The organism is Photobacterium lutimaris (assembly GCF_003025555.1).
GTDB classification, from domain to species: Bacteria; Pseudomonadota; Gammaproteobacteria; order Enterobacterales; family Vibrionaceae; genus Photobacterium; species Photobacterium lutimaris.
Genome location: NZ_PYMH01000002.1, coordinates 54,907 through 170,249 on the forward strand (window position 1 = coordinate 54,907; position 115,343 = coordinate 170,249).

The following is a 115,343-nucleotide window of genomic DNA, read 5'->3' on the forward strand; positions in this document are numbered from 1 at the left end:
AACTTCTCTCCATAAATAGACTCATAGTTGAGGTCTATTGTTAACAAAGTTAAGTCGTTCATTATTCTTTCCATGACTTGATTATCTGAAATTACTGCATCAATCCTCATAATCTCATAAGATTCGCCAGCAGGCATAGCTTGCCTTATCCCTGGGATATACATTCTTCCTCCAAGATGTTGTACTTCAAGTTCCTCAAATAGATTATAAGCGATTTCCTGAGAGTTACTACCGAGTAAGACTTCATTAAAATATAATGAACAATTATTGATAATAGCTGGGCCAGTACCTGTATTCTTTATCTTTAGTACCAAGTCATTATCTAAAATGCAGTCAAAATGGAGCATTGGTTTGACCGATAATTGATTATGTTTTTTTGAGATAGATGCTTGCCATATATTTATAGCACACGCAGATACAGATACGATTGCAGCTCCAGTCGCAATATAATCGGAAATATCCATACTCCTCCAAACATAAGATAATTTGTAATGTGCTAGTTTTTTTTGAAATAATCCATACAACTAGATCTATAATAGACCATTCTCGCTCACCGCTTAAATACGACTATCGCAGGTACAGTCTAAATAGGGGGGAAGTTTATAGCTATCTGTAGTGGGATCTATCACAGCTGCAAATAGTCTGATTGGGAGGGCATCTAATGTGCAATCACGGCTTCGATGTAAATCGCACCAAGTGTTTTACTGGCTACTTCGGGCTAGGGGTATATCTGTGTGACGATATGGATCGCTATTTGTGTCACGGTGACACTGTGATTCAGTATACATTAGACTTATCATCGCTAGCCTATCTCGCATCTAAGTCTGGGTTACAAAGGTATAACTACTGGCTACCATGGCTGCGAAACCGTTGTGTTTGACCCGTCAGCCATCCTTGATATGAAAATTGTATCCACGTCAAATTAGCTATTTTATAAGTCGCCAGTTCCTACCGCCGCAACTTGGACAATCATATCTCTCTGCCACCCACTTAGTAATTTCATCAGAGAAGGCCAGCAAAGCTACTCCCCCTGTCATGATGGCTACGCATATAGCAAAAGCAAATCCAGTTCCGGCAAAGAAATACGCAACCCACGCCCAATAGCCACCAGCTACGCCTGCTCCGCCAAGGAGCTTTAAAAAAAAAGTTTTGTTGGCTTCTTCTGAAAACCCGCACGATTGACACTCAATGTTTGCCATACTCAAGTCCTTGTGATGTTCCTAGTAAAATGGGAGTATCATGATTCCAAAAATTTAACCTTCAGAGGCGACCAAGCAAATTTTCATAGTCCCTATTTATCTCCTCGAGGTTTATCTTTGAATCGAACAGGTCACTAAGTGAGTAGCCGTCTCTTTGTAACCAATATCTACCTTTTAAATTAAGTCTCCGTGCCAAACCCGGATCAGCATGACGTATATCCACCGCAGCTCTAGACCAGAGCTCAGATAGCTCTTCTTCCTTTTGTGGATTTTTCTTTTGAGAGCTGAGATAGATATTTGTCTCTTGCAAGGCTCTCCTGATCGCCTCTAGGGCAGCCGTATTTCTTATACTTTTACGTTGTTTGAGTTCAGTAATCACCTTCCCCAAATCTACCGTTATTTTGAACATCCCCGCCCCTTCAACTGTCAGTATTGGCAAACCATCGAGTCTAAAAGATAGTACAAAATAGTATATATATTTAAAAATTTGATAAAAAACTACGGCACTTTTCTGGAATATCAAGAAGAGAGTGGGCGTTTGGACTACTTTACTTCAAGCTTGATTTTGTTCGTATGAAACTTCACTAAAGAGGGTGTCCAAGCTGCGTCTTTGAATAACTTATGATGTCATATAGACCTTTATAAACAGATGCTTAATGAAAAAATCTCATAATCCAGCCAAAACAGGGTTGGCTGATTTGTATCATTCATAGTGTTTTCCAGAAGCCATCGCATTGGTATTAAGTGTTTGTTCTTACGACAGCTTTAAATTGGTTGGTATTTAAGCTCTGATGTAACTTATATTTTTAACTCATCAGCACCTAAAACTCAGATTAGCTAAGTATCCCGCAACAAGCCCAAAAGAGGCAGGCGGAAACATAAAATCATGATGGAATTGAGATAATCTGGCCGAAATCCAGAAATTGCCAACGGGGTTGGCGGTAGTGGTGAACAAGATTTCGTCAGTTTAGATGACTGCATCAACTACTGGTTGAAACACTACAGTAATAGTACCGGGTTTTTATGACCGGGGGAGTTTGTTTGTATCCGTTATAAGCTTTGTTCTACAACGCCGTGATCCGAGTAACGAGCGTAAAAAAGAAGGTCAGATAGGCGCTAAAAATCACTACCACAGGTAAGTACTTTTTCATTTTAATCTCCAGTTATCGATGAGCTTAACGTTGTCCCATACTTTATCGTTTTTTGACCAAATAACGATGGGTTTGAGTAATTCATATTTGCCTATATATGTGGGTGCTTGCGCTTCAATTTTGAATTTCTCTAATTCATAGAGTGGGATAGCGCTGTGCTGAATAATGGCTTCAATAAACCTTACGGTATAAGTAAAACGGGTTATTGGAGTCGTGATGAAAAAGAAGTTGTTGAACGCTTTTATTCCAGCATTAATTGTGAGCATCGCTAGTTCAGCCGTATTGGCTAACATTACTATGGATGAGCGAACCATCCCTACACCGGTGGGCATTTCATCTGAGATGGCAAATGTCATTGAAAAGAGAGTGCATCCCCCGGTCATGCCTGTCCCTGAATCAACAGAAGCTTGGTTAGCGTTTCAAAGCCAATTTAACATGGCAGGCATTGAGCTTGCACAAAAGGGTATGGACCGTCTGGGTGTTACCTATGAAGCGAAATCCTATGCTGGTGTAGATACGTTCTTCGTCACGCCCAAAGAATTATCCCCTGAGTATCAGGGTAAGTGGTTGATCCACCTACATGGCGGCGCATTTGTGTTTGGTGGCGGTGAATCGGCGCTCCGCGAAGCGGCATGGATAGCTGGTGGGCTAGGAGCTCAGGTCATTTCTATTGATTACCGTAAGCCACCGCTTCATCCTTTCCCCGCCGCATTAGAAGATACCGTTGCTGTTTGGAAAGAGCTGATGAAAACTCAAAAGCCAGAGGCCACGGCTATATTCGGAACATCTGCAGGTGGGAATCTGACGTTGGCAACGGTGTTAAAGCTTCAGCAAATGGGCTTGCCGACACCAGGTGCCATCTATGCTGGTACGCCTGTAACTGATTTAAAACTAACCTCAGATTCGTGGTATACGATGAAAGGATTAGATCCATTAGGGCAGCGCGAAGGCCTTATCCAAGCCACAATTGATTTATATGCAGATGGCGAAGGCTTGGCGAACCCTTTGTTATCACCCATATACGCTGAAATTGAGGATTTTCCGCCAACATTGTTCCTAACCGGAACGCGTGACTTATTGCTAAGCGATACTGTTCGTATGCATCGCCTATTGAGAAGTGCTGATGTTGAAACCCTGCTTCATGTATACGATGGCCAGTCACACGCTGATTATATGGCAGGGCTGTTGGCTGACGTGCCTGAATCGGATGATGCCATTAGAGAGATTGGATTGTTTTTTAATAAGCACCTCAAGTAGTCAATTATTCCTTTGTCTTTAAAAGCAGCGCTTATTAAGCGCTGTTTTTTGCAGAATATTATTTAGCAAACCTGTAATGAGCATTGCCATGAACTCTCGATTAATCACTCAGCGCTTGCTGCTCATAAGCATGATGTTCTTTAGCGTTTCACCTTTTGCCCACACTCCATTTTCCCTTGCAGATACCTCGAGCCCGAAAACGACATTAGTGGATTTTCTGTATTTCTCAGAAATTGTGATAAAGCATTGGCAAGAAGAAAAGTTAGACACGAAAGAAGCTAAGCATGCTTACAATCAGGCCGTCAGAGCAATGGATCTCTCACTTGTTCACAATCGTAGCCGAACCGTGGTATTGATGGAGCGTATTATTTTACTCCGAGAGATCTTAGACCGTTTTGATACCGAGGTTTTACAAGCCGCGCCTGACTATGATCAAGCGAAAGAGATGAGCTATTGGCGCTTTGCTAACTCGGACTTATCCATTGTACGACTAGAATCTGGTAGTAGGCAGGGACAATTTGTATTTTCGGCAAATACGATTCAGCAGATTCATTCCTGGTACCGTAATATGGAATCGCTCCCTTATGCGTCGGAATCGCGAATTGACTACTATCAAGACTTCTTGATTGGCCCTGGTCCTTTGTTTTCTAAAGGGTTTATTTACTCACTTCCTGTTGATCTTCTTCAGCTTTATGGCTCACTTCCGCTGTGGCAATGGCTTGCACTATTAAGTATTTTTGTTGTTTGTAAATTGCTCATTAAATTGAGCTTTAAGCTAGGGGAGTTGTGGAACAGTCATTGGGAAACAAAAGGGCAAAGGTGGCAGGTTGGCCGATTGCTGTCATTGTTAAGTGCAGTGTTGATTCTATTAGCGACTCGAAGGGTAATAGATAACGGTATCTGGATAACGGGAAGCGTCTATCAATTGCTCTCAACGGCTTTTTTACTGTGGCAGTTTTTCTTTGCTTCGTGGTTAATCCTGGCGTTATTCAATTACCTTGCAACGATTTATGCCTATCACAAGCATAATGGTAAAGAAGTCGATTCATCTTTGATCACGGTATTAGCCCGTATTTTCGGTGGCCTGACGATTGCAATACTAGCGATTTACATTGTTGAATTTATGGGATTTTCTATCTCTCCGATTGTTGCTGGCCTTGGTGTCGGTGGCTTGGCTGTCGCTTTAGCGATACGCCCTGTGCTGGAAAATGTCATAAATGGTTTAACCTTATATGCCGATGGCGGGATCAAGATTGGTGAGTTATGCCGTTATGGCGATAAGTTAGGAACAATTGAGAGTATCGGTTTGCGTTCGACGAGGATCAGAACGCTAGAGCGCTCCTTGATAACTATTCCAAATTCAGAATTTGCCAATATGGAAATAGATAATTTAGAGAGGCGTGACAAGCGCAGGATGGAGCATACTTTTAGAGTACGTTCAGAGTTGACCAGAGATCAGTTGAGACTGCTATTGGTTAATATCCGCCGAGTATTACTTCGACACCCTCAACTGGAGGAAGAACCTCTTCGCGCTCGTTTCATGGGAGTCGGCGAGTATGGCATTTTGGTTAATGTTCTTGCTTATATCAGGTGTCGTGATCACGATGAGTTCATGGCGGTGCAAGAAGATGTGTTACTGATGGTCATGCGGCAGATAGAAATAGTTGGTGCGCAACTTGCGTTTTCCAATCAGTATCAGTTTGCGGGTAAGCTTTCAGCTGTGGATGAAGCGCTTAAAGAGAAAGCGTCAAATACCGTTAAGCAGTGGCACGATACAAACAACTATCCATTCCCTGATTTTAGTTTCGAGTACAAGTACGAAATTAAAGACACGATTATATACCCTGTAACGACATCTGCGATTCGAAAAAACGCAACGGCTTAACGTTTATGGGCACCATCATCGTCAAGGTTGTACGACATCATCGAAAAAAGTCTGCATTATTTGGTGCAGTAATTGATTGAGCGGAAAACCGCGTTTGGACTGTAGGTAGCCGCCATTAACCTGAATTTGACGCATTTCCTTAGGGCTTGGCGGTAATGGGTAAGTACCTAGCATGGGGTCAAGCTCATTAACGAAACTACTACCATATAATATGGCATCTGAATGCTTTAAATAGCTCAGTAATAGCCGCACGCTGTGTGTTTCCAGGCTAATTTTTGCTTTGTATCCTTTTGATTGGTAGATGTCTTCAATGGGCGATCGCTTCGTGTTTAAGCCATCAATAATACCTTTAGCTATGGGGAGCTGGTGAATGCGCTCCCATTCGCTGCCATCTTTTAATACTGGGTGGTTTTTGCGAGCAACTAAACAAAGTTTTATATCTTGAATCTTATGCTGGTAAATATCTTGTGGAAGCGGAAAGGAAGCAAAGTGGAGCATGTAGTCGATATGGCCATTTAACAACTCGGTCAATGAGTTCTCTTGCCAGAAAATCAGTTTAAATTTGGCTTTGGGTAGGGCCTCTCTCAGCGCGGCAAAGATACCATCACCGTATACTTCAAGAAGAAAGAAATTCATAGCAATAGTCACTTCACTTTCAAGTTCTTGAGGTTCAAAGTTGCGGTAGGAGTCAACCACCTTAATCAGAGGGTTAAACATTTCATCCGCCGCTTCAGCGAGCTTTTCAGCTAACTCTGACGGTTGAACGCCGTGGGCTTTACGGACAAAAAGCTGGTCTCCAAAGGTCTCTCTTAGTTTCGCTAATCCTCGACTAACGCTGGTTTGTGAGATCCCCAGTTTATCTGCCGCTGCATGTGTATTGCGTGTTTCAACCACCACTTTTAGCAGCTTTAGAAGATTTAGGTCTAAATCTCGGATTTCTTTCATCGTATGCCCTTAGCGGTTTTCGCTTCGCTCTAAACTGTTTTCTACACTCATTTAAGAATAGATTTAAGACACTTTATTTCAATGAGTTACTAAAGAAATTGTTAACTGACAGGTGATTTGTCTAGTATGGTCGGTGATTTTGGATGAAGGATAGGATCATCGCTGAGTCCCTTCAGCGATCTTGTATTATTTGTATTTAGCGTATCACTTCAGCATATCAGATCGTCGATAGCTCTTTGGTAGTCGATATCTTCTTACAGAAGTTGATAGATGTCTTGAACAATTTCCTCTATGCCTAAAGTGAAGAATTGAACGCCCATACAAATCAGTAGAAAGCCCATGATCCGGGTAAATGCATTGATGCCATTTTGGCCGAGCGCTTTGAGTAAGGGGTATGCCATACTGAGGGTAAATGCTGCAATCAGAGCAACGATAGCAAACCCGGTGAATACGCCGCCGTATACACTCGGCATGTGTAGTTCCTCACCATGAATGGCTAATTCTGCAGCAAGGCTAATGATCAGTGCCATTGTACCTGGGCCGCATAGTGAAGGAATGGTGAGCGGCACAAGAGCAATAGAGTCTTGCCCCGGAGGACCATTGCCTGTTTCTGGGCTTGGGAACAGCATATTAAAACCAATGGCAACAATGATGATACCGCCCCCTAAGCGCAGACTGGGTATCGAGATACTAAATAGCTCTAGTACCGATGCACCAATAAGAAACGTTATACACAAAGCACAGAATAAGTAGAATCCGACCGTTTTAGCTTGTGACACGATGAAATTTTTATCTTGGCCTTTACTCAATCCAAGTAACACCGTTGCTGCGGCTGGTGGATTCATCATCGGTAATAAACCGATAACGGTTAACATCAAATAGGTAAATAAAGTTTCAATATGCATAAGTGAGTTCTTAATAGGTTGGTGAATGTTATTTACAATAAAAATAATTGTGCGAGGTAAAGGACACTAAAAAATGCAATCGCATCTGTTAACGTGGTTAAAACCGGGCTCGATAGCATAGCCGGGTCAAGGTTTAACCGTCTCAATAGCAAAGGTAATGCGCCACCAATCATCACGGCGAGAACAGATGAAAAAGCGTAGGCGATACCTATAAGCAAAGGTAATCCGATATGTTCATTGCTATGGGTAAAGAGAGTCAGTACACCTAGCACACCGCCAATCAGAATGCCGTTAATGAGGCCAATGGGGACTTCTTTGGCGATAACATAAAGCCAGTCCTTTGCGCTAAGGTGTCCCATTGATAGTTCTCTAATCGATACCGCGACAGCTTGGTTCCCAGCCGCGCCAGAGAGGTTGGCAACCAGCGGCAAAATGGCAGCAAGTACCGCTATTTGTTCAATAATGGGTTCATAAGCGGCAATAATAGACACGGCGGCATAACTCAGAATAACTGACGGTAACAAGAACGCTAACCGTCGTAGATTTCTGGTGAATGTCGGCATCGAGCGGAACTCATCACCACCAAACACACCGGACTGTTCAAGCAGTTGGTGTTTTGATTGCTCATAGAGCGCCTCGTTAAGTTGCTTAAAGCCAACAACGCCTATTTGAAAACCATGTTCATTTACGACTGGAATCACTGAGTGTAGTGTTGTGTCTAAGATGCTTTTTAGTGAATAAAGCTCTAGTTCTGGTGCAGCCACAGGAATGCTTGGGTCTACGTGTTCTTTTAGTTTTGTTTCTGGCGATTGCAGGAAAATATCCTTTAATTTTAACGCCCCAAGAAAGACACCTTTCTCGTTCCGTAAATATACATAGCGCCATTCAAGGTGATCGGAGTTTTGCTCTTTTTCTTCGAGGACGGCGTTTAAATCAGCGACAGTCGCTTCTGCGCGTATTTTTATGATTTCATTTTTGCAAATGCCACCAGCAGAGTTTTCTGGATATATGAGTGCTGCACGCTCTTCATTCCGCCATTTTTGCGGTAAAACGCGCTTTAGTTGAGACTGCAGTTGGTGTGGCAGTTGGGATATTAATATTCTTCTGTCTGTAGAGTGTAGGTATTCAAACAGGCTGACTGATACCTCGAGGGGAAGTTGACTGATCAGTGCTAGAAATTCGTTATCCGAAAAGTGGTCGAGTAAATTGGCTGCAAGCTTTGGTGATTTGCTGCTCAGTAGAGCCCAGACAGCGACACGATCATGGTCGCTAAGCATTCTGAAAGCTGATGGTAGTGCTTCAGAATGAGTCGTTTCTATATTTTTGTGCAGCAAATCTGCATTCTGCGTCTCAACACAAAAGAGAAGCTGGCTGTAAAGTTGTTCTGCGCTAGTTGAGTGCAGAGAGATTGAATTTAATGTCATTGTTTATGTCTTATCCAATGTAAGAGCAGGGTAATAAGTACTGTTGTAAATAGAAGAAAGCTTCCGACTAAGAACCATTTTGTGATTGAAACTTTGAAGGCCGCCATCAATGGGTGTCGCATAACCCTTGTGCCAATGAAGAGTAAAGTCATGGTCCATATTAATGAGCTGGTGATACTCGTAAGCACTGCGTGAATAAAACCTACTCGTGTAGCGCCCATTAATAACGGTATTAATGCGCGCAAAAAAGGTAGGAACTGTGAAAGAAAGAGGATGAAAACCCCATGCTTCTCTAAGAGTGTTTTTGCCCTTTGTTGGCTCTTAGGAGGAAGGCGACGCTCAACGCTATACATGAAAGTCGTACCATGCAGCCAACGTCCTTGTAGGTAGGCGAAGATGCTGCCAATAGAAGCCGCTGCCGATAGCAGAATGACTGCATTGTAATAGTCAACCGCCTCGATGCTAACCAGGCCTCCTACAAATAAGGTTAACCCCACCCCTGGTAGTGGCAAAAAAATAAAACAGGACTCAGTAAGTAACACCACTGCAAGTAGTAACAACAAGATGTTGATTGGGTTAACCACCTGGAGAGAATCAAAATCTTGCAGCCAAATGGCCGTGAGGATTTGTTGCATAATAGAGCCCTTAACCTGCGTGTTTAATCAAACATTAAGATGATGTAGGCAAAGAAAAGAATGAGGTGGGTAGCGCCGTTGAGTGAGTTTGTTCTGCCACTACTGAGGCTGACACTGCTCATCAACAGAGTCGCAATAAGAAGCACCATTTCAGCCGGTTCGAGCCCTAATCGGATGGGCTCATTCATTAGCCCTGAAATAAGCAGTACGGCAGGTACAGTTAATGCGATGGTGGCAAGCACCGAGCCAAAAAACAGGTTTATGGCTCGCTGAAGTTGGTTCTTAAAGGCAGCCTTAAGCGCCCCAACGGCTTCAGGTGCTAGAATGATCAGAGCCACAACTAAACCGCCTAGTGCAGCAGGTGCGCCCATCACGGTGATTCCATCATTGATTGGAATAGCTAAGCTTTTTGCCAGCAAAATGACCACCACCAAGTAGCAAATAAGCATGATGGTATGGAATGCGTTGCTCTTTAATGGACCATGGCTGTCGTGGTCGCTTTTGTTATCTGCGTCAATGAAAAAGTGGGTATGACTGCGGGTTTGAATAAACAGGAATACGGCATAAAGTGCTATCGAAGCGAGCACTAGAGTCCCTGTTAAACCTGCCGACATGTTGCCAAAGGCATCCATACTGGTGAAGTTAGGAAGAATCAAACAGAGCATTGCCAGTGGAATAATGGCGACAAGATAGGCTTTTATTCCATCCAAGTTATATGTTTGGGTGTGGTACTTCATACCGCCGATCAACAAAGTAATGCCGACAAAACCATTGAGCACAGTCATTACTACGGCAAACATGGTGTCTCTTGCCAATACGGGATTCGAATCGCCAGTCAGCATGACAGATGAAACCATGATGACTTCAAGCAAGACGACTGACAACGTCAGAATTAGCGTCCCGAATGGGTCACCTAATTTAATTGCAAGCGCGTCAGAGTGGCGAACAACAGCAAAGATTGCTGTCATTACGGCAGCAAACAAAATGCCAGTTGTCACTATGTATAAAGCGGGAGAGTTGTCACCAACTAGCAGGCTATTTCCGCCGAGTTTAAAAAATAATATGGCAAGAATACCGGTAATCAGTGTGTATTCTTGCTTTAGTATCTTGAACATATGAGCCTTTTGGGAGGATTTTCTACGGTTCGTTACTGTCCTTTAACGAGGTGTATGAGGTTGGAAAATCTACTGATTATGCTGCAGTAGTGCCTGAGGCGTTACAATAAAGTGGATGGCGATGTGAGACGATGAATTAGTGAAATTCATTCTTGCCTGAAAGGGGGGGGAGATAAATTATAATTTTTTAGTCTGTGAAATGTGTTCATGTGTTCATGTGTGCAGATTGTTTCACGCGCTTTTCTGTGATTACAAAACAGATTGCAGGGAATTTTTTGTAACGTTTCTATGGTGTGATCACACTCAAAGTATAATACTTATTAATAATTTAGATGCGTAATGCGCTCGACTATTAATCAGTGTGACGCTAGATTCTCATTGATGACAATAGAAACGATTCTATTCACAGAAGGTGAGGTAGCAGTGATTCACAAAAAGAAAGTATTGGCGTTTGTATTAGGGACTTTCATGCTTGGCGGGTGTGTGTCTACTAGCGTTGAGGATACGGCCATTAATTCGCAGTTGATTACCGAAGTTTACATCGGTGAGCATCATTACCCTGAAAATTTTGTCCAGCAGCTACATACTAATTTGCAGTATTTCCAGGATGGAGTGGGTGTCGATCCCCAATCGGGTATGCCTTTTGATTTTATTCGCGTGATGGACAACGGGGATATCGAGCCGCGTCCGGCAGTGAACAGTACGACCGTTGGCCTATACCTGAACGTACTTACCGAAATGGAGCGTGCAGGCTCTAATGAAGCACGCAAGCGTATTGGGGAAGTCTTGACCCAACTGGAAAACGCACCAAAGTGGAACGGCCTGTTCATTTGGATGTACAAGCTCAGTGAGGGTGAGTTGGCGCTCGATAGTCGTTCGGTGGCGTCAGCCGTTGATGCGGCCAATCTGATCTCGTCATTGGCGGCGGTATCAGGTGCGTATTGGCAGCATGACGATCCAGTGCTTGCACAGCTTTCTCAGCGTGCTGATGCGTTGATTAATCAAAGTAAAGAAGGTTGGTATGGTCTGTATGAGCGCGACACTGGCACCCGTGATCTCCTTCGTGCAGCATGGCAAGATACCGGTGATGGCCAGCCGGGCTACGTCAAATACTTGATCGACCGTAAGGCAAACGAGAGCCGGTTGGCGCCGCTCTGGGCTGCGGTACTGACCCATAGTGATGAGATGCCTATCCCGGAAGGGGTCTTTACCAATATGGGGCTTTATACCGGTGAGTACGTTACCCGCGATGGGGAAGTGATCAACCCCATGCTGACTTGGAACGGTGCGTACTTCCAAGGCATGTTACCGTCGGTTTGGTTCGATGAGAAGTCGATGGTACCGACGCCAAAGATGTTTGATGATATGGCCAGGGTACAGGTCGAATACAGCGCCCAGTTCGGTATTCCGTTCTTGTCATCGTCCTCGACGGTTGACAGCCGCTACAGCGAATACGGTGTTGACGGAATGGCAGAGGCCTACCAGCGTGGTCGCCGGAGTTTTCAGGAGCCAGTAGGCACGCCGCATGCAACAGCACTCTATGCGATGAAAAACCGTGACCATGCCGTCGAGTTGCTGCTAGATGTCGAAGCCCGCTATCCGCAAATTGTTAGCCCGGCAGGCTGGTTCGATGCGGTCAATGAGAAAGGTGAAGTAGCCGATAAGATCATTGGTCTGGATCAGGGTATGTTCGCGGCATCGTTCTTTGCCGATACCATTCGTACCGATGTCGAAAACTATATCAAGCAGGCGCATGGCGAAAAGGCATGGCAGCTGGTCGAGCGTCTGTATAGCCAGTTTGAAAGCAACGGTACTTTAATTCGCGAGGAAGAAGCCTAATAAGGCTTGTTTTTTGTTATTTACCCACGCTTTCATTAGCCAATAATCTATATCTATACCCGTGGCCGGCAGCGGTTCATGGGTATGATTGCTTTAGAAAATAAATATAATTTTATAAATAAGTAGCAATGAGAGATTGTATGAATGGTAATTATTGCAGTGTGTGGAAGGTAGGAAAATAAATTGGCTGAAATAAAAAAGGGCGCCCTAAGGCACCCTTTTATAATTCTTTACGTTAACGCGAATTAGATACGCTCAACGTTAGCAGCTTGAGGACCTTTCTGACCTTGTTCGATGTCGAAAGATACTTTCTGGCCTTCAGCTAGAGATTTGAAACCGTCACCAGCGATAGCACGGAAGTGAACGAATACGTCAGCACCGCCGTTGTCTTGAGTGATGAAACCAAAACCTTTCTCGTCGTTAAACCACTTAACGATACCAGTTGCTTTAGACATGGAATGTCTCCTGAATCAAAAAAATAATAAACGCTTGTTGCGTACTTAAGCCATCATAATGAATTACTTATGGACAAAAGAATGTTGAGCTCTTCAGGACAACGTCGCTCGATGAAGCGGTGTAACGAAGTTTTCTATTTCAATTTGTTGCATAAATAGGTCTGCATTTCAGGCCAAGCACATTAGGCCATACGGGAAGGAGGGTGGCAAGCAATTACTTTAAAATTAAGTCATTCATATCGAAAAATGTGATTTGGATTGTACTGAAGCTATTGTTTTAATGTGGGTATACAAGACGTTATCACTGTTTTGCTCAATTTGGTGGCAGATTAGAGCAGAAGGTCGAAATTCAAGCGGTTAATATAGGGGGGGATAATAAGCGTACAGTTAAGCTGTTAATATAGAACGTAAAAAAGGGCTTTAAAAGCCCTTTTATCCAAGTGTGAACAGAGAAAATTAAACTTTTTCTACATTCGCAGCTTGCAAACCTTTTGGCCCTTGCTCTGTCTCATAGCTTACTTTTTGACCTTCAGCTAAGGTCTTGAAGCCATCGCCAGTGATTGCACGGAAATGAACGAATACATCAGCACCGCCGTTGTCCTGTGTGATGAAACCGAAACCCTTTTCTTCATTGAACCACTTAACGGTACCTGTTGCTTTAGACATGTTGTCTCCTGAATAACTTACATCTGTACATATGCCAATACTATCTAATCTGTAACAATTGAACCCTTAATACACCGGTTGGACTTGCAAATTAATTGCTAGACGAAGTGATTCAGAAGCCAATGTCATATCAGTGCCAAACAGTATTGCTCACTTCAAAGATTAGGCAGCATTGGGCTAATTGCAAATAAAAAAATAAGAAATTTGTGGGGGCTTTCACAGGATTTTGTAGAACTTGAATCAACACTTAAATAATCTCACAAATTTAACGAAATCTTACTTTTAGCATCAGCTGGTTCCCAATGGTTTGAGAGGTCAGACAGATGGGCGTCCTTGGTATGAATTGAGTACCTCGGCGTTGGATGGGGTTATCGTGTTGCAAGAGGTGTATTGCTTTGTTTGATGAAATAAGTCAATGAAGCCGGCATTTTTAGTTTAACTGCGCAAAATGTGACTTGAGTGGTAATAGCAGTTTCTGCTATAACGGGGGCAGTTAGGTTTTGTAGATTCATATAAGGACAAATAATGAACACTATCCTAGAGTTAGTTCGTCAGACTCGCCGCAAGAACAAGCTAAAGCGTGAGATCCTAGACAACGACCGTAAAGTTCGCGATAACCGTAAGCGTGTTGAATTGCTGGAAAACCTACTTGACTATATCAAAGCTGATATGACTCATGATCAGATTGTCGAGATTGTTGAAAACATGAAAGGTGACTATGAAGATCGTGTTGATGACCACATCATCATCAGCGCTGAACTTTCTAAAGAACGTCGCGAAGTTAGCAAGAACGTTAAAGATTTGAAAAAAGCAGAGATTGCTTCTCATCAGTAATTACGAAAACCGATTCGTAAAAGCCCGATTGTGATCGGGCTTTTTTTACGTTTTTTTTACCTCATCTCGACAATAATGTACTTAAATTCAGGTATATATAAGCCTATAAGAGCTACTATTATAGCTATGATTATTTTTGAGGAATTTTGATTGTCTAAACATCTTGGGGTCATCGCTTGTTTGCCATTTGCAGCATTGGCTGCCGACACAGAAAGTACTCCCGTGTCGATAGAGCAAGAGAAGCCATTAGGCTTTATCTCAGTAGACGATTTACGGCAAAAAAGAGACGTTGAACAACAGTGGGGGATCGCTGCGGTCGTGCGTGGGGCCTCGATACCCTATGCAACAGAATCTGTGGTAGAAGATTCAACGGTAGCAACTTTTGTACCCATGATGTTTTATCAGGGGAAACGCTTGTTTATTAACGGTACAGAAGGTGGCCTTAACCTTTACCGTGAGCAAGACTGGGAAGTGAATGCCCTTATACGAATGCACTTTATAGATATTCCCTCCTCATTCCAGAATAGAATCGGTGGTGACACCGCAGATTATGGGCTCCAGTACAAATACCATTGGGATGAGAATTATTATACCGGCCTTGAACTGCTGACGGATCCTGATGGTAGGTTTAGTTCCCAGTTCTCTATCGGTGGTGACTATCAATATAATGATTGGCGCTTTCTTCCCAAGGCATCCTTAATATGGAAAGACACTGATTACAATAGCCACTACTACGGGTTAAATCGTGAGGGCATTGATTCAGGCGTGGACTTGAAATTGGGCTCGGCTTTTAGTTACCACGTCACGTCAAACTTGTATTTGCTTGGTGGTGGCTATGCTCGCTATTTTGATAGCAATGTCCGTGATTCAGCGATTGTGAGTGATAGTTGGCAGGGTGAAGCATACCTAGGTTTTGGTTTCTTTAATGACGCCAAGAAAACGAGAAAGTCGACTATCAGCAATAAGCCATATTTGCGCGTTGCCCATGGGTGGGCGACACCATCAAATATCGGTGAGATTTTTTCGGGCAATACAGAAAAAGACGAATTCAATAATCAGTTGACCTCTGTGTTTTATGGTCATCCTTTAACCGATGAGCTGTTTGGCTTGCCGCTTGATATTTACCTGACGCCGGGTTTCGTCTGGCATTGGAACTCTGAGGTGCAGAGCTCTACCCAGGAATACGTGATGGCGATAAAAGCGTATTACACCTTTACGTGGCCGGTACAGTGGCGCTTTGGTGTTGCCGAAGGCTTGTCTTATGTCAATCGTATTACTTACATTGAACAGTCTGAGATGGATCGGAAAGATTACGAACCAAGTAAGTTACTTAACTATTTAGATTTCTCTTTTGATGTCAATCTAGGTGATGTATTCAACCATAAGCCGCTAGAGGGTGTGTGGCTAGGTTACAGTTTGCATCACCGCTCAGCGATTTTCGAAAGCGCGTCCCAGTTTGGGCGTATTAAAGGCGGGAGCAATTACAACACGGTGTATGTCCAGTTTGACTTCTAAAAAGCCTTATCCATTAGTGAAATACAGTAGCGATAATGGATAAGGCAATAGCAGTGCCGCGAGAAAGCACGGCTTACGATACGAGGCTCATTTAGCTAATTACTGAGCTAGGCTTTCTAGCTCATGTTTTGCTTGGGCAATCCCCTTGGCTGCCATCTCATCACCCATCGCCAGCGCTTCGCTGTAAATTACATCAACATCGCTCATGCCAACAAAACCCAAGAATGTCTTCAAGTAAGGCACCATGATATCGGTATCGCCGCCTTTGTGCATTCCGCCACGGGTGGTGACCACAATGACTTTCTTGCCAGTTAATAGGCCAACAGGCCCCGTGTCAGTGTACTTAAAGGTCACGCCGGCACGGGCAATCAAATCAAACCAGTTTTTTAGCTGTGTTGGAATAGAAAAGTTATACATTGGAGCGCCAATCACAATGGTATCGCTGGCTTTGATTTCTTCAATTAGCTGATCAGAAAGTGCGAGTGCTGCTTGTTGTTTTTGGTTGAGGTTATCACCACCACGCAAACCTCCTGCAATGTCGCCATCTAGAACTGGGATAGGTTGAGCCGCTAGGTCTCGCTCTATAACGGCAGTCGTGTTCAGTGATTGAACAAGATGATCGATAAGGGCGTTTGATTGTGAGTAGTCACCGAGAATACTTGATTTTAGTACTAGAACATTTGACATGGTTTGCTCCTTGAAGTGCATTGCCGTTTGGCTTGTACTCACTATACGAAGGGGCGACTTTTGAAGAAAGCGGAAAAAATCGGTTAAGTTGTTCGAAAAAATAGAATGTTGCTTGTTTTTAATATTCTGATTTTAAATGTTTATTTTCCAATTTACACTGGGTACGCTTATTTTTGCCGAGTGTGAGCAGTAAAGGAAATGCAGGGGGACGCCTTAAGAGCGCAAGTAAGAAGGCAAAAAATAGCCCGAAACGACTCCTGTTTCGGGCTTAGGGGAATGGCTCGTGAGAGCCTTGCGCTAACTGGTTAGTAAATGGAGATCAATTACACTATCAATGTTAGTTCAAGCAGTATGATTTGCCAGTTTTACCACTAAGAATGTTATTCATCTCTGATACTTAACAAAAATGTCCTGTTATTTGAGCAAATCTGTTGCAGTTACTTAATGCTAGTTGTTCCAGCGACAATTTACTTGCTCAAAAAGTGGAATTAGATGTCAAATAAGTTGGTATCTCTCACCAGTTCACGAGGTAGGCCATTCTTGATGCGATTGCTAACCCATTTACCAATGCCGATGGGGTAGTCTCGATAAGTGACAATGATTTCGCCCTTTCCTGATAGGTTGTCAGGTCGTATATCACGCCCCATAAACCATTCTTTTGCCTGTGCTGCATCAAGCGCAACGGCCGTTTTTTCCTGGCCCGTAGCAATGGTCATGATCGCCTCATGCTGCCAGCGATAACCTTTTTTGTGTTGTTCAGCCAGCTTGATACCGATGCGCTGGAAGCGGATTTCACTCAGAAGATCACGCAGTTTTGAGGGGAACAACCACACTTCTTTGTCACGGAGCCAAATTTCACTATCGGCCGGAATAGTTAAGTCCAAGTCTTGCTTGAATGCGTCGGTAATAGCTTGACTGTCTTTGCTGTTAGCAGGGTTGAATGGGAATTTACCTTTGCGCTTTTTCACTTCAGGAGAGTCGACCGCTGTAAGCTTGCGGATACGAGCGACAAAGAAGCCTTCACTGTCGAAAATTTGAGGGTAGACGTGCAAGAACCCTTCTTCTGTTAGCGCTTTGTCCGCGCCCTCAAATAGGTCTGATAGGGATTCAAACTCAACAGCATCACCAAAAGTGTCTTTCAGGTACTGACAAACCCGTTGGTTTTCGCTCAGGTTAAGGGTACAGGTTGAATAAACCATCACTCCACCAGGCTTAAGTGCTTGGAAACCACTGACGATCAGATCGCGCTGTACTGCTGCGATGTCTTCTACAGACTGAAGGCTCCAATTTGCCATTGCATCGTCATCTTTACGAATAGCACCTTCACCGGAGCATGGTGCATCAAGCAAAATCGAATCGAAGGATTCAGGTGCCCAACTACCGAACACACAACCATCAAAGTGGGTCAGTGCGGCATTGACCACACCACAGCGCTGCAAATTAGCGTGCAGTACTTTAATACGGCTGGCGGCTAACTCATTAGCGACTAGGGCACCTTGATTATTCATGGCGCAGGCAATTTGGGTTGTTTTCGAACCCGGAGCTGAGGCCATGTCTAGTACACAATCTAGCTTGTTGTTATCTTTCAATAGTGCAACAACAGGCATCATTGAGCTGGCTTCTTGAATGTAAAAAAGGCCTGCCATATGCTCTGCGGTATTGCCTAGAGAGACGGACTCTTCATCTTCTCGCTCAATCCAGAATCCGGTATCGCACCAAGGTACCGGTGTGAGTGCCCAGCCTTTATCAGCAACACGTTCAAGAAAGTCTGCCACACTGATTTTCAAGGTGTTAACACGAATACTGCGACGCAGGGGGGTTTTACAAATAGCAATGAATTCATCCATGCTCAGGTGTTCAGGCATGATCTGACGAATTTGCTCAATGAATGCGTCTGGGATATGAATTTTTGGATGCAAGGGAATGTCTCGATTATCTAGCAGTGGGGCGGGAGTTTATCATTTGTCGGTAGCTACGTAAAAAGAAAGGGGGAACAGGCAAAATAAAAGGAGCACTGCTGCTCCTTTTTGTTACGTCATTAGCGGGTAGACATTTAGTGCTTCGGAATTGCCGTACGCCACGTCTTCCATTCGGATTGGGCGCTATCGTGTAGCAGGAAGTGGCTGTAACTCTTCGCTACGGGTGACAATGGCTGAGCCTCTGGTGTGGCAAAGGCGATACCGCCACGGATCAAGCTATCCATGGTGCCACTTTGTACCGAGGCACCTGTCAGACCGATAGTGACATCGATACCCGATACATTCCAGAACACGCTGTCTGAGCGTACGAGGTGGCTGAAGTTCTGTTCTACTTGGGCTTCGATAATCACTCTGTCAGCCAACTCGCCAAGACTCACTTTCACCACTTCGCCCACTTGAATGTCACGGTACAGTAGTGGCGTACCTTCAGTCACGGAGTTGCGTTGTTCTGTTTCGAGGATCACTGTCAATCCGCTGTTGACTTGCCTTGTTGAACCCAGTGTAAAGCTCTGCGAGTAGGTACCTTTGCCCGGTGTAACCGCAATATAGCTACTTAGTAGGGTATCAAGATCCTTGGCACCGGTAATGCTTATTTGAGGAGTGACAATCCAGAAGTGGCTATCTGTTTTGGCGAGTATCTCGGCATATTTCGGAAATAGGCGGGCTTTGACGATCACTTTTCCGGTGTCGAAATCGGGCTCGGTTTCAATCACTTTACCGACGCTGACACCCTGATAGCGAATTGGGGTAGTCACTTTTATGGTTTTGGCATCTTCTGCGATCATAGTGACAACCAACCCGAAGTTTTTGGCTTCTAGGTAGCTGTCATAAAGTTTATAGCGGTTGCCAAGGCGGTTGCTTACACCTTGTATCTCGTCAAAGGCAATACCGCCCTTTATCAGGGTGCTGATAGGATCGGCTTTGACACTGACACCATCGAGCCCCGCCTGTATTTCTACCCCAGAACGGTTCCAAAAAACGGTATCAGCGGTGATCAGGTGGCGGTATTTGTTATCCACTTTAATTTTGATAGAAACGCCATCACGAGAGAGTTCATAGCTGTTTACTTCACCGACTGCCATGTTGCGGTATAGCACCGGGCTACCTTTGTCTACAGGGGGAAGTTCGTCGGCAAACAGTTCGACGGTAGTAAAGCCATGCGCCTTTTCCGCAGCGAGAGTGGCCAACTGGCGACTTTTGTAGAGTGGATACTGTTTGAGCACTTTACTGCCACCACTGCTGGTGAAGCTAATACTCTGACTGATCAACTGATCAGCAGGTGGAACAGAAACATCTAAGCCTTTGCTGCTTAAATTCGCCTGTATACCACCATCGAGATAAAACCGGCTGCCAGAGCGAATGAGTCTGGTGTATTCAGGGCGGACGATAACATCGAAGCGGACCGTATTGCCGTCTAGCTTCACGGATTTTACCCGGCCAACTTCCAAGCCTCGGTGCTTGAGTTTGGTACCGCGTTTAATGCCGTAGCTGTCATCTGCATAGAGAGCGAACGAGGCAACGCCAGGTTGCTGTTCTTGCAGTTCATCTTGGTTGATTGCGATGAACTGACGGCTGGTCTCTCCCGGCCCGGGGATCAGGGTAAGGAAGTTGCCACGAAGAAGGTTTCCGATATTTTTAACCCCATTTAAGGACAGTTCGGCTTCTTCCAGCAGCATTTTAGACCCCGTGGTCAGTAGATCGCTCATCATTGGCTCGATAGCGGCATGGGCGACAATGGTCCCTCGCTCTTGATCAAGGCGAATATCGGATATCTGGCCAATTTCCAGGCTGCGGTAAACAATAGGGGCACCACTTGCACTGATATTGCTGTTCTCAGGCAAATCGATAGTGATGGCGATACCCCGACCCGCTGTATTGAGATCAGGGTAGAGCCGGAAAAGGTGATCAGGCTCGATTGGCAGCCCTTTATCCGGCGAGTCAAAAGCAATGGCACCACTTATCATCGCGGAAAGGCTTTCGAACTGCACATCAACACCGTTGAAGCCTATATTGGCGCTCATGCCACTGATATTCCAAAAGCGGCTTTTGTTAGTGACCAAGTCTGCATATTGCGGTTTGATCAATACATCGATGATCACTTGCTTGTTGTTTTGGCTGAGGCTGTGATTGTACACCTCGCCAACGGGTATTTTCTTATAGAGAACTTGAGAGCCGATATTGATAGAGCCCAGGTTAGGGGCGCGCAGTTGAATCTTCAGGCCTTCACCGACTGGAGTGTCTGCCGGCTGGCCGTCGAGTGCATCGAACTCATTGGTGAATTTACCTTCACCCGGCTGCAAAGCGATATAGTTACCTGAAACAAGGGCATCTAGGCCGGAAATCCCAGTGATAGAGGCTTTGGGTTTGACCAGCCAGAAGCGGGTGCCGGAACGCAGGATTTGTACAGCTTCTGGGTATATATCCGCTTCAACATAAATGCTTTTCAAATCGTTTGATAGGTTGACGTCACGGACAATACCCACCTCCAGCCCCTGATAACGGATAGTTGTCCTTCCGGCAACCAAGCCTGCAGCGTCATTAAAGTGAATCTTTATTCGTTCCCCGGCCTCATTGACGGCTTTGAAGACAAGCCATCCAGCGAGAATCAAGGCAAGCACGGGTAGGATCCAGAGGGGAGAGACCCCGCGATCGCGCTTTATATTGACCGGTTTAGGTTGTTGGTTATTAGGTCCGTTGTTCATAGTTGTCCCATATCAGACGAGAATCCAAACTTTCTGCGGCAAGCATTGTCAGTACCACAACGACACCAAAGGCAATAGCGCCAGGGCCGGGGGTGAAATCGAGTAATTGATCACGGTCTATCAGGGCGACCATGATTGAAATAACGAATAAATCCATCATTGACCACTTACCAATCCATTGAATGAACCGATATAGCTTCATTCGTTGCAGGTGATTCACACTGCGCTTAAATTGGATCGTCAACAAGAGAAAGGTCAAGCCAAGAATTTTGGCCACAGGCACGACAATACTGGCGACAAAAATAATGATGGCAATGCCGAGCATATCGGAATTTACCAATGAGGCGACACCCGAAAAGATAGTATCTTCGACACGTTTACCATTATTCAGAAAGATAGAAATCGGATATAAGTTAGCAGGAAAGATAAACACGGTTGCTGCTATCAGGTACGCCCAAGTTTTCTGGATGGAGTGAGGCATGCGTTTGTAAAGCGGACTGTCACAACGTACACACTCCTCGTGTTCATCTTGCGTCATGTGGCAGCGATGACAGTGACGGGCATGGTTATATTTCTTATGCTCAGTTTCAGGCTGCCACGCTTCCCAGTATCGGTTAATGCTGATGCGGGTAAGTAGAAGCGCCATTAGAAGTTGTAGCAGCACCAAGGAATATAACCCTGGGCCGACGAAAATATCGGCATAGTCTTGTACTTTGAAACAAGAAATCCCAAGGCTTACCAGAAACACATCAAACATTGCCCAATGCTTGAGGTGTTCAATGATCCATAATGAGCGGCGAAAAAGCTTGATGCGTCGGAATTTCAACCCAGCTTGTGCCCCCAATATAGAGCCGCAGACCAGCAATGGCGCGATAGAGCTACAAAACAAAATGAGGGCGGCAACCACCGGAAATGTAGGCGCTAGCGAGAAAGTGCCAGAGGTTATGGTTGCCGGGATCATGACACCAAACAAGCGGATGGTGATCATCGGGAAAAAATGCGCCGGAATAAAGAGGATTAAGCAGGCTAGGGCAATAGCCTGCTCACTGGAAAAACGAAAATGACCACCACGGTATAAGCGGGTGTTGCAACGCGGGCAGTACGCACTTTTCCCTGGCTCAGCGACTTGCGGCAGCAAAGGTAAATCGCAACCGGGGCATAGTCTCGCTGTGGTCATTTACGGTTAATCCTTTAAAATGGCTTTAAATGAACACTATATTATTATTTTAGGTTCACTCTGGCTACTGGTACTTGTGCTACTGCATCATTTTGATTTTCGTCTGATTGTACAGAGCCATACAGTGTTTGGTACAGGCCTTCTTTGTTTACGAGTTCGTAATGGGTGCCGCTTTGGCTGACCTGCCCATCTTCCAGCACATAGATCACATCAGCTTGTTTAACCGCAGACAAACGGTGAGCAACAATCAGTGTGGTGCGATTTGCCAAAAACTGGTTAAGCGCAGTATGTAATGCCGCTTCTGTTGCCGTGTCTAACGCTGATGTTGCTTCATCCAGAATGACAAACTCGGGGTTGGTTAGGACCATACGAGCAATCGCGAGTCGCTGGCGCTGGCCGCCCGATAATTTAATCCCTTGACGGCCTATCTCGGTATCCAAACCTTCCGTCAGGCGTTGGGTGACATCAGCCATCTGTGCAATTTCAAGCGCCTGCCACAATTGCTCATCACTGTAATCCCCTCCTAATGTCAGGTTGTGGCGCATAGTATCATTAAATAATACAGGGTGTTGTAAGACCACTGCCATTTTGTTACGCAGTGCTTCATAACTGACATCTTCAATGGGATATCCATTGACTAAGATGTCTCCGGCATTTTTTTGGTAGATACCCAGCAGCAATTGAATCAGTGTTGATTTTCCGCCCCCTGAAGATCCGACTAACGCCACGCGCTTACCTGAAGGGATAGTGAGGCTCATACCGCGTAGGACTTCTTTGTCTTCATCATAGGCAAAATGGATGTTGTTGACTTCAATGTCGAGGTGATGGTCATCAGTAAACGGATCGACCTTTTGTACTGGGCGAACTTCTTCTTCAATGGCAATAAGGCCATTCAAGCGTTGCATGGCAGCCGATGCGCTGTACCAAGCAAACTGAATACCCAGTAGTTCCTGCACCGGGCCAAGCATGAACCACAAGTAGCCAAATACAGCAAACATCTGGCCAACGCTCAGGTCGGTAAATAGCACCATGATCATTGCCATGGCACGGAATAACTCAAAACCGACTAAAAACAATAAGAAAGAGATGCGTCCAGCGGCTTCTGACTGCCATGCATACTTATCGGCATCGTGGCGAATGTCATTGGCATTGGATTTTAGTTGATCAAGAAAGTCCCGCTCGCGGTTAGCCGCACGCAGTTGGTAAATGCCATCGAGGGTTTCCACTAAACGTTGTTGGAAGCGCTCGAATGCGTGGTTTTCTTTCTTCTTAAGGGTCTTTACCCGGTTACCCATCAGCTTAGAGGCATAAACCACAATAGGGTTGACCAGTAAGATAAAGAGTCCGAGCTGCCAATTAAGCCACAGCAATATGGCAGCAGTACCGATGACGGTCAGGAAACCGATTAGGAAACGGCTTAGGGTGTCACCAACAAATTTATCGATGGTTTCAACATCCGTTATAAGGTGGGAAGTGATCCCACCGCTGCCGCGCTCTTCATACTGACGCATGCTAATACGGCCTAGCTTGTCGATAAGATGCTGTCGCATGTGGTAGGTAATATCTTTGGCCACCAAGGTAAATTGGCGGCTTTGCAGAATATTAAGTGCCTGGCTACCAATGCGCATTAAAACCACAAATAGCAGCACTAGCAGAATATAAGCCGTGGGTTGGTGCAGGGACTCAGGTAAAAAATGGTTAAGGAAGATAATGCCACCAGCCGGCTTGTCGAGGAGGATCTCATCAACCATTAAAGGCATGAGTAGTGGAATAGGGACACTGATAAGGGTCGCGATGAGCGCGATAAAATTTGCAGCAATTAAGCGGGGACGGTGATGTATTGCTTGCTTTAATAGCCAAGACCAGTTAATCATTTGGTTTGAATTGTCTTTCACAATGATAATGATTCCCATTATTAAAAAGTAAGCCATTCTAGCGGCTATAAAAGGAGTAAGCCATGGAAATTAGATCAGTGAACTATCAAACGCTGACGAAACAAGCTATCGCGTTGATCGAAGGTGAGTCTGATCTCATTGCTAATATGTCTAATATTAGTGCGTTACTGGCCATGGAGTTAGAAGAGATTAACTGGGTAGGGTTTTATTTGCTTAAAGGTGACCAATTGGTGTTGGGACCTTTCCAGGGAAAACCAGCTTGTGTGAGGATTCCCGTTGGGCGTGGTGTATGTGGTACATCGATTGCTGAAAATAGTGTTCAACGGGTTGAAGATGTTCATCAATTTGAAGGGCATATCGCCTGCGATGCTGCCAGCAATTCAGAAATCGTGATTCCTTTTTCGGTAAATGATGAATTGTACGGTGTATTGGATATTGATAGCCCAATCTTGTCAAGATTTAGTCAATCTGATGAAGATGGACTGGTTTCTTTGCTGAATGAACTACAAAAAAGGCTTTAATTGAATGCTTTCGGTGGTTTTTCAGCGTTAGGTAACTATAATAGCGGAACAATTTCTTTTTGATTAAAGTACTAACGGCGAGGAAACTCGCTTTTGTCAGGAAAGTCCATGGAAAACTCTGAAAAGCTAACGAACAGTAAAGAAGTCATTGCCTACATTGCTGAGCGTTTCCCAAAATGTTTTACTGTTGAAGGTGAAGCTAAGCCTCTTAAGATCGGTATCTTCCAAGATCTAGCTGAGCGTCTAACTGATGACCCGAAAGTAAGTAAAACTCAGCTGCGTACCGCTCTGCGTCAATACACTTCTTCCTGGCGTTATCTTCACGGTGTGAAAGCGGGTGCAAACCGCGTTGACCTTGATGGCAACGATTGTGGTGTGTTAGAACAAGAACACGTAGATCACGCGAAACAAGCGCTTGAAGAAAGCAAGGCTAAAGTTCGTGCTCGTCGTAAAGAGCAAGCAGAAGCTAAAGCGACTGCTGGCAAGGATGGTGAAGCAAAGACGAAAAAAATTCGTCCAAAAACGGCTAAACCAAAGAACACACAACAAAAAACGACTAAGCTAAATAAAAAGCCTGCAGAAACGACCCGTGCACTGACTGCTGATGAAGTCGTCGTTGGCAAGAACGTTAGTGTAAATATGGGCAACGGAAACATGCCGGCAACTATCGTTGAAATTAATAAGGACGATGTGCGTGTTCGCCTATCAAATGGTTTGACCATGGTAGTTAAAGCGGAGCACCTGCGTTCGTAAAGGAGAATGCTCGACGCATGAAAGGTCGATTCCGTTTCTCACTGATCGCTGCTGGCATGATGCTAGCAGCTTCAGCGCAAGCCCTAGAGGCAACATACACGTTAAGTGATATTCCGCAGCTGGTACCTGAAAAACAGCATGCGACTGCCAGTAAGCGAGTGGCTTCACGTTTTACTCGTTCACATTACAAGCAGTTTTCACTTGATGATGAATTTTCTTCCAGTGTCTTTACCCGATATATCGAGATGCTGGACTTCAATAAAAGTTTCCTTACTGCTTCCGATATTCGGCAATTTGAAAAATGGGAACAGCAGCTAGATGACCAGCTCAAAAGAGGTGATACATCAGCCGCTTTCGATATTTTCAATACTCTGTTGAAACGTCGATATGACCGTTATCAATACGCACTTACCTTGCTTGATCGTGAAATCACCTTTGAGGCTGATGAAGATATAGTGTTAGACCGCTCTGAAATGGAGTGGGCGAAAGACCGTAACGAGCTTAATGAAATTTGGCGCAAACGGGTAAAATACGATGCGCTTAACTTAAAGCTTGCGGGTAAAGAGTGGGATGAAATCAAAGAGACTTTAGGGAAGCGTTATAACAATGCCCTTAAGCGTCTGACTCAAACTCATAGCGAAGATGTATTCCAGATTTACATGAATGCCTTTGCACGTGAGGTTGACCCTCATACCAGCTATTTGTCACCGCGTAACGCTGAGCAGTTCCAATCTGAAATGAATCTATCATTAGAAGGTATTGGTGCAGTTCTTCAAGTGGTTGATGATTATACAGTAATTCGTTCTTTGGTTGCGGGTGGCCCGGCTTCTTCTTCGAAGAAATTGACAGCTGGTGACAGAATCATCGGGGTCGCGCAAGACGGCAAAGACATGATCGATGTGATCGGCTGGCGTCTTGATGATGTGGTTCAGCTCATCAAAGGGCCGAAAGGCAGTAAAGTTGTTCTGGAAATCCTTCCGGAGGGGAGCAACGCAAAAAGTTACGATGTCACTATTGTCCGTGATAAAATCCGCCTTGAAGATCGCGCAGTGAAATCTTCGGTAGAGATGTCGAACGGCAAGAAAATTGGGGTAATTGAAATTCCAAGTTTCTATGTTGGTTTGTCGGAAGATACCAAGAAAGAACTGGCGAAACTGAACGACCAGCAGGTTGATGGCATGGTTATCGATTTGCGGAATAATGGTGGTGGTGCGCTGACTGAAGCAACAGCCTTAACCGGGTTGTTCATCAACAGTGGGCCGGTTGTCCAGGTTCGAGATAGCTACGGACGTGTTAAGGTCAATGGCGACTCCGATGATCGTGTTTACTTCGACGGTCCTCTCTCTGTCTTGGTTAACCGCTACAGTGCATCAGCGTCTGAGATTTTTGCTGCCGCTATGCAGGATTACGGACGCGCAGTCATTCTTGGCGAGCAATCATTTGGTAAAGGTACGGTTCAGCAGCATCGTTCACTGAATCATATTTATGACTTGTTTGACAAGCCATTGGGCCATGTTCAATACACGATTCAGAAGTTCTACCGCATTAATGGTGGTAGTACCCAGAACCTGGGTGTTGTCCCTGACTTGGCATTCCCAACGGCTGTTGATCCATCGGAAACCGGTGAAAGCGTCGAAGATAATGCATTGCCTTGGGACAGTATTAAGGCAGCGGACTATCAGAAGCTTTACAATTTCTCGGCGGTTTTGCCTTCACTGAAAGCGAAACATGACCAGCGGATCAGCAAAGACATGGAATTTGGTTTTATCCAAGATGACATCACTAAGTACCATGAAGAGAAAGATATCAATACGATCTCTTTGAACAAGAAAAAGCGTATTGCTAAGCAAGATAAAGATGATGCAGATCGCTTAGCTCGGTTGAATCAGCGTCAGAAGGCTGATGGTGAAAAACTTTTTGCCACATTGGATGATGTGCCGAAGGATTATGAAGCACCTGATGCTTATCTAGAAGAAGCGGTCGCGATTACTTCTGATTTATCGAGATCACAAAGCTAGTCTGTGAGAATAGGCAAGACCTCTATAAACGGCACCTTTTAAGGTGCCGTTTTTTTTATGGAAAAAAATCAGTGAGCTAGGGGGAAATGTGGTGTTTCAGCTCTGAGACTGCGGAATGATTAATATTGATAAGTGTCAACTTTTACTCTCTAGGTGGCAATTGCCGACTAGGGTTAAATGTAGGTGAGCAATTCTGGTGTTAGGGGAATACTATGCTGAAACGTGTAATTCTTGCTGTAACGCTGTTATTTTCGACATTTGCTATCAGTGCACGCTCAACAGACTTGACGGAATTTGATTATCCATTGCTTCTTGGTGATTGGTACTGGTTTAGTAATACTGATACTGGTGTTGAAAGTGAAGGTGCGAATTACCGCGCAATGAACATCAAGTTCAAGTCAAATTATCGTTTTGTTATCCGGCTTCTTCAGATTGATGGCAGCGTGGAAGAGTGGGATGGGATATACGATATCGATGAAACTACCGTTACTTTCCTTTCTCATGGTCAACCTGAGCAGCAGCATAGCTACATGTTAAGCTACAACCAATTTTTGCTTGATGGTGCTCGTTTTACTAAGTTGGCACCAGAGAATCTGCCGGGTAACTGGCGTTCTTCGCAAATAACCGGGAAGGACGTTGGTGATGGTGTCTCGGAAATTGCTTTATCCCTTCGCCCAGACTTCTTGTTTTCGGCCGAGGTATCAGGTAAGAACGGCAAGAAAAAAGAACACCGCGGCATTTACTTCATTGAAGACGATCGCATTGTGTTGATTTATGAAGATGGTCAGCAAGATAGTCAGTACAGTTTGGGAAGTAATACTCTAACGCTCAGTAATCAGCAGTTCGGTATGGAAGCGGTAATGAGAAGGGAGTAGTGCATAGTTGCTGCCCACGAAGACAGTTAAAGAAAAGCGAGGTGATACCTCGCTTTTTGTTTTCTATATCGACATATGGTGCGTGCGACTAGCTGACGATTTTAAATGCCTGTCGCAGCTGTGACAGGTAATTCTCATCTCGGCAGATACTCTTGCCAGGTTCGTCTGAAATTTTAGCGACTGGCCGACCTTCACATTCGGTCAGTTTCAAAACTACGTTCAATGTTTTGACATTCGGGAGATCGCAGGTGAGCTGGGTACCAATACCAAAACTGGTATTGATACGGTGGGCAAAGTGCTTATAGATGTTCAGCGCTTTATCCAGCGTCAGGCTATCGGAGAAGACCAAAGATTTGGTTTTTGGATCAATCCCCAATGACTTATAGTGTGCGATCGCTTTTTCACCCCAGGCAATCGGGTCTCCACTGTCATGGCGTAGGCCGATGAAGCGCTCTGACAACCGAAGATCGAAGTCACGCAGGAAAGCATCCATGTTGATGCAATCAGTAAGAGCGATACCCAGTGAGTTCGGGTATTCCTGAAGCCAGCGGTTTAACGCAAGCTGCTGTGAATCAGCCAGCTCACCAGCCAGTTGTTGGTGTGCTTGGAACCATTCATGGGCTTGAGTACCAACAGGTGTTAGGTGACGGGTACGGGCTAAGTGATAGTTAGATGTACCTTTGAACTCCGGCATATTGCTCTTAAGATAGTCAACAACTTCGTGGTGAACATTGCGAGAGAAGCGGCGGCGTGTACCAAAGTCAACCAGAGAGAATGCATCGAGATTGATACCTTCATCATTAGCTTTCTGATAAAAGTTAGCCATTTTTTGTTTCAGCGAGGCTAATGCATCATCAGCGGAGGAGGATGGGTAGCGATGCTTACATCGTACTTCGCAGATAATTGCCAGAAGTGGCACTTCCCAAAGAATGATATCGAGCCATTTACCGGTAATGGTAATGGCTAGTTGATCACCCGACGTGTCAATACGAACTTGCTTGCTGTCGATTCGAAACGACGCAAGGTAGTCAAGGTAGTCCGCCTTGAAGAAGCTGAGGGTCGCTAGGTAATCAATTTCTTCTTTAGTAAAAGAGAGGCCACCGAGCTGATCGATATGCTCTTGAATCTCTTGGCTATATGGACGGAGATCTTCGTCGCTCCGGCAGTGAAACTCGGCAACAGCTTCAACATTAGGGTATTGATGAAAAATGGCTTGCTGCATGTGCAATTTGTATGCATCAGTATCAAGCAGGGAGTCGATAATCCCAGTGTGTCCAAAATGATTCATAACTAGTTTGGTTGTTTTTTGCAATCCGGTGATTTTACCCTATTTTGAGGCGAGGTTGTCTCAAAATGTTTCAGATTGATGAAAAAAATAGGGGCAGTAAGATACGCGTTAATGTCGCTAACGACAAGCCCGTAGTGGTTTTATTGTCATTATTATCGATACACGGTTAACCGTTTGTTCGTGCGGTGATCTTGCTGTATAGCGAAATTTGGGTAAACATTACTGCTAATAAGTTGAGTATAGTAAAGATGAAATGCGAGTCTTCAAAGCACAACCAGCAAAATCAGTGGTTGGATGTGCATTAATTGACCGAGTGAGAGGGCAATTGAGAAACATATCGCCAAATCAGGGTAATAAGCTTGTCTGCACTGGTCTAACGCAGAATAATGGATACATACCGCGACACTAACAGGCGGAAATATAAGGAATAAACATGGCCGAACAACCAACTATCCAGCCAACGGCAAAGTACCGTTCAGATTACCAAGCTCCAGAATTCACCATTACCGATCTCTCGCTAGAGTTTGACTTGCATGAAACTGCAACCCGTGTGGTCGCGATTAGCAAGGTTGAGCAGCAGGTGGAAGGTGCCACATCAATGGAGCTCGATGGTGATGCGCTAACTTTGATCCGCGTTGAAATCAATGGTGAGAACTGGTCAGACTATACCGAAGGCGAAGGTAAGCTGACGGTCAACGGGCTACCTGCATCGTTCGATATGCTGATTGAAACTGAAATCAATCCAGAAGCAAATACCTTGCTTGAAGGCTTGTATAAATCAGGCGGTGCATACTGTACCCAGTGTGAGGCTGAAGGCTTCCGTCGTATTACCTATTACCTTGACCGCCCTGATGTATTGGCGCGTTTCTCCACGAAGGTAATTGCTGACAAAGCGCAGTATCCATACCTGATGAGTAATGGTAACCGTGTTGATGGGGGTGAGCTGGACAATGGTCGTCACTGGGTACAGTGGCAAGACCCATTTCCGAAACCCAGTTACCTGTTTGCCTTGGTGGCAGGGGATTTTGATGTCTTGCGTGATAACTACACCACGGTAAGTGGTCGTGATGTAGCGCTAGAGATCTTTGTTGATAAAGGCAACTTGGATCGCGCCGAATATGCCATGACGTCATTGATTAACTCAATGAAATGGGACGAAGAACGTTTTGGCCTAGAGTACGATCTTGATATTTACATGATTGTAGCGGTGGACTTCTTCAACATGGGCGCGATGGAAAATAAAGGATTGAATGTCTTTAATTCCAAGTACGTACTGGCAAATGCGAAAACGGCAACCGATACCGACTACCAAGGTATTGAAGCGGTGATCGGTCACGAATACTTCCATAACTGGACCGGTAACCGCGTCACTTGTCGTGACTGGTTCCAGCTTAGCCTGAAAGAAGGCCTGACTGTTTTCCGTGACCAAGAGTTTTCATCTGACCTGGGATCTCGTCCCGTAAATCGCATTAACAATGTTCGCATCATGCGTGGCCCGCAGTTCTCTGAGGACCGTGGCCCGATGTCACACCCAATTCGTCCCGAAAAAGTGATTGAGATGAATAACTTCTACACTCTGACTGTGTATGAGAAGGGCAGTGAAGTTATTCGCATGATGCACACTTTGCTTGGTGAAGAGAACTTCCAAGCCGGTATGAAGCTGTACTTCGAACGTCATGATGGTACAGCTGCAACCTGTGATGATTTTGTTCAGGCAATGGAAGATGCATCCGGTATTAGCCTTGAGAAATTCCGACGTTGGTATAGCCAATCAGGGACACCGGTCGTGCAGGTTGAGACAGAATATCTTGAACAAGACAGTCGTTACCGTGTCACGGTAAGGCAGCATACTGCGCCAACACCGGGCCAGGCGCAGAAGCAACCCCTGCATATCCCGTTCGATGTTGAATTGTATGATGCGAAGGGCAATGTCATTCCGTTACAGTGTGACGGAAAATCAATCCACAATGTGCTGGATGTGACTGAAGCCGAGCAAGAGTTTGTTTTTGACGGCATTGACCAGCAGCCAGTGATCTCTATGTTGCGTGAATTTTCAGCGCCGGTGATCTTGGAGTATGACTATTCAGATGCAGAACTGACTTTCTTGATGGTTCATGCACGTAACGAGTTTGCTCGTTGGGATGCTGGCCAAATCTTGTTGGCTAAATACATCAAGCACAATGTGGCCCGCTCTCAGAATGGCGAGTCTTTTGAATTACCTGAAGCGGTCGTTGACGCGTTCCGTGGTGTGCTGCTTGATGAAAAGCTAGACCCTGCTTTCATTGCCGAAATGCTAACCCTACCAAGTGAAAATGAAGTTGCGGGTTGGTATAAAACCGTTGATGTTGATGCTATCAACAGCGTGATGGGTGAGCTTGAAAAAGTATTGGCCGTAACGATGGAAGATGAATTCAGTGCTATTTACCATTCTCTCATGCAAGCGTCATATACGATTGAACATGAAGCGATGGCCAAGCGTTCTCTTCGCAATACCTGCTTGGCCTATCTGGCACATACAGAGCAAGGCAACAGTCTTGTCGCTAAACAGTATGAAGCGTCAGACAATATGACCGATACGATGGCGGCCATGGCGGTAGCGAATGATGCAGAACTGGCTTGCCGTGCCGACCAAATGGCTGACTTCAGTGATAAGTGGACTCAAGACGGCCTGGTGATGGATAAGTGGTTTATTCTACAAGGCAAGAATCCGGCAGAGAATGCGCTCGATAATGTGCGCGAAACTATGAAGCACAAAGCGTTTGATTTGAAAAACCCGAACCGTACCCGTAGTTTGGTGGCAAGCTTCTGTGGTAACAACCCGGTACGCTTCCACGCTAAAGATGGATCTGGTTACCAGTTCCTGACGGAAATTCTGACTGTCTTGAATACCAGCAACCCGCAAGTGGCTTCTCGTTTGATTGAACCATTCCTTAAGTACCGTCAGTACGATGAGCATCGTCAAGGTTTGATGCGTGCAGAGCTTGAAAAACTGTCTCAGCTAGAAAACCTAGCCAAAGACTTGTTTGAGAAAGTGCAAAAAGCACTTGAGCTGTAAACGGTAATCACAATGTTGAGGGGTAAGTTATCTTGCCCCTTATTTATATTGTCCGCCATATACCCATTAATTACTCACTGAATTCTTGTCTCATGAAAGCCTATATCTTTTCCATCCACATTACTTATCAGCAATTTCTCCACCACTACTCGGGGGCTGCCAGTACAGTACTGGTGACGACTGACAATGGTTTACGCCTGCAGTTACCCGCGACACGGTTAAGACCTTTTCTTACTCAGCTAGGGGTCCGTGGGCGATTTCGTGTTACGGTTTCAGAGGCAAATAAACTGCAAGCGATTGAACAGGTTTTGTAATTTTATGTTGATGCATTTTTAACATTCTACCATAACGGTTATGGGCTTGCTTATATGACTCGTTGTACCTCTTTAGGTGTGGGGGATATGAAGTAATCATTGCGAATGCTAGGGAAAAGAACTTTTAAAATAAATGGTTATAGCCATTTACATAGCGATTGTCGTAACCCGATGGCATTTTCATCAGCCTCAGATAATACATCCAGCCAAAATATCTACTTTAGTCACATATTCGATTTTTTCCTTTATAAGTAGAGTAATTAACGTAACGGTCTCGCAACAAAACACCCTACAATAGCAGTCACGCAAGAGAGCGTCTTCCAGCGGCATGATCCCCAATAACCATCCGTTGGTTGCTTTATAAACTCTATACTTGATTGATAATATATAACAATGGAGCATTGCTATGACCGCACCTGACCCTATCGTGCCGGTACTGCTTGAGAAAGTGTATGACTTAATCCTGGATAAGATTGAGACATCCCAGCAGTCATTAGTAGAAGTGTTTGCTCAGCGATTGCTAGGACAACTGGCAGATGATGATCTGCTTCAAAGGAATGAATCTGACCTTTATGGTGCTGTATTGAGTTTATGGCATCACCTTGTTCAAAATAAGCCAGACCAAATTTCGGTGCGTGTGTACAATCCGACACTTAGCCGCTATGGCTGGCAGTCACCTCATACCGTCGTTGAGATCATCACGCCAGACCGTCCTTTTTTGGTTGACTCTGTTCGTATGACCTTGACCCGCCTGGGTATTACTAGCCATATGATGCTCAATGGGCCGTATTTCTTTAAGCGAAATGCACAAGGCGTTATTACAGAAGCATGTGGCCAGGATGGTGACTTACAGACACTTTTCCATATTGAGGTTGATCGACTTAACGATAAGAAAGAACTTGAAGCATTAAAACAAGAACTAAAACAAGTGCTTCAAGATGTTGATTTGGTCGTTAATGATTGGCAATCGATGCAAACGAAAATGCAGAAAATTGTCAAAGATCTCAAGAAAGCTGATCTTCCTGTTGATAAAGAACACCGTGAGGAAGCCATTGCTTTCTTGGACTGGGTGACACATCACAACTTCACTTTTATGGGTTATCACAAGTATGATCTTGTGCCGATAGAAGGTGACTACGAATTGCGTCCTTGCGATGAGCAGGGATTGGGGCTTCTAAGCAATGTTGATAAAGTCAGAACGCTTCGCTTGTCACAACTTCCCGAGTCAGCCCGAATTGAAGCCCGCAAACCCGACCTGCTGATCCTGACGAAGAGCAATGGAAAGTCGACAATCCACCGTCCGGCCTATACCGATTACATTGGTATTAAACGTTTTGATAAAGATGGCAATGTCATCGGTGAGCACCGTTTTACCGGCTTGTATGCCTCTACTGCTTACCATCAGTCGACCATGAATATTCCGCTGATCAGTAACAAGGTCACACGTATCTTGGAAGAGAGTCGTTATCCGGCCGGATCGCATTCATGGAAGGCATTGAATAACCTGCTCGAAACGTATCCACGTGATGAACTTATTCAAGCCAATGAAAAAGAGATGTTGGATGTCGGCTGCGGTGTGGTTCGTATGCAGGATAGGGATCTGCTGCGCTTGTTTGTTCGCCGAGATCCGTTCGGTCGTTTCTTCTCTTGCATGGTGTACGTCACTAAAGAACGCTACAACACCGAGTTGCGACTTAAAACACAAGAAGTCCTCAAAGATTACTTTGCCTCAGAACAGGATGTGGAATTTACAACGTTCTTTTCTGAAAGCCCATTGGCAAGGACGCATTATATCGTGCGAGTAGAAAATAATAATTTCGATTTGGATATCAAAGCTATCGAGCATAACCTAGTAGAAGCGGCAGCGTCTTGGGATGATCGTTTAAGCGCGTCACTTATCGCGAACTTTGGTGAAAGCAAAGGTACTTCATTGGCGAAAAACTATGGCAGTGCCTTCCCTCGTTCTTATAAAGAGCAGATGCTGCCGGGTTCAGCGGTTGCTGACATTGAACAGTTAGAAAGCCTCAGCGAAGATAACAAGTTGGGTATGCTGTTCTATCGTCCGCAAGAAGAGGCCAATGACTCTCGCTTTGTAAAACTGAAACTGTTCCACCGCGATGAGCCTATCCACCTTTCGGATGTCATGCCGATGCTGGAAAACTTAGGCCTGCGGGTAATTGGTGAGTCGCCATATCAGGTGATCACCAAAAGGGGCACAGTGTATTGGATCCTGGATTTTGCCATGTTGCACAATGCTTGCATCGGGATCGATTTGGGTGAAGCGCGAGATCGTTTCCAGGAAGCATTCTCAGCTATTTGGCATGGCGAACTTGAAAGTGATGGCTTTAACCGGCTGGTATTGTGCGCAGGATTAACCGGACGTGAAATTACTATTTTACGTAGTTTTGCTCGCTACATGCGCCAGGTTGGATTTCCATTCAGTCAGCACTACATCGAAGAAACACTTTCCAGCCATAGTGATCTTGCGAGATCATTAGTTGAATTGTTCTCGCTGCGTTTCGATCCATGCCGTAAGCATTCAGCGAATGCTGAAAATGCGTTGATAGCCAAGCTCAACGAAAAACTGGAACATGTAGAGAGCTTGGATGATGACAGGATAATCCGTCGTTATATGGAGATGATCCTAGCGACGCAGCGTACGAACTATTATCAGCTTGATACTAACGGCCAGCCAAAACCCTGGCTATCCCTGAAACTCCGTCCATCGGAAATCCCGGAAATCCCGGCCCCGGTTCCTTTCTTTGAGATCTTCGTTTACGCACCAGATATAGAAGGTGTGCACCTACGAGGTGGTAAAGTTGCCCGAGGTGGATTACGTTGGTCAGATCGCCAGGAAGATTTCCGAACTGAAATCCTTGGCCTTGTCAAAGCGCAACAGGTGAAAAACACCGTTATTGTTCCGGTAGGGGCGAAAGGTGGTTTTGTCTGTAAGCGTCAGCCTCAGTTATCGACACGAGAAGAGATCTGGGCCGAGGGCCAGCGTTGTTACAAGCGCTTTATCCGTGCCTTGCTGGACGTCACCGATAACATCATTGACGGCGAACTGAATCCACCTATAAATGTGATTCGTCACGATGAAGATGATCCGTATTTGGTTGTGGCCGCTGACAAAGGCACAGCCACGTTCTCTGATTTGGCTAACTCGGTATCAGAAGACTACAACTTCTGGTTAGGTGATGCGTTTGCTTCTGGCGGATCTAATGGTTATGACCATAAGCAGATGGGGATCACCGCCAAAGGTGGTTGGGAATCAGTAAAACGTCACTTCCGCGAGTTGGGTATCAACTGTCAGACAACGGATTTCACCTGTGCGGGTATCGGCGATATGGCAGGGGACGTGTTTGGTAACGGTATGCTGCTATCGAAGCATATTCGTTTAGTTGCTGCGTTTAACCATATGCATATCTTCCTCGATCCGACGCCGGATGCTGCAAGTAGCTGGAAAGAGCGTGAGCGTCTGTTCAAGCTACCACGTTCAAGCTGGGAAGATTACGACGCGACATTGATTTCAGAAGGTGGCGGCATCTTCTCTCGCCGCAGTAAGTCAATCAAACTGACTCCGCAGATTCAGAAGCTCCTGGGAACACGCAAACTGAGCTTGCCACCTAACGAAGTGATCCGCTTGATCCTGAAAATGGATGTGGATCTATTGTGGAATGGTGGTATCGGCACTTATGTAAAATCGGAGTCTGAAACCCATACCGATGTTGGTGACCGTGCGAACGATGCACTGCGTATCAACGGCAGTGAGCTGCGTGCCCGTGTTGTGGGAGAAGGGGGTAACCTTGGTTTGACCCAACTAGGCCGGGTAGAAATCGCTAAGAAAGGCGGTTTGGTCAATACTGACTTTATCGATAACGTTGGTGGGGTTGATTGTTCGGACAATGAAGTCAACATTAAGATCCTACTTAACTCATTGGTTGCTAGCGGTGATCTAACGTATAAGCAGCGTAACGAGTTGCTTGAGCGTATGGAAGATGAGGTCGGTGATATCGTACTCGATGATGCCTATTGCCAGAGCGAATCAATCTCTGTTACTCAGCAGCAGCAAGTGCAGTTGCTCAAAGAGCAAATCCGATTCATCCATCACCTTGAAAAAGAAGGCAAGCTGGATCGTGTGCTGGAATACTTACCCGATGACGATACCTTGGCAGAGCGCGAGAAATCAGGCTTAGGGCTGACCCGTCCGGAGCTCGCCGTGCTGGTGGCATACGGCAAGATGGTATTGAAAGAAGATTTGGTAACAGAAGAGATCGCCAATGATCCATACCACGCGCGCTTACTGCCGGCATACTTCCCGAGGGAGCTGCAAGAGAAATACCGCAGCCATATGGAACATCATCCGTTGCGTAAAGAGTTAATCGCGACGTCGCTGGCTAACCAAATGTCCAATGAGATGGGCTGTAACTTCGTTACCCGACTTCAGGAAGAAACAGGGGCTACGATTGCAGAAATCTCTTCCGCTTACTCTGTTGGGCGAGAAGTGTTTAATTTTGAGCAGTACTTTGATCAGGTACGGTCGCTAGACAATGTGATCCCGGCAGAGGTGCAGTACGAAGTACTATACCGTTGCCGTAGAATGCTGCGTCGTGCCACTCGCTGGATCCTCCGTAATCGCGACAGAAAGTTGGGGATAGAGCAAATGATTGCGTTCTACCAACCGATCGTAAACAAGCTTCGCGAAAACCTAGAGCGTTACCTTGTCACGGAAGAGGTCCAGGAGCATAACGAGCAAGCTGATGCGATGATGAAGCAGGGGATCCCAGAAGATCTCGCGCATAATATCGCACGCCTGAGCAGTTTATACTCGGCAATGGACATTGCTCAGATTGCAACGAACTCAGAAAAAGATCTTGATTTCATTTCTCGTGTCTACTTCGTTGTCGGTGCCGATTTGTCATTACACTGGTTCCTCAAGCAGGTGCATAACCAGCCTGTAGAAAACCACTGGCAGGCGTTGGCACGTGCATCATTCCGCGAAGATTTAGATTGGCAACAACGTCAGTTGACCCTTGCAGTAATAAGCAGTGGGTTAGAGGCTCCTGATGCAGAAAGCTTGATCGAAAACTGGATGGACGAACATAAACCCGCAATTCAGCGTTGGAATACCGTGTTAGCAGAATTCAAAGTCGGAACAACGCATGAATTTGCTAAGTTCTCAGTGGCACTTCGTGAACTTATGTTGTTGAATTTAAATTGTCAAACAGTTGTATAGTGATAAAAATAAGCTTTTCGATTTAATTATCATTCGAAAGTTATATTTTTAAGGTAAATCGTGTACAAAAAGCCATCATGCTGCTCATGATGGCTTTTTTTCGTTTGAAAGCTAGAGATGTAAACGTTTGCTTTGTGTTGGATGAAATAAAAGTATCCTTTTCAAGGAGCTAACCGCATATTTTATGGGGTAGGCCATTTTTTTCGACATAAACATAAATTAGTCATTGATATTAGGTACCAAAGTGTGAATAATGTTCTCCCGTTTACACGGGGCTTTTATTAGGAGGTACAATGCTTTACCGCCTCGCTCGATCCGCTATTTTCAAGCTTGATGCAGAAAAAGCGCACGATCTAGCTATTCAGAACTTTTCTCGCTTTACTGGCACTCCTCTTGATCTTTTCTATCGTCAACATGTTCCTGATCGTCCTGTTGAAGTGATGGGTATCAAATTCAAAAACCCTGTTGGCTTGGCTGCTGGCCTTGATAAAAACGGCGAATGTATTGAAGCATTTGGTGCGATGGGTTTTGGTTTTGTTGAAGTTGGAACCGTTACGCCACGTCCACAATCAGGTAACGATAAGCCTCGTCTGTTCCGTGTCATTCCTGCAGAAGGCATCATCAACCGCTTTGGGTTTAACAACCTAGGTGTTGATAACCTGATTGAGAATGTGAAGAAAGCCAAGTATGACGGTGTTATCGGCATCAACATTGGTAAAAATAAAGATACGCCGATTGAAAAGGGCGCAGAAGATTACCTGATTTGTATGGAAAAGGTATATCAGCATGCTGGCTATATCACGGTAAATATCTCTTCACCGAATACGCCGGGTCTACGCACACTCCAGTATGGAGAAATGCTTGACGATCTGCTTGCTCAGTTAAAAGAGAAGCAGAAAGAGTTGGCTGAAAAACACGGTAAATACGTCCCGCTAACGCTTAAGATCGCACCGGATCTAGAAGATCATGAGATCAAGCAGATCGCTCAATCTTTGATCAACAATAAGATCGACGGTGTCATTGCAACCAACACTACGCTGGATCGTTCTTTGGTCAAAGACATGCCGCATTGTGATGAGGCTGGTGGACTGAGTGGTCGTCCATTGCAAAACCGAAGTACTGAAGTGATCCGCATGCTGGCGGAAGAACTTGATGGTGCGCTACCTATTATAGGCGTCGGTGGTATTGATTCGGCCGTGTCTGCCCGTGAAAAGATGGCGGCAGGGGCGAGCCTGGTACAGATCTATTCTGGATTTATCTACCATGGGCCAAAACTGGTTAAAGATATCGTCACTAATATCTGATTAATACCACAATAAGCATTTCGAAAGAGAGCAAACAGCAAGGTACCTGCAAGAGAAATTTTGCAGGTACTTTTTTTATGTCGATTTCCTGTCTATCACGTTATCAAAGAGAATTTTGTCAAACATACAGTGATTATTATGTGTTTTATTGTATTTTCTTCCTCTTTTTATTTGCCGGTAGGGCAGTAGAATTTCCCTAAAGTTTTGTTTGTTGTAGTGGATAAGCTTTATAGCGGATGCGGATATGGAGCGGTACTTATGTTGAAACCCAATAACTCATGGATGTGGTATTACGACCAGAAGTACGACGCTCTTATGCTGGATCTTGGTGATGACATGATTTTTCGCGTCGCTATTCCTACTAAAAACTTGGTGCCTTGCGCCTTTACACGCACAACCTTTACGGTTGACGATGCTTCTGTTTACCAAACCTTTCTCGAAGGGATGTCCATTCTTGGGCTATCTGCCCCCCGAAAAGCAGAGCTTGCTTTGAATGCTGTAGCTGCGAGCAGATTCCACAAGCCGCTTATGCCTAAAAGCTGGTTCTTTCATCAGCAATCCGGTGGTCACCAACCACAACTCGGTGACATCGTCACACTTTCAACCGATCTTGGTGAAGGGCAGTTTCTTATTATAGAAAACAGTGGTTCTGCAAGCTTATGCATGATGGCTGATACCGCCTCATTACCGCTCAATCCTGCGAAAGAAATGACCTTCTGTGAGACGATTAAAGTCATGAACGACCGTATGGCAGCCTACAAAGGGGCGCTAGAAGCACCAATGACGCTTGCTCTTGTTGGATAAGAGTTACGCGAATCAAGTATCGAAAGTGATCTCCAGTCATTCCAAGCCTTTACAGCACATCTCACGTGGGCAGCGAAAGCGTATAAGTCCAGATTAGTCTATTATTCCTCTTTGCAAATAATACCGAGAACTATTGCGCCTCAGAACCTTCCTTGCCGTACCTTGTCATGGCTGAACACCATAGCTCCAGCCCTTACTATTTTCACATCTCTTCTTTTCAACCGATTACAACGAACCCGCGTGAATCTATGTTGTTTCCGTCTTGCCGCCTTAGTGGCCTGTATCCTCATTTGAGTGTCGATTCACCCAGTATTTGCGGTAGGGAGGGTTCATGGGGTTATTTGAGCACTAGTGAGGCCTTACCTGGTTTCGAAGGGGGGAATACACATCGGAATGTAAAGTACATCACAAACCGATGGGGTAATTCTTAATTTACCTGACTAATAAAGCGCCATTCTTAGTGACGTAAGTCTAAAAAATTTATCTTTTTATCATTTTTTTTCTGCCTCATTTTCGTGCTAACGAGCAAAAAACAACCGTAATTTTGCACCTGAAAACACAATGAACCACGCGGTTTTTCCTCAATTTCCTCTGTTGTGTAATTTTATTACCCAAGGCAAACAGCCTGAGTCTGTGGTTAATCATATCTCCGCAGGAATTAGTTCCACTCGGGAAAGAGTCAATGCGTCGTCAACTCACCACATAGAAATCAACACCTGTCAGGTTAGTTGGTGCCGACTTGCAAGTGTCTCCCGTGCAGAGGTTTAGATTTGTAAGTCATTGAAACTAAGTGTTGTCTAAATATAGTTTACTGGTGTGCACAATTATCTTGAAGGCTCGGTAAGTATTATTCTGATCTGTTGTTTACACGTGTGAACAATCTTCTAGGGGGTATTGTTTTTTGTGGGAAACACTGTTTATGTGTCTAACGTTTGCTTTAAACCATGCACTAGGGGCGCTTAGACGCTAGATGAACAGTGGTATGTGGTATGTAGTGGCATTTGATTGCTGTTTTTTTAGCTAAATAACCGAGTTAGAACCTTTTATCACAAGGTATTTACTGGGTTTTCAGTTATAATTCACCGCAACATAAGTGTGAAAAGAACTCCATGAATCAATATTTAGCTATCACTTCACGAGGTCTTGAGAACCTCCTTGCAGAAGAACTTACGCAACTTGGCGCTGACAGCGTCCAGGTTGTCAATGCTGGTGTCCGTTTTAAGGCAAAACAAGCAACGGCTTACCGTTGCTGCCTATGGACACGAGTAGCATCGCGCATCATTTTGGTACTGAGCGAATTTAATGTTCGTGATGACATGGATTTGTATTTAGGTGCAGCTGCGATTAACTGGCCAAACTACTTTGGTAGCGACACCCGTATCATCGTCGATTTCAATGGTACCAACCGTGAAATCCGCAACAGCCAGTACGGTGCTATGAAAGTGAAAGATGCCATCGTCGATCGCTTTACCAAGGCTGATCTACGTCGTCCAAGCATCGACCGTGAACGCCCAGAATTACGTATTCACATGCGTCTTTCTGGTGAAAAAGGGGTGCTAGGCCTTGATATGGCGGGTAGCGGCCTACACCAGCGTGGTTACCGTAGCGAGGCGGGTAAAGCTCCGCTTCGCGAAACACATGCGGCGGCATTGGTGATGAAATCTGGCTGGACGCCAGAGAAGCCACTACTAGACCCAATGTGTGGTTCGGGTACTTTGCTTATTGAAGCGGCACTGATTGCGGCCAATATTGCGCCTGGTATCAAGCGTCAGCGCTGGGGCTTTGAGGCGATTAAAGATTTCGACCGTGAAGGCTGGCTTGAAATTCATGCTGAAGCCAAAGTTAAAGCACGCCGTGGCCCTGCCAATGTAACGACGAAGTTCTTTGGCCGTGAAATGGATCGCCGTGTGCTAAGTATTGCTCGTGACAATGCGGGACGTGCGGGTGTTAAAGATCTGATTGATTTTGAGTACGGCGATGCAACGCAGTTGACATGCCCTGAAGGTTTCTCTGAAGGTGTGATCCTGTGTAACCCTCCATATGGTGAGCGTATGGGGACAACACCAGAGCTGATCTCTTTATACAGTGAACTGGGTAATCGTTTGAAGCTTGCTTTCGCGGGCTCTACCGCTTCTATGTATTCATCTTCTAATGAATTGCTAAGTTGTTTGCGTATGCGTGCAGACAAGCAGTTCAAATTGAGTAATGGCGCGCTGGATTGTGTACTGAAAACGTACCTGATCACAGCTGGTGGTGTTAAGCATGTAGAAGGTGAAGCAGAAGGGCGCGTCGAAGAGAAAGAAATCGCGCCAGATTTTGCTAACCGTCTAAAGAAGAATATTGCCAAGCTAAGCAAGTGGGCTAAGAAAGAAGGGCTTGAGTGCTACCGCCTCTATGATGCCGATTTGCCTAACTACAATGCAGCGATCGACAAATATAAAGACTTCCTGATTATTCAGGAATACGCGGCACCAAAAACGGTTCCTGAAGAGACAGCACGCCGCCGTTTGATGGATATTATGCGTGCAACGATTCAGGTAACCGGTGTCGAGAACAACAAGGTTATCCTAAAAGTGCGTGAGCGCCAGAAGGGTAAGAGCCAGTACCAGAAGCTTTCAAGTGCTGAACGCCACATGATTGTGAATGAATACGGTGTTGATCTTAAGGTTAACCTTTACGACTACCTTGATACCGGCCTGTTCCTTGATCACAAAGTGACGCGCAAGCAACTTGGTAAGATGGCTGCGGGTAAAGATTTCCTAAATCTGTTTGCTTACACCGGTTCGGCAACATGTCACGCGGCTTGTGGTGGTGCGAAGTCAACAACGACTGTTGATATGTCCAACACCTATTTGCGCTGGGCACAGGAAAATATGGAGCTGAATGGCCAAGTCGGTCCTCAGCACCAGTTTGTTCAAGCCGATTGTCTGCAATGGCTGCAAGAAGCTGATGGTGACTTTGATCTTATTTTCATTGATCCACCAACGTTCTCAAACTCGAAGCGTATGAAGCAGAGCTTTGATGTTCAGCGTGATCATATCATGCTGCTTGAGAACCTAAAACGTATGCTAAGACCGAATGGTCAGATTGTTTTCTCTAATAATAAGCGTCAATTCAAGATGGACGTCGAGAAACTTGAAGAGCTTGGCTTACAAGCGAAGAACATTTCTGATAAAACGTTGCCAATGGATTTTAGTCGCAACAAACAGATTCATAACTGCTGGATCATTACCCACAAGGAAGGTTAAGTGCTAATCACGCTTTATAGCACAGAAGGGTGTCACCTTTGCGAGCAGGCTTATAGCCTGCTCGTACAAGCCGGTGTCAGAGCACGCGTTCAAGTGGTGGATATCGCCTTTGATGACGCGCTTTTTTCTCGTTACGGCGTCACAATTCCTGTGCTCTCTATTCTTAATCCTGACTCTGATTCAAACAGCCCAGAACTCGGTTGGCCCTTTGACGCTAATGAGTTGGCAATATGGTTAAACAACAATGGCATTAATTAATATAAGTAACGCCCAGCTGGCGTACGGTGATCACGCACTGCTTGATAAAGCCGAATTTCTTCTACAGCCAAAAGAACGCGTTTGTCTGGTTGGCCGTAATGGCGCCGGTAAATCGACGATGATGAAAGTGATTTCCGGCGATGTACTGCTCGATGACGGCAGTATTCAGCGTGAGTCAGAGTTGGTTGTTTCGCGGCTAGAGCAGGATCCTCCTCGCAATGCAGAAGGGACTGTTTTTGATTATGTTTCAGAAGGCCTAGCAGAGATAGGGCTGGTATTGAAAGAGTACCACCACCTGTTGGATTTGATCACCCATGATCCTTCTGAATCTAACTTCGCCAAATTAGGCCGTGCGCAAGAAAAGATTGATCATGCTGATGCGTGGCAATTCGATAACAAGATTTCATCGGTATTGGAGCACCTTCAGTTAGAGCCACACACCTTGCTTAAAGATTTATCCGGTGGTTGGCAGCGCAAGGCCGCATTAGCGCGCGCATTGGTTTGTGACCCTGATATCTTGCTACTTGATGAGCCTACCAACCACTTGGATGTTTCTACTATTGAATGGCTAGAAGGCTTCCTAAAAGAGTTCAGAGGATCGATCATCTTTATCTCGCACGACCGTGCGTTTATCCGTTCTATGGCGACCCGTATTGTTGACCTTGATCGCGGTAAGCTAGCGTCTTTTCCGGGTGACTATGACAAGTACCTTGAAGACAAAGAAGAGATGCTACGGGTTGAAGCCGAGCAGAACGCTGAGTTTGATAAAAAGTTAGCGCAAGAAGAGGTATGGATCCGTCAGGGGATTAAAGCCCGTCGTACCCGTAACGAAGGACGAGTTAGAGCGCTGAAAGAATTACGCCGTGAACGCAGTGAACGCCGTGAAGTCGTAGGCAAAGCCGATATGCAACTTCAAGATGCACAGCGCTCAGGTAAAATTGTATTTGAAGCCGAGCATATTAGTTACAGCTACGGTGATAAACCAATCATCAATGATTTCAGTTTCAATGTCATGCGTGGTGACCGTATTGCCCTGATCGGCCCTAACGGTTGTGGTAAGAGTACACTGCTGAAAATTATGCTGGGTGATCTTCAGTCACAGGGTCACTTCCATTGTGGAACCAAGCTAGAAGTCGCGTATTTTGACCAGTACCGTGAAATCTTGGACCCTGAAAAGACTGTCATGGATAACCTTGCCGACGGCAAGCAGGAAGTGACGGTAAACGGGCGAACCCGCCATGCGCTTGGCTATCTTCAGGACTTCTTATTCCATCCGCGCCGTGCCCGTACTCCGGTTAAAGCGCTATCGGGTGGCGAGAAGAACCGCTTGTTGTTGGCGAAACTTTTCCTTAAGCCTAATAATTTATTGGTGCTTGATGAACCAACCAATGATTTAGATATCGAAACATTGGAACTTTTGGAAGATATTCTTGCCAACTATCAGGGTACTTTGTTGTTAGTGAGCCACGACCGTCAATTTGTTGATAATACAGTGACAACAAGCTGGATTTTCGAAGGTAACGGCGTCATCGATGAATACGTTGGTGGTTACCACGATGCTCAAGAACAACGTGCAAATTCGTTAAGCTTAAAAGCGAAAGCACACGCTGCCTACATTGAGGCAGAGAAGAAAAAAGACGAGAACAAGCAGCGTCAGGCTGAACGTCCTAAAGCAGGTAAGAAGCTCTCTTATAAACTGCAGAAGGAACTGGAAGACCTGCCGCTAAAAATTGAACAACTGGAAAATGAAATTGCTCAGTTGCAGGAATTGATTAACGATCCTGCTTTCTTCCAGGACGTGAAAAATGACACTGAAGGCACACTGAACCGCTTGGCGGAAGCAGAAGCTGAATTTGAGCTGGCATTTGAACGTTGGGAAGAGCTTGAGGCAATGCAGAAGGAAGCTTAATGCAACATAAGACATTAAAATTGTCAGCACTGGCCGTATTAGTTGCCAGTGCGACAGGTGCCAATGCCGCGGTTTACCGTGTGGTTGAAGTTACGGACAACACAGATGTTACGACTCAGCGTTATTACAGTAACTTAGAGTCTCAGATTAATCAGAAAGTTGAATTTTACGGTCAGGGCATTACTGCGTCTGCAGAAGGCGATAATTGCTTTGAGGGTAACTGTGACGAGGCGAACTATTCCGTCTTTGGTGAAAGTCGCTTTGGTGCTGATGGCATCAATTACCGTGATGAAGTGCCATTTGTCCTCGATAACCTTCAGCGTATCAACGACGAAGACCGCTTATATACCTTCTGTGACCGTAACCTAGGGCCTAACACGTGCCGTGAATGGGCGCGTACGCAGTACTATGGTAAAGGCTATAACACCAACGATATTTCGGACCGCAGTGGTTTTGGTGGCTTGGTGCGAGAGCAGGAAGCATGGAGCAAAAACTTTTTCTCCAATGCGACCGCATTAAACGGTGCATCATCCTTTACTGAGGTAGAAACGTTTGCTGATTCAGATAAAGGCTATGACTCGGCGGTTAAAACGGCGTTGGGTAAGTTTGTTGATGATCGCAAAACTACCAACAGTGTCATTAATGCACAGGGAACAACTGGCGTTGGTGAGTACACGTTGGGCGTGACAAGTGGTGCGTTTTTCCAAGGCGAGGATACTAGCGGTTCGAATCGCTATGCCCGACAGTTCAATAAGCGCGGCTTTGTTAACCTTGACGCTAACAAGGTTGGTCTTGCACCAGCCGGTACGGATTTGCTGACTAAAACTGCGGGTCAATCGTTGGCATGGGATGCGGTTGAGTATGACGGTCAGCTACTGGTTGTCGGTAGTGCATCGTACGAGCAAAGCGATTTTAGGGATAGCGACAATAAAGTCCCGAATAACCGTAGCGAGCGAGATGATCCTACCTTCAATGACTCGACGTTCAGAAACTGTGAAAAGACCTTTAATGAAGGCCTAGATACATTCTACGGCACAAAAGAATGTCAACTGTCTGTGTTTGCCAATGACGGGGTGTTCTGGACAGTAGACGGAAGTTCATTAAGTGTCGATGCGCAACTGCTTAGTAAGAATGATCTTGCAACTTTCGATCCGGATAACAATGACCGTTCATTCCAAGCGGGCGCTCGAGCCGTTGAGTTAGTCAATGATCAGCCTGTGGTTGTTGGTTTCACAACGAGCCGTTATGACAATGACTACTACGCAATGCAAGCGGCGATTTGGGAGCTACCCGAAGGCAGCAGTGCGACGGCTGAGAACTTTACGCGTACCCTGATTCCAGGAATTCAGTTAGAAAGAGGTGGTGATCGTGTATTCACCTACACGCTAGCCACAGGTGTAAATAGCAACAATCAAGTTATTGGTTTTACCAAGAATTTGAATCCAGATAACCGTTCTTACGCTGAGCGTATGTTCGTTTATGACAATGCGACCAAACCAAGTGCGCCTAAGTTCTTGGATTCTTCGGTGTCAGAATTGTTCTTCCCTGGTGCCAATGGTTACCCGGCCGCAATCAACAACAACAACCAGATTGTTGGACGCTTAGATGCTGAGTCGGTCAACCAGGTCGATGGCCGTTTCCGTCGCCAGCGTGGTTTCACTTATGTCATGGATGCGATTCCAGGTTCAACCAAATTGACGAAGGGCAGTGCGTATTTGCTCGATGATTTGACCAATGGTGGTGACTTCTCTAAAGAAGCGAACCAGTATCGTATCTTTGAAGCAACTGGTGTCAACGATGCGGGTGTTATCTCTGCAACGGCCTTTAAGTGTGACGGTGGTTATGAAGACTTCACGACAGATTCTTTCTGTCAAGGCGGTGAGCCGGGTGTTGAACGCACAGTCGCAGTCAAACTGATCCCAATCACTGATGCCGATGCATCAATTGAGATGCGTCCTAAGTCAGAGGCCTCAATTGAACGTAGTGGTGCATCGCTTGGTATGCTAGCAATGGCTTTCCTTGGTTTGCTAGGGTTCCGTCGACGAAAGTGAATTTTTGTCAAAATTGGTTAAATTACACTCAGGCTCACATTTTGTGAGCCTGTTTTGTTTTCATAGTTGATCTCTGCTTCTGTTTCGCTAATTCTTAATAGTGGAGACACAACATCTCCATCATTATGCAATAGTAATGAATGTAAATGATAAGGATGAGGATCGAACTTATGAAGAGACAAAAGCGGGATCGTCTGGAGCGCGCACAATCTCAAGGCTATAAAGCTGGCGTAAATGGTCGTTCCAGTGAAGACTGTCCGTACCAAGCGACAGATGCCCGTACTAATTGGCTAGGTGGCTGGCGAGAAGCACGAGAAGATCTGCAATCTGGCCTGTTTAAATAAAAACCTCCCTTCATATCTCCCTTATTGAGCCCCTATTAGGAACAGGGGCTCTTTCTATTTAGGCGGCAAGAGGCGCTTGGCTAGAGGCTATAGGGGCTATAGGGGCTATGGAAGCCTAAGGCTTGATTCTAAACTGTCCAAAGCGTTCCCATTATTATTTCAGTGACAATGTAACCTTGATTACATCTTTCAGTAGCCACTAGCCACTAGCCAATATTAGCCATTCACCAGATACAAAAAAGGCCGCCATTGGCGACCTTTAGATAACTTATTTGATGTTGCTTAGAAGCTTGACGTATCTTTGAATAGGCCAACTTTCAGATCTTTCGCGACGTAAATCTCTTTACCATCTACCAATACACGGCCATCGGCAACACCCATGATGAGTTTACGGTTAATGACGCGCTTAAGCTGGATTTCATAGGTTACTTTTTTCGCTTCTGGCAGGATCTGACCAGTAAACTTCACTTCACCTACACCCAGAGCACGACCTTTACCTTCGCCGCCAGCCCAACCAAGAAAGAAGCCAACTAGCTGCCACATGGCGTCTAGGCCAAGGCAACCAGGCATTACAGGGTCACCTTTAAAGTGGCAATCAAAGAACCACAGGTCAGGGCGGATATCTAATTCAGCATGGATGAAACCTTTGCCATGGTCACCACCTTCATCGGAGATGTTTACAATACGGTCAATCATCAGCATGTTGTCAGATGGCAAGGAAGGGAAAGCTGGACCGTAAAGTTCGCCTTTACCACATGCAACAAGTTCGTCGTAATTATAAGATTGCTGGCGTTTCATCAGACTTTATAGCTCCTTAAAAAGTATGAAGGCAATTTAGCTTACACATGTACGCTAAACAACTCGGATCAGTTCTGGACCAACCAGTGACGAAGACGGGTTAACAAACCGACATGCTTAATTATTTCGCCGTTATGGAAGATATCAATTCGCTCGGCAATCTTCGCTAGCAAGGTCTCCGCTTCTTTGTCATCACTGCGGAAGGCTTGGCCGGTAAGTAGCGGTAAGGCATCATCGACACTCTCTGCGCTCCATAGGTGGAATTTCCCGGCTTTGATGGCGTTCAAGACCTCGTCATTAAGACATAGGTTAGTCATGTTTGTTTTCGGTAATATGACACCTTGGTTACCTGTTAGGCCGCGGTACGCACAAACCTGATAGAAGCCTTCGATTTTTTCGTTAATGCCACCTACAGCCTGTACACGGCCAAATTGGTCAACGGCACCTGTCACGGCAATTTGTTGATTAATCGGTTGCATGGATAGCGCCGAAACGAGCGAACACAGCTCTGCCAAAGAGGCGCTGTCGCCATCGACTTCGGAATACGATTGTTCGAAAACAATAGAGGCGGAGAATGGCAACGGTTGGTCTAAATCTAAGGCGGTACTGATAAATGCCTGCATGATCATCATGCCCTTAGCATGGATATTACCACCAAGTTCTGCTTTGCGCTCAACGTCCGATATGTCACCGTCACCAAAGTGCACCACACACGAAATACGGGCTGGCTCGCCATAGGCGCGTGGGTGGCCCGGCACCTCAACCACAGTAAGGCCATTGACCTGACCGACTTCTTCACCTTGGCAATTGATCAGGACCTGGCCATGATGGATATCTTCAATCGCACGTTCTGGCAGGTAAGACTCGCGGTATTCGCGGGCTTGGATGGAATCCTTTAGGTGTTGGGCAGTAATTTTCTGACCTTTCGACTCAAGAGCAGCTTCACACAGTAGGCTCTGGTGCCAAATAGGGCAAAGTGGCACGCGGGTTTGGTCTTCAGCGTAACGGGCACCGGTTTTTAGTACCATTTCTAGCGCCTGATCATCCGCAAGCTCTGGTAGGTTGGCTTTCTTGATAATGGCTTTGAGGTAAGCGAGATAAAGCGGAAGGTTATCTTTATTAATGATCAAGTCCTGCTCGAACTCACCGTACATGGTAAAGCCTGAAGAGATATCCGGCTCGGCATTCTCTATTTCAGCCATAAGGTAACGGTCGCCAATCAGCACCAGTTTGATATTAAGTTGTTCGGCGGGCGGTAGGGGGTATAACGACTTGTTTGAGGCCGCTTGCCACTCTAGCGTCCCGTTCATCAGAATGCTTTTGAGGCGAGGCCACAAGCTTGGATTGGCAAGGATAGCGCCAACTGATAGCACCAGGTAGCCATTATTGGCCTGGTGTACAAGTCCATGTTTCACCTGCTGCTTGGTGATGTTGTTCTCTTCAATCGGTGGGAACACTGCACCAAAGAGGTTTTGTTCTGTTACGTTCTCGCCGGCAACGATAACGGGAGATTCATTGTTGGCTTCAGCTTGTTGTGAAATCAGCTCAATGACATAATCGCGGTAAACCTTGTTATCAGGTGCGGTAATGCGCAATACCCGAGGTTGAAGTTCGACAGCAGTAAACCGGCGCACAGCATCTGATAGACGATCTTGTAAGGTCCCTGTATTCGCGGGAAGGAGGTCATCATACTGTTTAAGGATGGCTTGGTACTGAGAGTAGTCTGGAGTCATCGAGCGCCAGTTTTGTTCATGCATGGGCGTGTGCTTTACTTCGTAATGTGAAAAGGTCAGCAGTATAAATGAATCACTGGCCGCATAATAGCTTCGTGTGTAATGTTATTGACTTCATTTGCAGTTCGGTTGAGATCGACTTAAAAACAAATGCTTAAAGTTCAAAATGGAATTGAGCTTTGGATGTCTAACAGTTACACTGTCACCACTTGAGTTTAGACTTATCGAGAATCTCTGACGACTATGAAATATCAGCAGCTTGAAAACCTTGAAGCCGGATGGAAATGGAATTATCTAGTAAAAAAATGGAAAGAAGGTGAAGCGATCACCGGGTATATCGATACCAGTGAAGCGAAAGCTGCGGTAGATAGCCTTTTATCCATTGAACATGAACCAACCAAGGTGCTCAAATGGATTGATAGTCATATGTCACCTGAGCTTGATAAGAAGCTCAAACAAGCCATCCGTGCCAAGCGAAAGCGTCATTTCAACGCAGAGCAAGTTCATACTCGTAAAAAATCGATCGATCTCGATTACCGTGTTTGGGAAAGGCTGGCGGAGAAATCCAAAGAGCTTGATTGTACCTTGTCTGACACCATTGAGTACTTGTTGAGTGAATCCAACAAGACAGAGGTGGCCAGTAAGCAGGTATTGGATCTCAAGCATGACCTTCATGAATTGCTCGATTTTGAATAGGGCGCGGTATTAGCGGTCGGTATTCTCATCGAGTTGTTAACTAGGCTCAGGCGGTCGCTTCTACCATGTTGTAAAATATGACTGAGACGCTTTAAACAATGATCTGCGTAAAACCTTTTAGATACCATTTTGTAGATCTAGGCATAAAAAGGAAATTAGAGAGGAGCCAAGCATGGAATTTATGGGATTTGTAATTGTCCTTGCCATTGTTGTATTTATATTGGTGTTCAAAGATCGGCCAATCATGGTACTGACCTTTGAAGAGGGAAAACTCACTCAGCAGAAAGGCCAGATCCCAAATGGTTTTTTGGCCGGCTGCAAAGATATCGCTCATAAGCAGCCGTTTTCTGGCAAGATCAAAGTCTACAAGAACCGCTTTGCGACCAAACTGGTATTTTCAAAGACGGTGCCAAGCAAGGTGAAGCAGCGTATCCACAATGTTTTTCCGCATAACGGTGGCTCTAAGAAGCGGGGAAGACGCGCTTAAAGCACTTTTAGATTCGCGGTTAAAAAGCTCTCCAGCCTGGGAGCTTTTTTTGTTTCTGACACTTTTCTGTTTCTAACGCAATTTTGTATCATTGCGCTCTCCTCAGACGAAAGACATCAATAGAGGTTACCTATATGCTAACACCACACGCATTTCGTTTAACTCTCGGTAAAGATCTAAAGTTATCTATTTTGGCGTATGTGCAACAAGAAGGCATTAAAGCAGGCTCCCTGCTAAGTTGTGTTGGTTGTCTTTCACATGCTTCTATCCGGCTTGCCAATGAATCGGAGAGCCTCGAACTCGCAGGGCCGCTAGAAATCCTCACTCTGAGTGGCACCTTAACGCCAGAGCATGTCCATTTACATATCTCCGTGGCGGATAAATCAGGGCGTGTCTATGGCGGACACCTACAGGAAGGCTCTATGGTGTCTTATACCGCAGAGGTTTGCTTGGCAGAATATACCAATTTGTCTTTTTCTCGTGAGCTTGACGCGACGACTGGCTTTACCGAGCTGGTGGTTAGGTAATCTTGCTGTATATACTTGTTAGTAATGGCATATGCATATACAAGTGGTGGAGTTATGGATAAGGCTGTAGAGGCGTTACTACCTTCCGGTTTGTCATTTCAGGAACAATTTAAAGGCAATCACTGTTTTGGCTGTGGGGCAGACAACCCACAAGGATTGAAAATTCAGAGCTATTGGATGGGGGATGGCAGCTCGGTGTGTCAGTTTACCCCTGAGCCTTATCATTGCGCAGCGCCTACGCATTTCCTCAACGGTGGCATTATTGCCACTGTGATTGATTGCCATTGTATTTGCACGGCAATGGCAGAGGCATACAGGCGCTTAGATCGAGAGATTGGCAAAGGGGAGCCTATATGGTTTGCTACCGGCGGCTTGTCGTTACAATATCTGCGCCCAGTGTCGATAAACGCGAAGATTGTATTACAAGCGCGTGTAATGGCTGCTGATGAGCGTAAAGCTGAATTAAGGTGTGAGTTATTGGCGAATGGTAAAACAGCCGTAGAGGCCAAGCTAACGGCCGTGAGGGTGCCTGAATCTTGGATGACTGAATTGTGATGTTACTCTCAGTAATTTATACGCGTTTGAAGTGATTTTGCTGGTTTGTCTACTTTGTAAGAGTCAACTTGCATTGTTATAGATTTATGTTGTTGTGCCAGTCCAAGTTGTCAGAAATCACCTGATTTTCAGCTTGGAGATAGCAAGATGATTCATCCGTTGATAAAAACATGCACAGCAATGATATTGTTCACTCCATTCACCATAGGAGCAGTAACCGACCTTAAAGAAGTTGATGGTAAAGCATCTTTTGTCACTTTAGGTGCAATTAATAATTATGAATCAAAGATAAATGCCCACCCATTTCTAAACTCCTCAATTCCTCGCCCGCAAAATTACTCCGGTGAGTTCTTTGAACTTAATCATGATTATCCGGCACAGCTTGAGCCTTCCATCAAACCATATCCTTGGACGGAGGTGACGAATTCAGCTGAAATCACGACAACAAATGCGATGGACTATGTACTCGCGCTAAAAGAATATGTTTCCAAGGATATGCGTGAACTCATAAATAACCCCGATAAACCGAATAATGAAAATTGGTATCAGTCAATTTGGTTGGGAACGGAACGAGAGCCTATTCATGGAATATATGTAGGGTCCGGATTTCCTGCTGGCACGTTAACAGGTCAAGGTTTGGATATTACGACCTATGTTTACACGCTATATGATAAGCGAGCAGCCAAGACATTAGGCGATATATGGGGAAGGACATTGCATTCGGCGCTTAACCCAACGATTTCTGATCAAACGACACAATACGATGAAGGTAGTGTCATCGTGAAGTTTGCATTCGTAACGGCATGTGGGTCGGATTGGAGTCCAATGACAGAAACGGCAGTGTGGCAAATTTATGCCCCAATAAATGGTAGCAATGGCACGGCCAAATCAACTCAATCTAAATGTGATGTGACTGAAGGTGAAGGGAGCAGCACGGTTCCTGTGTTAACGAATGTGTATCTGATGCAATTTGATATCATCGTTAAGGATACTAAAGCAGCACCAGAAACGGGTTGGGTCTTCACGACCCTTGTTTATGACCACAGTGCTTCGGGAAAAGATGCTTGGGATAAAATGGTTCCTCTTGGGGCTACATGGGGAGGAGATAGTGACATAATCAATGTAACGGATGAGGCATTGATTCCTCCTGTTACTGTTAATACAGCATTAAAGCAGAATTGGATTAACTTAAAAGCCCCCGAGTACTCACGCTCAACATTGGCTTGGGATGGGCGTTTGTCAGGACCGAATGATGGTGCTGTTGTTACTCCGGCTTGGACTGCTGATCAATATTACCATCAAGGACTTGCTTCTGCGGGGTGTTTAGGTTGCCATAGCTCAGCGCAATATCCTATGACGTCGTTTTTGCTTCCGACAACGACATACCCTCCGCAAACCAAACAAGCACCATTATCAAGTGATAGCAGTACCAGTTCGCTTGTTTTATATTTACCGGGAAGTGAAGGGTGGATGAGATGGTTCCAAAGCAATAATGGTCTAACGCCGATGGGACCGAATGATAGCAAGGGTAATAAGCCTGTTGCGCTTGACTATGACATGGTGACGGCATTTAAAGCTATTCCAATGTGGCAGGCTGCGCTGGTGGCGGAAAAGTAAATCGATACCTTGCAAAACAGCCGTAGAGTTTCGATTCTACGGCTGTTCATTATTCAGTTTCGAAGAAGTCTATTTCTTCAGAGTACTTTTAGCATGGGAATCTGCTATATCAACTAAAGCCTGATGGCTGGCTAAATAATGCTGGATCTTATGTTGCAAGTCGCTTAACGCTTGCTCGGCTTTTATTCTATTGTCTTTCTCTTGTTCTAATTGCTTTCCAAGTTCAACGGCCATATAGCCGCCTTTAATTAAAGCTTTGGTTGTGACGTTGCTCTCAGTTAGCGACTTCAGCTCTTCGATCATATAATAGTGCTGGTCGATATCTCTTATTGTAATGGCCATGTGCAGAATAACGCTTAAAAGATAGCATTATGGGTTTATTTGTATGTGTGTCAATAGTTTTGATGGCTTCTCCCCGGGGCGGGATATTCATCAAAACTGTTTTTTGCTATCAATTTAACCCGGATAATCCAGGGTAGAGAGGCGTGAGATCTTTTAACTAATACTCATAGTGATAATTTGGTTGTGGGATCTCTTGTAGATACTATTCGACAACGATTAGAATTCACAATTATGTGGTATCGAGGTAGTTAAGGAATACATGTGAGCCAGCAACTGAGTCAGATCAAACGTCGAGCGATGGAAAGTCGCACTAGGGAGTTATCTAAACCTTCGCTACCAGGGTTAATGGAAATCTCTCACGGAAGTGAGATTACACTTAGTGTGAAGACGCCGGTAGGGCGGCTTTATCAGGTTAGCTCCGTGTTTATTGGTACTAATGGGAAAGATAAACTTTTTATTGAACTGCCCAAAGTGACCAAGAGTGAAAGAGAGCAATTTTTCCAGCTTGGTTATCGGGTGACCATTAAGGCCGTTTCTGAAAAAGGCGAAGGGGCACTGGTTAATGTAAGAACGGCGCTTAGCCATGTTATTACGGATCCCGTTCCGCTTTTAGTTGTTGATATTCCGCCTCAGATTGATGTTGTGCAGTTAAGAAAAGAGCCACGCTATAACGTTAACCTAGAAGGTAAAATAAAATTGCCTAATCGTGTGCTTAACGTCGTTATGAAAGATCTGTCTGTCTCCGGTTGTAGTTTCTGTGTCGAAGCAAATGGGCCAATAATTGAAATCAATAGTGTGCTGGCAATTGAAGTGGTGCACCCTAGAGCGAAGGCTATTTATCCGTTGTCGGGGAAAGTCTGTAATCATCAGCAGATAGGGGGGAATAAACAGTTTGGCATCGAGTTCGATGATCTCGGTCAGCAAGCGGTGAGGGAGTTGATGAGTAAGCTTATTTTTGACGGTGCAAAGCTTTCATTTAAGAAGTAGAAACAGGGCGAGCGGCAGTTAAATAGATTTAATCCGTTACATTGTAACGTATAGAGTAAGTTAATCGTCACTCAGCTGGAGGACGCCTAGTTTTTCTAGGCAGCGCTGAATTTTTTGCATCGAAAGTGGTTTAATTAAATAGTCATTCGGATTAAGGGAAATGACCCGTTTAACAGTATCAATTTCGCTGTCACCGGTTACAATGACGACGGAAAGAGAAGGGTATTGCGCTCTTATATATTGCAGTACTTCAATACCATCTAAAGGCCTGCTCAGGCTCAAATCGAGAAACACACAATCTACCGTATTTTTTAGCAGAATATTATAAGCTTGCTGTGCGGAAGGCGCATAATGCAGTTTTTGGATAGGGACACTTTTTCTCAGTAGCTCAGCCATTATCTTGGCCATCATTTTATTATCTTCAATGATGAGAAACTTATTCATAGTGGTTTTTCCTTAAATCCATGTAGTGCGAACTTGCCTGATTCAGCGAGAATGGCATAGGTTATATATTATGATAGGGATGATAAACGATCAACTCGTCTATCAATAGCCTAATGCACTATAATTTTATTTATCTATACACTTAAATCACACCTAAAAGGTTTAAAGAGTAGGGCTTTTGTGTGGCATAAAAGAAGCTGCACATCAACGTACAGCCTCGGTGATTTAGATGGCTAGGGACTTTCCGAGTAACACACTATTTAAGTGAAGCGGCTGGTTATCTCTTGTGAGGAAAATTCCGCGTTGGTCAGAAATATAAGCGGCTTTATCTGCCGACTCAATAATGTAAAAACTACGGGCAGTGAGTGACTGCCTGTTATCTGCTGTGTCCTGCTCCTTTGCAAGGAAAAGGTAATGAGAGCCATAACGCAAGAAGAGTCCGTAAAACTGCTTGGAAATGGTGATCCTATTGGCCGCGTTATAGCCTAAGAATTGAATTTTGATTCGACCATGAGTGAGTACCGTCGAGAGGCGTTCGTGGCCAATATCAGGGTAATTGGACTCAAATTGATAACGTTCATTAGTCGTTAAGGCTGAGATAACGCCTGCGCTAATCGTGAAAAGCAAACCAAGTAGAATGCCGATCATTGCTTTAGTCACGAATTTACCCACGGCAATCACCTTGTTCAATATAGGAAGTGAGATCGATAAAACCGTTTTGCTTATCGATGGCAATCAACTGATAACTATCGCAAATCCCCCCAAGTGGATAAGCAATCATCTTGGATTTTGGCTCTGAGTGCGCTTTAATTGCGTTTATTATTGCTGGTGGCATTGACTGGCCATCATAGAGAATATGGTGCTTATCGATATGCGTATCTTCAACAAACAGCATCATCTGTGACAGTGTCACAATAGTCATGATGAAGGCGACTATTGTGACAAGGTAACGTCTTGTCAGCTGGGCAAGCACCGGAATAAAGTTAACGTTTGTCTGTTTAATCTCGGTTAATACGGAATTATTTACGCTTTCAGTATGCGCTTCATTGACGGTTTCACCGGTTGCTGGTGGCTTATCCTCTGCCTCCAGTGCAATGTTTTCGGTGGCATGAAGGCGGATGAGGTAGCCTTTTTTGGGCTCGGTAACAATTACATCTTCAGCGCCAAGCTCTAAAAAAGCCGACCGAATGTGTTTGATTGCAACGGTCAGAGAACTATTGGTGACTACCTTGCCAGTCCAGCAGCCTTCCAGTAATGCATCTCGGCTAACAGCAACATTAGGTTTTTCTGCCAGCATACAAACGATCAAGGACTCTGAACGGGAAAGTTTCACGCTTTCATTATCAGTGGTGCGGATCAGCACTTGTGTTACAGGGTCAATCTTAAAATCCCCAAGTAAAACTGGTGTTGTCATGTCACGCATAATTTTCCTCATATTCACCACTTTGAGCCGGGGATTTTAGGGGAACGTCTAGCTCAAAACAATGTCGTTAAGGTTAAAAATCTAGGATCTGAATGGGGATCGGTGATTGTATGGCCGAACGACAGGCTATGTTCGGCCAACGGGCTTACTAAATATTCATTTTATAGCCAAGGTACATGATGCTGTAAGACACACTTTCTGTTTTAACGGCTTCTAGCTCTTGAGCAATCTCTTGGACATGATCCTCATCACGCGCTTGCACCGCAATGGAGTAGGTTGGCTGCTTGAGGTTGCCATCAAACTCTTGAATACTGAGGTAGGCCGAAGTAACAACGCCTTGTGCATTCCAATTAACTACTTTTTGGAGGTCTTTCCCCAAAATTTGATCGACTAATAAGTTTTGTTGCGGCTCTAACCAGGTCAACTCCAAGGAGTACGTGTTCTGGATCATTTCTTTGTCCAGCCACTTTGTACCAATATCTCTGATAGCACTGATTTTTACTACGTCGTCTTTGAAGAAAGGAAGTGGTTCAAGACGTTTCAGCACTTGATCGGCAGAGTCGGCTTCCATTACAAAGTTAATAATTGGAAATTGCTTGCCGTCCACTGTCGAGTGGCGAACAAACAAATCATGAATAATGCCTTCCTTTATCAGTTCAGAAAAAGCACTGCGCTGATCATTCATACCTTCCAGCACAGTTAGCGCATCATCTGTTTTCCATTCTAGGCTAACACCAAATGCTGCACTGTGGGCTTGGGTTGCTGACAAGGCAAAGCCAAGTGCAAGAGGGATCATTTTTAATGGTTTCATACTAAATTCCTTTTAGTTTCTTATAACTTCATAAAGAGCAGGGTAAAATTCAACGCCGGGAATACTCAGTGGCGACAGTGACTTGTTCATTTTGGAAATGGCTGTTTTAAAGTCGGCTGTTGATTCCCACTTCGCGACATTGATGTAGTGGAATTTACTGTTCGGCTGAATAGAGCGGTGTAATGTTGTAGAGATATAGCCCGGTTGTGTTTCTAGGAAGTCCCTGGCTTGTTCCCAATGGTCAAGTACCGCTTGCTCCTGAGGTTCAGGAACAAGAAAAGGATTAATAAGAGTGACTTCGGCACTGACTGGAGCAACAGCGAGCGAGAGAAGTAGAGCGGGGATGACTTTACCTAACATTTGGGTCTCCTTGTTATTGTATGGCGTTCGAAATTTATCACATACAATAATCAGAAAACCCAAATGGTTAGTTAATTCATATTAATTATCTTTGAATTACAAGATGTTAAACTGGTATCGGGCACCGATACGGAAGTTCATCTCTTTTAGGACCGGTAGCTCACCAAATGGTGTGGTGCCTAAATCCATAGCACGATGAGCAATGTTGGCTTCTAGGCTCCATGCATCAGTAAGATGGATTTGGTTATCTAAGCGCAGCTCATACAGTGGCTCGTCAAAGGTGGCGACACGGATAGCCGGTTCAGCGGTCCAGTGCTTCGTCAGATTAAATTTACCACCAACTTCGGCCGTAAATGCTGTGTCGGAGTAGGTCAGAGAAATATCTGAGAAAAGAGGGGTCGATAGGTCCATATCAGCGGACAGTTTTTCTGCACCTAAAAGGGCATAGATCGAACTGTTCTGACCTACAGGGGTATAGTAGCCCAGGCCAATCAAAGAGTGGCTGAAACCAAGGCGGTCGCGTGATACGTCATCATAGCGTCCTTCAAGAAAGACTTGGCCTACAGGATTGATGCTAGCGCGAGCATAGTAACCTGACATGTTGTCATAGCTACTGTTTATGTCGGTAGGAAGGTATTCACTGAATAGCGAATACTGGTAACCAGCCGAGATGTAAGAGTAGTTCTGCTGAAGTTCAACAGGACCGGCAATTGCTGATGTTGTAATGGCACAGCCAAGGGCAAAAAGGGGGAAAGCGTTTTTCATTATATTAATCTCCTAAATCGGAGCGGAGATTAAGTGACGACTCTGAAAATTGAAACATTTGGCGGTGAATATTCATATTAATTAATTTATTAAAATCTTTATGTGGTTGATTTTAAATAGGTCGCCATCGCGGGTATATTCTAATGCACTATAATTTAAAGTCTCTAAACACAACAAAAAACACCATCATGTGTTGGTACATCCCATGCTATATACCCAAGTTCTGCTTTCAATAGAGTAAAACCGCTAGGATGATGGACCGTTTATTGGGTACGTTCAATTGCCTGGTATCTCAAAGCCGCAGGTCTAACAGAGAAATGACAGTGTCACTTATATAGCGCAATGCAACCTATCAACCAAAACAACGCGCTGAGTAATCATCATGTCTATGTGGTTGGTATGTCTGGCTGCGGGAAAACTTCCGCAGCCAAAAAGCTGTTTATCAAACCGACTGACCAAGTCGCCATCTTTGATCCAATTGGCGATTACGAAGGACAATTGGCCGGGCGTAAGGTTCGCAGCTATGCCTCGTTGAAAGCCTTTGCCGCCGCCTTGATTGCTGGGCGTAAAACCAACCAAGGCTTTAAGATTGCGTACTACCCAAACCACGAAACCTTATATAGAAAAGCATCGAGGAAGATTTCGATAAATTCTGCATGGTGGTTTGGGGCATGGGCAACGGCAAGCACAAGAAACCACTAAAGATAATCTGCGAAGAAGTGGCTGAACATACCAGCACAGCAGGCAAGGCGACGGGCTACCACGGCAAAATATTGAGGCTAGGGCGAAAGTTTGGCCTGCATTCCATCAACATGTTCCAACGGGGGCAGGAAGTATCAAAAACCATCATTGATAACTGCCAGTTTGCTTGTGTAATGATGCAAAAGGCTGATGACAGTGCACGGTACTTGCAGCAGAAGACGGGGATACCAGCGAGTGAAATAGTTGGTTTAGAAAAGCTAGAGTACGTTTTGCAGGATGGGAAGGAGTGGAAGAAAGGAGAGTTAAATTGGTGAGTAAGTAAACATTCAGGCTATGTCAGAGGATGTTTGATTGTTCCCTTGCAGTTACTCATGAGAGTGTATGTGTTAACATACATCTTAAAAAAGGTCTTTATGCGGAGAATTGAATAAAGTTGCGTATGATTCCTCCTTTTTTTTGGTGTTGAATTTTTTAAGGGTATGATATTCGTGAAAATCACAGATGCAAAGGTAATTTCTGAATACCAAGTGTTTTTTGATGACCTGTACGGAAATACAAACAAAGACCGTGATTGGCAAGAAATCTATGGTTACCTTTCTCGGACAACTGGTTATTTGACAAGGGCAGTATTAAAAGGCTCAGTTAGCTCTCAAGAGTTTGCCAGACCTATTGCTTGGTTATCTGCATTAGCTACAAAGCTTGATATAGATTTACAGAGTAGTTTCTATAAAAAATATCCAAGTATCTGCCACTATTGTTTGGAAGAGGTATGTTGCTGCTTCCGAACTGATAAGCAACCTAAAACCTACAGGCCTCCACATAAACTTATTGAGGAAAGAAAGACTAGATATACAATTTTAGGGCGCTTTGATAAACAATCGTTCGATGCGGCAGTAAAGAACATCATGTCAATTTACCCTAACAATGAGGTTGTGTGGCATTTCTCTGGTCCTTGGATGAATTGTTCCAAGCTTTTTGAAGAAATAGCAGAATTACATGAGTCAATATGTAAGTACTATGCTGGCGTTAAGAGCAAGTCCCATGTTGAGGAAGAATTTGGTGATGTATTAGCTTGGATTTTATCTGCATGGGTTAGTACACATAGAGACAAGAACCTAGATGAAGAAATTGTCAGTTACTTCTACCATGGCTGCCCAGTATGTAAAATGCAGAAGTGTTCATGTGGAAAATATGACTCCCGAATTCAAGGGGTAGTTGATCCCAAGCGATATAATGAATTGCGAACTTTGTTCGAACAGCTTGAAAAAGTCTCACCTGATGCAAAAACAGATATTGAAAGCTTGATCCTTGCTCTTAAGTCAGTTGAAGAGAACCAGGATGAAGCCACAGCTCTTGCTACTACTGTTGAAGCAAAATCAGTGTATACCAAGTTGCAAGAAAAACTCGACAAGACAGAAGCGGTCACTACAACTTTAGCCTCAATTGGTAAAATCATTAGTAATGTTTCTGATGTCCTATAACGGGTAGTAGACTTAGCCACTACTGTGGTAATTATATGTTTGACTCTGGAAGCTTCTTGTATAAGATTCAAGTCATAAATCACATGTCATATTGTTAGGCTCACAGCCTCACCCTTATACAGTTTTTGAACCAAAGCACAGTTTTCAAAGCCCGCTAACCTATAGCCTTAGCGGGCTTTTTTGTGCTTGCCTTAAAACCGAATCACTTGCTTTCCTGATGGGGAACTTTTGTTAACCAACAGAGAGCAAACATCATGAGTGCAAAAACTAAGGGCTATGTGATCACTGGCGTGATCGCGCTATTTGTAGCTGGCGCGGTAGTCTGGGCATCGAATAACGTTGATGCCGTCGAAGATGCAATTGGATAAGGGGAGCATTATGGAATTAGTGCAAACCCCATTCGCGCCACGTCCCAAAGAGCTAGACCCGGTTGAGGGGGTAGGTTGGGGCAACCGGGCGTCACTGCGTTTGGTATCGGGTCCGACTTATCACAGCATTGAACTGGTTACCGATATTACCGACCCGAGCGACATTGAACGTGTTGAAGTGTCGTTGAATGGTTCGGCCAAAATCAATGTGACGGGCGAAACGCTGGTCAAGCTGCAAGCCCACCGCAAGAACTACGCCCAAGACGGGCGCTATGTCATTTCATTTGGTGATGCCACATTGCGCACCAAGATTGGTGTACGCCAAACCGACCTTGTTACCTTGGGTGGCGAAATCTGGTTTGTGTATATCACTCTCAAATCAAAACCTGCCGGAACCACACCGCCAAGGATCCGCGCTCGTGCCCATGTGCTACCTGCACAATCGGTGCGTTACTACATGCCGCGTATTTACGAGCTGACGTGGTTTGCCTCGGCAACAGGCCGCACGCCGTTTGATTTTTCCGAGCGCAGCCCGGCACTAAACCTCAAGCGCATTCATTTCCTCGATAGCTCAGTAGATCGTGTCCGCGTTCTGCGCGATAGCTTCGAAGAAATGAACGTCACAAAGGCTGATAATGCCTACGACTTGGCGCAGGCCAAGAAAGAGCAAAACCCTGATTGGTTTAGCCTCGACTTTATCCGCTATGGCTTTGGTGCTGACGGCATGTTGAACACCGCCGCCCGCAGCCAGTTGGCTTTCGAGCTGGATAAATCCGCCGTGGGCAGTGTGCCGGTGATCGTTGAAGCCGTCGAACAGGTGAACGCATTGCCATCCAAAGGCTAAGGGGGCGCGATGAGTCTACTCGATTCAGTAGGAGAAACACTGGGTGGGATTTGGGATACCGCCAGCGATGGTGGCGAAGCCTGGTTAAATTCTTGGTTTGATAACGAGGCTGAAAAAGTGGCCTCGGCAGCACCGGAAGAAAATCGTACGCCACAGCACAAAGAGCCAGCCCAGCAACCCACTGGGCAGCCGATTTACACCTCGGGTGTCAGTAATACGGCCTTGATGTTGATGGGCGGTGGCATTGCGGCACTGGCTTTGGTCTTGCTGCTGAGGGGGAAATGATGCCGTTTCTATTTTGGCCGCTACTGACGGGCACCATCGGCTATATTTCCGGGTTATTTACCGGGGAAAAAGTCGGGCGAACGATACGTATTCTGGCGGCAGTAGTTATGGGGCTGTGGCTCTATGACATTGTGATGGGGAAGAAAGCATGATGAACATTCCCGGTCTGACAAACTCCGGCAGCATGCCGATTAACGCGGGGGCAGGGCCTAGCTCGGTTGGCGGCAATGAAGAAATCAATTTCCGTGGCGGTTCGGTGTCCTTTGGCTCTGGTAGCTTGCCTAATTGGGCAATGGCGGCGGTCGCTGTTGGCTTGCTGTGGTTTGTGCTGAAGGGGAAGTAATGCAGTTTTGTTTTATTAGCCCTGAGCATCCCGACTATTTACATCATGTACACCGCTTAGGGGCGGCGTTTGATGAAGCCGAGAATCCCGAGCAGGAATATCGAGAAATGAAAGAGCAGCTGGAAGGCGGCACCCTAAGTTTGTACCACGCCAAGGATAGTGGCGTTGATTTGTCCATTGTCGGTGAAGCCGACGGGCAAAGTTATTACGTGTGGGGTGTCGCTGGTGTGGGCTTCAAGGCTGGCATCAAAGAGCTGATTCGTCGGATCAAATTGTCAGGTTTCAAGTCCGTTACTTGCGCGACGGCCAAGCAAGGCATTCGCCGGATGTATCGCTATTTTGGCCGTAACGCCATTACGGCAGTGGAAAGGCTCAGTAATGGCAAGTTATGTACATGGCATAAGTTGGAGGTGTAATGGGACGTTCAAAATCGAAGAAATCATCCAACACCACTAATGTCAGTGGTACAGCGGCGGCCAGTGGTGACAACAACGGCGTGATGCTATCTGGAGTGAATGATTCCAGTATCAATGTGAACATGACGGATCACGGTGCGATGGAGCAAGCGGCCGAGCTTGGCGAACTAGCGCTAACCAGTAATGTGAAAGTCACAACCGAAGCGCTGGACAGTAATACGCAAGTGACTAAAGCGGCTTTAGGAATGGGCGAGCGAACGGTCGATAAGGCGCTCGACTTTGGCAAAGATGCCATTGATGAAGCCATGAATTTTGGCCGTGACTCGCTAGAAGGTGCGTTGCAATTCGGTGGTGATGCGATGCAGCTCAATGCCGAAATCAGCAATAACGCGATTGAGGAAGTCAGTCAGGCGCACCACGAAAACCTACAGATGGTGGCGGGGCTAGCGGGGAACCAGGCTGCGCAAAACAGTGCAAACCTTGAATCGCTGAAAGAGCTGGCCGCAATGAACAGTGATGGCGGCCAAGTCGCAACTAGCCGCCAGATGACCATTGTTGTCGGTCTGGTCATGACATTCATGGCCATCATGATGCTTGGAGGTAAGCGATGAACTTTCACCAGATTATGCAGCCGCGCCAACGTTCGCAGTTTCAGGCCGTGGGTGAATTTCTCTATATCGACGCGTGTCCGGAGTCGGTATCAATCACCACTGAGCGTGGCGATTATCGACTAAAACAGGGGGCGCAGATTATCGACCCGCAGTTAGCAGGCCGGGTAACCGTTGAGAACATGGGCGAGGCTGGGGCAGTCACCATTATCTGCGGTTACGGTCGCTACGTGCCGCCGTCTGACGGGCAGCAAGTGGCAGTAACACAAATGCCAGCAGTGACCCTGTCACCCAATCAAATGATGAACATCGGCAAATTGCCACAGGTTGCGTTGGTCGATGGGCAGGCGGTGATTATTTCCCAACTGCCGAAGGTTGAGCTGGAAGATAATCAGCAAGTGACCGTGTCACAACTACCCGAAGTATCATTGGCAGCAGGCCAACAGGTCGCCGTGACCGAACTCCCTCGGGTGAAGCTGGAAAGCGGGCAGGCAGTTCGCGTCTATGCCACTACGCCAATGCTGACCAAACCCGTTGGCGGCGAAAACATAGCAACCAGTGAGCTGGCTATCACAGAGGGCATCGCAGAGCTGGCTTCTAATACATCACGCTGTCACGTTTTGCTGAAAGCCAGTTCAACCAACGCCGATGCAATCACACTCGGCAGTGGCTGGACATTGGCAGCAGGCGAACAGCTCAAACTTGAAACCACCGCCGCACTGAGCTTTGCGGGTACTGACGGTGATGCAATCCAAATTATCGAGGTCACACGATGACAGAAAAAACACTAAAGGAACGTCTGCCCGTAGGAAGCCCACGGAACAAAGTCGAATACTTGGCGGATGAGTTCGAACGTGTTGCCAACGACTTGTACAGCCGTTTGCAGAACAAGGCAGTCAACCTGCTGGCGAACCCTCAGTTCAATGAGATCTACGAATCACAATCCAATGTGACGGACTTTAACAAAATGACCATGACTGAAGGGCAAAAGCCTAGCCTTGATTTAGCCATCAGGAATGGTCGCGGCTCAATGATGGTCAGTGACAGCTGGGCGGTCGAGCTGCCGTATGCCGAAAGTCAGGAGGCGACTTTCTTCAACACAGGCCGTTATTTCAGTTGGGCTGATACCTTTGACCGCGCAAGTGGCGTACTAGAATGCAGGGCAAAAGCGTTTACCTTGTATCAGGTGGCAACCGTGCCATTCAATGGCCTTGACCATGACAAGCTCAAAGCGCGTTTTTCGATAACGGGCTGGTCAGGGACAAAAGTCAAAGTCGGCATTGCCATGATGAAAGTCGACTTAGACGGCACGATGAAAGTGGATTATGTGGATGCCGTTCGCGAGTACGTGCTCGAAGACAATGTTGCTATCGACAACCCGATGACGGTTGAGTCTGGGGAAATGAGTCTCTATATGCATGGTGTCTCGCCACGCTGTATGGTCGCGCCGTTCTTGGAAATTTCTGATGCACGGGGATATTGCTATGTTTACAACGCCGCACTCTGGCATGCCACTATTCATGGTGATGATCCGAAAGCGTTCATCAACCAGACCAACCCGCATGGCTACTCGCAGTTTATCTATCACGGTAAGTTCCCTGAGTTCGAGTTCTTGGACAGCAACCTAGTGACCTATAAAAACAGTCGGCACTTCCCGTTTTTTCATAATGCCCAACAGCACTTCATTATCAATATGCGTGAGAAATACAGCGCGAAGGTCATTGATATCAAGCCGGATTCGATAACTGTTCAATACAACGATTCTGACTACCAGGCGTTACAGGCAGACCCCGACGTATCACACCTTTGGTACCAGTACAGCATGATGCCCATCGGTGTCGGGTTCTATAAATGAAATGGCTGATAGCACTTGCCATGGTGCTGTTATGGCTCAACAGCCGCAAAGGGCTGGTTACTCCCAGTAATCAGCCAAGCCAACCATCAAATAACACAGGGATGAATGAAGATATGACAACCGGAATGCCACGGGGTATCCGTAATAACAACCCGCTGAATATTGAGTACAGCAAACACAACAACTGGCGTGGCCAAGTGTCCAGCGATGGCCGATTTGTGATTTTCGAAGATGACAAATGGGGCTTCCGTGCGGCGGCTCGTATCTTACGCAGCTACCAGAAACGCGGGATCACCTCCATCAACGACATTATCCATACGTTTGCGCCAAGCCATGAAAACGACAGTGATCATTACGCCAACATGGTGGCGACTTGGACGGGCTATGACAAGTACCAGGCACTTGATGCGACCAACGATAGCACCGCCGCCGTACTCATTCAGGCCATGGCACGTATGGAAGTCGGCCGCCAATATCCAATTCATGAAGTTATCGAAGGAGTTGCGCTGGCATGACGACAAAGAAAGCTGCTACTTCGGTAGCAATCAGTGTTGCAGGCGTGATTATCGGCGCATACACACTCAAATTTCTACGTAAAAAAGGATGGTTATGATTGATTTGAAACGGGTGATTAACCTTGAAGAGACAAGCACCAAAACGGGTTTGATGTTGCTTGGCAGTGCTGCCGTAGGTTTGCTGACAGGCAATAGCGAACTAGTTACCGTGACCATTGGTGAATCCGGTGCGCAATTGGGCGGCACAATTCCGGCCATTGCCGCTATGTTTATTGGCCTGTTTGACACGGTTCGCCGGGAAAAAGGCTAGGGGGTTTATGTGGGAGAGCTGCTAAAACTGTTTACCGAACTTGGTGTTAATCCACCTACGCTTATCATCTGTTATCTATTATTTCGGTCAGTTAAGGCTCATGAAGCTGTGCTTAGTGAGCTAAAGAGAATGCTAGCTCAACATGAGAAGCGCATCATGAAATTAGAGTGGAAGAATGAAAACTGATTAAAATGCAGGCATGAGTGTACAAAAAAAGAACCATTGATGTTAGCTTTATACATGATTTCATAAGGAGATATTATGGCTAAGGTTACATTATGTTCAGATGGTGCTGATGTTTCTGATCAGGTTTTTACAATCGATCTTGAAAGGAAAAAAGACATTTTAGCTTTTATTAATTTAGTTAAACACGGTGGTGTTAGCTCTGGTCTAGTTAAACCTGCAGTGCAAGTGCAATCCTCAGGTAAGAGTCAGACCGTTTCTCATCGTAATGACTGGCATTTAGATGACTCACTTATTTAATCAAATAGCCCGCAATAGCGGGCTTTTTTACGTTTAATTCAGTGGTACAGAGCCCCACATATAGGCTTCTTTAGCATCATCATAGATGAAACCCGCCAAGTACTTGGTGCTATCCACAGTCACATTAAACGCCATGCCTTCATAACTGCCATCAAAATCGGGATCTGAACAACCCGACGCATCAACATCAACCGTGTGATAAAAAGAGACTTCACTCATTAGCTTGCCGGACAACGTACAGTCAGCATTGATTGTAAGGTTCGCGGCACTGTCCAAAGACCAAGATTCGCCCGTCATAGGATCAGTAAAGGTACCAACAAGGCTATCTAGTGATTCAAGCGTATTTTTTTGACGATCGAACGAGTAAACAAACGGTTCGTTGTTAATGGTGGTAGAAACTGTTGCAGTATCACCGTCATAGTAAATATTAACGATTTGATCGGGGTCTGAGAAATAGAAGCCATCAGCAATGGCAGCTACGCCAGTTAATCTCAGTTCATTAGCTAACGTATAGATTCGGTCAAAGTACAAAATGGCCGAGCCATCTGAGATAAGTACTTTTCCTGCATTAGCTTTATCAACCAGCATGACAGCTTCGCCAGATTGAAACAGGCCATCAAACTGGGTACCGGTTTCTGAACCAGCGGAATTTCCTTCACCAGAAGAACTTGAACCAGAACCTCCGCCGCAGGCTGTGAGTAAGACAGTTAACAACAGTACAAATATTTTTTGCATCAGATCATCCTTGAGTTGGTGGTTAGGTTTCCAAGTATGCAAATGAAGCGCAGCTTGGAAACCCAAAAAGTATTTTGATTAGAGTCAGTTAACGGATCAAATTGTAAAGGCTAGGGAGCTTACTTCTTAGCTGCGTGCTTGGTTTGAATATTCCGATACTTTTTCTTTTTGTCTTTGCTGACAGTCTCATGCATCGGCTGTTGGAGTCGGCGGCCGCCACGGAACGGCAACGGTGTGACGACATTGGAACGAACGGGCACATAGTCTAATTCGTAGAGTCGCTTTAACGCGTGGTATTCATCATAACGTAGTGACCAAGACATCAGCTCTTTGGGACTAAAGCGGCGACCATCAGGAGTGACGATGACACAGTATTGTTCATCAATTCTAAATCCTTGCCAGCGGGTATCATCAGGAAGATAGCCACGGGCACGAATGATCAGTAATTTTTCAGCCATTGGATTAACGTCGATTTCTCCGGTTAACCAACGTTTGACGGTGATGGGACGAACGTGAAACCAAGCAGAAGCTTGAGCAATGTTGTCGAAATGACGCCAGAACAGCTTGACGAAGGATTGATGCAGCATGATGTGCCTCGCAAATTTCTCGTTTATTAAAAGTTCTTTTCGATTAATCAAACGTGGATTGATAGACAACACCGATAACGTTAGCCAACAACAAATTACCGGACATAAGCCGACGTTTGTAAGGAGAAGACGCTAAGCGATCATGTGAGATATAAAAAGGTACGCATTGTAATTTAACTAACTGTTTCCAAGACATTTTAAGCCTCCAAAAGTAGACGTTTCTGGCTTGACCCATAAGCCACAAGAACCTTACAGACATTGTTAAATTTATATCCCTCTGTTTATCCCACTTTAAAATGTCAGTGAGTTTTCCCAGATTAAACTGTCTCTTTCCAAGGTAGTTCATCATTGCTAATCAGTGGCTGTGGAGTAGGGATGTCATGGCTTTTTCCTGTTGCTGGCTTTGAATTGTTCCGGGTGGACTAATACCGGGTTGATGGCTTCCAATTGCCTGATAGCCCGCTGTTGGGCTGTGCGTTTCGGGGCCTTCTTGCTGCGGTTGCGTTTCTGTTGCTGCTCGAATTCCTGTTGTTTGTCCTGGGCAAACTTGAGTACGGCGCCCAGTCGTTTGTTGTCGACGACTTTGCCTTGGTCTACATCTGCCAACTTATCGAAAACTCTGAAGGTCAGCTTACGGTGGCCGTATAGAATGGCGATGGTGCCATCCGGGCGGTCCAACACCTTAACAACCTGATTGACTAATCGCTGGTTTTCTTCTGTTGGGTCAATGAGATAGACAACCTTATCATATTGAAAAGTCAGTGATTTGGAGAGCTTACGTAGCTCTTGCCAGGCAAAAATATCATTTAGCTCTTCAGCTGATTCCCGTAATGGCCGATGCATGTCTTTTGGATACCGCGGAGGCTTGGCAAAACGACGGTTGAAATCCGCGATAAAGTCGGGGAGCCATGCATTGGCTTGTTCAATCGTATCAATGCCTTGCAGGCGCATTTCCTTGACTAAGCGATCCTGTAACGTTTTATTCGCACGCTCAACGCGGCCCTTGGCTTGTGAACTGTTGGCACAGATCAGCTCGATATTGAGATCATTCAGTACACGACCAAACTGGGTGAGTCGTTCAGTGTGGGCATCGCGCTTGCTGACATGGAAAACCGCATGCCGGTCACTATAGAACGCGGTGGGTTTGCCGTGCTGTTCAAGGTATTCGCGAGTAGCAACCATATAATCGAAGGCTGATTCGGTTTCGCTGAAGCGCAGGTTCATCAAGCGGCCAGTGGCATCATCAATATAAACCAGCAAGCAGCATTTGGGGCTGCGACCTTCGAACCAGTCATGATGGGAGCCGTCAATTTGAACCAGTTCTCCAAGGCAATCACGCCGGTGACGAGGTTGATAGATACGCGGTTTACGTTTGGCATGGGGAACCCAGAGACCATCGGCAATCATCCATTGGCGTAAGGTTTCAACGGAAACATGGATATCATGAAGCTCAGAGAGTTTTTCATGAGCCAACGTCGGGCCGAAATCTTCGTATTGCTGATGGAGCAAGGCCAGTGTCTGTAATTTTAATTTCTCATCATGGCGATGATTGCCAGGCTGACCACGCTTTAAAGAAACCAAACCAGCAGCACCAAATTCGATGAAGCGTTTGACCAAGCGATAAACTTGGCGAGGACTGAGTTTAAGTAAGCGGGCAGCATCGACACCGGTGATCCGTTTATCACAGATGTCTTGGATTAGTTTGATTCTCAGTAATTCATTGTCAGTCATGGTCAATAGCATCCAAGGGCTCAAAACACGGCAAAGAAAGCGTGTTTTGAAGCTAGAACAACATGACATTTCAATCTGGCTCAAACCTGACATTTCTAACTAGATCTTACAATATCAGTGCGCATTATGTACCTTATGTTAAATAAGGTATCGATAACGGTATGTTTGAACAGGTATTGCTATCTATCGGTTTCCCCTCCTTTTCTATTGCTAGCCTCCAAAGGTTTGAACTACTGTACAATTTAACAGTATTGGCTATTTACCATAAAATAGGTAATAAACACCTTTTTTAAGTACTGCTGCAAATGGTCAGTTTGCCTGGTACTTCAAAACATGGTGTTTATTACTAGGCTTGATTCATCAAGCCTAAAGCAAAAAAGCCGAGCTTGTATAAGCTCGGCTTTTAGTGCATCGCTACAATTATCGTTTATTGGCTATCCGTAACTGATGCTTCGACAAAATCTTATCAAGCTCATTGGCTATAATCGGCTTGGCGATGAAGTCATTCATGCCAGCAGCAAAGTAAGCTTCCTGATCTGATTTCATGACATTGGCCGTTAAAGCAATGATTGGAATGTCAGCGCCTCGGTCTCGCAACGATTGCGTTGCACTGATTCCGTCCAGTACTGGCATTGAGATATCCATCAAAATAATATCGACCTCGTTCATTCCGTTATCGTCGATGTCTAAAACTTCTTGGCCATTGTTAGCAATCACGACCTTATGGCCGCGCTTTTCTAGCATTAGTTTTGCGACCAACTGGTTCGTTGGACTGTCTTCGGCCACCAAAATTTTAAGCTTTGGTAAATGCTCGACATCGATAATTGGCGTTTCAGCTTCAGAGTCTTCTGCTTCAAGAATGTCTAATGGCAAGATCACAGTAAAACAACTACCGACACCTAACTGGCTTTCTAGTTGGATTTCACCCTGCATTTTTTTTATCAGATGCAGGCTAATTGCTAAGCCTAAACCGGTACCACCAAATTTTCGGGTAATGCTGCCATCAGCCTGTTTAAATGGTTTGAACAGCTGTTTCTGTGCGTCTGGTGAAATACCTATCCCCGTATCTGATATTTTCAGGAATACTTTATTGTGGGTTCGGGTTACATCAACGGATACCGAACCTTCATCCGTGAACTTGATTGCGTTTCCAACAAGATTAAACAGCACTTGGGAAATACGGTTTTTATCACCAATAATTTGTTCCGGCACTTCACCGTTGATACTGCTACTGAGAGTTATCCCTTTCTTTTTCGCTTGATCTTGCAGTTGGGTAATAACTAAATCGATACAGTCGGATAAGCATAGCTTGCTATTAAATAGCTCAAAGCTCGTTGACTCAATCCGTGATAAGTCCAGTATGTCATTGATAATTGTCAGCAATAACTGTGCTGACTGATCCATCTGATTTATCCAGCCTTGCTGCTTCTGACCCAACCCTGAATCACCGAGCATATCTAATAACCCAAGAACTGCATTTAATGGCGTTCGGATTTCGTGGCTCATCATTGCCAAGAACTCAGATTTAGCCTTGTTAGCATCTTCTGCTTGGCGTTTGGCCTGCTTTATTTCTTCAATTTGTTGCTTACGACTGGTAATGTCTTTCGCTGTACCGCGGTAGCCCAGCAATTGGCCTTGCTTATTAAAGTATGGTGTACCGCTCAGGCTAATCCAAAGGCCACCTTCATCATCCGGCAATTGCCACTCAAGATCTTCAAAGGCAATTTTATTTTCAAAAATTGCCTGCAGCTGATCACGGTTTGTTTTAGCGTCACCAAATATATCGAGGATACAATTACTATCGACGGTATGGTTTGTCAGATTAGGTGACGATATATAAGTGAAGCGATATTCTGGATCGACTTCCCAGAACCAGTCCCCGACTGTTTTAGCAAAATCTTTAAAGCGCTGCTGGCTATGTGTGAGCTCTTGGGTACGGGCCGTAACTAGCGACTGTAAACGTTCGCGATAGTCAATATCAATGATAGCCCGCTCCAGCAGAGGCCTGAATCGTTCAAGAACCCTACGGCAGTTGGGTGTAAACTGCCCTTTTTCCGAGTGGAAAAAGAGCAATAGTGCATCACCAGAGCTGACTTTGACACCGGTGAGCAAGACCGATTGGCAAAATGGTATCATTTCAGGTGATAACTCTTTGAATTCATAGACCTGGCTTGGATCGTAAAGAGCAATGCTGTCGCCATTCATTGAACGGATAAACGTATTCCCAATAGGCCAGATGCTAGATTCAAAGAAACGACAGGTTGTGACCAGTTCTTGCAATGGTGCTGTTTCGTCTTCGCGTGTTAATACAAGTGCGTGTTCAAAACCTATGTATTTTCGCAGTACTGACAATAAACTATTGAATACTTGTCGTTTATTATTAGCGCCAGCCATCGCAGCAATACCCGCTAAAATCGCTGTGTTTTCATCACGTAGTTGCTTTTCACGCTCTCGTGTTCGCAATAAATCAAGCAATGTTTCTTGGAGCTTTTCTGATTCGTAATTTACCATTGCTTAATCCTTGTGAAACAAAACTGCTGAAATCATCAAGTTACCGTGGGCGTTTTCCCCTCCCACAAATTGCCCTTGCTCACCAAAAGTAAATGGAGCAACAAAAGGTGCGGTTTGCATTGCGCTTTTGACATTCTGGGCCACTTCATCCATACGGTGTTGTACGCGGAGCATACAACCTGCACAGTAGATAGTAATACCACCGATCGGATTGAGGTTTGCCTCATTGGCATAAATGTTATTTGCTGCATTTACTACTCGTCCGGCGCGGGTAATTAGACGCTCCTCAGTACCTTGCATAAAATACAGCGTCTCTCCTACTTCTACTTTGGCAAATAAGTTTATCCCTCCCCGCTCAGTGGTATTCAGGGGGTGAGCCAATTTGAAATATGGCAACTCATGTACAATACCGGCAACACGGCCAAGCGGGTTTAAGCTACTACTATTAATAATGTTTTCTTTATCATCTAAAGATTGGTTCATCCAGCTCTGATAAACCGCCATGGCTGGCTTTCCATCAAGCTCAATAAGCTCCCTGCCCTCGACTTTAGTCGCCTTGGCTGATTGACCGGTACTGGCATAGCCTGAATGGAATGAGTAACTAATATGACAAGATGGGTATAAGACGCTGATTCCTACACCTTCTTGTGTATACTGCTCTTGAGTAAATATGGACCAGTTGCCCTTAATATGATCATCGGCAGCGCTCCCTCCGATGATTGGAACTGACGTACCAAGTTCATCTTCTATTCCCTGAATGATTTCTTCTTCATGACCTGGGCTCGCATGCAAAACGATGAGTGCTGGCAATTCACCGGAGCGGCCACTGTTGGCTATAGCTTTTAACAAAGCTTGTCTTGCCATTTGATATTTTGAGTTGTTCGTAGAAACAATGGCAGTTCCGTAGGCTCCATGAAAGTCTGATATGGCCCAGAGTGCAACACCTCGACCATGATGGTATCCACTTTCTGTCATTACTCCCTGACATGATGTACATCCCAGAACTTGTGCATTTGGAAAGGCGATGGACAGTGCTTCTTGAAAAGTGACAACGTCATATTTCTCTGAAAAGTAAACAAGGATCAGTTTGGGGTTGGCAAGCTTTGCTTGTAATTGTTCGATGGCCTCTTGAATGGCATCAGATGCTATTGCCTGTGAAGAAAAGCTTGTTGCGATATCCATGGGGAATTTATCTATAGATTATTTTGATTTGTAACGTTATCCAAGTAACTTTAACTAAAGTTGAGTGGAATACAAACCCATTGAAGTTACATACGCACATTCTTACATGCATAACATGTAGTGTCTGCTTTTTTATTGTAATAAATTAAAGATCTGATCGTAATGACCGTTAATGTTAAGTATATCCTTAGCTCGGATAGTACGTGAAGCGGTTAAATGACGAGGGAACGATGGAAAAAAAAGTGGTACTGGTAACAGGTGGTGCAAACGGTATAGGAAAGGGAATAGCAAATTACCTTTCAAAAAATATGTTGGTCATTGCTATTGATATTGATGAGAACGCTGGGTTCCAATTGGTTTCCGAAAATCCTCTCATTCGCTTTAAACAGATTGATGTTACTAATGAGCAGCAAATTATTACTTTAATTGATGAGATAACATCACAGCACGGAAGGTTGGATGCTGTTGTTAATAATGCTGCTATTGCCAATCCTTATAACGCCCCTCTGCACGAGTTGGATATACACGACTGGAATAAAGCATTAGCGGTGAATCTAACTGCACCTATGCTGATGGCTAAGTACACGTCGCTATTACTTAAGGTTACAAGTGGATGCATAGTTAATATTGCTTCTACTCGCGCATTACAGTCCGAGTCAAATACCGAAGCTTATAGTGCAACTAAAGGTGGTGTTGTCGCATTGACACATTCTTTAGCCACAAGCCTTAACCCCGGTGTTCGTGTGAACTGTATCTCACCAGGGTGGATACATACTTCAACTGAGCAACTTCGTGAAATAGATCACAGCCAGCACCTTACTGGCCGTGTCGGTAACGTTAATGATATTGCCTCAATGGTGGCATATTTGATTTCTGATGAAGCGGGGTTCATTACTGGCCAAAATATTGTCATTGATGGTGGCATGACAAAAAAAATGATTTACAGCGAATAAAACGACTTCATTTACACCCTTTAAAATAAAGTCTTAACCATCAATTATCGACAAATAACAGGGCTTGGTTTACCAAGCCCTGTTATTGCTAATAAAACTATATAACCTATTTATTTTTATTGTTTTTTCACAGTGAAATTAGCAATTATCTCTTTATTACCCTGCTTGATTTTTATTGCCCATTGCATTTCATCATGCATACATTCCGGGACAGTAAATCGACCAATCCAACCATCAGCTTTTTTCTCAAACGTTACAGGTATGATGCCCATATACATATTGACACCCTCAACCGTCGCATCCGGCTTAACATCTGTGTTATGAAGTTGTATGTTGAGTTCCTGATTCGCCACGGCTGGATATGGTGATAAAGAGAGATTTAGTGGTGTATCACCCTGCGGATTAATACACTTTTCCGCTGTTAAATTGCAGGTTTCTGCGTTTATTTCTTCACCGTCGATTTTATCATAGGTAACTGTTCTCCATACAAATGCAGTGATCAATATGGTCATAAGAAAGAGAATTTGAAAAAGTCTACCTTTAGTAAGTTTTTCTGCAGCCATTATTTTACGTGCTTCCCATGTTACAGAGGTCAAAGTTTTCACATAAATGTTGCTTAACCGTAAACATCGTGTGGGCTTGACCCTGTCAATTATTAGTGATCTAACGTAGTATAAGGCACTGAAAATGCCACTTTTACAACAAAATAGCAATTTAATTACTGGGGTGTTTGAAAAAACAACACTGTGATTTTTGAAGCTTTGGGTGGCATTGCGACAACTTGTTGTTCGCACAAGGAAAAGAGTGTAGTTGAACAATTAAAATTGGAAGCATGCAACATGAGCCAAGTAAAGCAGCTTGAACAAAACTACAACTATACGGTCGTTCGCCAATTCACCTTAGTAACCATACTTTGGGGGATTGTTGGAATGGGCGTTGGTGTATTGATTGCCGCTCAGCTGGTATGGCCGGCACTAAACTTCGACCTTCCTTGGTTGACATATAGCCGATTACGACCATTGCATACTAATGCAGTGATTTTCGCATTCGGTACCAGTGCGCTATTTGCTACGTCTTACTACGTAGTGCAGCGTACATGTCAAACAAGGCTATTTGGTGGAAAGTTAGCGTCGTTTACCTTCTGGGGTTGGCAAGCTATCATTCTATCCGCGGCAATTACACTGCCGTTAGGGTGGACTTCTGGTAAAGAATACGCAGAGCTGGAATGGCCGATTGATATCGCCATTGCTGTTGTCTGGGTTGCCTATGCCATCGTTTTCTTCGGTACTATGATAAAAAGAAATACGTCACATATCTATGTGGCGAACTGGTTCTTTGGTGCCTTCATCTTAACCGTTGCCGTTCTGCATATTGTTAACAGCATGGCTATCCCAGTATCAATGAGCAAATCGTACTCGGTTTATTCTGGTGCTGTCGACGCTATGATCCAATGGTGGTACGGGCATAATGCGGTTGGCTTCCTGCTTACTGCAGGTTTCTTGGGGATGATGTATTATTTTGTACCTAAGCAAGCCGGACGGCCTGTTTATTCGTACCGCCTGTCTATCGTGCACTTTTGGGCACTGGTTTCTCTTTACATCTGGGCTGGCCCTCACCACCTGCATTACACTGCCCTTCCTGACTGGACACAGTCGCTGGGTATGGTGATGTCATTGGTTCTATTCGCTCCATCTTGGGGGGGGATGATTAACGGTATCATGACGTTATCTGGTGCATGGCATAAACTTCGCTATGACCCAATTTTGCGCTTCTTGGTTGTATCACTGTCGTTCTACGGCATGTCGACCTTCGAAGGCCCAATGATGTCTATCAAAACGGTTAATGCCCTATCTCACTATACCGACTGGACAATCGGCCACGTTCACTCCGGTGCGCTAGGTTGGGTTGCTATGGTATCTATCGGTGCGGTTTACCACTTGATCCCTAAATTGTTCAACCAAGAACGTATGTATTCTATTAAGTTGATCAATGTTCACTTCTGGCTGGCAACCATCGGTACGGTTCTATATATCGTGGCAATGTGGATTTCAGGTGTGATGCAAGGCCTGATGTGGCGTGCGGTTAACACCGATGGTACGTTGACTTACAGCTTTGTTGAGTCGCTACAGGCTTCTTACCCATTCTACTTCGTTCGTTTTGTAGGCGGTGCAATCTTCTTGGCGGGTATGTTCTTAATGGCATACAACGCATACAAGACGATTCTTGCACCAAATGAAAGCCTGAAAGCCACAGAGCAACCAGCATAAGGAGTACCGACAATGGCTAATAATCGTCATGAAATTGTTGAAAAAAATGTCGGCCTTCTTGCGATCCTCATTGTGATTGCTATCAGTTTCGGCGCCTTGGTGGAAATAACCCCACTGCTCTACCAAGACCAAACAACTGAGCCGGTTGAAAATCTTCGCCCCTATACGGCACTGGAAATGGAAGGCCGTGATGTGTATATCCGCGAAGGGTGTAATGTCTGTCACAGCCAGATGATCCGCCCATTCCGCTCTGAAACGGAGCGCTACGGACACTACTCTGTCGCGGGTGAAAGTGTATGGGAACACCCGTTCTTATGGGGTTCGAAACGTACGGGACCTGATCTTGCTCGCGTTGGCGGCCGTTATTCAGATGACTGGCACCGTGTTCACCTTCGTGATCCACGTGCGGTTGTTCCTGAGTCCAACATGCCAGGTTTCCCATGGTTAGAAGAAAATGAGCTTGATGGCAAATTGACATCGAAAAAGCTCGGTATCTTCAAAAACCAGTTCGGTGTTCCGTATACAGATGAACAAGTGGCAAACGCTGGTGAAGAAGTGAAAGGCAAGACAGAGATGGACGCGCTCATTGCCTATCTCCAGTCACTCGGTCACGCAATGAAATAAGGGGGCACCATGGATATTGGAACCATTCATAGCATATGGACATTGATACTGTTCGGTAGCTTTATTGGTATTGTCCTTTGGGCTTACAGTAAACGCCAAAAGTCTCGTTTCGATGAAGCTGCGAATCTCGTTTTCGCAGACGAAGAACAGGATATGGCAACGCGTGAGAATGACAGGAGTTAGAAAACATGACTACGTTTTGGAGTCTATGGATAACAATCATCACGCTGGGTACCCTAGCCGGTATTGCTGCCCTATTAATTTGGTGCAGCAAGGACAAAATGGGTGTTGAAGAAGGTGAGGATATGGGTCATGAATACGATGGTATTCGTGAGATCAACAACCCACTGCCTAAATGGTGGTCCTACATGTTCTGGGGCACCATTATTTTCGGCCTACTTTACCTGTTCCTTTTCCCTGGGTTAGGTAACTACAAAGGCTTCTTGGGCTGGCAGAGTTCAGATCAAACCGTGCGTTCTATCGAGGAATCCAAGTTGGCAATTGCCAATGCCCAGAAAGAACAACGCTTGAACCAGTATGCAAAAGAGTTAGATGATGCTCAGGCTCGCTTTGGCGAGACGTTCAAAACCCTAGCCTACGATGCATCTGGTACTTCTCTGCTTCCTATTACTCAGATCGCTGAGAACGAAGAAGCTATCAAGGTCGGTCAACGCCTGTTCTTGCAGAACTGCGCACAGTGCCACGGCTCTGATGCCCGAGGTCAGCTTGGTTACCCTAACCTAACAGATAATGCTTGGTTATACGGCGGTGAAGCTGAAACTATCAAGACGACCCTCATGGAAGGCCGTCAGGGTGTGATGCCTGGTTGGAATGAGACACTTGGTAAAGATGGTGTCACTGAAGTAACCAGCTATGTACTCAGCCTATCTGGCCGAAGTGTGAACGCTAAAGAGGCGGCAGCGGGTAAACAGAAATTTGTTGTATGTGCGGCATGTCATGGTACAGACGGTAAAGGTAACCCTGCATTTGGTGCACCGGATCTGACGGATAATACATGGCTATATGGCGGTTCTCGTCGTGCTGTTGAAGCAACAATTGCACACGGTCGCCAAGGCGTGATGCCAGCATGGAAAGATATTCTGGGCGAAGAAAAGGTTCAGGTTATCTCGGCTTATGTCTGGAACCTAAGCAATAACACATCAGAGTAACAACCCAAACAACACTCAGTTACAGTTTGTTCATTATTTTTATACAAACATCTGAGACTTAACGACTAGCCCCTGTTATCTTCAGGGGCTAACCCCCTCTAAGTGACATAGGTATTCAATATGGGTAAGCCTTGGTATAAGCAGTTCTGGCCATGGTTCGTTTTTGCCATTCCTGCTACTTCAATTGTCTATAGCCTGACAGCTGTCTATATTTTTTCTCAAAATAAAGTCGATCTTGTCGCTGAAGACTATTACAAAAAAGGTAAGGCGATTAACCTCGACCTATCCCGCCTTCGGGTGGCAGATGCCTTAAACCTACAAGCTCAAGTCGCCGTTAATAACAATGATATCAGTGTTTTTTTCAATAAGGGTGATCTAGATAACTATCCAAATTTGCGTGTGACATTCACACACCGTACTCTAGCTAATAAAGATTTTACTCAAATGGTGAGCGCCGATCTTTCAGGGACTTATCGCTTTGAATCTCCAGAGCTTTTAGATGGTCCATGGTTTGTCGAGCTAGAGCCATTTGATGGCGACTGGATGTTACAAGGACGTGTGAACTTGCCATCATCCGACCCGATTTCGCTGTACGGGCAGATAAAGGAATGACGAAAGACTGTTACCACTGCGGCGATCCTGTTCCACAGGGTTGCCAGCACCATGTAGAAATACTGGGCCAAATACGTGAAATGTGCTGCCCTGGCTGTGAAGCGGTAGCCCAGACCATTGTGGATAGTGGCCTCACCTCTTATTACGAATACCGCACGGCACCGGCGGAAAAAGCCGACTTGGTACCGCAACAACTGCAATCACTCCTGCTTTATGATCATGATGAAATTCAACAGGAGTTCGTTCGCGACAACGAAAATAGTAAAGAAGCATCACTGTCACTCGATGGCGTTTCTTGTGCGGCCTGTGCTTGGCTAATCGAAAAGCAAGTTAAACGCGAACCCGGCGTGGTCTCTATCAAAGTCAATACAACCACACACCGCGCGCTCCTTGAATGGGACCCCGACAGCGTAAAGCTCAGTCACCTTTTAAGTGTTATCCATCGTTTAGGCTACAAAGCCGCCCCTTTTGAAGCTGATGCTCAAGAGCAGCAATATCACCGCACGATGAAAGGCTACCTATATCGCTTGGGTATCGCGGGGATTGCAACCATGCAAGTCATGATGCTGGCGGTAGCATTGTATTTTGAAATCTTCGGTGACTTGGATGCCGAATTCAAAAACTATCTACGCTGGGTGAGTTTACTCTTCGCTACACCTGTTCTTCTATATTCAGCTCTGCCATTTTATCTCAATGCTTGGCGTAATCTTCGAGCAAGAACGCTCGGGATGGATGTCCCTGTCTCCATCGCCCTGCTGTTCGCCTATGTTGCCAGCCTTTATGCAACAGTGATGGAAAAAGGTGAAGTATTTTTCGAATCCATTTCGATGTTCACTTTCTTCTTGCTACTCGGGCGATTTCTTGAAATGCGCGCGCGCCGGCAGGCAGCCGCTGCCAGTGCCAACCTACTCAAATTAGTACCCGCAATGGCAACATTGGATGATGGGTCGCAGGTTGCCGCCAAAACGCTGAAAGTTAGTGACGTTGTCACCGTCCTGCCTGGTGAGAGCCTCCCTGCGGATGGCGAAATTGTAAAAGGCCAAACAGCAATTGATGAATCCATGCTGACCGGTGAGTCAATGCCAGTAAAAAGAGGGGTTGGCGATAGCGTTTATGCAGGAACCATCAATGGCGATAGCCACATAACCTTGAAAGTCAGCAAAGACCGCCAGAACTCATTGATTTCAAACATTATCCGATTGCAAGATGAAGCGCAAAGCTCTAAACCAAAGGTTGCTGAGATTGCCGATATTGTTGCCCGTTATTTTGTGGCTGGTATCTTGATTATATCTGCAGCCACTTGGTTGTACTGGCATCAACACCGCCCAGAGGACGCTCTTTGGATCACGCTTGCCGTCTTGGTCGCAACCTGCCCTTGTGCTCTTTCCCTTGCCACGCCAACTGCGCTGACATGTTCGACCTCTAGCCTCGGACGACTTGGTATTCTGTTACGTCGAGGTCATGTGCTGGAAACATTATGCAATGTGAATCAACTCGTCATTGATAAAACAGGCACACTGACCGAGGGCAATATTCGACTGGTTAAAGCACAAACCTTCAATAGCTTCTCTGAAGAGCACGCCTTGGTAATGGCTGCAGAACTAGAGCGCTTTGCTAACCATCCTATCGCACGGGCGTTTTCCGTATATCGTAATGAGAAACCACAGTTTGATGATGTAGAAAATATTATCGGTAGTGGCTTGAAGGGTTCTGTTGATGGTCAAGAGTGGCGAATTGGTAAAGCAGACTTTGTGTTAGAACTGAATCCCGACATTGATCAATTGCTGGCATCATGTGATAACCATTATCAAGTTTGGCTAAGCTGTAATAGCGAGCTTGTGGCGAGCTTTATGCTGGACGACCCCATCCGAGAAGACAGCCCTGAACTGATCAAACAGTTTCAGGCGGAAGGTATTCAAGTCACGATGCTTACCGGCGATCATTCAGCATCAGCACAGGTGGTTGCCGATAAACTGGGCGTTGATGACCTAAAAGCCGGCATCTCCCCTGAAGGCAAGTTGGATTACCTTAGGCATTTAGGCAAAGACAAGGTTGCCCTGATGATCGGTGATGGCGTTAACGATGCCCCTGTACTGGCTGGTGCACACCTTTCAGTAGCAATGGGTGGCGGTACGGATATAGCCAAATCATCGGCTGATATGGTATTACTGGGTGACCAACTCTCTCGTATTTTGCGTGCCAGAAAACTGGCCCAAAAAACGCGTAAAATCATTCGAGAGAATCTGGCTTGGGCACTTGGATACAACGTGATCATTCTGCCGCTGGCAGTCGCTGGATTTGTCGCCCCTTATATTGCAGTTGTGGGTATGTCAGCCAGCTCGATCATTGTTGTTTCAAACTCTTTGAGGTTGTTAAAAGAAAATGGCTAGTCTGTATTTGTTGATACCTATTGCGATTATCTTTGTGTGCATCGCTGTCGGGATTTTCCTCTGGGCTGTTCGTAGTGAACAATTCGAAGATCTTGAGCGCCAAGGCTACGATATTCTTTTTGATGAAGATGAGTCAAAGCCGACCGAAAGCAAGGCTAAGGCCACATCAACTGAAGTAAGAGATCGCCATGGTGACCGCTGATTTCTATGCTGCCTTCGTTATTGGTTTGATGGGGGCTGGACACTGTTTAGGTATGTGTGGAGGTGTTTCTGCCGCCATCACTCTTGGTATACAAGGTAATCAGCAGTCTTCCCGCTGGCCTTATTTAGTGTTATATAATTTTGGCCGAATCGCATCGTACATGGTTGCCGGTGCGATTATTGGCGGTGCTTTTGCCAATCTGGCCAATTATGGCGGACAGGTAACTGCACTGGCTTCTTTACGGTTGCTTGCCGCTATAATGATGATTTTACTCGCATTGTATATTGGTCAATGGTGGTACGGCGTCAGTAAAATAGAAGTTGTTGGTAAAGGCTTATGGCGCTACTTATCTCCGGCAGCTAAAAAGCTGTTACCTTTACGTAGCCCTTTTGCGGCTATCCCCTTTGGGATGATCTGGGGCTGGCTTCCATGTGGTTTAGTGTATTCCACACTAAGCTGGGCGGCAGTCGCAGGCAGTGCTGCCTCTGGGGCTAGTGTGATGCTGGCATTCGGTTTAGGTACGTTACCGGCTATGTTCGCTGTGGGCTCAATGGCTAATCAGTTCCAAAAGTGGCTTAGGAACCTTTACTTTAAAAGAGCGAGTGCCTTGCTGTTATTGGCCTACGGGGTTCATACTGGTTATATCGCAATCAAACAAATAATGTAGGCTTTTTTAATACTCGTCATAATGATTCATATTATGTTAAAATATTGACCTACATCAAATTGGTTAGACAGGCTTATGATTTCAGACAAACTAACAACCAAACGTATCCAATCTGGCGGATGTGCTATCCACTGTCAGGATTGCAGCATCAGTCAGTTGTGTATTCCATTTACGTTGAATGAGTCTGAGCTAGATCAGCTAGATCAAATTATCGAACGCAAGAAGCCCATCCAGAAAGGCCAAGAGCTATTCAAGGCTGGAGATGAGCTTAAATCGTTATACGCTATTCGTTCGGGTACTATCAAAAGCTACACCATTACCGAGCAAGGTGACGAGCAAATTACTGCCTTCCATCTTGCTGGTGATTTAGTTGGTTTTGATGCCATCAACGAAATGATGCACCCGAGCTTTGCCCAGTCTCTGGAAACATCGATGGTGTGTGAGATCCCGTTTGAAATTCTGGATGATCTGTCAGGGAAAATGCCAAAACTTCGTCAGCAAATTATGCGTCTGATGAGTAATGAAATTAAAGGGGATCAGGAAATGATTTTGCTGCTCTCCAAGAAGAATGCGGAAGAGCGCTTGGCTGCCTTCCTATATAATTTATCTCTACGTTTTTCACAGCGAGGCTTTTCTCCCCGTGAGTTCCGCCTAACAATGACACGTGGTGATATCGGTAACTACTTGGGCCTCACGGTTGAAACAATCAGCCGCCTGCTAGGGCGCTTCCAAAAGTCTGAAATGCTGAGTGTAAAAGGTAAGTACATCACTATCCTTAACCACGAAGAGCTAGCGAAACTGGCGGGTGTCAACAAAAACACAATCGCGTAAAAGAATACCTAAGTGAATGTTTTTAAAAAGTGATACGCGAGCCGTATCACTTTTTTTATATAAATTTTCTACTGCCACTCCCCTATTTCTTCCCTTTACGTTACAGTTATTAGTACCCAATGACGTTTTTTTGTGACATGGCGTAGCAAACACCTGATTTGGGTTATATTACTTTGAATGTTTCTCTGCCCAAAAGTGACAGATAGATATCATTCCTTTGAGGGAACAGAAACTGGTTTAGACGCCAACACGGTTTGTGTAAGGGGGCAGTTATGACCAAGTACAGCAATATCCTCGTTGTTGCCGATCCGGCGCAGGATCATCAGCCAGCATTGTCTCGCGCAATACACCTTGCTCGTCGCACCGACGATGTAAAAATCACGCTTTTCCTCGCTATTTATGACTTCTCATACGAAATGACCTCGATGCTCTCTGCAGACGAGCGGCAAGCCATGCGCCGTGGTGTTGTTATGCAGCGTGAAGAGTGGCTAAAAGATATCATCCGTCCCTATACTGACGACGGTTTTAACATACAGCTCACAGTTGTATGGCATAACCGACCCTATGAAGCCATCATTGCAGAAGTCTTCAGTAATCATCACGATTTGCTGATCAAAGCAACGCATGATCACGATAAAATTGGCTCGGTGATATTTACGCCAACAGACTGGCATTTACTGCGTAAATGTCCTTGTCCAGTATTGATGGTGAAAGATCATAGCTGGCCCGAAAACGGGAAAATCCTCGCCAGTGTTAATCTTGCTGCCGATGACGAAACCCATGAGCAACTCAACGATTCCATTGTTAATGAAGCGAAAATGGTCGCTGATTTACTCGGCGCAGAGGTTAATCTCGTCAATGCCTATCCTGCGACACCGGTAAATATTACGATAGAACTTCCTGAGTTCGACCCTGCCTCATATACCGATGCGGTGAGGGGGCACCACTTGAAATCAATGAAAGCGCTGCGTCACAAACATGGCTTGCCTGAAGAGCACACCCATGTGCTTGAGGGATTACCAGAGGATATCATCCCCCAGGTTGCTGAAGATATTGATGCGGAGTTGGTTATCTTGGGAACAACGGGCCGTACGGGCTTATCCGCTGTATTCATCGGTAATACGGCTGAGCATACAATCGATAGTTTGAATTGTGATCTACTGGCATTGAAACCTGATGGCTATGTCAGCCCATTGAGCCCAAATATTTAACGACCTCCACCGAAAAAAAAGCCTCGAAAGAGGCTTTTTTTGTTGAGTCAGCGTCTTAGCGTAATTCAATAGGCTGAACGGGCTGCACCTGATTGCTGCCTGGCCTTTCCTCTGCGTTAGCGAGTTTTTTCAGCAACGCCGTCACATACAATTCATTTCTGATCTTATTGCAGTAGGAGTGGCTGATATTTCGACGATTCCATTCACTGGCAATCGCAACCCGTGTATGGCTTGCTCTTCGGCCAAAGGCGTAGGTTTCGCATATTTCAAGGTTGCTCATCTGCTGAGGTGTTTTTGTCACCGTACTACTGCGCATACCCAACTGCTGTGATTGCGAAGACGAGCAGCCAGCCAATACAGTTAGACTCAATGCAACGAGTATCGTTTTTATAGGCAATGTGCGGCGAATTCTGTTCTGTATAAGCATAATATTGATTTTTAATGATTTCTCTTGCGACATTATAACTCAATAACGTGTATAGCCAATTTAAATTCAAGTTATGCCGTGATCCTCATCCACTGGTTGGTCGCAGATATCAAAAAGGGCAAATGCTTACGCATTTGCCCTTTTGAACCGTTCGACTCTATGTTTAGTTGGCAGTTTTGAAGTGGTACTCAAAGACTGATTTGCTTGAGTCATGAATACGGCTGTCTCCAATATGACCGGCAGGCATTGATGCATCACCTGAGGTGGTTAACTGGGCATCAAGTACACTCATTGCAGGTGTATTTGCCTGCTGAAGCAGGTGTACCGTCGGGGCGGTACGCTCACCTGCCGTAGATAGGTGGTAATCCAATACGTCATTTGCCATTACCTGAGAAGACAGAACCAAAGCGCCGATGATAACGAAAGCTGATTTTTTCATAACCTACCTCTATGTGTATTATCAGTACTCTCTGTCCTTGAGAGTGTTGAGAAAAATTCCAGTGAGGTTTTGAACTCCCTCACTTGATGTACACATTGTATGGTGGTCACTGCCTAAAACCCATGGCAGAAATGGATTAGTGAAATATCACAAACGCATCTCTGAATGAGGGCTTAATGCTAATTTGCTATCTCATGGCTAGCTATCAAGCTGGGAAAATTTAAGTTGTTTAATTTCCTGTTCGAGCCATCGGTACTTTTCGGTATTCCAATGCCGCTGATTATAGGCAATGACAATATCCATCACATCCCGTCGAGTAGCATGTCCCTTCTCATCCATTTCAACGAATTGAAATTTATTATGATCAATGACTTGATAGAGCTCACGCGGTGCAATAAACAACATATCTTCACTTCTTAGCGCTTGAAGGATCGGGATCGCGTGCTGACTGCGAAAGGCTGGTTTTACGTTTAAGTTTGCATACTTCTTTACCAACTCCATTTGTTCATTAAAGCCGGGAACCACCATGCTAGCCCAGCGATAATTATCAAGCTCCTCAATGGGGATCGTTTTCTTCTCATCCACTAATCCCCGGCGACAGATATAGCCAAATTGACTCTTGGCTATATTCTTCTGATAGATTGCTTTCGGTGTTAACAGCGGTTGGTAGGTGATTGCCAAGTCACAGCTGCCATCTTGAAGATGCGAAACGGTGCTTGAGCCAAAACTGTATAGTTCAAGTTCAACTTTCGGGCAGTAGCGGTTGAAGAGGCGGTATATCTCCGTACCATAACTCTCAATAAGAAAGCCATTTAGAGCAATACGAAAACGCCCTTCCATCTCGATTGGGTCAAATTTCCTGCTTTCCAATGCGCTATCAAGTTGTGAGTAGATGCCAGGCAAAACAGCTGCTAGCTCTTCGGCACGAGGTGTCAATTTCAACCCGCGGTTATGACGAACAAATAACTGGTCATCCAACGCCTCTCGGAGTCGGCCTAGCGATCGGCTCACTGCTGGCTGACTTGTATCCAGTTTTTCGGCTGCACGATGAGTATTTTTTTCTTCCAATAACACAAGCAAAACCTTGAGCAGGTTAAGATCAAGATTATTCAGGTTCATGTACTTTATGACTCCTTATATCCCCCGTATAACTGATTGATACTCAGGGGATCAGCTAAAACTTACCACAGAGCTCACAGTCTGAAGGTTTCATGCCTGTTGGCCTTAATTGACATGACGGGCATACCTGAGAAAACTTAATCAAGCTTTGGCGATAGCCATAGCACCTCTCTTTATCCGTAATGATACCGCTGATGCCTTCGGAGAGCAGTGCTTGATAATCATTTTTTATTGCCGCTAATACACTGCTAGAAATGGTGCAATTACTGTTAATTAGTGAATTCAAGCGTTCATAAACAATATAACTTGATGTGATGGCTATAATCGAGCTTTCGTATTGTTTATCCCACTTTGCAACTAAAGACCACAAAGATATCAACAGCTGAATAAAAAGAATTAAAAATATTAGAAGAGTGAATATTGATATCACCGCAAGCTTTTCGCTGGTTGCTATGACTAAAAACGCAAAAAAAATTGGCGTTGCGATCCCCAAGTATGTCATTAAGCTACGCAGGCGGTGAAACTGAGACTTCCTTCTTTCAAAGATTTTTATTGCTCCATAAGTATGGAACCTCATCTCCATTAAATGAATTGGCATACTTCTCTCTCATCGTTAAGACAAACTGATACTCCTTTATCTAGCTTAATATATTATCTGACTTATATACTTGTTCTTACTAGAAAAACTAGATTGCCGTCAATTTGGGAGCTTAATATTGCCTGCCAAGCCGAATCATATACGTAGAGACACTGCGTCATTTTGAATGGGAAATGTGGTGTTGTATCGGTGGTTGGCCATAAGAAGCATTAGAGAAAAGTAAACCGTAAACAAAAAGGGAGAATAGTGGTTATTCTCCCTTTCTGATGTCTAGATGTTAGTTACATCAATGAACATTGACTCATCAATGTTGGTTGAAGAAACAACCGCTTCACTGAATTCGTACTCCTCACGATCACCTTCACGATCAAGAGGAAGGTTAACGAAGTCAAACAACTCTCTATCTGCGAGTTGGCTTGGACTAACATTCTGAATTGATTTGAAAATGCTTTCTACACGACCTGGGGTCTTCTTATCCCAATCGATCAACATCGCTTTAATTGCCTGACGTTGCAAGTTCTCTTGTGAACCGCAGAGGTTACAAGGAATAATTGGGAATTCCTTATGCTCTGCGTACTTGATCAGATCTTTTTCGCGGCAGTAAGTTAGCGGGCGAATAACCACATTACGGCCATCATCAGAACGAAGCTTTGGCGGCATGGCTTTAAGACGAGAGCCATGGAACATGTTTAAGAACATTGTCTCTACGATATCGTCCAAATGGTGACCCAGCGCTATCTTAGTCGCGCCAATTTTCTCAGCAAAAGAGTACAAAGTACCACGACGCAAGCGAGAGCATAGACCACAAGTGGTTTTTCCTTCAGGGATCTTCTCTTTAACGACAGAGTAAGTATCTTTATCTACGATATAGTAAGGAATATTGAGGGTCTCAAAGTAATCTGGCAGGATATGGTCTGGGAAGCCAGGTTGCTTCTGATCGAGATTAACAGCGACAACATCAAACTTGATTGGCGCAGCTTTTTGAAGATTCAATAGGATATCTAACATCGCAAATGAATCTTTGCCACCACTTATACATGCCATCACAACATCATTTTCTTCAATCATGTTGTAATCAATAATGGCATTACCAACATTTCTTCTAAGGCGCTTATGAAGTTTGTTGAATTCAAGTGTTTCTTTTCTAGTATCTGTTTGATTCATTGCGATTTCTCACACTGCCGATAGTATCGACGGTTGATTTCCTAATTGGGCTTTCGTAAGGCGTGGATTATACGGATTTTTTAAGCCAGTTGAAATATTTCTCTTAGACAAAAGAAAGCCACATCAAATGACGTGGCTTTCTCCGTTTGAGTTTATCGCTCTTAACGCATTCTATTATTTAAACAAACCAATAAAGAACAGTTTAATGTAATCAATCAAGCGGCTGAATAAGCCACCTTCTTCAACGGACTCTAACGCAACCAATGGAACTTCATGGACATCCTCACCATCAACTTGGTAGAAGATCTTGCCTACGATTTCCCCTTCATTGATAGGCGCCGTAAGTTCAGACGTTAACTCTACCGTTGCTTTCATTTTGCTGACATCGCCCCGTGACAGGGTCACGTAGGTGTCTTCCATCGTACCCAATGAAATAGTATCTGTGTTACCCATCCACACTTTCTCATTGATCAACTCGTCACCTTGCTTGTGAGGAGCTACCGTTTGGAAGAATCGGAAACCGTAGTTAAGAAGCTGTTTACTTTCTGCTTCACGACCCTTAGGACTACTCGACCCCATTACAACTGAAATCAAGCGCATGTCACCTTCAGTTGCAGAACTTGCCAGACTATATCCCGCACCACTGGTATAGCCGGTTTTCATGCCGTCAACATTGATGCTGCGATCACCCAGCAGGCCGTTGCGGTTACGCTGTGTGATGTTGTTGTAGGTAAATGAGCGCTCGCTGTATATTGAATAGATGTTTGGCAAATCTGTAATCAAGGCGCGACCAAGAAGCGCAATATCGTAAGGCGTTGAGTAGAGCTTATCACTATCAAGGCCGTGAGGATTCGAGAACGAACTGTTGGTCATATTGAGCTTCTTCGCCCATGAGTTCATCAGGCTAACAAACGCCCTTTCCGATCCTGCAACATGCTCTGCAATTGCTACACTGGCATCGTTACCAGATTGAACAATTAACCCTCGGTACAAATCCATCATGTTAACTTCGGTATTCACCTCAATAAACATCTTTGATGAATCAGGGAAATTACGAGCCCATGCATTACGACTGATCACCACAAGATCATCTTCGTTAATGTTACCACTTTTCATTTCCTGGCCAGCAACATAGCTAGTCATCAACTTGGTTAAACTTGCTGGATTTAGTCGCTCATGAGCATTCTTTTCAACCAGAATTTGACCTGTATGGTAATCCATCAAGACATAACCATTGGCACCAAGCACCGGTGCATCGGGAATGACTGTAGGTGCAGCAAAGGCAGAGGCCGAAAGACAGAGTGTACCTGCAGCTATAGTGCGAAAAGTGTGTTTCAGTTGTGTTGTCATTTTTCTCGCCGTCGATGGTGTTAATGATGAGCAGTATATCTAACCCCAGAACGAAATCTTGTAAGCTTTACGAAGTCTTACGTTATTGTAAGATCCGTTACAACTGGGTATTTAAGATGGTGGATTTTTAACCCAAGATATAAAATTTCACGCAAGATTTCCTGCTCAACGTCTCGTAATTCGATGCTGATCGCTTCTACGTGTTTATGTCATCCACTATCTATGCGTAGCGGATGCATTAAAATACCGTTAAGATAAAGTAAAATAGCACTTTCTCAGGCAGAGATGAGTCAACGTAAAGGAATGATAATGACTTTCTATCAAAAATTAGTACACCATCATAAAAAGATTTCTCGGCTTGAGCATCTTGAAGCGATTTGTGGTTGGGACCAAGCCGCTGTAATGCCGGAAGGTGGTAACACTGCCCGCTCAGAAGCACTGGCCGAGCTTGCTGTCATTAAGCATGAATTATCAACGGCTCCACAGCTTTTTGACTGGTTTGAGCAAGCGGCTACCGAGCCATTAGAAGCCGATGATGTTGCGAGTCTTCTTGAAATGAAGCGTAGCTGGCAGCAAGCCAATGTTTTGCCGGCTGAACTCGTTGAGAAAAAGTCACTAGCCTGCTCTAAATGCGAACATGCTTGGCGTACACAGCGTGAAAAAAACAACTGGCAAGGGTTTAGCCAAAACCTTAAAGAAGTGGTTGAGCTAACAAGACAAGAAGCACAAATCCGAGCAGATGCTACAGGTTTAAGCCGCTATGACGCCTTGCTTGATTTATACGAGCCGGGAATGATTACCCGCGAGCTTGATGCGTTATTCTATGATGTAAAAAGCTGGCTACCCGAATTAATTAAGCAAATTATTGATCGTCAAAGCCAGGATATCACTATCCAGCCTGTCGGTCCGTTTCCCGTTGAGCAACAACAAGACTTAAGCCATGCATTAATGACGAAGCTTGGGTTTGATTTCAACCACGGACGACTTGATAAAAGTGTGCACCCTTTCTGTGGCGGTGTACCGACTGATGTGCGTATTACCACTCGCTACGATGAAGCAGATTTTACATCCGCTTTAATGGGTGTGATCCATGAAACTGGGCATGCTCGTTATGAGCAAAGCTTGCCAGAAAAGTGGGCAGGGCTACCTGTAGGTAAAGCGCGTTCAATGGGAATCCACGAATCACAAAGCCTGTTTTTTGAAATGCAGTTATCAAGAAACGAATTGTTTATTGATATCTTGGCACCGCTTGCTGCAGAAACGTTCCAGCGTAATGATGACCCAGCCCTATCGGCTGATAACCTTACCTTGCTAAATACGCGAGTAACTCCTGGGCATATCCGTGTCGATGCCGATGAGGTAACGTATCCTGCTCACGTAATTGTCCGTTACGAAATAGAACGCGATCTGGTTGAGGGCAAGATTGAAGTCGAAGATATCCCTGAATTATGGGACAAGAAGATGTCTGAATACTTAGGCGTTTCAACCAAAGGGAATTTCACCGATGGTTGTATGCAGGACATCCATTGGGCCTTCGGGGCTTTTGGCTATTTCCCGTCCTATACCTTAGGTGCAATGTATGCGGCCCAGTTTATGGCAGCAATTAATAAAGAAATGAATGTTGATAATCTTGTCCGTGGAAGAAATTTACAACCAATCTTCAACTGGTTAGATCGTCATGTTTGGAAACGTGCTTCAACCGTGTCGACCGATCAGCTTTTGATTGATGCTACCGGTGAAAGACTTAACGCGCAGTTCTTCAAACAACATCTCGAACAGCGCTATTTGAAGTAAGTTCTACCTTAAAGCAAGCTAGCCGCTAGATATTAGCGGCTAGCTTTAATTTTAAAGGTATATACTCATAACATTATCCGCTTCGGAGGCAAGTCATGAAATACACAGCGGGAGATCTGAATTATAAAGGCGAAACGTCTGGTGTTCATAACTGGATCACAGAACAAGGAAAGAGCTTTTATTGGCATCCTGATTGGCTTCACATTGCGGAAGATCAGACAGGCCTGCATGCCAAACAACAATTGGACGTAGCTGATAATGAAAAAGGAACGAAAGAGCATGCTGTGCTTGCGATTTTAAAACATCTTAATGACTGGATGGTTGATGAAATAGACAAACACCCTGATGCCAAAGAGCAGCCCAAGCGATAGCAAAAATCAACCGGGGCTCATGGAAGGCAAAGGTCTCTGCCCGTATCAGAGAGATATCACACTAAACTCAATTCAAGCACCGAGTTGACTGAGTCACCGTTCCATTTGTAGGTAAAATGGCGGCTTTGGCAAACCTTGTTCACCAATACGGGCTTGTATAATACATAACAGTCATGCCCTTGATGGCGAACGGACTGATAAACAATACCATCCCCTTTTGCCTTTTTGACATCATTTGCCAATGCTTGAGAATGAGCATAATAAGTTGGGTGATACAAGGTCGAATCGAGCAGGTGCTGCTCCCGCAAATCGACCAATTCGGCATTGAACCAGGCATCGATACACCGCATCTGGATATCCTGCGCAGGCTCATTGGTATAGCCCATCACCCGCTCCATATGATGCACGGTTTCCTTTATCGCCGTGTTCACTTCAGGTGCAGCATAATAACCACCAAAGTCCGAAGTATTGAACCTAGCACCATCAGGGTTAACATGAGTAAATGCAGCCATAACATAGCTGCAGTGAGGGATACCAACCAACCTTTCTTCTGGCGGAATGCAGCCAAAGTCACCAGTTTCTTCAGCCAGTCGAGGATTAGTAATCGCCTCAATGGCAAAAATCGCTTCAAGCTGCTCAGGCTCTGCTACATCTTCATACAAGTTGATTGGTGGATATTTGGAAGGGATCAATCGATAGCAAAGCTGTTCACAAAAAGACACTGTTTCCAAATTTTCTAGCATTACATCCATTTATGAACGCCCACCACGCCATGCATTGAGCCGAGTCGCAACTTGATATAAATCGACCACTCTCCCCCCGCACATAATGTCCATCGCCGAGCGTCCAGCAAAAAAAGGATGGCTGTTTGGCTTTTGCACCCAGTGATAAACACTCTCATCAGCGGTAAACATAATACGCAGGCACTTATGGATATTCAGTATATAACTCATTCTTTCCAAAAGATCTTTTGAGACTTTGGCCGATTGTGGATGAGACCGGTATTTGTTTAGTGTCGAGCGGCTACTCAAACCTAGCAACGCCATTTGCTGGCTTTGACTGCATGACCATTTATCAAGGATATTGAATACAACAGGCAATACTGTATTCCCCGCCTGCGCCTGCTGTTGAGATTGACTAATCTGGGCTGCATTCATTTTGCCACTCCACCTGTTTATATATAGACAAAGTTAGCATAAATGCTCAAAAACAGCCAGAAATGCACAAATAAAAGATGGATAAAAAATACCCAGCCAGTGCTGGGTATCTAGTATCACGCTGAATCAGGCCTTTTATACCTAAAAACGCTTACGGCTGAGTGCTCTTTGCCGTGGTTTCAGCAATTTTTACAATCACTTTAACAGCTTGCTCCATACCTTCAATCGTGATGAATTCATGGATGCCATGGAAGTTATAACCGCCTGTAAAAATATTCGGGCAAGGTAGGCCCATGAACGACAAACGAGCGCCATCGGTACCGCCACGGATAGGTTTGATGTTTGGTTTTACATCGCACTCAATCATTGCATGTTTGGCTAGCTCGATGATATGTGGGTGAGGCTCAACCATTTCACGCATGTTGCTGTAGCAATCTGTTAGTATCAACTCCACTCGCCCTTTCGGTAACTGACCATTTAGCTCATCAACTTTCGCCTGCATAAAGGCCTTACGGCTCTCCAAACCTTCGCGGTCGAAGTCTCTGATGATGTAGCCAAGTTCAGTCCGAGCAACGGCTGGCTCCATTGATTTAAGATGATAGAACCCTTCATAGCCTTCAGTACATTCAGGGGTTTCTTCTGCAGGCATCATCAACTGAAATTGCGCAGCAATGTTCATGGCGTTAACCATTTTATTCTTAGCTGTGCCTGGGTGAACGTTCACACCGTGGCAAATCACATCGGCTGACGTCGCATTGAAATTTTCATATTCCAATTCACCAACGGGGCCACCATCAATCGTGTACGCCCATTTAGCACCAAACTTCTCAACATCAAACAGGTTGGCACCACGGCCAATTTCTTCGTCAGGTGTAAAGCCAATACAGATATCACCGTGCTTGATTTCAGGGTTGGCTTTTAAATATGCAACGGCAGTGATGATTTCGGCGATACCTGCTTTGTTATCGGCACCCAGCAAGGTCTTACCATCCGTCGTGATCAGGTTGTGACCGTGAAGCTTATTGAGATCAGGGTAATGAATTGGTGATAACACTTCATCTCCAATACCTAAGGCAATATCCCCACCCTGGTAGTTCTCAACAATCTGAGGCTTTACATCTTTACCTGATGCATCTGGAGCTGTGTCCATATGCGCGATAAAACCAATCGCAGGCACTTCATGACTGACATTCGAAGGCAGGCGAGCTGTCAGGTAGCCATTGTCATCCAACGTAACGTCTGAAAGGCCAAGTTCAACCAGCTCGTCTCTCAGGTGTTGCGCTAATACTCGCTGCCCCTCAGTACTTGGGCAATGGGCATTGGCAGAGTTAGATTGAGTATCAAAGCTCACGTATCGTAAAAAACGCTCAATTAAGTTATCCATGTCCCACTCATATCGTCAATTAGATTAATACACTGAGCAAGTATCCCGATAGGAGCAGTTAAATGAATTGCGATGAATCAGTTTTTTGTGCATTAAATGCAGATTAATTAGAGCGCCGACCACTTTTTTAAATGTAAATCACACTAATAGCAGTATTTTTGGTCACTAAACACACTACCATCAAAAGGATGTAAAAAATTGCCCTCAGGACATAGGCGGTTGTATTATTATACGTATGTTTCGCTTAACCCTGTTTTATACCTCGGTGAAGCCGAATATAAAGTGTGTAAAAATGTAAAATATTGATCGTCCACTATAGAACTCACATCTTATTTAGCTGCTATTCAGTATGTGTGACATTGGTAGAAAAATTTTTCCCAAATACTGCATAAGATGAATCTAAACCAAGGAGGTCTTATGCTTACAAATTTATTTCTACCGCATGAACCCATTGAAAAAACTTTGGATGTTCAAATACCAGTCATCAATGACCAGATTCCAGCCAAGTTGAATTTGAGATATAAGAAAGGACAATTAAAAGCAAATTTACACTTCTGCAATAAAGACGGTAATGAAAAACTCGATTTATTCTATCCACGTATAGCATCAGAATTAAAACGCCAAGCAACACTTAACTTCTCTCAATGTTGTCACTCTCGTTACTTGCCCAATTCTCTTTTAACTTCTCAAGTGTCGAAATGGTGTAATGACAACGCCAAACTATATATATCGTATGAAACATCAAACGGCCTCAAGGTAACAGAACACCAGAAAGGTGGGATTAGAATCAAGGCAAGAAATAGTGATTTAATACCCAACTGATAAGGCGGTGATCCAATAACTCTCTACGCGTTACAGCATTAAAACCCGGCATTAAAGCCGGGTTTTTCAATTATCATAAGCTTATATTGCTTGCCCCCATACTCTGCATATGCAAAATAACGTCTTCAGGCTTAATTGATGGGTCATTAAAGAAGCGAAATAGTTCATTGGTCGCTGCTTTTTCAATCACAGGGCTAACAGCCATTGAATCAATCATACTCGGTACAAGGTTGCCCTGCTTTTCAGCTAAGTGAAAGTCCTGATAAGCCTCTATTGTACAAGAGCTAAAGCCTGTTAACGATATATTGTAATAAGGCGGAATGGATCCTTTCTGTTTGTTAAAAGCAGATATCAGCTGAGGGTCTGAAATGGATTCGACGATTTGATTTGCCAATTCAGCATCAAGCCGCGGACTTTTGAATAGCACAAGACTATCCATATTATAGATAAAGCCCGCTTCATTTGCAGGCGTAGGATAACAACCGATGTGGGCTGGAAAGGTTCCATCCAATGCCATTAGATCCCCGGCAACCCAATCCCCGGTAATTTGAAAAGCACGCTTACCATCAACCAATTGCTGAGTTGCCGAATCCCAGGTTTGTTTTGTGATATAGGGTAAAACGATCGTACTCACTTGTCGAAACAGGTGAAGCGCTTCCAGCGTTGTCTGGCTTGCAAGCGCTTCTGAGTCAAGTTCAATATACGCTTTTTTATAGTATTGCGCTCCTCCTAAACCAAAAGCGATATTTTCAAACAGCTGGACAATCTGCCACGGCTCATTACCGATCGCTAACGGAGCAACTCCACGTTGCTGGAGGTCAGCAAACACTTCAATCATCTGTTGCCAAGATTCAGGAATAGTGAGCTGATGCCGCTGTAATACTTCACGATTTACCCACATCCAATTTAAGCGATGAAGCGTCACTGGAATAGCGACATAATCGCCATCATAGCGATGAATCTGTCGGGCCATCTTGAATAGGTTTTCATCCCATTTGTGCTGCTCGGCCGCATCATTAATACCGTGCAAAAAGCCAAGTGCAGCCCAAGACTTTATCGATGGTCCTTCAAGTTGTGCGACATCCGGTGGATTACCGGCAATAGCACGCGCCTGGAGTATAGACTTTGCAATTTTACCTCCCCCTCCCTCAACGGGAACACTGACCAGATTAAAGCCACTTTTGACCAGCTTATCTTTTATAATTTCAACAGAGTTCACTTCACCTTCAGAAGTCCACCAATGAAGAAATTGCACATCCTTTGCAGCGTGTGCGGAAAAAGCAGCCGTCATCAAGCCTGCAATTAAAAGCTTTTTCATACATCTCTCGATAAAAATAATTCCACGACCAATCCCTGCTCTGGATGATTATTCAGTATCAAATCTCCACCATGAGATCGAGCTATGCTTCTCGAAATCGTTAACCCAAGGCCTGAACCCTCAATGTCTTGCTCATGGCACCTAAAATACGGTTCAAACACCTTTTCTAACAGTTTATTTTCTATACCAGGACCGTAGTCTCGTATGGCTATAACAAGATAGGAGTCAGAATTTAAAAGAGAAACATCCACTTTCCCACCATACAAAACGGCATTATCAATTAAGTTATAAATACAACGCTTTATCGCAACGGGCTTACCAAAATAAAGAGCATTATTGCTGTGAACAAAAGACACGGTAGGTTTGTGTCGGTTGTAATATTCAGCGCATTGGATAAGCAGTTTATTGATGTCCACACGTTCTGGCTCTTCATGAATATCTGTTTCGCGAATACACTGTAAGGCCCCTTTCAGTAAGAGGTCGAACTCATTTAACAACTTCTCAAAGCGCAGCCTTGTATGCTCATCATCTAGCATTTCTGTCCGTAACTTGAGACAAGCAAGCGGTGTTTTTAGATCATGAGATATTGCACTGAACAACATTTCTCGGTCACGAATATAGGCTCGTACTCTCCGGTTCATCTTGTTGAATGCGTGTACCGTGGCTTGCATCTCGGCACTACCTTCCTCTTTGATCTCCTTGACCACTAACTGTGACCCCATCAGCGTTGCCGCCTTCGCCAATGATTTAATAGGACGCAACTCTTTCTGTACGATCCATGCGGTACACAACATTAATAAGACGGATGTAATACCCAAAAATATAAATTGCCGCTGCTCAATAAACGGTGTTGATAAGCTAGAAAAGGTTACAGGTAAAACGGAAGCAATATAGAACCACTCCTGCTCAGACATTTTAATTTGTATGACCATGATAGGAAGATTTAGCTCACCGAGCACCAGACTATACTTAGTCCAGATCTCCGGCAGTTCATTCAACTTTATACCCGAGTTGAAAACGCGAATATCTTCTCTCTTTGTTATCGCAACACGAATATCTTCAGCTTCAGTCAGTTCAAGCAACAACTCTTGTTCGAGTTGACTTACTAGCCAGGGTGTATAACGGTAACTTGAAAGAGTATCGTTTGAGATGAATTTATCATTAATTGAAATGAAGAAGCGTGTACCGCCTGACTCTCTTAATTGATTGAGAATCAAATGACGATAGTTAACAGGAAGTGACTGAAAGTAACTGTAAGTATCTGATGCTCCTTCCGCGATGCTCAGAGCAGTCTGCTTGATGTTGGTTTTTTTCTCATTTTCATTTGCTTGATACCAAATTGCCCCTGCAATTAACTCTGCAATGATAATGACAACCAATAACGTCGCACCAACACGAAAGGTAATCGACTTAAAAAAAGTAAGATTTTTATTCATTCGTTTTTACGACTCAAAAAAGGTATCAACCGCCAACATATACCCTTTGTTTCTAACCGTGAGAATTATTGATCGATCATGATCGTGGAGATGCTTGCGGAGCCGACTCATTTGCACATCAATCCCCCTTTCCATTGGTTCAACCTCTCGCCCCCACACCCATTGCGCGATTTCATCTCTACTGAAAATTTGGTTAGGGTTTTGAACGAATAAGCTCAATAAGGAAAAGTCAGCGCCTGATAACTGCACGGTTTCACCATCAGCATGCACCAATCGCCTTTTTACCGTATCAAAGGTCCAATTTAAAAATCCAACTCTTCTGCTAAATAACGTGCTGCTATTAAATTCACTACGCCGCAATAATGCTTTTATTCTTGCTAGTAATTCTCTGGGGCTAAATGTTTTCGTTATATAGTCATCAGCACCGACTTCTAATCCTGTGATGCGATCGACCTCATCACAAACAGCTGTCAGCATAATAATGGGGACATGTGATTTCAATCGTATTTTACTGCAAAGTGTAAACCCATCCTCTCCAGGAAGCATGACATCCAATACAATGAGATGGGGTTCTTGAAGGTTTATCTGTTGCCACATTTCTTCTCCATCAGAAGCAGTAACAACATTAAAACCTGAACGGCTCAAATACTCGCTGAGTGCATCTCTAATTTCTTCACTATCATCCACGACGAGTATGTTTTTCTTATCCATAAGAAGCCCTATAAAATACTACCGTCATAGTTATATGTTTAATTAACAAACAGGGCAAGCTCTTTGTTAATTAATTGGATCTTGATATCGACTTACGGCTTTGTAAGGCTCTTGTTACAAACGAGTAACCATAAATTACTTAGCAAAGGGAATATATTGCTAAAGTTGTCACCGAAATAAATCATAAACATTTATTTCTTACGTTAGTACCGCCCTTCAACGTTTTTATATCAATTAGGATGTGACATATGAAGATAGGAATGACCCCGGTCAAAGCAACCGCTACTGTAATTGCACTTGCCATCGCACCGTGTATTGTCAGCGCGCAATCTTATTCGACGATATCAGAACAGAACATCTATTTCCTAAGCCCCCATCCTGATGACATACTGCTTACATTCGGTGGGCTCATTAGCAAAATGGCCAATGAAGGCAGTCTAGAGCACAAAACGAATGTAACTGAAGTATTCTTTAGCCTATCTAATTATTCGACAAATCATCTAGATATTCTCACGAATAAGCGTGTGCTTGATATCACGAAAATGCGATTTAATGAGGACTTTAGTGCCCATACTGAAATGTTTGGCCATTGGGATAATTTCCGTTATAAAACAGCAGGCTTTTATGATGCACCTTTACGCCTGTATGAAGGCTCGCCGACGGCTGGTGGCGGTCCTGCTGGCTCATTTGCTGATTTTAGGCAAGCTGAGATTGATGTATACAACCGAATTGCCGCAGATATCACGCCAATCTTAAAACAACCCGACTGTGCTGCATTTGTACTTCTTGCCAACGGATCACACATTGATCATTTTATTGTTCGTGAAGCAGTGATGAAAGCAGCCTATCAATTAGGTGATGAAGCGAAGTGTCAGATTTATTTCGGTGAAGACCAACCTTATACAGGCGCTAATCCCGATAAAGCACAAGATGAGTTAAATACAATTAAAGCAAGGTTGCCGCATAACGCTATATCAAAAGTTTCGTACTGGTATGATAAAGATTATAAGTTAGATTTATTCAAGAAATACTATTTAAGCCAGTATGATGTGGCATATATACCTCCACTCAATAATGCAGAGTTTGAAAATATCTATAAGTGGGACAAATCAACGTATAGGGATTTACAAAAACATCAGCTGTGTAATTTTGATTATTGCGCACTTAGGTAAGTATTTTAAATCCATAAAATAAAACCCGGGTTGATATTCACTCGGGTTTTACTCTTCTTAAATTAGCCTCGCGGAACCCAAGGCGTTACTTTTACCGTTGGTTGATGAAAGTTAACGGTTTCGCCATCTGCGAGTGATGAAAGCCTGATCACCTTGGTGTCACCATCATTAAAATGTACCACTACGCCTTCAACATCCGGCATAAACCAGTCAGAGAACATACCGCCAAGAGCAGACAGTAACTCGTTCATCTGTGGTACCAGTTCAGCGATGTCAGTTTGCGTAATAGCCGTGCCGTAATCTTTCTTGGCAATGACCTGCATGGACACATCGCAAGTAATGCCATCATCAATCACGAAAGTCACATCGGGGTTAGCCTGGCGTAAGTTGCTATCAACCGGCACAGTTAGTTCATTGTTTTCTGGAATCACTAGCTCTTCAAAATGCTTGTCTTTGCGCATTGATCCTTTATGGATATGACAGACGCTGCCATCTTGCTGGTTCAATAAAAACAGGGCGATTTTCACATCATCATGCCCTTCTTTTACGTTTTGCTTGAGCTTGCTGTAAAGTGTGCTGTATCGCATTTCTATGTTCTGTGCTGCTGCATCCTGAGCATAGAGCGAACTGCTGGCAAACAAGCCAGCTAACAGCCAATAGGTCAACTTCATCCTTTATCCTTGGCGCCAATATTGCTTGTTGTGCCTGATCATTGTTTGAATTTCATCAACATAAGCCTGACCACGCTCTGAGTAACGGCTTAGTCCTTCTGCCAATTTTGTGCCTTCTACTATATCACCGTCTATACGCTGTGCAGAGCGTATATCTCGTAAGTCTTGATAGGCCCGATTAGTATTCACATTCATGAAGTACGCTTGCACTGACAGATAAGGCGAGGCGAATACCGCCACTTCATGGCTGGCGCCATCATTTCGTGCATTAGGGACCAAACCGCAGCCCTTACGATAACACCATTGACCGAAATAGTTGTTTCCTTCCACAGCAAAGCGTGACGTTCCCCACCCTGATTCATTGGCCGCTTGGCTCAGTACAAGAGATTCCGGGATCACATCAACGCGATTAAGCATTGCTGCTAACCATTCTGATGTCATGCCACTATCATTCAGAGGCACTTTATAGGCGTCAGAGAGTTTCTCCGCATAGGTTTTTTGATTGGTTGAGAGCAATTCACCGGCATGGACTGGAGATTGAATTAACTCTAAAAACTGGCGCTCTTTTGCTACCCGTTGATTTTCATGTTCAACGGCCGGGCGTAGAAAGTCGAAAAAGGCCGCTTTCTTCTGGCCAACATCGGTTATTTTCGAGAAGTCTGGCTTGGTACTTTGTGATGAGGCCAATAAGGCCTCATCGTTAGCGCTTTGGGAAGGGATTTCACCACATGCTGTCAATCCACTGACTAGTGCAATTATGGCAACTTTACTGGTTGTTATCTTTTTTATCACGCGTCAAAAACCTTTGAGTCCCCCTGCTGATCTTGGTCGCTATCATTTTGGCCTTTTTGTACGGTAGAAACGTGTAGAGAAACACCGAAAAGGTTACGGTAGATAATGGCTTTCACATTAAAGAAGAACGGAATTGTCCAAATCAAGCCAATACCAGCAGTGGCAAATGAAATAATAAACATCGTTAGGATGACAATGAAAATAGCTGTCATCGGCAGTAGTTTACGCAAAGTTGCCACAAGTGAAAACTGTATTGCTTTCAATGGTGATAAACGTTTTTCACAAACCAACATAATCGCTAGGCTAAAGCCCATGGAAAGAAGCATACCCAGAATTGGGAAGATAGCGTTGGCGATGCCTTGTAGGGAAGCGCTGAGTAAAACAGTAATGACAGAAGCAATAGCAAAAGGAAAACCTTTCACCAAGTAACTTGGCTTACTTGGTAGACCGACCGCATGGTTGAGTGCCATCAAGCTGACGCCAGCCAATAATGGGGCACTTAATACATCAGACCAAAAGTTAGCCATGTATCCTGCTTCAATCACTGAGGCTGTCATTTCGCCGCCAGTAATCACTGCGTCAAAAAATACCGTTGCACTTCCCAGTTGTACTTGTAGACCAACTAAAAGCAGCGCAACCTGCGCCAGAAACAAACCAATAACCGCAGGCAAGAACGTCAGAAAATTCTTGGCCGTGATTTTCCAGGCTTCTTGAAGCACGGACAGTGATTGAAGGTCACTCTCACCTTTCAATGCTCTTTCGATTGAACCGCCAACTTGGATTGTTTTGTTATTCATTTGTATTTCACTAACTATTACACACTAGGCCCGTGATTGTACGCTAGTTCAGCACGATAGAGAAACATTGAGACAAAAAGCAGTTTTTCTATTCAGCTTCAGATTTTGCTGGCGAATTAGCCAGCCAGCCTTAATACACTATGATTAATAGGTTATACCGACGGCAAGTAACTGCTTTGGTATTGATTTTAAAGATAATTATATCAAAGCGAGAACCATACATCTTAGGTGTTATAACACAGCGATATACGAGTATGAAAATAGTCTAAAAAATTGGAAAAAAACGCTTTGAATTACGCGTTTAGGGGACTATTATGCGCCCCCTAAATTCAACCTAATAGTTGGGGGGATTACCTATGAAACCCCTAGGTGGAGATCTCGTAGAATTGAACGCTGCAGAAACAACTAAAGCACCGGTGATTCAGCTTAAAGGGCTGAGCAAAAGCTTCGATGGCAAGCAAATTATCACTGGTCTCGATCTGAATGTGAACGATGGTGAATTCCTTACCATTCTTGGCCCTTCTGGCTGTGGTAAAACAACAGTACTCCGACTTATCGCCGGCTTTGAAAATGCCGATGCGGGGCAAGTTGTTATTGCTGGTAAAGATGTAACGAGCATTCCAGCCGAACAGCGAAATGTGAATACTGTCTTTCAAAGTTATGCGCTTTTCCCGCACATGACGGTGTTTGAAAATGTTGCCTTCGGCCTGCGCATGCAGAAAGTGGCTGAGAGTGAGATTGAACCGCGCGTTATGGACGCGCTGCGTATGGTGCAACTAGAACAATTTGCGCCACGTAAACCTCACCAACTTTCTGGCGGTCAGCAGCAGCGTGTTGCAATCGCACGTGCTGTTGTAAATAAGCCAAAAGTACTGTTGCTGGATGAATCCCTGTCTGCGTTAGACTATAAACTTCGCAAACAGATGCAGATCGAGCTTAAGCAATTGCAGCGTAAACTGGGCATTACGTTTATTTTCGTCACGCACGATCAGGAAGAAGCCCTCTCAATGTCAGACCGTATCATTGTTATGCGTTCTGGTAACGTTGAGCAGGATGGGTCCCCTCGTGAGATTTACGAAGAGCCAGAAAACCTATTTGTTGCTCGCTTCATCGGTGAAATCAACGTGTTTGATGCCGTTGTCAAAGAACGCCTAGACGAAACACGTGTATTGGCGAATGTTGAAGGCCGCCCTTCAATGATCCATTGCAAATTACCGGTTAGCGCGGGTGACAAAGTTAAAGTGTTGCTGCGTCCTGAAGATATCCGCTTGGAAGAAATCAATAATGGTGACGAAGCTCAAGGCATTATTGGTTATATCCGTGAGCGTACCTATAAGGGTATGACACTTGACTCGGTGGTTGAGCTGGAGACGGGAACGTCTGTCATGGTAAGTGAATTCTTCAACGAAGATGATCCTGATGTAGACCACACTCTAGATCAAAAAGTTGCGATTACTTGGGTTGAAAGCTGGGAAGTGGTGCTGGCAGATGAACAAGAAGCTTAATCTTCAAAACATCATCATAACCATCATTGTTAGTTGGCTATTGCTGTTTGTCTTTATGCCAAACCTGATGATCATCGGTACCAGTTTCCTGACCCGAGATGATGCAAACCTGATTGAAATGACCTTTACGTTGGACAACTACATCCGGTTGTTTGACCCGCTGTATGCCAAGGTCATGATGCATTCGTTTTACATGGCGCTGGTGGCCACCCTGCTCTGCTTGGTGATTGGCTACCCGTTTGCCTATGCGATTGCAAAGATGCCTGAAAAGTGGCGTCCATTCATGCTGTTTTTGGTGATTGTACCATTTTGGACCAACTCGTTGATCCGAACTTACGGCCTCAAGATCATGCTAGGTACTCGCGGTATTCTTAATAATACCTTGCTGTATCTCGACATTATCGATAAGCCAATTCGGATCATGTATACCGAATATGCGGTCATGGTTGGTCTTGTGTACATTCTTTTACCGTTTATGGTACTTCCACTGTACTCGGCTATTGAGAAGCTGGACTACAACTACATTGAAGCGGCGCGAGATTTGGGTGCGAACAAGTTCCAAACATTCGTGAAAGTGATTTTTCCACTGACAATGCCAGGCATTATTGCTGGCTGTCTACTGGTCCTATTGCCTGCCCTAGGCATGTTCTATGTGTCTGACCTTCTTGGTGGCGCAAAGAACCTGCTTATCGGTAACGTGATTAAGAGCCAGGTATTGAACGCCCGTGATTGGCCGTTCGGTGCTGCAACCAGTATCGCATTGACCATCGCTATGGCAGTCATGCTGTACGCCTACTACCGTGCCGGCAAGTTGCTAAACCGTAAAGTGGAGCTTGAATAATGGGACGCATATTAAAATTCAGTTTTATGACTGTGGTGTATGCCTTCCTTTATACACCAATCATTATTCTGATTGTTAACTCATTCAATGCCAGCAAATTCGGCATGAAATGGGGTGGATTTACGACCAAGTGGTATCACCAACTGGTCAACAACGACAGCTTGATGCAAGCAGCATGGCACTCACTGAACATTGCCGTGTTCTCAGCAACCGCTGCAGCGATTATTGGTAGTTTGACGGCCGTCGCCCTCTTCCGTTACCAGTTCCGCGGCAAGCATTTTGTCAACGGTATGCTGTTTGTAGTGATGATGTCGCCAGACATTGTGATGGCCATCTCGCTTCTCGCGCTGTTTATTTTGGTTGGTGCCGAACTCGGTTTCCTCACCTTGCTGCTTTCTCATATCACATTCTGTCTACCCTTCGTGGTAGTCACGGTATATAGCCGCTTGAAAGGCTTCGATGTGAAAATGCTGGAAGCAGCCCGTGATTTAGGTGCGAGCGAATGGGTAATTCTAAAGCAAATTATCCTACCGCTAGCCAAACCTGCAGTTGCCGCAGGTTGGTTGTTGAGCTTTACCCTGTCTTTGGATGACGTGATTGTCAGTTCATTCGTGACAGGCCCAAGTTATGAAATTCTGCCTTTGAAGATTTACTCCATGGTTAAAGTGGGTATTTCACCAGAAGTAAATGCATTGGCTACAATTATGCTAATTGTATCTTTGATTCTGGTTGTCACCTCACAGCTATTGGCACGAGAGAGAATCAAATAAGGCTTGTAACACCGCTTTAAATTTGGCGTTAGCCAAAAAAACGAGCAAGTGGCCTTCGGGCCACTTGTTTTGTATTAACACCCTAAAAGGGTTTTGGAGATGATAATCTAATGAAAAAATGGTCCGCTTTTCTAGCCGGTACTGCATGCGCTGCTGCGATGTTTACTCACATTGCCAATGCCGCAGACAAGGAATTAGTCTTTATGAACTGGGGCCCGTACATTTCTACGGAGCTTCGTGAGCAGTTCACTAAAGAAACTGGTATTAAAGTGATTTATTCGACTTACGAGTCGAACGAGACTATGTACGCTAAGTTAAAAGCCCACCCCCAAGGTTACGACCTGGTTGTGCCGTCAACTTACTTCGTTGCGAAAATGCGTGATGAAGGCATGTTACAGAAAATCGATAAATCAAAGCTAACTAACTTCAAAGAGCTTGATAAGAATTATCTGGATAAGCCTTTTGACCCAAACAACGACTTCTCGATCCCACACGTTATCGCAATGACAGGCTTGGCAGTTAACACTGACATGTATGATCCTGCCGATTTCGATAGCTGGGCGGACCTTTGGAATCCTGAGCTTGAAGGCCAACTCATGCTTATGGATGACACGCGCGAAGTGTTCCACATTGCCCTTCGAAAATTAGGTTACTCTGGTAACACTACCGATCCAAAACAGATCGACGAAGCCCACGAAGAACTGAAAAAATTGATGCCAAACGTATTGGTGTTTAACTCAGACAACCCTGCCGCGCCATATCTAGCCGGTGAAGTCGGCTTGGGCATGCTATGGAATGGCTCTGCTGCTGCCGCTCAGAAAGAAGGCTTGCCGATTGAGCTAATTTGGCCCAAAGAAGGCGGTATCTTCTGGGTTGATAGCCTTGCTATCGCCAAAAATGCCAAGAACGTTGAGGCTGCACACAAGATGATTGATTTCTTGTTGCGCCCTGATGTTGCTGCAAAAATCTCTGAAGAGACTGGCTACCTAACGGCCGTTGAAGCATCAAACGCCAAGTACAAAGACAACCCGACTCTGTTCCCACCGCAAGAAGATCTAGACCGTGGTGAGTGGCAAGATTCCGTTGGTGAGATGAACATCCGCTACGAGAATTACTTCCTGGAACTAAAAGCCGGTCAGTAATAGCAATGAATTAACTCAAGGCAGCCAAATGGCTGCCTTTTTTATATCGAAAACAGACAGACATTGGCTATTAATAGTTCAGACAGTTATTAAGGCTTGAGATTCCATATCGTAGTCATTCAATTCCCTGTTATAATAATGCTCTTAAAAGCACTGTATTTTCAGTGTATTTTAACGAACTTAACTACCCTCAATACACGGGTAGCAATCCGATGTTCAGCGACTTGGCTGAACATAACGACACTTTGCAGGAGAAGCGGTTAGTACTTCACAGAGATGATTTTCATCCATAATTAGTACATTCGCTAGAGAACACTCTCAATATCCCATTTAGTTTGGAGCATATAACAATGAAAAAATGGTCTTCTTTAATGGCCGGTGGTGTTTGCGCTATGGCAATGTTTTCGCACATGGCAACAGCAGCAGACAAAGAGCTTTATTTCTACAACTGGTCTGAATACATCCCTTCAGAAGTTCTGGAACAGTTCACCAAAGAAACGGGCATTAAAGTGATTTATTCGACCTACGAGTCGAATGAAACCATGTACGCAAAGCTGAAAACCCATGGTGACGGCTACGATCTAGTGGTTCCTTCAACCTACTATGTATCGAAGATGCGTGAAGAAAATATGCTGCAAAAAATCGACAAGTCAAAGCTAAGCCACTTTGACGAGATCGACCCTAATTTCCTGCACAAGCCATTCGACCCTGAAAATGATTACTCTATCCCTTACATCTGGGGTGCAACAGGTATCGGTGTAAACACCGATATGATGGACAAAGAAGAAGTGGCGAGCTGGGCTGACCTTTGGGATCCTAAGTGGGAAGGCCAATTGATGATGATGGACGACGCTCGCGAGTTCTTTCACATCGCTCTGCGTAAACTTGGCTACTCTGCGAACACCAAGAATCCTGAAGAAATTAAAGCCGCGTACGAAGAGCTTAAAAAGCTAATGCCAAACGTATTGGTATTCAACTCTGACTACCCTGCAAACCCTTACATGGCAGGAGAAACCTCACTAGGTATGCTGTGGAACGGTTCTGCTTACATGGCTCGCCAAGAAGGTGCACCAATTGACATCGTATGGCCAAAAGAAGGCGCCATCTTCTGGATGGATAGCATTTCTATCCCTGCCAATGCGAAGAACACCGATGCAGCCCATAAGATGATCGATTTCCTACTTCGCCCAGAAAACGCAGCGAAAATTGCACTAGAGATCGGTTACCCAACACCTGTGGAAACGGCTAAAGACAAGCTTCCAGCTGAGTTTGTCAACGACCCAAGCATCTACCCACCTCAAGAAGTGATGGATGCCGGGGAATGGCAAGACAGCGTAAACGGTGCAAACACCCTTTACGAAGAGTACTACCAGAAGCTAAAAGCAGGTATGTAATCTCTCCCAGTCATTATTGAAAACTCGGGCTTAGTCCCGAGTTTTTTATTTGTAACACCCATCAACGGTATAATGGAAATTACGTATCATCCAATAGGCTATTTAACGCAGTATTCAGCCATTTCACAGCCGGGCCGACAGCTCTTCCTTTTGGTGCAACACACTCAACCGGTGCTTGCCACTCCTTATGATCGAAAGTCACAGGCAGTATTTTCATTTTCCCCAGCTCTACCCTCTGCCTTGCTTCATGACTCGGTAGATATGTCCAACCCAAGCCTTTTTCAACATATTGAATCAGCACGTGGTGGTCATTGGTCCACCAATGGTTTGAGGAGATTGGTGGCATATAAGCCATCGATTTGCCACTTTCACCTCTAACCATCAACTGGCGATGAGGGATAAGGTCTGCAGGCGTGACACTGTCATTATTTGCTAGAGGATGTTCAGGGCAAGCAACCGGCACAAACTGAACACTACCGATATAACGTATATCCAGTTCTTTAAAATACGTCATATCGGTCAACATCACCCCCAGATCCCCTTTTCCATCAAGCAACAGACCTGGAATATCAGTGCTACTGGCCAACATTGTACTTAGGGTTGTTGAGGGAAAACGCTGTCCAAACTCCTCAGCAATATCACTGAGCTTATCTATCAGCAAATTGTCATCAATAATTATGGTTACTTCTGTTTCCTGAAAGTTGCTCAGAGCCTTTGCTGCACTCTGTAATTCAAAACTCTGTTGCAAGGTGGCCTCAGCAAACCGAAGCAGATGATTCCCCTGCTCTGTGAGCGTGGGCTTACGTGTGGAACGATCAAACAGCTCAACATTCAAGTCGATTTCTAAATTTGCAATCCCCTGGCTCACGGCAGATTGAACTTTGCCTAACTGTCTGGCACAGGCCGAAAATGAGCCTAGCTTTGCTGCGGTAACAAACATACGAAGTTGGTCGAGATTACACATACTATCAGTAAAAGTGATGATAACTAACTATATTAAATCACAGATAGAGATATTATACCTGCATAAAAACACTTCCATTAGCTCGGATATAAATGATGACAATTAAAGAACGTATTTTGCACACTGTGTTGTTTGAGGTATTTGCCCTTATTATTTTGATGGGAGCAGCGACCTTGTTCACAAGACATAATCCCGCCGTTGTCGGTGGGTTGAGTGTTGTGATGTCATTGATTGCAATGGCTTGGAACTATCTATACAACGTATTGTTTGACAGGTTTGTTGGCGAAGATCGCCTGAACAGAACCGTTAAAACACGCCTTTTACACGGCTTAGGTTTTGAAGGCGGGCTTATCTTCGTCACGATTCCAGTGTTGATGTGGGTATTACAGTTAGACTTTTGGACCGTTCTGATTCTTGATCTAGGTATCGTACTCTTCTTTTTGATATATGCGATTATCTATAACTGGGCATATGACCATGCCAAAGCGAAGTTTTTCACAAAGCCAGCTCATATCGAAGCTCACATATCAGAATATTAATATAACTAATTAAACGCCCTAAATCTGTGGGCGTTTCTATTTGTCGTAATGAACAGTGACTTATAAATTATTGTTGTAGTGGTCATTCTGTGTGCGTATTCATTATTTAGAATAAACAGCCTCTCTTGCTCGGCGCATTTTCACCTTTCTTTTTGTCGACGAATAAGCCTTGCAAATCAACGCTTTAATCGCGTGATTTACAGGTGTAATATATATTAAAATATTAAAGATACATCTTCCCACTTAGGATTGATTGATAAATACAATGCCATATGTACAATGCCCACACTAACAGTAGGTAATCATTATGATTATAAAAAGTGTTAATAAACGAAAAACGTCTATACACTTTTCAGAATAAATAACAGCTGTTTCATCAAAATAAAATAATTATAGCTCAATACACCAAGGTTATACATGCATTGTAAAAACTGCCAGCATCATGGCACTTTAGTTCGTATACACAGAACACTTTTAGATAAACTTTTTCGTGTAAAATTCAAATATGCATGTAAAGCATGCGGACATATTAATAAGTATTGATGACACAGAGCCCATTTAGGGTTGGAGTGAATTAATATTTCAAAATAAATAGGGCGCAAGATGCGCCCTATTTAATACCTAGAACAAGCTTCTAACCAAGTATCTCATCGACAAAGTTAGGGACTAGCTTCGAAGCCGGACCGTAGCGCTTCTCGGCAAACTCGCTTTCAACCTCACTTGGCTCCAAGTTTAATTCAATCGTATGGGCGCCATGCATAGCGGCTTCATGAACAAAGCCTGCGGCGGGATATACCGCCCCTGATGTACCGATCGAAATGAACAAGTCGGCTTCTAACAATGCGTCATGGATTCTATCCATACCAATCGGCATTTCACCAAACCAAACAACATTAGGTCGCATTGGCGCTGGCATCTGACAGCAGTGACAGTGATCATCAAGTGAAATATCACCACGCCACTCTATGGATTGACCTGTTTCACTGCATTGAGCTTTTAATAACTCCCCATGCATATGAATAATATTCTTGCTGCCCGCGGCCTCATGCAAATTATCGATATTCTGCGTCACTATCGTGACCTTGCCTTCAAGTTCTTGCTCAAGCCTTGCAAGCGCTCGGTGTGCTTCGTTGGGAAATACGGTGCCACTTTCTAGCTGCTGACGACGTAGATTATAAAAGTTCTGTACCAATGCAGGATCACGGTAGTACCCTTCTGGCGTGGCCACATCTTCAATGCGGTGGTTTTCCCACAGTCCGTCTTGGTCACGGAATGTACGAATACCTGATTCCGCAGAGATACCCGCGCCGGTTAATACAACAATATTTCGATAAGGAAAATGCATAGCCGTGTCCTTTCTTTATTCGCTTATAAGCTTTATACCATTGTTTTCATGTGGTTATAAGTAAAACGTCTACGACATTAGTCTAATTGTAGAAGGCAAACAAAAAGTTATAGTGCATTAACTGGTAAAAGTAACACTCTTGTGTTCCCTCAACCAGTTTATGGCTTGTTATCTGATTCTCATTCGTAAAATCGTAGGTATAAAAAAACCGGTAGCTGAACTACCGGTTTTCATGTCTCTAATGCAGCAACTTATGGATTATCATGTGCGGCATTGCCCTTCTTATCCGCTTCGACTTTATCATCATAACCCGGCTGATTTTCTGGCAAGCCTTTGACTTCCTCATACCAGAGATCGTGGTGCTCTTTTGCCCAAGTTTCATCGACTTCACCGGTGATCATGCCATCAAGGCCCGCTTCCATCCCAAACAAACCGATGTAGATATGGAAGATAAAACCACAAATCAGAACCAGTGCTGACAACATATGGACAAGATGTGATAGCTCCATATCACGGCGGGTTTGATCAAAAATTGGGAAATCGAGAACAAAACCACTCATGACAATAAAAGCACCAAAGAAGATCAACATCCAAAAGATGACTTTCTCACCACCATTCGAGAACCCTGCCGAAGGATGACTACCTTTGTGCTTACCGACCATGCCGCCCATTTTCATGAACCACTGCATATCAACTTTGTTGAAAATACTCTTACGCCACCACTTAACGAGCACAGCAACCAAGAAAAATGCAAACAAAGGCCCAATGTAGTTGTGGTATTGCTTGGCCGCATAAATGACCCAGCCCCACAACTCTGTTGGCACGATAGGCTTGATAAAGTACTTACCATAAACCAACGTCAGGCCACTAAAAGCCAGCGTCAAGAAGGTAAAGGCCAAGCTCCAGTGCAATGCCCTATCAAGTCGGCTCCAGCGTTTAATTTTGCGTCCGGTCTTTGGCTTACTCAGCTTAAGCGGGCCAACAACGACATATGCTAGCCCGACCATTACCAAGCTACCAAAAATAGCCAGCGCACCAAGTGGCGACATCCACTTCTCTTTCATAATGAACCAGGTTTGCCCTGGCACACTGATCAGCACCCCATGCTCAGGTGATTTGGACGTGGTATAGCCTTCTTGGCCATCCTTAACCGCTCGCCAATAGTCAGCACCGGCAAAACCAATGACTTCATGCCTTACAACAGACTCGCCCAAGCGCTCAGATTCAGAGTTAGCACCGGATTCATTGCTTGCTGCCGCCGATAATGAAAACATCAATATCACGACAGTGCTCAGCAAGAAAAACCAGTGTTGAATTCGCTTAGTCATATTACTCCCGACTGTTCATTCAACAGTTATGTTCAAACCTTTATTCAGTGGCAATCACATCAACAAGCGTTTGTATAGCACCCCCTGACGTAACGGCCACTTATTCGTTAGCTCAGCTTATGCCTTGCGGACCTCAGAGGCATCATAAGCGAGGTCATCAGAGCTTGCCCAACCCGCTTCTTTGGCACCTCGGGCGACAACCCGCTCGCGGTAAACATCTGAGATTTTCGCTGCATCACCGGCCAACAGCGCCTTGGTCGAACACAAAGAAGCACACATAGGTAACTTACCTTCAGCAATACGGTTGGCACCGTACTTCTGCTTCTCTTCAATCGAACCCGTTTCTACATTTGGGCCACCTGCACAGAAAGTACATTTGTCCATTTTGCCACGCTCAGCAAAAGCACTTTGTTGTGGAAACTGCGGTGCGCCAAACGGACAGGCAAACAAGCAGTAACCACAACCAATGCACAGATCCTTGTCATGCAAAACAATGCCGTCTTCGGTCTGTACGAAACAGTCTGCAGGACATACCGCCATACAAGGTGCATCGCTACAGTGCATACAAGCTACCGAGATAGAGTTCTCATTCGGCAGGCCATCATTGAGGGTAACAACACGACGACGTTGAATACCCCACTCAAGCGCATCATCATTTGCATTTTTACAAGCTGTCACACAACCGTTGCACTCGATACAACGCTTAGAGTCACAAAGAAATTTCATACGTGCCATCAGAATGACTCCTTACGCTTTAGAGATTTTACAGAGGGTGACTTTGGTTTCCTGCATCTGAGTCACAGGATCATAGCCATAGGTCGTTGCCGTATTTGCCGCTTCACCAGAAACAAACGGAGCACTGCCATCAGGGTAACGATCACGAAGGTCTTCACCCTGGAACTTTCCGCCGAAGTGGAACGGGATAAATGCCAGTCCCGGTTTCACGCGCGGTGTTACCATCGCTTTAACGTGGATGCGCCCCTTCTCGGCCCCCTCTACCCACACCATGTCACCGTCTTTGAAGCCAATGTCATTGGCATCTTTCGGGTTAACCTCAACAAACATCTCTTGCTGCAATTCTGCCAGCCAAGGGTTAGAACGGGTTTCATCACCGCCCCCCTCGTACTCAACCAATCGACCCGAGGTCAATACAATTGGGTATTCGCCAGACATGTCTTTGTCCTGGATAGACTTGTACAGTGTTGGCAGACGGAACATCGCTTCGCTGTCATCCCATGTCGGATAATCCGTCACCAAATCACGACGAGGCGTGTAAAGTGGCTCACGGTGCAATGGAACAGCATCAGGGAAAGTCCATACTACGGCACGGGCTTTGGCATTACCGAACGGAATACAGCCATGCTTAATCGCTACACGCTGAATACCGCCAGACAGGTCCGTTTTCCAGTTCTTACCTTCGGCCTGTGCTTTTTCCTCAGCGGTAAGATCATCCCACCAACCAAGTTGTTTCAGCATCTTATCGGTAAACTCTGGGTAACCATCTTCCAGTTCACAACCTAGCGAGAAGCTGTCATCAGCCAGTAGACTGTCACCGTTACGCTCAACACCGAAACGTGCACGGAAATTACCGCCACCTTGGGCAACCGTTTTTGACGTGTCATACAGGATATGGGTACCTGGGTGTTTCATTTCAGGCGTTCCCCAGCATGGCCAAGGCAGACCGTAAGTTTCACCGTTTGCCGGACCACCTTCAGCTTCAAGCGAAGTCTTGTGGAAGGTATGCCAGTTTTGCTGGTGTTCTTTCAAACGCTCAGGGCTCTGACCGGTATAACCGATAGTCCACATACCCTTGTTGTATTCGCGAGTGATATCTTCAATCACTGGCTGATTGTTTTCTACACGGATGTGCTTAAACAACTGCTCAGCAAGACCCAACTTCTGAGACAGCAGGTACATGATTTCGTGGTCAGGTTTTGACTCGAATAGCGGCTCAATGACCTGATCGCGCCACTGGATAGAACGGTTTGTGGCCGTCACAGAACCGGTTGTTTCAAACTGAGTGGTTGCCGGTAGCAGGTAGACATTGTCTTTGCGGTTGTTCATGACCGCTGCCACGCCTGGATACGGGTCAACAATCACCATCATATCCAGTTTTTCCATTGCCTTGCGCATTTCAGTACCACGGGTTTGCGAGTTAACCGCATGGCCCCAGTAGAACATGGCGCGAATGTTGTCGTTCTGCTCGATGTTTGCCTTGTCTTCAAGCACACCATCAATCCAGCGCGACACAGGAATACCGGCATTGTTCATTGGCTTCTTGCCACGGTATTCTTTTTGGTCGAATCGGCCTTTTAGCCATTCG

General features: G+C 44.9%; 109 protein-coding genes and 1 pseudogene (2 of these 110 only partly in view). 59 read left to right on the forward strand and 51 right to left on the reverse strand.

Annotation, left to right across the window (positions count from 1 at the left end; translation table 11 throughout):
- The 3 genes from C9I99_RS05845 to C9I99_RS05855 all read right to left on the reverse strand — a co-directional run.
- A protein-coding gene (locus C9I99_RS05845) for a hypothetical protein (RefSeq protein WP_107347933.1) crosses the window boundary here: on the reverse strand, positions 1–464 show its 5' portion. Its footprint begins 28 nt before the window's first position; only the first 464 of its 492 coding nucleotides appear in the window; its start codon is at positions 462–464; its stop codon lies off the left edge, out of view.
- Positions 465–926: 462 nt separating this feature from the next.
- Positions 927–1,199 carry a hypothetical protein gene (locus tag C9I99_RS05850; protein WP_107347934.1) on the reverse strand — a complete coding sequence of 91 codons (273 nt, stop codon included), beginning with the start codon at positions 1,197–1,199 and terminating at the stop codon, positions 927–929.
- Between the two features lie 61 nt (positions 1,200–1,260).
- The gene (locus C9I99_RS05855; protein ID WP_107347935.1) at positions 1,261–1,608 is read right to left on the reverse strand and encodes a hypothetical protein; all 348 of its coding nucleotides are present in this window, start codon (positions 1,606–1,608) and stop codon (positions 1,261–1,263) included.
- A 958-nt stretch (positions 1,609–2,566) separates the two neighbouring features.
- On the opposite strand from C9I99_RS05855, the gene C9I99_RS05860 reads away from it, so the two are divergent.
- Positions 2,567–3,607, forward strand: a complete 1,041-nt coding sequence (locus C9I99_RS05860) for an alpha/beta hydrolase (protein WP_107347936.1) — start codon at positions 2,567–2,569, stop codon at positions 3,605–3,607.
- An 88-nt stretch (positions 3,608–3,695) separates the two neighbouring features.
- Positions 3,696–5,492, forward strand: a complete 1,797-nt coding sequence (locus C9I99_RS05865; protein ID WP_107347937.1) for a mechanosensitive ion channel family protein — start codon at positions 3,696–3,698, stop codon at positions 5,490–5,492.
- A 21-nt stretch (positions 5,493–5,513) separates the two neighbouring features.
- On the opposite strand, the gene C9I99_RS05870 is transcribed toward C9I99_RS05865, so the two are convergent.
- The 5 genes from C9I99_RS05870 to C9I99_RS05890 all read right to left on the reverse strand — a co-directional run bounded on the left by C9I99_RS05870 (position 5,514) and on the right by C9I99_RS05890 (position 10,516).
- Positions 5,514–6,437 carry a LysR family transcriptional regulator gene (locus C9I99_RS05870; RefSeq protein WP_107347938.1) on the reverse strand — a complete coding sequence of 308 codons (924 nt, stop codon included), beginning with the start codon at positions 6,435–6,437 and terminating at the stop codon, positions 5,514–5,516.
- Between the two features lie 254 nt (positions 6,438–6,691).
- Positions 6,692–7,342 carry a MarC family NAAT transporter gene (locus tag C9I99_RS05875; protein WP_107347939.1) on the reverse strand — a complete coding sequence of 217 codons (651 nt, stop codon included), beginning with the start codon at positions 7,340–7,342 and terminating at the stop codon, positions 6,692–6,694.
- A gap of 32 nt (positions 7,343–7,374) precedes the next feature.
- Entirely contained in the window at positions 7,375–8,766 is a 1,392-nt protein-coding gene (locus tag C9I99_RS05880; protein WP_107347940.1) for a magnesium transporter, read from the reverse strand.
- Positions 8,763–9,401, reverse strand: coding sequence for a DedA family protein (locus C9I99_RS05885; RefSeq protein ID WP_107347941.1), 639 nt, complete (start codon positions 9,399–9,401; stop codon positions 8,763–8,765). The genes C9I99_RS05880 and C9I99_RS05885 overlap by 4 nt, the downstream gene beginning before the upstream one ends.
- 23 nt (positions 9,402–9,424) lie before the next feature.
- Positions 9,425–10,516, reverse strand: coding sequence for a calcium:cation antiporter (locus C9I99_RS05890; RefSeq protein ID WP_107347942.1), 1,092 nt, complete (start codon positions 10,514–10,516; stop codon positions 9,425–9,427).
- Between the two features lie 423 nt (positions 10,517–10,939).
- Between C9I99_RS05890 and C9I99_RS05895 the strand changes: the two genes are divergently transcribed.
- Positions 10,940–12,355 (forward strand): hypothetical protein, encoded by a 1,416-nt coding sequence (locus C9I99_RS05895; protein ID WP_133638292.1) that lies wholly within the window; start codon positions 10,940–10,942, stop codon positions 12,353–12,355.
- A 245-nt stretch (positions 12,356–12,600) separates the two neighbouring features.
- Here C9I99_RS05895 and cspE (C9I99_RS05900) read toward each other — a convergent pair whose 3' ends face one another.
- Together cspE (C9I99_RS05900) and cspE (C9I99_RS05905) are read right to left on the reverse strand one after the other, a co-directional pair.
- Positions 12,601–12,810, reverse strand: a complete 210-nt coding sequence (gene cspE / locus C9I99_RS05900) for a transcription antiterminator/RNA stability regulator CspE (protein ID WP_107347944.1) — start codon at positions 12,808–12,810, stop codon at positions 12,601–12,603.
- A gap of 456 nt (positions 12,811–13,266) precedes the next feature.
- Positions 13,267–13,476: a transcription antiterminator/RNA stability regulator CspE gene (cspE, locus tag C9I99_RS05905; protein ID WP_107347945.1), complete on the reverse strand. Its 210-nt coding sequence runs from the start codon at positions 13,474–13,476 to the stop codon at positions 13,267–13,269.
- Between the two features lie 525 nt (positions 13,477–14,001).
- On the opposite strand from cspE (C9I99_RS05905), the gene C9I99_RS05910 reads away from it, so the two are divergent.
- Both C9I99_RS05910 and C9I99_RS05915 read left to right on the forward strand, forming a co-directional pair.
- Positions 14,002–14,310 (forward strand): DUF496 family protein, encoded by a 309-nt coding sequence (locus C9I99_RS05910; protein ID WP_107347946.1) that lies wholly within the window; start codon positions 14,002–14,004, stop codon positions 14,308–14,310.
- Positions 14,311–14,565: 255 nt separating this feature from the next.
- The gene (locus C9I99_RS05915) at positions 14,566–15,825 is read left to right on the forward strand and encodes a MipA/OmpV family protein (RefSeq protein ID WP_243734691.1); all 1,260 of its coding nucleotides are present in this window, start codon (positions 14,566–14,568) and stop codon (positions 15,823–15,825) included.
- 99 nt (positions 15,826–15,924) lie between these two features.
- Here the strand turns inward: C9I99_RS05915 and C9I99_RS05920 are convergent, their stop codons facing one another.
- The 5 genes from C9I99_RS05920 to C9I99_RS05940 all read right to left on the reverse strand — a co-directional run bounded on the left by C9I99_RS05920 (position 15,925) and on the right by C9I99_RS05940 (position 24,244).
- Positions 15,925–16,512 carry an FMN-dependent NADH-azoreductase gene (locus C9I99_RS05920; RefSeq protein WP_107347948.1) on the reverse strand — a complete coding sequence of 196 codons (588 nt, stop codon included), beginning with the start codon at positions 16,510–16,512 and terminating at the stop codon, positions 15,925–15,927.
- A gap of 488 nt (positions 16,513–17,000) precedes the next feature.
- Positions 17,001–18,431, reverse strand: coding sequence for a 16S rRNA (cytosine(1407)-C(5))-methyltransferase RsmF (rsmF, locus tag C9I99_RS05925; RefSeq protein ID WP_107347949.1), 1,431 nt, complete (start codon positions 18,429–18,431; stop codon positions 17,001–17,003).
- 134 nt (positions 18,432–18,565) lie between these two features.
- Positions 18,566–21,193, reverse strand: coding sequence for an MlaD family protein (locus C9I99_RS05930; protein WP_107347950.1), 2,628 nt, complete (start codon positions 21,191–21,193; stop codon positions 18,566–18,568).
- Complete coding sequence (locus C9I99_RS05935; protein WP_107347951.1) at positions 21,177–22,370, reverse strand: paraquat-inducible protein A; 1,194 nt, start codon at positions 22,368–22,370, stop codon at positions 21,177–21,179. The genes C9I99_RS05930 and C9I99_RS05935 overlap by 17 nt, the downstream gene beginning before the upstream one ends.
- 44 nt (positions 22,371–22,414) lie before the next feature.
- Positions 22,415–24,244 (reverse strand): ABC transporter ATP-binding protein, encoded by a 1,830-nt coding sequence (locus C9I99_RS05940; RefSeq protein ID WP_107348512.1) that lies wholly within the window; start codon positions 24,242–24,244, stop codon positions 22,415–22,417.
- A gap of 83 nt (positions 24,245–24,327) precedes the next feature.
- Between C9I99_RS05940 and C9I99_RS05945 the strand changes: the two genes are divergently transcribed.
- The 4 genes from C9I99_RS05945 to C9I99_RS05960 all read left to right on the forward strand — a co-directional run bounded on the left by C9I99_RS05945 (position 24,328) and on the right by C9I99_RS05960 (position 28,432).
- Complete coding sequence (locus C9I99_RS05945) at positions 24,328–24,786, forward strand: GAF domain-containing protein (protein WP_107347952.1); 459 nt, start codon at positions 24,328–24,330, stop codon at positions 24,784–24,786.
- A gap of 108 nt (positions 24,787–24,894) precedes the next feature.
- Positions 24,895–25,539, forward strand: coding sequence for an RNA chaperone ProQ (proQ, locus tag C9I99_RS05950; RefSeq protein WP_107347953.1), 645 nt, complete (start codon positions 24,895–24,897; stop codon positions 25,537–25,539).
- A gap of 17 nt (positions 25,540–25,556) precedes the next feature.
- Positions 25,557–27,557, forward strand: a complete 2,001-nt coding sequence (prc, locus tag C9I99_RS05955) for a carboxy terminal-processing peptidase (RefSeq protein WP_107347954.1) — start codon at positions 25,557–25,559, stop codon at positions 27,555–27,557.
- A gap of 212 nt (positions 27,558–27,769) precedes the next feature.
- On the forward strand, positions 27,770–28,432 hold the full coding sequence (locus C9I99_RS05960) for a hypothetical protein (RefSeq protein ID WP_107347955.1): 663 nt from the start codon (positions 27,770–27,772) through the stop codon (positions 28,430–28,432).
- 88 nt (positions 28,433–28,520) lie between these two features.
- Here C9I99_RS05960 and pncB read toward each other — a convergent pair whose 3' ends face one another.
- On the reverse strand, positions 28,521–29,720 hold the full coding sequence (pncB, locus tag C9I99_RS05965; RefSeq protein ID WP_107347956.1) for a nicotinate phosphoribosyltransferase: 1,200 nt from the start codon (positions 29,718–29,720) through the stop codon (positions 28,521–28,523).
- Positions 29,721–30,153: 433 nt separating this feature from the next.
- On the opposite strand from pncB, the gene pepN reads away from it, so the two are divergent.
- The 10 genes from pepN (at position 30,154) to rmf (ending at position 48,243) form a co-directional block, all read left to right on the forward strand.
- Entirely contained in the window at positions 30,154–32,775 is a 2,622-nt protein-coding gene (pepN, locus tag C9I99_RS05970) for an aminopeptidase N (RefSeq protein WP_107347957.1), read from the forward strand.
- A 92-nt stretch (positions 32,776–32,867) separates the two neighbouring features.
- Complete coding sequence (locus C9I99_RS05975) at positions 32,868–33,089, forward strand: DUF2835 domain-containing protein (protein ID WP_107347958.1); 222 nt, start codon at positions 32,868–32,870, stop codon at positions 33,087–33,089.
- A gap of 406 nt (positions 33,090–33,495) precedes the next feature.
- Entirely contained in the window at positions 33,496–38,325 is a 4,830-nt protein-coding gene (locus C9I99_RS05980; RefSeq protein ID WP_107347959.1) for an NAD-glutamate dehydrogenase, read from the forward strand.
- A gap of 293 nt (positions 38,326–38,618) precedes the next feature.
- Positions 38,619–39,629 carry a quinone-dependent dihydroorotate dehydrogenase gene (gene pyrD / locus C9I99_RS05985; protein WP_107347960.1) on the forward strand — a complete coding sequence of 337 codons (1,011 nt, stop codon included), beginning with the start codon at positions 38,619–38,621 and terminating at the stop codon, positions 39,627–39,629.
- 258 nt (positions 39,630–39,887) lie between these two features.
- Entirely contained in the window at positions 39,888–40,433 is a 546-nt protein-coding gene (locus C9I99_RS05990) for a cell division protein ZapC (RefSeq protein WP_107347961.1), read from the forward strand.
- 1,109 nt (positions 40,434–41,542) lie between these two features.
- Positions 41,543–43,681, forward strand: coding sequence for a bifunctional 23S rRNA (guanine(2069)-N(7))-methyltransferase RlmK/23S rRNA (guanine(2445)-N(2))-methyltransferase RlmL (rlmKL, locus tag C9I99_RS05995; protein WP_107347962.1), 2,139 nt, complete (start codon positions 41,543–41,545; stop codon positions 43,679–43,681).
- A complete protein-coding gene (locus tag C9I99_RS06000; RefSeq protein ID WP_107347963.1) occupies positions 43,682–43,939 on the forward strand; it encodes a glutaredoxin family protein in 258 nt (85 codons plus the stop codon).
- Positions 43,926–45,848, forward strand: a complete 1,923-nt coding sequence (uup, locus tag C9I99_RS06005) for an ATP-binding cassette ATPase Uup (protein WP_107347964.1) — start codon at positions 43,926–43,928, stop codon at positions 45,846–45,848. The genes C9I99_RS06000 and uup overlap by 14 nt, the downstream gene beginning before the upstream one ends.
- Positions 45,848–47,899, forward strand: coding sequence for a DUF3466 family protein (locus C9I99_RS06010; protein ID WP_107347965.1), 2,052 nt, complete (start codon positions 45,848–45,850; stop codon positions 47,897–47,899). Before uup ends, C9I99_RS06010 begins: the two co-directional genes overlap by 1 nt.
- Positions 47,900–48,069: 170 nt before the next feature.
- On the forward strand, positions 48,070–48,243 hold the full coding sequence (rmf, locus tag C9I99_RS06015) for a ribosome modulation factor (RefSeq protein ID WP_107347966.1): 174 nt from the start codon (positions 48,070–48,072) through the stop codon (positions 48,241–48,243).
- Between the two features lie 282 nt (positions 48,244–48,525).
- Here rmf and fabA read toward each other — a convergent pair whose 3' ends face one another.
- Both fabA and C9I99_RS06025 read right to left on the reverse strand, forming a co-directional pair.
- A complete protein-coding gene (gene fabA, locus C9I99_RS06020) occupies positions 48,526–49,041 on the reverse strand; it encodes a 3-hydroxyacyl-[acyl-carrier-protein] dehydratase FabA (RefSeq protein ID WP_107347967.1) in 516 nt (171 codons plus the stop codon).
- Between the two features lie 68 nt (positions 49,042–49,109).
- Entirely contained in the window at positions 49,110–50,798 is a 1,689-nt protein-coding gene (locus C9I99_RS06025) for an AAA family ATPase (RefSeq protein WP_107347968.1), read from the reverse strand.
- A gap of 219 nt (positions 50,799–51,017) precedes the next feature.
- Between C9I99_RS06025 and matP the strand changes: the two genes are divergently transcribed.
- From matP to C9I99_RS06050, 5 genes are all read left to right on the forward strand, one after another.
- Positions 51,018–51,470: a macrodomain Ter protein MatP gene (matP, locus tag C9I99_RS06030; protein ID WP_107347969.1), complete on the forward strand. Its 453-nt coding sequence runs from the start codon at positions 51,018–51,020 to the stop codon at positions 51,468–51,470.
- 181 nt (positions 51,471–51,651) lie between these two features.
- Positions 51,652–51,957: a DUF3634 family protein gene (locus C9I99_RS06035; protein WP_107348513.1), complete on the forward strand. Its 306-nt coding sequence runs from the start codon at positions 51,652–51,654 to the stop codon at positions 51,955–51,957.
- A gap of 134 nt (positions 51,958–52,091) precedes the next feature.
- Positions 52,092–52,484, forward strand: coding sequence for a PPC domain-containing DNA-binding protein (locus C9I99_RS06040; protein WP_107347970.1), 393 nt, complete (start codon positions 52,092–52,094; stop codon positions 52,482–52,484).
- A 54-nt stretch (positions 52,485–52,538) separates the two neighbouring features.
- Complete coding sequence (locus C9I99_RS06045) at positions 52,539–53,039, forward strand: PaaI family thioesterase (RefSeq protein ID WP_107347971.1); 501 nt, start codon at positions 52,539–52,541, stop codon at positions 53,037–53,039.
- Between the two features lie 147 nt (positions 53,040–53,186).
- Positions 53,187–54,656 carry a hypothetical protein gene (locus C9I99_RS06050; protein WP_107347972.1) on the forward strand — a complete coding sequence of 490 codons (1,470 nt, stop codon included), beginning with the start codon at positions 53,187–53,189 and terminating at the stop codon, positions 54,654–54,656.
- Between the two features lie 69 nt (positions 54,657–54,725).
- Here C9I99_RS06050 and C9I99_RS06055 read toward each other — a convergent pair whose 3' ends face one another.
- Entirely contained in the window at positions 54,726–54,998 is a 273-nt protein-coding gene (locus C9I99_RS06055) for a hypothetical protein (RefSeq protein ID WP_107347973.1), read from the reverse strand.
- A 261-nt stretch (positions 54,999–55,259) separates the two neighbouring features.
- Between C9I99_RS06055 and C9I99_RS06060 the strand changes: the two genes are divergently transcribed.
- Complete coding sequence (locus tag C9I99_RS06060; protein WP_107347974.1) at positions 55,260–55,985, forward strand: flagellar brake protein; 726 nt, start codon at positions 55,260–55,262, stop codon at positions 55,983–55,985.
- A gap of 60 nt (positions 55,986–56,045) precedes the next feature.
- Here the strand turns inward: C9I99_RS06060 and C9I99_RS06065 are convergent, their stop codons facing one another.
- From C9I99_RS06065 to C9I99_RS06090, 6 genes are all read right to left on the reverse strand, one after another.
- The gene (locus C9I99_RS06065; RefSeq protein ID WP_107347975.1) at positions 56,046–56,429 is read right to left on the reverse strand and encodes a response regulator; all 384 of its coding nucleotides are present in this window, start codon (positions 56,427–56,429) and stop codon (positions 56,046–56,048) included.
- Between the two features lie 225 nt (positions 56,430–56,654).
- The gene (locus C9I99_RS06070; RefSeq protein ID WP_107347976.1) at positions 56,655–57,101 is read right to left on the reverse strand and encodes a hypothetical protein; all 447 of its coding nucleotides are present in this window, start codon (positions 57,099–57,101) and stop codon (positions 56,655–56,657) included.
- On the reverse strand, positions 57,094–57,852 hold the full coding sequence (locus C9I99_RS06075; protein ID WP_170108142.1) for a winged helix-turn-helix domain-containing protein: 759 nt from the start codon (positions 57,850–57,852) through the stop codon (positions 57,094–57,096). Before C9I99_RS06075 ends, C9I99_RS06070 begins: the two co-directional genes overlap by 8 nt.
- Before the next feature lie 148 nt (positions 57,853–58,000).
- Positions 58,001–58,663 (reverse strand): hypothetical protein, encoded by a 663-nt coding sequence (locus tag C9I99_RS06080; RefSeq protein WP_107347978.1) that lies wholly within the window; start codon positions 58,661–58,663, stop codon positions 58,001–58,003.
- A 12-nt stretch (positions 58,664–58,675) separates the two neighbouring features.
- Positions 58,676–59,023 (reverse strand): antibiotic biosynthesis monooxygenase family protein, encoded by a 348-nt coding sequence (locus tag C9I99_RS06085; RefSeq protein ID WP_107347979.1) that lies wholly within the window; start codon positions 59,021–59,023, stop codon positions 58,676–58,678.
- A gap of 96 nt (positions 59,024–59,119) precedes the next feature.
- Complete coding sequence (locus C9I99_RS06090) at positions 59,120–59,788, reverse strand: outer membrane beta-barrel protein (RefSeq protein WP_107347980.1); 669 nt, start codon at positions 59,786–59,788, stop codon at positions 59,120–59,122.
- A 342-nt stretch (positions 59,789–60,130) separates the two neighbouring features.
- On the opposite strand from C9I99_RS06090, the pseudogene C9I99_RS06095 reads away from it, so the two are divergent.
- The 13 genes and pseudogenes from C9I99_RS06095 (at position 60,131) to C9I99_RS06150 (ending at position 67,998) form a co-directional block, all read left to right on the forward strand.
- Positions 60,131–60,804, forward strand: a pseudogene (locus C9I99_RS06095) (ATP-binding protein).
- 174 nt (positions 60,805–60,978) lie between these two features.
- The gene (locus tag C9I99_RS06100) at positions 60,979–61,971 is read left to right on the forward strand and encodes a nucleoside triphosphate pyrophosphohydrolase family protein (RefSeq protein ID WP_166645508.1); all 993 of its coding nucleotides are present in this window, start codon (positions 60,979–60,981) and stop codon (positions 61,969–61,971) included.
- A 378-nt stretch (positions 61,972–62,349) separates the two neighbouring features.
- Complete coding sequence (locus C9I99_RS06105) at positions 62,350–63,183, forward strand: major capsid protein P2 (protein ID WP_107347982.1); 834 nt, start codon at positions 62,350–62,352, stop codon at positions 63,181–63,183.
- A gap of 9 nt (positions 63,184–63,192) precedes the next feature.
- Positions 63,193–63,468, forward strand: coding sequence for a hypothetical protein (locus C9I99_RS06110; RefSeq protein ID WP_107347983.1), 276 nt, complete (start codon positions 63,193–63,195; stop codon positions 63,466–63,468).
- Positions 63,465–63,620 carry a hypothetical protein gene (locus C9I99_RS27160; RefSeq protein WP_166645507.1) on the forward strand — a complete coding sequence of 52 codons (156 nt, stop codon included), beginning with the start codon at positions 63,465–63,467 and terminating at the stop codon, positions 63,618–63,620. The genes C9I99_RS06110 and C9I99_RS27160 overlap by 4 nt, the downstream gene beginning before the upstream one ends.
- The gene (locus C9I99_RS06115; RefSeq protein ID WP_107347984.1) at positions 63,617–63,811 is read left to right on the forward strand and encodes a hypothetical protein; all 195 of its coding nucleotides are present in this window, start codon (positions 63,617–63,619) and stop codon (positions 63,809–63,811) included. Before C9I99_RS27160 ends, C9I99_RS06115 begins: the two co-directional genes overlap by 4 nt.
- A complete protein-coding gene (locus C9I99_RS06120; RefSeq protein ID WP_107347985.1) occupies positions 63,811–64,227 on the forward strand; it encodes a hypothetical protein in 417 nt (138 codons plus the stop codon). Before C9I99_RS06115 ends, C9I99_RS06120 begins: the two co-directional genes overlap by 1 nt.
- Positions 64,227–64,838 (forward strand): chemotaxis protein, encoded by a 612-nt coding sequence (locus tag C9I99_RS06125; RefSeq protein ID WP_107347986.1) that lies wholly within the window; start codon positions 64,227–64,229, stop codon positions 64,836–64,838. The genes C9I99_RS06120 and C9I99_RS06125 overlap by 1 nt, the downstream gene beginning before the upstream one ends.
- Entirely contained in the window at positions 64,835–65,611 is a 777-nt protein-coding gene (locus C9I99_RS06130) for a hypothetical protein (RefSeq protein ID WP_107347987.1), read from the forward strand. The genes C9I99_RS06125 and C9I99_RS06130 overlap by 4 nt, the downstream gene beginning before the upstream one ends.
- On the forward strand, positions 65,608–66,690 hold the full coding sequence (locus C9I99_RS06135; protein WP_107347988.1) for a hypothetical protein: 1,083 nt from the start codon (positions 65,608–65,610) through the stop codon (positions 66,688–66,690). Before C9I99_RS06130 ends, C9I99_RS06135 begins: the two co-directional genes overlap by 4 nt.
- A complete protein-coding gene (locus tag C9I99_RS06140; protein WP_243734685.1) occupies positions 66,687–67,205 on the forward strand; it encodes a virion protein in 519 nt (172 codons plus the stop codon). Before C9I99_RS06135 ends, C9I99_RS06140 begins: the two co-directional genes overlap by 4 nt.
- Positions 67,206–67,299: 94 nt before the next feature.
- Entirely contained in the window at positions 67,300–67,515 is a 216-nt protein-coding gene (locus tag C9I99_RS06145) for a hypothetical protein (protein WP_107347990.1), read from the forward strand.
- 261 nt (positions 67,516–67,776) lie between these two features.
- Complete coding sequence (locus C9I99_RS06150) at positions 67,777–67,998, forward strand: hypothetical protein (protein WP_107347991.1); 222 nt, start codon at positions 67,777–67,779, stop codon at positions 67,996–67,998.
- 33 nt (positions 67,999–68,031) lie between these two features.
- On the opposite strand, the gene C9I99_RS06155 is transcribed toward C9I99_RS06150, so the two are convergent.
- From C9I99_RS06155 to C9I99_RS06180, 5 genes are all read right to left on the reverse strand, one after another.
- Positions 68,032–68,733, reverse strand: coding sequence for a hypothetical protein (locus tag C9I99_RS06155; protein WP_107347993.1), 702 nt, complete (start codon positions 68,731–68,733; stop codon positions 68,032–68,034).
- A 119-nt stretch (positions 68,734–68,852) separates the two neighbouring features.
- A complete protein-coding gene (locus C9I99_RS06160) occupies positions 68,853–69,320 on the reverse strand; it encodes a phage protein (RefSeq protein WP_107347994.1) in 468 nt (155 codons plus the stop codon).
- Positions 69,321–69,698: 378 nt separating this feature from the next.
- On the reverse strand, positions 69,699–71,051 hold the full coding sequence (locus tag C9I99_RS06170) for an ISNCY family transposase (protein WP_107348515.1): 1,353 nt from the start codon (positions 71,049–71,051) through the stop codon (positions 69,699–69,701).
- Positions 71,052–71,471: 420 nt separating this feature from the next.
- The gene (locus C9I99_RS06175) at positions 71,472–73,562 is read right to left on the reverse strand and encodes a PAS domain-containing hybrid sensor histidine kinase/response regulator (protein WP_107347996.1); all 2,091 of its coding nucleotides are present in this window, start codon (positions 73,560–73,562) and stop codon (positions 71,472–71,474) included.
- Positions 73,563–73,565: 3 nt separating this feature from the next.
- Complete coding sequence (locus C9I99_RS06180) at positions 73,566–74,744, reverse strand: FIST signal transduction protein (protein ID WP_107347997.1); 1,179 nt, start codon at positions 74,742–74,744, stop codon at positions 73,566–73,568.
- A gap of 230 nt (positions 74,745–74,974) precedes the next feature.
- Here C9I99_RS06180 and C9I99_RS06185 point away from each other — a divergent pair, with 230 nt between their 5' ends.
- A complete protein-coding gene (locus C9I99_RS06185; protein WP_107347998.1) occupies positions 74,975–75,697 on the forward strand; it encodes an SDR family oxidoreductase in 723 nt (240 codons plus the stop codon).
- 116 nt (positions 75,698–75,813) lie between these two features.
- On the opposite strand, the gene C9I99_RS06190 is transcribed toward C9I99_RS06185, so the two are convergent.
- A complete protein-coding gene (locus C9I99_RS06190; protein WP_243734332.1) occupies positions 75,814–76,302 on the reverse strand; it encodes a hypothetical protein in 489 nt (162 codons plus the stop codon).
- Between the two features lie 234 nt (positions 76,303–76,536).
- On the opposite strand from C9I99_RS06190, the gene ccoN reads away from it, so the two are divergent.
- The 10 genes from ccoN (at position 76,537) to uspE (ending at position 85,670) form a co-directional block, all read left to right on the forward strand.
- Positions 76,537–77,964 carry a cytochrome-c oxidase, cbb3-type subunit I gene (gene ccoN, locus C9I99_RS06195; RefSeq protein WP_107348002.1) on the forward strand — a complete coding sequence of 476 codons (1,428 nt, stop codon included), beginning with the start codon at positions 76,537–76,539 and terminating at the stop codon, positions 77,962–77,964.
- 12 nt (positions 77,965–77,976) lie between these two features.
- Complete coding sequence (gene ccoO, locus C9I99_RS06200) at positions 77,977–78,588, forward strand: cytochrome-c oxidase, cbb3-type subunit II (protein ID WP_107348004.1); 612 nt, start codon at positions 77,977–77,979, stop codon at positions 78,586–78,588.
- A 9-nt stretch (positions 78,589–78,597) separates the two neighbouring features.
- Positions 78,598–78,771 carry a cbb3-type cytochrome oxidase subunit 3 gene (locus tag C9I99_RS06205; protein WP_107348006.1) on the forward strand — a complete coding sequence of 58 codons (174 nt, stop codon included), beginning with the start codon at positions 78,598–78,600 and terminating at the stop codon, positions 78,769–78,771.
- A gap of 5 nt (positions 78,772–78,776) precedes the next feature.
- Positions 78,777–79,757 (forward strand): cytochrome-c oxidase, cbb3-type subunit III, encoded by a 981-nt coding sequence (ccoP, locus tag C9I99_RS06210; protein WP_107348008.1) that lies wholly within the window; start codon positions 78,777–78,779, stop codon positions 79,755–79,757.
- 120 nt (positions 79,758–79,877) lie between these two features.
- On the forward strand, positions 79,878–80,369 hold the full coding sequence (locus tag C9I99_RS06215; protein ID WP_107348010.1) for a FixH family protein: 492 nt from the start codon (positions 79,878–79,880) through the stop codon (positions 80,367–80,369).
- A complete protein-coding gene (locus C9I99_RS06220) occupies positions 80,366–82,759 on the forward strand; it encodes a heavy metal translocating P-type ATPase (protein WP_107348012.1) in 2,394 nt (797 codons plus the stop codon). The genes C9I99_RS06215 and C9I99_RS06220 overlap by 4 nt, the downstream gene beginning before the upstream one ends.
- A complete protein-coding gene (gene ccoS, locus C9I99_RS06225) occupies positions 82,752–82,961 on the forward strand; it encodes a cbb3-type cytochrome oxidase assembly protein CcoS (RefSeq protein ID WP_107348013.1) in 210 nt (69 codons plus the stop codon). Before C9I99_RS06220 ends, ccoS begins: the two co-directional genes overlap by 8 nt.
- Positions 82,948–83,628, forward strand: a complete 681-nt coding sequence (locus C9I99_RS06230; protein ID WP_208113352.1) for a sulfite exporter TauE/SafE family protein — start codon at positions 82,948–82,950, stop codon at positions 83,626–83,628. Before ccoS ends, C9I99_RS06230 begins: the two co-directional genes overlap by 14 nt.
- Positions 83,629–83,703: 75 nt before the next feature.
- Positions 83,704–84,459, forward strand: a complete 756-nt coding sequence (locus C9I99_RS06235; protein ID WP_039461230.1) for a fumarate/nitrate reduction transcriptional regulator Fnr — start codon at positions 83,704–83,706, stop codon at positions 84,457–84,459.
- Positions 84,460–84,731: 272 nt separating this feature from the next.
- Positions 84,732–85,670, forward strand: a complete 939-nt coding sequence (gene uspE / locus C9I99_RS06240; protein WP_107348015.1) for a universal stress protein UspE — start codon at positions 84,732–84,734, stop codon at positions 85,668–85,670.
- Between the two features lie 55 nt (positions 85,671–85,725).
- On the opposite strand, the gene C9I99_RS06245 is transcribed toward uspE, so the two are convergent.
- The 6 genes from C9I99_RS06245 to C9I99_RS06270 form a co-directional block, all read right to left on the reverse strand.
- Complete coding sequence (locus C9I99_RS06245) at positions 85,726–86,130, reverse strand: hypothetical protein (protein ID WP_243734333.1); 405 nt, start codon at positions 86,128–86,130, stop codon at positions 85,726–85,728.
- 130 nt (positions 86,131–86,260) lie between these two features.
- Positions 86,261–86,536, reverse strand: a complete 276-nt coding sequence (locus C9I99_RS06250; protein ID WP_107348016.1) for a hypothetical protein — start codon at positions 86,534–86,536, stop codon at positions 86,261–86,263.
- 198 nt (positions 86,537–86,734) lie between these two features.
- Positions 86,735–87,655 carry a LysR family transcriptional regulator gene (locus tag C9I99_RS06255; protein WP_107348017.1) on the reverse strand — a complete coding sequence of 307 codons (921 nt, stop codon included), beginning with the start codon at positions 87,653–87,655 and terminating at the stop codon, positions 86,735–86,737.
- Between the two features lie 55 nt (positions 87,656–87,710).
- Positions 87,711–88,253, reverse strand: a complete 543-nt coding sequence (locus tag C9I99_RS06260; protein WP_107348018.1) for a mobilome CxxCx(11)CxxC protein — start codon at positions 88,251–88,253, stop codon at positions 87,711–87,713.
- A 270-nt stretch (positions 88,254–88,523) separates the two neighbouring features.
- Positions 88,524–89,417, reverse strand: coding sequence for a tRNA 2-thiocytidine(32) synthetase TtcA (gene ttcA / locus C9I99_RS06265; RefSeq protein WP_107348019.1), 894 nt, complete (start codon positions 89,415–89,417; stop codon positions 88,524–88,526).
- Between the two features lie 174 nt (positions 89,418–89,591).
- Complete coding sequence (locus C9I99_RS06270) at positions 89,592–90,767, reverse strand: D-alanyl-D-alanine carboxypeptidase family protein (RefSeq protein WP_107348020.1); 1,176 nt, start codon at positions 90,765–90,767, stop codon at positions 89,592–89,594.
- A 309-nt stretch (positions 90,768–91,076) separates the two neighbouring features.
- Between C9I99_RS06270 and C9I99_RS06275 the strand changes: the two genes are divergently transcribed.
- Together C9I99_RS06275 and C9I99_RS06280 are read left to right on the forward strand one after the other, a co-directional pair.
- The gene (locus C9I99_RS06275; RefSeq protein ID WP_107348021.1) at positions 91,077–92,561 is read left to right on the forward strand and encodes a carboxypeptidase M32; all 1,485 of its coding nucleotides are present in this window, start codon (positions 91,077–91,079) and stop codon (positions 92,559–92,561) included.
- Between the two features lie 95 nt (positions 92,562–92,656).
- Positions 92,657–92,932: a hypothetical protein gene (locus C9I99_RS06280; RefSeq protein ID WP_107348022.1), complete on the forward strand. Its 276-nt coding sequence runs from the start codon at positions 92,657–92,659 to the stop codon at positions 92,930–92,932.
- 56 nt (positions 92,933–92,988) lie between these two features.
- On the opposite strand, the gene C9I99_RS06285 is transcribed toward C9I99_RS06280, so the two are convergent.
- The 3 genes from C9I99_RS06285 to pepT all read right to left on the reverse strand — a co-directional run bounded on the left by C9I99_RS06285 (position 92,989) and on the right by pepT (position 95,473).
- Entirely contained in the window at positions 92,989–93,675 is a 687-nt protein-coding gene (locus tag C9I99_RS06285) for an RES family NAD+ phosphorylase (RefSeq protein ID WP_107348518.1), read from the reverse strand.
- Positions 93,676–93,684: 9 nt separating this feature from the next.
- A complete protein-coding gene (locus C9I99_RS06290; RefSeq protein WP_107348023.1) occupies positions 93,685–94,089 on the reverse strand; it encodes an MbcA/ParS/Xre antitoxin family protein in 405 nt (134 codons plus the stop codon).
- A gap of 151 nt (positions 94,090–94,240) precedes the next feature.
- Positions 94,241–95,473 (reverse strand): peptidase T, encoded by a 1,233-nt coding sequence (pepT, locus tag C9I99_RS06295; RefSeq protein ID WP_107348024.1) that lies wholly within the window; start codon positions 95,471–95,473, stop codon positions 94,241–94,243.
- A gap of 417 nt (positions 95,474–95,890) precedes the next feature.
- On the opposite strand from pepT, the gene C9I99_RS06300 reads away from it, so the two are divergent.
- Complete coding sequence (locus tag C9I99_RS06300; protein WP_107348025.1) at positions 95,891–96,295, forward strand: hypothetical protein; 405 nt, start codon at positions 95,891–95,893, stop codon at positions 96,293–96,295.
- Between the two features lie 73 nt (positions 96,296–96,368).
- On the opposite strand, the gene C9I99_RS06305 is transcribed toward C9I99_RS06300, so the two are convergent.
- Genes C9I99_RS06305 through C9I99_RS06315 form a run of 3 tightly spaced genes read right to left on the reverse strand, consistent with a single transcriptional unit; the run spans position 96,369 to position 99,760 of the window.
- Positions 96,369–97,613, reverse strand: a complete 1,245-nt coding sequence (locus C9I99_RS06305) for an ABC transporter substrate-binding protein (protein ID WP_107348026.1) — start codon at positions 97,611–97,613, stop codon at positions 96,369–96,371.
- Positions 97,610–99,049, reverse strand: coding sequence for an ATP-binding protein (locus tag C9I99_RS06310; RefSeq protein WP_107348027.1), 1,440 nt, complete (start codon positions 99,047–99,049; stop codon positions 97,610–97,612). The genes C9I99_RS06305 and C9I99_RS06310 overlap by 4 nt, the downstream gene beginning before the upstream one ends.
- Before the next feature lie 6 nt (positions 99,050–99,055).
- Positions 99,056–99,760 (reverse strand): response regulator, encoded by a 705-nt coding sequence (locus C9I99_RS06315; RefSeq protein ID WP_107348028.1) that lies wholly within the window; start codon positions 99,758–99,760, stop codon positions 99,056–99,058.
- Between the two features lie 248 nt (positions 99,761–100,008).
- On the opposite strand from C9I99_RS06315, the gene C9I99_RS06320 reads away from it, so the two are divergent.
- The gene (locus tag C9I99_RS06320) at positions 100,009–100,932 is read left to right on the forward strand and encodes a PIG-L family deacetylase (protein ID WP_107348029.1); all 924 of its coding nucleotides are present in this window, start codon (positions 100,009–100,011) and stop codon (positions 100,930–100,932) included.
- 62 nt (positions 100,933–100,994) lie between these two features.
- Here the strand turns inward: C9I99_RS06320 and C9I99_RS06325 are convergent, their stop codons facing one another.
- From C9I99_RS06325 to C9I99_RS06335, 3 genes are read right to left on the reverse strand one after another with little or no spacing between them, the layout of a single operon-like run.
- On the reverse strand, positions 100,995–101,603 hold the full coding sequence (locus tag C9I99_RS06325) for a DUF2987 domain-containing protein (protein ID WP_107348030.1): 609 nt from the start codon (positions 101,601–101,603) through the stop codon (positions 100,995–100,997).
- Positions 101,604–101,606: 3 nt separating this feature from the next.
- Positions 101,607–102,395, reverse strand: a complete 789-nt coding sequence (locus tag C9I99_RS06330) for a glucosaminidase domain-containing protein (protein WP_243734334.1) — start codon at positions 102,393–102,395, stop codon at positions 101,607–101,609.
- A complete protein-coding gene (locus C9I99_RS06335) occupies positions 102,392–103,192 on the reverse strand; it encodes a DUF2189 domain-containing protein (protein ID WP_107348031.1) in 801 nt (266 codons plus the stop codon). The genes C9I99_RS06330 and C9I99_RS06335 overlap by 4 nt, the downstream gene beginning before the upstream one ends.
- Positions 103,193–103,578: 386 nt before the next feature.
- On the opposite strand from C9I99_RS06335, the gene potA reads away from it, so the two are divergent.
- From potA to C9I99_RS06360, 5 genes are all read left to right on the forward strand, one after another.
- Positions 103,579–104,697 carry a spermidine/putrescine ABC transporter ATP-binding protein PotA gene (potA, locus tag C9I99_RS06340; RefSeq protein ID WP_166645392.1) on the forward strand — a complete coding sequence of 373 codons (1,119 nt, stop codon included), beginning with the start codon at positions 103,579–103,581 and terminating at the stop codon, positions 104,695–104,697.
- Positions 104,681–105,538 (forward strand): spermidine/putrescine ABC transporter permease PotB, encoded by an 858-nt coding sequence (gene potB / locus C9I99_RS06345; RefSeq protein ID WP_107348033.1) that lies wholly within the window; start codon positions 104,681–104,683, stop codon positions 105,536–105,538. Before potA ends, potB begins: the two co-directional genes overlap by 17 nt.
- A complete protein-coding gene (gene potC / locus C9I99_RS06350; protein ID WP_107348034.1) occupies positions 105,538–106,308 on the forward strand; it encodes a spermidine/putrescine ABC transporter permease PotC in 771 nt (256 codons plus the stop codon). The genes potB and potC overlap by 1 nt, the downstream gene beginning before the upstream one ends.
- Before the next feature lie 110 nt (positions 106,309–106,418).
- The gene (locus C9I99_RS06355) at positions 106,419–107,450 is read left to right on the forward strand and encodes an extracellular solute-binding protein (protein ID WP_107348035.1); all 1,032 of its coding nucleotides are present in this window, start codon (positions 106,419–106,421) and stop codon (positions 107,448–107,450) included.
- A gap of 350 nt (positions 107,451–107,800) precedes the next feature.
- The gene (locus tag C9I99_RS06360; RefSeq protein WP_107348036.1) at positions 107,801–108,844 is read left to right on the forward strand and encodes an extracellular solute-binding protein; all 1,044 of its coding nucleotides are present in this window, start codon (positions 107,801–107,803) and stop codon (positions 108,842–108,844) included.
- A 79-nt stretch (positions 108,845–108,923) separates the two neighbouring features.
- Here the strand turns inward: C9I99_RS06360 and C9I99_RS06365 are convergent, their stop codons facing one another.
- Positions 108,924–109,808: a LysR family transcriptional regulator gene (locus C9I99_RS06365; RefSeq protein WP_107348037.1), complete on the reverse strand. Its 885-nt coding sequence runs from the start codon at positions 109,806–109,808 to the stop codon at positions 108,924–108,926.
- Between the two features lie 95 nt (positions 109,809–109,903).
- Between C9I99_RS06365 and C9I99_RS06370 the strand changes: the two genes are divergently transcribed.
- On the forward strand, positions 109,904–110,347 hold the full coding sequence (locus C9I99_RS06370; protein WP_107348038.1) for a PACE efflux transporter: 444 nt from the start codon (positions 109,904–109,906) through the stop codon (positions 110,345–110,347).
- A gap of 634 nt (positions 110,348–110,981) precedes the next feature.
- Here the strand turns inward: C9I99_RS06370 and cobB are convergent.
- The 4 genes from cobB to C9I99_RS06390 form a co-directional block, all read right to left on the reverse strand.
- Positions 110,982–111,692 (reverse strand): Sir2 family NAD+-dependent deacetylase, encoded by a 711-nt coding sequence (gene cobB, locus C9I99_RS06375; RefSeq protein ID WP_107348039.1) that lies wholly within the window; start codon positions 111,690–111,692, stop codon positions 110,982–110,984.
- Positions 111,693–111,943: 251 nt separating this feature from the next.
- A complete protein-coding gene (locus C9I99_RS06380) occupies positions 111,944–112,966 on the reverse strand; it encodes a formate dehydrogenase subunit gamma (RefSeq protein WP_420849222.1) in 1,023 nt (340 codons plus the stop codon).
- A 171-nt stretch (positions 112,967–113,137) separates the two neighbouring features.
- On the reverse strand, positions 113,138–113,755 hold the full coding sequence (gene fdh3B, locus C9I99_RS06385) for a formate dehydrogenase FDH3 subunit beta (RefSeq protein WP_107348041.1): 618 nt from the start codon (positions 113,753–113,755) through the stop codon (positions 113,138–113,140).
- Between the two features lie 12 nt (positions 113,756–113,767).
- Positions 113,768–115,343 carry the 3' portion of a formate dehydrogenase subunit alpha gene (locus C9I99_RS06390; protein WP_107348042.1) on the reverse strand. 1,280 nt of this gene lie beyond the right edge of the window, so the window shows 1,576 of its 2,856 coding nt (coding positions 1,281–2,856); the start codon falls outside the window, past its right edge; its stop codon occupies positions 113,768–113,770.

What these genes read in the sequence shown, in the direction of transcription:
- C9I99_RS06140 (WP_243734685.1), top strand. Translation starts at nt 66,687, where the DNA reads ATGAAATGGCTGATAGCACTTGCCATGGTGCTGTTATGGCTCAACAGC.
- C9I99_RS06285 (WP_107348518.1), bottom strand. Translation starts at nt 93,675, where the DNA reads ATGCTAGAAAATTTGGAAACAGTGTCTTTTTGTGAACAGCTTTGCTAT.
- ttcA (WP_107348019.1), bottom strand. Translation starts at nt 89,417, where the DNA reads ATGAATCAAACAGATACTAGAAAAGAAACACTTGAATTCAACAAACTT.
- uspE (WP_107348015.1), top strand. Translation starts at nt 84,732, where the DNA reads ATGACCAAGTACAGCAATATCCTCGTTGTTGCCGATCCGGCGCAGGAT.
- rlmKL (WP_107347962.1), top strand. Translation starts at nt 41,543, where the DNA reads ATGAATCAATATTTAGCTATCACTTCACGAGGTCTTGAGAACCTCCTT.
- C9I99_RS06035 (WP_107348513.1), top strand. Translation starts at nt 51,652, where the DNA reads ATGGGATTTGTAATTGTCCTTGCCATTGTTGTATTTATATTGGTGTTC.
- C9I99_RS06255 (WP_107348017.1), bottom strand. Translation starts at nt 87,655, where the DNA reads ATGAACCTGAATAATCTTGATCTTAACCTGCTCAAGGTTTTGCTTGTG.
- C9I99_RS05890 (WP_107347942.1), bottom strand. Translation starts at nt 10,516, where the DNA reads ATGTTCAAGATACTAAAGCAAGAATACACACTGATTACCGGTATTCTT.
- C9I99_RS06270 (WP_107348020.1), bottom strand. Translation starts at nt 90,767, where the DNA reads ATGACAACACAACTGAAACACACTTTTCGCACTATAGCTGCAGGTACA.
- C9I99_RS06045 (WP_107347971.1), top strand. Translation starts at nt 52,539, where the DNA reads ATGGATAAGGCTGTAGAGGCGTTACTACCTTCCGGTTTGTCATTTCAG.
- C9I99_RS06050 (WP_107347972.1), top strand. Translation starts at nt 53,187, where the DNA reads ATGATTCATCCGTTGATAAAAACATGCACAGCAATGATATTGTTCACT.
- C9I99_RS06280 (WP_107348022.1), top strand. Translation starts at nt 92,657, where the DNA reads ATGAAATACACAGCGGGAGATCTGAATTATAAAGGCGAAACGTCTGGT.
- C9I99_RS06245 (WP_243734333.1), bottom strand. Translation starts at nt 86,130, where the DNA reads ATGTCGCAAGAGAAATCATTAAAAATCAATATTATGCTTATACAGAAC.
- C9I99_RS06175 (WP_107347996.1), bottom strand. Translation starts at nt 73,562, where the DNA reads ATGGTAAATTACGAATCAGAAAAGCTCCAAGAAACATTGCTTGATTTA.
- C9I99_RS05920 (WP_107347948.1), bottom strand. Translation starts at nt 16,512, where the DNA reads ATGTCAAATGTTCTAGTACTAAAATCAAGTATTCTCGGTGACTACTCA.
- C9I99_RS06300 (WP_107348025.1), top strand. Translation starts at nt 95,891, where the DNA reads ATGCTTACAAATTTATTTCTACCGCATGAACCCATTGAAAAAACTTTG.
- C9I99_RS05935 (WP_107347951.1), bottom strand. Translation starts at nt 22,370, where the DNA reads ATGACCACAGCGAGACTATGCCCCGGTTGCGATTTACCTTTGCTGCCG.
- C9I99_RS06235 (WP_039461230.1), top strand. Translation starts at nt 83,704, where the DNA reads ATGATTTCAGACAAACTAACAACCAAACGTATCCAATCTGGCGGATGT.
- C9I99_RS06145 (WP_107347990.1), top strand. Translation starts at nt 67,300, where the DNA reads ATGATTGATTTGAAACGGGTGATTAACCTTGAAGAGACAAGCACCAAA.
- C9I99_RS06120 (WP_107347985.1), top strand. Translation starts at nt 63,811, where the DNA reads ATGCAGTTTTGTTTTATTAGCCCTGAGCATCCCGACTATTTACATCAT.
- cspE (WP_107347944.1), bottom strand. Translation starts at nt 12,810, where the DNA reads ATGTCTAAAGCAACTGGTATCGTTAAGTGGTTTAACGACGAGAAAGGT.
- C9I99_RS06320 (WP_107348029.1), top strand. Translation starts at nt 100,009, where the DNA reads ATGAAGATAGGAATGACCCCGGTCAAAGCAACCGCTACTGTAATTGCA.
- C9I99_RS05885 (WP_107347941.1), bottom strand. Translation starts at nt 9,401, where the DNA reads ATGCAACAAATCCTCACGGCCATTTGGCTGCAAGATTTTGATTCTCTC.
- C9I99_RS05865 (WP_107347937.1), top strand. Translation starts at nt 3,696, where the DNA reads ATGAACTCTCGATTAATCACTCAGCGCTTGCTGCTCATAAGCATGATG.
- C9I99_RS06335 (WP_107348031.1), bottom strand. Translation starts at nt 103,192, where the DNA reads ATGAATAACAAAACAATCCAAGTTGGCGGTTCAATCGAAAGAGCATTG.
- cobB (WP_107348039.1), bottom strand. Translation starts at nt 111,692, where the DNA reads ATGCATTTTCCTTATCGAAATATTGTTGTATTAACCGGCGCGGGTATC.
- C9I99_RS06150 (WP_107347991.1), top strand. Translation starts at nt 67,777, where the DNA reads ATGGCTAAGGTTACATTATGTTCAGATGGTGCTGATGTTTCTGATCAG.
- C9I99_RS06370 (WP_107348038.1), top strand. Translation starts at nt 109,904, where the DNA reads ATGACAATTAAAGAACGTATTTTGCACACTGTGTTGTTTGAGGTATTT.
- C9I99_RS06310 (WP_107348027.1), bottom strand. Translation starts at nt 99,049, where the DNA reads ATGAATAAAAATCTTACTTTTTTTAAGTCGATTACCTTTCGTGTTGGT.
- C9I99_RS05945 (WP_107347952.1), top strand. Translation starts at nt 24,328, where the DNA reads ATGGAAATTAGATCAGTGAACTATCAAACGCTGACGAAACAAGCTATC.
- C9I99_RS06170 (WP_107348515.1), bottom strand. Translation starts at nt 71,051, where the DNA reads ATGACTGACAATGAATTACTGAGAATCAAACTAATCCAAGACATCTGT.
- C9I99_RS06025 (WP_107347968.1), bottom strand. Translation starts at nt 50,798, where the DNA reads ATGCATGAACAAAACTGGCGCTCGATGACTCCAGACTACTCTCAGTAC.
- C9I99_RS06135 (WP_107347988.1), top strand. Translation starts at nt 65,608, where the DNA reads ATGACAGAAAAAACACTAAAGGAACGTCTGCCCGTAGGAAGCCCACGG.
- C9I99_RS06325 (WP_107348030.1), bottom strand. Translation starts at nt 101,603, where the DNA reads ATGAAGTTGACCTATTGGCTGTTAGCTGGCTTGTTTGCCAGCAGTTCG.
- ccoN (WP_107348002.1), top strand. Translation starts at nt 76,537, where the DNA reads ATGAGCCAAGTAAAGCAGCTTGAACAAAACTACAACTATACGGTCGTT.
- C9I99_RS05940 (WP_107348512.1), bottom strand. Translation starts at nt 24,244, where the DNA reads ATGATTAACTGGTCTTGGCTATTAAAGCAAGCAATACATCACCGTCCC.
- fdh3B (WP_107348041.1), bottom strand. Translation starts at nt 113,755, where the DNA reads ATGGCACGTATGAAATTTCTTTGTGACTCTAAGCGTTGTATCGAGTGC.
- C9I99_RS05850 (WP_107347934.1), bottom strand. Translation starts at nt 1,199, where the DNA reads ATGGCAAACATTGAGTGTCAATCGTGCGGGTTTTCAGAAGAAGCCAAC.
- C9I99_RS06215 (WP_107348010.1), top strand. Translation starts at nt 79,878, where the DNA reads ATGGGTAAGCCTTGGTATAAGCAGTTCTGGCCATGGTTCGTTTTTGCC.
- C9I99_RS06080 (WP_107347978.1), bottom strand. Translation starts at nt 58,663, where the DNA reads ATGAAACCATTAAAAATGATCCCTCTTGCACTTGGCTTTGCCTTGTCA.
- C9I99_RS06040 (WP_107347970.1), top strand. Translation starts at nt 52,092, where the DNA reads ATGCTAACACCACACGCATTTCGTTTAACTCTCGGTAAAGATCTAAAG.
- C9I99_RS05990 (WP_107347961.1), top strand. Translation starts at nt 39,888, where the DNA reads ATGTTGAAACCCAATAACTCATGGATGTGGTATTACGACCAGAAGTAC.
- C9I99_RS06260 (WP_107348018.1), bottom strand. Translation starts at nt 88,253, where the DNA reads ATGCCAATTCATTTAATGGAGATGAGGTTCCATACTTATGGAGCAATA.
- C9I99_RS05875 (WP_107347939.1), bottom strand. Translation starts at nt 7,342, where the DNA reads ATGCATATTGAAACTTTATTTACCTATTTGATGTTAACCGTTATCGGT.
- C9I99_RS06085 (WP_107347979.1), bottom strand. Translation starts at nt 59,023, where the DNA reads ATGTTAGGTAAAGTCATCCCCGCTCTACTTCTCTCGCTCGCTGTTGCT.
- matP (WP_107347969.1), top strand. Translation starts at nt 51,018, where the DNA reads ATGAAATATCAGCAGCTTGAAAACCTTGAAGCCGGATGGAAATGGAAT.
- C9I99_RS05980 (WP_107347959.1), top strand. Translation starts at nt 33,496, where the DNA reads ATGACCGCACCTGACCCTATCGTGCCGGTACTGCTTGAGAAAGTGTAT.
- ccoO (WP_107348004.1), top strand. Translation starts at nt 77,977, where the DNA reads ATGGCTAATAATCGTCATGAAATTGTTGAAAAAAATGTCGGCCTTCTT.
- C9I99_RS06055 (WP_107347973.1), bottom strand. Translation starts at nt 54,998, where the DNA reads ATGGCCATTACAATAAGAGATATCGACCAGCACTATTATATGATCGAA.
- C9I99_RS06010 (WP_107347965.1), top strand. Translation starts at nt 45,848, where the DNA reads ATGCAACATAAGACATTAAAATTGTCAGCACTGGCCGTATTAGTTGCC.
- C9I99_RS06110 (WP_107347983.1), top strand. Translation starts at nt 63,193, where the DNA reads ATGAGTCTACTCGATTCAGTAGGAGAAACACTGGGTGGGATTTGGGAT.
- C9I99_RS05880 (WP_107347940.1), bottom strand. Translation starts at nt 8,766, where the DNA reads ATGACATTAAATTCAATCTCTCTGCACTCAACTAGCGCAGAACAACTT.
- C9I99_RS05975 (WP_107347958.1), top strand. Translation starts at nt 32,868, where the DNA reads ATGAAAGCCTATATCTTTTCCATCCACATTACTTATCAGCAATTTCTC.
- C9I99_RS06155 (WP_107347993.1), bottom strand. Translation starts at nt 68,733, where the DNA reads ATGCAAAAAATATTTGTACTGTTGTTAACTGTCTTACTCACAGCCTGC.
- C9I99_RS06380 (WP_420849222.1), bottom strand. Translation starts at nt 112,966, where the DNA reads ATGTTTTCATTATCGGCGGCAGCAAGCAATGAATCCGGTGCTAACTCT.
- pepT (WP_107348024.1), bottom strand. Translation starts at nt 95,473, where the DNA reads ATGGATAACTTAATTGAGCGTTTTTTACGATACGTGAGCTTTGATACT.
- prc (WP_107347954.1), top strand. Translation starts at nt 25,557, where the DNA reads ATGAAAGGTCGATTCCGTTTCTCACTGATCGCTGCTGGCATGATGCTA.
- pyrD (WP_107347960.1), top strand. Translation starts at nt 38,619, where the DNA reads ATGCTTTACCGCCTCGCTCGATCCGCTATTTTCAAGCTTGATGCAGAA.
- C9I99_RS06315 (WP_107348028.1), bottom strand. Translation starts at nt 99,760, where the DNA reads ATGGATAAGAAAAACATACTCGTCGTGGATGATAGTGAAGAAATTAGA.
- C9I99_RS06360 (WP_107348036.1), top strand. Translation starts at nt 107,801, where the DNA reads ATGAAAAAATGGTCTTCTTTAATGGCCGGTGGTGTTTGCGCTATGGCA.
- C9I99_RS06250 (WP_107348016.1), bottom strand. Translation starts at nt 86,536, where the DNA reads ATGAAAAAATCAGCTTTCGTTATCATCGGCGCTTTGGTTCTGTCTTCT.
- C9I99_RS06115 (WP_107347984.1), top strand. Translation starts at nt 63,617, where the DNA reads ATGATGAACATTCCCGGTCTGACAAACTCCGGCAGCATGCCGATTAAC.
- C9I99_RS06220 (WP_107348012.1), top strand. Translation starts at nt 80,366, where the DNA reads ATGACGAAAGACTGTTACCACTGCGGCGATCCTGTTCCACAGGGTTGC.
- C9I99_RS06105 (WP_107347982.1), top strand. Translation starts at nt 62,350, where the DNA reads ATGGAATTAGTGCAAACCCCATTCGCGCCACGTCCCAAAGAGCTAGAC.
- proQ (WP_107347953.1), top strand. Translation starts at nt 24,895, where the DNA reads ATGGAAAACTCTGAAAAGCTAACGAACAGTAAAGAAGTCATTGCCTAC.
- rmf (WP_107347966.1), top strand. Translation starts at nt 48,070, where the DNA reads ATGAAGAGACAAAAGCGGGATCGTCTGGAGCGCGCACAATCTCAAGGC.
- C9I99_RS05930 (WP_107347950.1), bottom strand. Translation starts at nt 21,193, where the DNA reads ATGAACAACGGACCTAATAACCAACAACCTAAACCGGTCAATATAAAG.
- C9I99_RS05855 (WP_107347935.1), bottom strand. Translation starts at nt 1,608, where the DNA reads ATGTTCAAAATAACGGTAGATTTGGGGAAGGTGATTACTGAACTCAAA.
- C9I99_RS05870 (WP_107347938.1), bottom strand. Translation starts at nt 6,437, where the DNA reads ATGAAAGAAATCCGAGATTTAGACCTAAATCTTCTAAAGCTGCTAAAA.
- C9I99_RS06230 (WP_208113352.1), top strand. Translation starts at nt 82,948, where the DNA reads ATGGTGACCGCTGATTTCTATGCTGCCTTCGTTATTGGTTTGATGGGG.
- C9I99_RS06305 (WP_107348026.1), bottom strand. Translation starts at nt 97,613, where the DNA reads ATGAAAAAGCTTTTAATTGCAGGCTTGATGACGGCTGCTTTTTCCGCA.
- C9I99_RS05910 (WP_107347946.1), top strand. Translation starts at nt 14,002, where the DNA reads ATGAACACTATCCTAGAGTTAGTTCGTCAGACTCGCCGCAAGAACAAG.
- C9I99_RS27160 (WP_166645507.1), top strand. Translation starts at nt 63,465, where the DNA reads ATGATGCCGTTTCTATTTTGGCCGCTACTGACGGGCACCATCGGCTAT.
- uup (WP_107347964.1), top strand. Translation starts at nt 43,926, where the DNA reads ATGGCATTAATTAATATAAGTAACGCCCAGCTGGCGTACGGTGATCAC.
- pncB (WP_107347956.1), bottom strand. Translation starts at nt 29,720, where the DNA reads ATGAATCATTTTGGACACACTGGGATTATCGACTCCCTGCTTGATACT.
- pepN (WP_107347957.1), top strand. Translation starts at nt 30,154, where the DNA reads ATGGCCGAACAACCAACTATCCAGCCAACGGCAAAGTACCGTTCAGAT.
- fabA (WP_107347967.1), bottom strand. Translation starts at nt 49,041, where the DNA reads ATGAAACGCCAGCAATCTTATAATTACGACGAACTTGTTGCATGTGGT.
- C9I99_RS06180 (WP_107347997.1), bottom strand. Translation starts at nt 74,744, where the DNA reads ATGGATATCGCAACAAGCTTTTCTTCACAGGCAATAGCATCTGATGCC.
- C9I99_RS05960 (WP_107347955.1), top strand. Translation starts at nt 27,770, where the DNA reads ATGCTGAAACGTGTAATTCTTGCTGTAACGCTGTTATTTTCGACATTT.
- potC (WP_107348034.1), top strand. Translation starts at nt 105,538, where the DNA reads ATGGGACGCATATTAAAATTCAGTTTTATGACTGTGGTGTATGCCTTC.
- potB (WP_107348033.1), top strand. Translation starts at nt 104,681, where the DNA reads ATGAACAAGAAGCTTAATCTTCAAAACATCATCATAACCATCATTGTT.
- C9I99_RS06125 (WP_107347986.1), top strand. Translation starts at nt 64,227, where the DNA reads ATGGGACGTTCAAAATCGAAGAAATCATCCAACACCACTAATGTCAGT.
- C9I99_RS06130 (WP_107347987.1), top strand. Translation starts at nt 64,835, where the DNA reads ATGAACTTTCACCAGATTATGCAGCCGCGCCAACGTTCGCAGTTTCAG.
- C9I99_RS06075 (WP_170108142.1), bottom strand. Translation starts at nt 57,852, where the DNA reads ATGCGTGACATGACAACACCAGTTTTACTTGGGGATTTTAAGATTGAC.
- C9I99_RS06275 (WP_107348021.1), top strand. Translation starts at nt 91,077, where the DNA reads ATGACTTTCTATCAAAAATTAGTACACCATCATAAAAAGATTTCTCGG.
- C9I99_RS06290 (WP_107348023.1), bottom strand. Translation starts at nt 94,089, where the DNA reads ATGAATGCAGCCCAGATTAGTCAATCTCAACAGCAGGCGCAGGCGGGG.
- C9I99_RS06090 (WP_107347980.1), bottom strand. Translation starts at nt 59,788, where the DNA reads ATGAAAAACGCTTTCCCCCTTTTTGCCCTTGGCTGTGCCATTACAACA.
- ccoS (WP_107348013.1), top strand. Translation starts at nt 82,752, where the DNA reads ATGGCTAGTCTGTATTTGTTGATACCTATTGCGATTATCTTTGTGTGC.
- C9I99_RS06185 (WP_107347998.1), top strand. Translation starts at nt 74,975, where the DNA reads ATGGAAAAAAAAGTGGTACTGGTAACAGGTGGTGCAAACGGTATAGGA.
- C9I99_RS06065 (WP_107347975.1), bottom strand. Translation starts at nt 56,429, where the DNA reads ATGAATAAGTTTCTCATCATTGAAGATAATAAAATGATGGCCAAGATA.
- C9I99_RS06355 (WP_107348035.1), top strand. Translation starts at nt 106,419, where the DNA reads ATGAAAAAATGGTCCGCTTTTCTAGCCGGTACTGCATGCGCTGCTGCG.
- C9I99_RS06365 (WP_107348037.1), bottom strand. Translation starts at nt 109,808, where the DNA reads ATGTGTAATCTCGACCAACTTCGTATGTTTGTTACCGCAGCAAAGCTA.
- cspE (WP_107347945.1), bottom strand. Translation starts at nt 13,476, where the DNA reads ATGTCTAAAGCAACAGGTACCGTTAAGTGGTTCAATGAAGAAAAGGGT.
- C9I99_RS06160 (WP_107347994.1), bottom strand. Translation starts at nt 69,320, where the DNA reads ATGCTGCATCAATCCTTCGTCAAGCTGTTCTGGCGTCATTTCGACAAC.
- ccoP (WP_107348008.1), top strand. Translation starts at nt 78,777, where the DNA reads ATGACTACGTTTTGGAGTCTATGGATAACAATCATCACGCTGGGTACC.
- C9I99_RS06205 (WP_107348006.1), top strand. Translation starts at nt 78,598, where the DNA reads ATGGATATTGGAACCATTCATAGCATATGGACATTGATACTGTTCGGT.
- C9I99_RS05860 (WP_107347936.1), top strand. Translation starts at nt 2,567, where the DNA reads ATGAAAAAGAAGTTGTTGAACGCTTTTATTCCAGCATTAATTGTGAGC.